Source organism: Paenibacillus sp. FSL K6-2441 (genome assembly GCF_037964765.1).
Classification (GTDB): Bacteria; Bacillota; Bacilli; order Paenibacillales; family Paenibacillaceae; genus Fontibacillus; species Fontibacillus phoenicis.
This window is the reverse complement of record NZ_CP150174.1, coordinates 4462257-4577599: the sequence shown is the minus strand read 5'-3', so window position 1 is coordinate 4577599 and position 115343 is coordinate 4462257. Positions and strand designations below refer to the sequence as shown.

The following is a 115343-nucleotide window of genomic DNA, read 5'->3' as shown; positions in this document are numbered from 1 at the left end:
TTTTCCCAAACGCTTCATCAAATCTTATAAGAGCATTACTTGTCCATTCTGCTCAATTACCTAATAATATTGAAATGACAAGCGATGAAATATTTCGGTCATTCGGTTATGGAATTTCAGATGTCCAAAGAGTTGCGACTTCAAGCAATAACCGAGTAACTTTATTTGCTGAAAGTTCTTTAGAATTTGATAAATTTCACATATATGAAATTCCTATACCGGAGGATTTTAACTCTGTAAATGGCGATAGGCACATCACTATAACCTTAGCATTTGATCCACCAGTACGACATACTAGATTAGATTATTTGGGTGTAACAATGTCATATAGACTTATCCGCGGAAGAGAATTAAGAGATGTCATTGAATTCTTTAGGGCAAGAAAAAAGGAGGAAGGATCGCCAGGGAAACTCGGTAGCCATGAATGCAAAATGTATCCAACACCCTCGTTAAGGGATAATGGAACTGTGCAAAAAGCTGTATTTACTGCGAAGCAGAAATTGAATTACGGTTCAACATATTACCTAGTTGTAAGATGTGAGAGCATTTGGGCCACAGAGGAATTAGGACCACAAAAATATGCCATAGTAGCAACATTAGAGCATACGAATGAGGAAGTCGATTTGTACACTGAGATTTCAAACAGGGTGCAAGAGACGATTCGCGAGCAGGTGCGTGTCAAGAAGGTTCGTGTTAGGGTGTAATACTATTAAAAGTGAGGGAGAGGCTACTGTGGCCCCTCCTTCGTTTATATTCATTTTACCATATCAATAGATACGGTGAGCCGTATCATAAATAAGGCGAAGGCAGGCACAAACTTAAAGTTTTCTTTACATTTCAATATATAGATTTTCAACCGTGGTATTATATTGATTGATTTTTTTAGCATATGATGTCTGTTTTTGTTGATGAGGAGGACCGATATGAAAAATAAAGTGAAAAGAGTCACTTCGATATTTATCATCGTGCTCATGGTGATGGGAAGTATACCAGGAACACAACTATTGACAAACAGAGGAGAACGGGTTTAATATAACGGTGTTATATAAATATAACTAAGTTACAGAAAGAAGGACTCGTATGAAATCACTCTCTGCAGTTATTGTCGGCGGCGGTCTCGGAGGACTTGCATTAGCGCAAAGTCTGAAGAAGCATCACATTGACTTTGTAGTTTGTGAACGCGAGCAGGAAGGACAATTTCTTCAAACCGGTTATCGTATCAAAATCAATGACAACGGAATGAGTGCGCTGCGGTTTTGTCTGCCTGAGAAGCTTTACGATCTCTTTATGGAAACCTCCGTCATGGGACCGGAACACCCGATATTCTTAAATCCAATTTCTCTCGAGCTGATGGAAGAACAGCACCCGATGTACAACAAGGCGAAAATCACGCCTGGCGTCAATCGTTTTACTTTCAGAGAAGTGTTGCTTGGTGAACTCAATGACCATATCCGTTACGGATATCGGTTTACCCATTATGAAACTTTGGAAAACGGCCGCTTGAGAGCTTGGTTTGAGAATGGAGAGTATATCGATGCGGATGTCCTTGTTGGCGCTGACGGGGGAGGATCGAAGGTTCGCCAACAGTATAAACCTGGGGTGAAAATTTTTGATACCTTGGGAAGAGCTCTTTATACAAAAGTATTTCTGGATGATACTCGGAGAAAAGAACTCGATCAGCTCATTGGGGACGGCAGCATGAGAGGCCTTTTTAGCCCGGAAGGAGAGGCTCCGGTTTCCCTGCTTCTTGAAGAAATGGCCTTCAAGCCGAATATGGAACGATTGCCGGAATCCATGTCCCTGAATGTGAAAATTACTCCACAACAGGATTACTTGTATGCTGTGTTTGCGTGCTCGCCTGAGTGGTTTGGGATGCCTGACGAGCAGCTTTTCCAATTGAATGGTTCGGAATTGTTGTCCCTTGCTCAAGAGAAAACCAAACATTGGCATCCCCAAGTCAAACGGATGTTGGAACTCGCAGAGCCAGAGAAAACGGCTGTTTATCACTTGCGTAATGTTTTGCCATATAAGCCTTGGAAAGAAACCACCTCTTTGGTATTGCTGGGGGACGCCTTGCATCCGATGACACCGGCTGGAATTGGCGGGAACGCGGCACTTTTTGATGCCTATGAGCTATCGAAAGAATTAATCAACGTCAAAGACGGGAAAAAGGAACTTTTGTCAGCGTTACGTGATTATGAGGTGGCTGCGATTGAACGTGGGATGCGGGATGTTCGCCTCTCCTCGAAAGCAGGGGAAAGCATGTTCAACCAGAAGCCGTTGCCTGAGGAAGATGTAGAGTTGGAGGAATAGGGGTTTGTTTTTACGTTTATCCTTGACTAGGCTCCTTTCTAAATCGAGTATAATAAGTTGTATAAGAATCTATGGAATGGAGTTGGATTGTCTGTTATGCCTCAACGCAGGCCACATATCAGCGAGGAGAAGATCATCGCAGCTTCGTGGCGGCTTCTCTCCGACCAAGGAATCGAAAACTTTACCATAAGAAGCCTTTGTAAAGAGCTAAATGTTCAAGCCCCTACGATCTATTGGTACTTCGAGAGTAAGCAGGTCCTTATTCAAACCTTAGCCAACCTGGTTTCAAGAGAGATCATAGGTGATCTTCCCAAGCAAGGTGACTGGCGGGAGAGGCTTCAAACCAGCGCCATGGTGATTCGGAAGAAACTCCAGCAGTATCCCTGCTCGGGTCAACTTCTGATGAAGTCGAAGCCAGAGGCTGATTTTATGGAACTGCTCGAATGCCTCTTGCAGATGATCCAACCTACTTCCTTGACGGATAAACAAAAATTTTCATATATCACCCATTTGCTTAACTATGTCATCAACTTCGTCGTTGAAGAATATGAACAACGGATGGTACAGATATCGTTAGGGAATAAGGAGGATATTCACGGGGATTTCTCGCAATTCAACCTGCTTCGTCGGATGTACGAAGAAGGGATGTTTAATTTAATTGGTTCTGATGAACTCTTTGACTCGGGAATTCTCTTATTACTCGATGGGATCGAGCAGAGAATAACTCCCTAGGTTTTTAGGAGCGGATCGCGTGGTGATCGCTCCTTTTTTCTTTTAAGTTGGTGCTGTTTTTGCGCTTATTTGAAGGCGGGAAGGTTCTCGGCGAGAAAGAGGTCCAGATTACGAGGGGACATCCCCGTAACTCGTTTCACATCATCGGATATCCATGCGGCGTCATCTTCGGCAATCAAACCGAATAATTGGGCGTTGGATGTGGCAACAGGCTCGGGAATCCCTGCCTGAATCATCGCTTTCTGATGCTCGGCGGGAGAGATTCACCGGTATTCGACGGTATACCCCAGAGCGTCAGACAGTTTACGTGCGACATCGTGATAAGTAATCAATTCGGGTCCGGTGAGCAGATAAGTACGGCCTGCATGCGTGGATCGTGATACGGCAATAGTTGCGGCCGTGGCGGCCACGTAGCGAGCATCGATCATGGCGAACTTGCCATCACCGGCAGACATTACGAAGCCTCTCGTTTGTTTAATCATCTGCGCGACAGCGAAGAGATTCTGCATGTAGAGATTCGGCGCAAGCAAAGTATAGTCGATCCCCGTCGCCTTCAGATGCGCCTCAACTCGCGCATGGCCACGCCGTCGATCAACAGGGGAATCTGCCGTAGCCTTATGATTCGTGATCTTTATAATATGTTTTATTCCGTTGCGAACAGCACTGTCAATCACGGCGATTTCCTGGTCCGGTACAGCAGGACTAATTAAAACGACCGTCTCAATGCCATGCATGGCTGCATCAAGAGTTTCAGGACGATCGAAGTTGCCAACGGCGATATCAATCCCATTCTCGGAGAACTCACGCGGCGTACGAGATAAGTCTCGAACTAGTGCGCGTGCAGGGTGTTGTTGCTTTGCAAGCAGGCGGACGGTTTCAGAGGACCCAAGCGATTTAATGAACTCGAGCGCTCCATTTCTAAAATTACGCGTAAGATGCTTACAGAACAACTAAGAGACCTGGAACGAGATAAACTGGTTATTCGAACAGTCTATAATCATGTTCCCCCGAAAGTGGAGTACTCACTTAGCGAACATGGTAAGACGTTCCTCCCTGTTTTAGAGATGATGGTCAAGTGGGGGGAATATCATCAAGAAAGTGTAGCTGGTCTCACATGATGAGGCTGGCTTTTTTTTTGATTAGAATACGCGGTGGTTTTTAACTATAACTAGATATGATCTGTTTATTTCGTGATTTCTTTGATACCTTAATTCTTGGAAAACCCCAAGGAGGTAGGGACGCATGGCTGAAAAAATGCTGACGAAATAGAAATGGATGAGGCGCTGGTTCGCCGTCTGCTGGTTGCCCAGTTTCCCCAATGGTCAGATCTATCCCTGCGGCGGGTCGAGCCAGCTGGCACCGTGAACGCCATCTTTCGATTAGGTAACCAATATTCGGTTCGGCTCGCGCGGCGGGAAGGGCCTGCGACACCAGAAAGCCGCGAGTTTACTTGGCTGCCCAAGCTTGCTCCGTTGGTTCCGCTAGAAGTCCCTGTACCCATCGCTCTAGGGCATCCGAGCAGCGAATATCCTTGGTATTGGTATATTTACACCTGGGTTGAGGGCGAGTCGGTGCCGATTGAGGAGATTGACGCGATGCAGGCAGCGCGTGATCTTGCGGGGTTCGTTGCAGCGCTGCAGCAAATCGATTCATCGGGTGGGCCGCTGGGACGCGGTGTTCCTTTGGCGGAGCGGGATGAGGGGTTCCGATACTGGTTGGCACGGTTTGATGGCGACGTTGCGGCGGTGTCTAAGGTGTGGGAATCCGCGCTTGCTGCGCCTCCGTGGAGCGGCCCGCCAGTTTGGCATCACGGCGACCTTGATATGCGCAACTGGCTCGTGCGTAATCAACGAATTACCGGTGTGATCGATTGGGATACGATGGGCGTGGGTGATCCTGCATGCGATGTCATGGTCGCATGGAAGTTACACTCGCCGGAGGCACGTGACGCATTCCGCAAATATCTTCCGACGGATGACGCGACCTGGACGAGAGCCCGCGGATGGGTTGTATCCCAGGCGGTGGCCATACTGGCTTACTATACGCCAGAAAACAACCCCGTTCTGTACCGTGAGGCCCAATCCTGGCTTGACCTCGTATTGTCGGAATGATGATTGATTATTTACTGTTAAGTATAAGTGTGTCATGGAGAGCGAATCTGATAGTTGTATGATGAAAAAGGCCATCCCACATGGGATGGCCGAAAACTTGCCCTCGTAGAAGCCGTGGCGAACCGTATCACAAAATAGGGATAAATTTTTATCAGAATATGTTAGCATTTAACTCATGCAAGGCTACTGTACTAATATACTTGATGAATTAGTCTTTTCAAATGGGCATTACGTTCATGTACATATTTTGATTTCAACGTCGGAGTAGTTGTATGCTTACTTTTCCATCTATTTAAAAAGTCTTGTTCAGCAAGTTGAGATTTCAATAATTCTGAGTCACGAGTAGTAATAATTCGAATAATTACATCACCTAAACCTACAATTCCTCGAAGATATAATTTTACTTTTTCGCCAACAGTAGTAATAGCCGAATGAAGTGGTACTTCTTTATCCCCTCTTTTCTGTCGCTTTTTTCCTCCGCAAGCCCGCCGCGAACCTCCGATAAACTAAATTTAGCTCCAAAACTTACCGTTAATTTCGCAAGTTAGATCTCTCCGCACCAATTACAAGTAAAACCTACCGTTAAATTTTATGTTTCCTCGCCAAATTGCTGATTTCGATCAAAATAACAGCAGGATTTACCGCTAATTTGGACAAAACCATGAAATTGTCCCAAATTAACGGTAGCTTTTACAGTTCGTTAACGCAATTTGGGCTCTTTTGACATGATTCATGGTTATGATACACCCATCAAGCGATTTCTAGGCACGATCTCGCTTGATCTGTTCACCGTTCTGCTCGGCGGGGCTACGGCGCTGCTGCCAATCTTCGCCGAAGACATCCTGCATACAGGGTCATGGGGACTCGGATTGCTTCGGACAGCTCCGGCAGTTGGCGCTTTGCTGATGTCACTTGTTCTTACGCGGTATTCGATTCAGAATTCGATCAGCAAGTATTTGTTCAGCTCGCTGGCGATCTTTGGCTTGGCTACCGTGCTGTTCGCCGTCTCCAAAAATCTCGTATTATCTTTGGTAGCCCTGTTCCTGATCGGCGCATCGGATGTGGTCAGTGTCGTCATTCGTTCTACGCTGGTTCAGTTAAATACGCCTCGTGAAATGCAGGGGCGTGTCAACGCTGTCAACATGCTGTTTATCGGAACCTCGAACCAGCTCGGCGAATTCGAATCCGGCACCATGGCCAATTGGCTTGGTGCAGTGGTTGCCACCGTCATCGGCGGAATCGGAACGCTCGTTGTGGCCGCGCTCTGGATGCACCTGTTCCCGGTGCTGCGGAATATGAAAACTTATTATGATACCAGTCATGAAAGTGAGAAGCCGGAGAAGGGAACTCCTGCGCCGCTAAGTAAACCCGTACAGTAAAAGTGAAGGGGATCCCACATTACCGGGTACCCTGCACGGGACACTTAAACCAAAGTGTTTTGTGCAGGGTACTTTTTTTACCCTTGAAATATGTCACTGATCGTAAAACTTTGTCCCTAGCATATTTCAACAAACTAGGCTTTCGAACAATAGTAGAGTTGTATTTTTGCAAAATGGCAATAATTTCCCGCAAAATTCTTTTGCTCAATATCATTGAATGTGTCAGTGACATATTGTATGGTTATGTCAGCTTAAGCTAATGGCTTGGTAGATCACGCGCGGTTTACCAACTAAAAAATAATAAAGGAATGTCCGGACATGAGTTCTGAAAGCACTTCCAAGAAAGAGAAACAACAGCTGTATTTGCAGGTCGCGGAGAAAGTACTGGAGATCATCGAGACCCGGGGACTTCAAGCGCATGATCCTGTACCCTCAGAGGGTGAACTGGCCAAGTTGTTTGGCGTCAGCCGAATGACGAGTAAATTGGCCTTGGAACAACTGGTGGAGCAGGGGGTAGTTTATCGTCTGCCGAGACGAGGCACGTTCCTCTCAGGCAATCGGTATGAAGGGAGCAGTGAAAGACTGCAGGAACCGGTACAACCTGCGGTTGAGAAGAAAGTCAATCAACAAGTTGCGCTCATCATTCCCCACATGTCCGATTATACGTCAAGAATCATTTCGGCAGTCGAGCATGAGTTACGTAAACATCAATTTGAACTCATTTTAAAAATTAGCAGTGATCAAGACGACCAAGACCGATGTTTACAGAAGCTTGTGGCGGCGGGGATCAGCGGCATCATTTTATTTCCGTGGGGAAGCCGAACCTGCAGCGATCAGGTGCTCCGATTAAAAATGGAACAAATCCCCAGTGTGATCATCGACCGGATTTTTCGTGAGATTCCGTTCGATTGCGTCTATCACGACCATTTTCAAGGCTCCTATGAAATGGCGCAGTATTTGATTGCGAAGGGGCATCGGGACATTGGATATTCGTCTAACATTATTGAGAACATCACAAGTCGAGAGGAAAGATATCAGGGGTACATTCAAGCTTTGCTTGATCATGGGATTCCGGTGAAGAGCGAATATATTCATTTTAGAACAGAACGCTGTGAACCGGGGCGCTTTCATGAGTATGATGCCGAACAAGGGGAATTTATTAGAAGTAATCCGCAAATGACAGCTATCATGTGTGCGGATGACCAAGTGGCGATTTCTACATTGTTTTCTGCACTTCATATGAACATATCCGTTCCGGAGAAGTTGTCTATTGTTGGGTTTTCGAATACTTATCTTTCAGCATTAACGCCCATCCCACTAACTACGGTTCGCCAAGATACGGATCGGCTTGCCGCGGCAGCCGTAGACCTGCTCATGAAGCGTATCAATCATTCGAAGGAACAACATCTCACTGTCAAAATAAAAACGAACATTGTTGAAAGAAAATCGGTATTCGATCGAAGTCATTTATTATCACTTGATAAGGAGCGAGCACGAGATGTCGAAAATGATGAAAGCGTTGGCAATGGTGGTGCTTAGCTGTTTAGTTATCACTGCCTGTGGAAGCAATAACAGTGGAAATGCTGGTGGAAACTCGGCGGCATCCAGTGAAAACCAGGGGAGCCAAGTCAAAAATGAAAAATTGATCGTATACACCAATTCAAATTCTGACGGCCGCGGCGAGTGGTGGACGGAGCAAGCGAAAAAAGCAGGATTTGACATTGAAATCGTGGGAGCAGGCGGCGCGGATCTAACGAATCGCTTGATTGCGGAGAAGAATAATCCGATTGCGGACGTAGTATTCGGCTTAAATAATATATTCTACGAAAATCTGAAGAAAGAAGGAGTTCTAACGAAATACGTCCCGCAGTGGGCTTCGCAAGTTGACGAGGGCTTAAACGATCTGGAAGGCTACTATCATGGTCTCGTAAAACAAGCGATTTTGATTGGCTATAATGCGGACATGTATACGCCGGAGACTGCTCCGAAGGATTGGACAGACTTGTATACCAACGAAGCGTTTAAAGGGAAATATGAAGCACCAACACGACTTGATAGAGCCACGATGCGTCTGGTTGTCGCAGGGATTTTGTCGCCCTATCAAGATGCCAATGGAGACCTGGGCATTTCCGATGCAGGTTGGGACGCGTTGAAGCAACTCTACGATAATGGGATTCCGGTCATTGAAGGGGAGGAGCTTTATGCGAATATGGCCAGCGGAAAAGTTCCAATTGGAACGATCGTTTCAGGCGAGCGTGCCAAGCGAGAACAAGAATACGGCGTCAAAACAGGTTATGTGATTCCTGAAATTGGTGTCCCTATGGTTGTCGAACATATCGCCATTGTTAATGGCACGAAGAAGCAGGATACGGCAGAACGGTTTGTGGAGTGGTTTGGCAGCGCAGAAATGCAAGGGGCCTTCGCGAAGGAATTTAATGCGATGCCCGTTATCGCAGAAGCAGCCGAACAAGCTCCTGATTCAGCTAAAGAAATGTTTGCCCAGTTGAAGGCGCAGCCGTTGGATTGGAGCTTCATTGCAGAACATCTGGATGCCTGGGCAGAGAAAATTGAATTGCAAATCATGAACTAGACAGCATGGATGGGGAACTGCATAGCGCTAGTTTAGGCTATGCAGTTCTTTCTTACAACAACCTAATAGAAAAGGTGAACGTGATGATCACATTTCAAGATATACAAATTCATTTTGGAGATTTCCATGCCATTAAGAACTTTAATCTGAAAATCAACGAGGGGGAATTTTTCACCTTTTTAGGCCCTTCAGGCTGTGGTAAAACAACCATTCTTCGAAGTCTAGCAGGTTTCATATCCCCATCTGGCGGCAGAATTCTATTAAACGACAAAGATATTACACATGCTCCTATTGAAAAACGCGGAATCGGTATGGTGTTCCAAAGCTATGCGTTATTTCCGACGATGACGGTGTACGAAAATATTGCATTCGGTAAGCGCGTCAAGAAAGCATCAAAGGCCGAAATCGATCAGGAGGTCCGAGACATTGCTCGTAAGGTCGACCTAAAGGAAGAACAGTTGCACAAGCGAGTCTCGGATTTGTCGGGCGGGCAGCAGCAGCGTGTAGCGATTGCCAGAGCACTCGTATTAAAGCCGTCGATTTTGGCCTTGGATGAGCCGTTGTCGAATCTGGATGCGAAGCTGCGCGTCCAGCTCAGAAATGAATTGAAGGAATTGCAAAAGCAGTTTGGCATCACAACCATCTATGTGACCCATGATCAGGAGGAAGCGTTAACGTTATCCGACCGGATCGCCGTTTTCAATAATGGGATTCTGGAACAAGTGGGTACGCCTTATGAGATCTACAATTCATCTAAAACCGAGTTTGTATGTAATTTCATCGGCGACATTAATAAGTTGGATCCGGGATTGATCGCTAACAGCCCCTTAAAGGAGTTCGTTCCACGGAACAAAGTTGCCTATATCCGCAATGAGAAGGTGAATCTATCGCCCGTGTCAGGCAGCGATGTTGTGCGCCTGAAGGCGAAGGTCGTGGATCGTGAATTTTACGGACTCTATAGCAAGTATGTGCTGGAAATGGCGGGCGGCAGTTTGCTAAAGACGATCGAAAAGGAAAGCGGTCATGTGGGGCATGAGGTCGGAACGGAAACCGAAGTGTACATTCGACTTGCGGATATTATGCAATATGATCGGACGGAGGGAGGGAATTGAGCGTACAAACGTTAAAGCACAGATTCCGATCCATTCATTATGGACAGCTTCTATTATATGTCCTGCTGGCCTGGTTCATTATCGCTTTTCTCATTTACCCGAACCTGAACATTTATTATGAGATCTTCTTCAAAAATGGAAGCTTCTCGCTGGATGCCGTTCACAAGCTCTTGTCATCGAAACGTGCGATGTCCAGCTTATCCAACAGTTTTATATTAGCGATCTCTCTAGTGATTACGGTGAATGTCGTTGGGATTACGTTAGTCCTGCTAACGGAGTATTTTCAGATTAAGGGAGCGAAAATTTTAAAGCTGGGTTTCTTTACCACCTTGTTGTACCACGGGGTTGTTGTAGCATCGAGTTACAAGTTTGCTTATGGCGAAAATGGATTTATCACGAAAGTGTTATCCGCTCTCTTTCCGGCTTTTAACACAGGCTGGTTTCATGGGTACTGGGCTGTTCTCTTTGTAATGACGTTCGCCTGTACCTCGAATCACATCTTGTTTTTGGGGAACGCCATCCGCAAGGTGGATTTTCAAACCATTGAAGCCGCTAGAGGCATGGGGGCGTCTACCTTTTATATTTTGCGGCGGGTTGTGCTGCCCGTATTAAAGCCAACGATCTTTGCTCTGACGATCCTCACCTTCCTTACAGGACTTGGGGCGATGTCGGCTCCGCTTATTCTCGGCGGTACGGAATTCCAGACGATTACGCCTATGATCTTGACGTTCTCGAAGAGTTCAACGTCTAAGGATCTGGCCGCATTACTGGCCCTTGTTCTAGGCCTAGCAACGATTATCTTGCTATCGATCATGATCCGGTTTGAGAAACAAGGCAATTATATGTCCGTGTCTAAAGTCAAATCCGTATTGGTCAAACAAAAGATTAATCATAAGTTCGGTAACTTCATCACTCACTTGATCGGGTATGTGTTATTTGTGATTTACTTAATTCCGGTAACCTTAATTGTCATCTTCTCATTTACCGATTCCCAAAGCATTGCTACATCGACGATTCATTTCGATAGCTTTACGCTGGAGAATTACGGCAGATTGTTTACCACGATGAGCGCGTTTAAGCCTTACTTGGTAAGTATTTTGTATGCTGCGGCAGCGTCAGTAGTAGTGGTGGCCCTTGCATTATTTGCATCCAGAATCCTGCACAAACACAAGAATAGCAAGCTGGCAGCAGCGCTGGAATACTCCTTGCTGATTCCATGGGTTCTGCCGTCCACGCTGATTGCCATTGGCTTGGTGGTCACTTATAATGTGCCGCGCTTAGTGACGGGGAACACGGTACTTACCGGTACGCTTTGGATGCTATTGATTGGTTATGTCATCATCCACATCCCGTTTACGATGCGAATGGTCAAAGCCTCTTTCTTTAGTTTGGACAGCAACTTAGAGGATGCTTCCAAGAACCTGGGGGCCAAATCGTTTTATACCTTCAGAAAGGTACTGCTGCCGATCATCTTGCCGTCCACCCTCGCTGTCCTTGCGTTAAACTTTATTAAAATATTGGACGACTACGATTTGACCGTTTTCTTATATCACCCCGTGTATCAGACACTGGGAATTGTGATCAAGAGCAGTACGGACGCAGAAGCAGGGGTTGCGGCGCGTGCGATGTCACTGGTTTATTCTGTCGTGTTGATGATCATGTCTGGAATTACGATGTACTTTGTTTACGGTAGAGGTAATAAAGATAAATAAGCATCACTAGAATCTGGCGTGGATGTTCCCAGAAGTGGAGGAAATCAATGTTTGCGAAAATTATGACTTTTAACTTAAGACTGAATGTGGCGTCAGACGGGGAGAATGCATGGCCGTATCGTACGAAGGCGGTGGCTGAAGTGATTAAACGCCATGATGCGGACATCATTGGCATTCAAGAGGGTCTACATGACATGCTTACGGACTTGGAGCCGTTACTTCCGGAATATGCTTGGATTGGAGAAGGCCGGGAAGGCGGGAACAAAGGCGAATATGCTGCCATTCTGTATAAAAAGAAGAATTGGACTGTAGGAAAGGCGGGGCATTTCAGTTTATCGGAAACCCCGGAGGAGTTAGGTGCGAGAAGCTGGAGCACTTCCCACCCGCGCATGTGCACTTGGGTGACGTTTAAGTCGCAGACGGGCGCTGAATTTGCTGCGTTTAATACGCATTTAGACCATATTAGTGAAGAAGCTCAACAGAAAGGTATGGAATTAATTCGAGAGCGAATGAAGGAATTTCGTACGCAGACGGGTCTTCCGGTCGTGTTAACGGGCGATTTTAACGTTGAACCGGCAAACGCTGTCATTACGGGATTGGAGCAGGAGGGATATCGAAATGCTTATTCCGTTCTGCAGCAAGAGAAGAAGGAAGTGGGGGCGACGGTTCATCACTTTTTAGGTGGCGAATCCGGAGAGCCGATTGATTATATCTTCGTATCCCCTGACTTGCAGATCCAGAACGTTAGGGTCGATCGAGAGCTATATGAAGGACGATATCCTTCGGATCATTATCCCGTGATCGCCGAGGTGTCACCGTTGTAGTGACCATGACGAGTAGATAAGGGGATGTCTTTGCGATGAAGCTGATTGACGCGGGTTTGTGGAACATTTCCTATGTGGACTTATCGCTGCGAATCGTGATTTCGCTTCTGTTAGGCGGCTTGATTGGGTTAGAACGGGAATGGCATAACCATGCAGCCGGTTTCCGTACGCATATTCTGGTCTGCGTAGGGTCAACGATGATTATGCTGCTGTCCATTTATGGGTTTGGCGACTTTTCCAACGAATATAACGTTCGGATGGACCCGGCGCGGCTGGCTGCTCAAGTGGTATCCGGCATCGGCTTCCTGGGCGCGGGGGCCATCATTCGCAACGGCTCCAGTATTTCAGGGTTAACGACGGCGGCCTCCATTTGGGTTGTGGCAGCGATTGGCTTATGTGTAGGGGCGGGCTTCTTTTTTGGAGCGGTGCTTGTGACAGTACTGGTCATTATTATTCTGGTGCTGCTCAATAAGTTTGAGAAGAGCTTCCATAACAAACGCAGCCGAAATGAAGTGACCGTTCGGATCCTGAATAAGGAGGGCGGCGTCGCTAAGGTTGCGGAATTGTTCGAGCAGGAGGGACTGCTCATTGTGCATATGTCCTTAGACGCTCCTAACGATGATCAAGAAGATGAAGGCGTACGAACGCTGCGAATCAAGCTGCATAAGCCGCGCTCAAAGGATCTGCTTCGGGTATTCGATAAGCTGCTTGCTCTGGATTGCATCCATTCCTTTGAAACGGCTGAGGCGTTGAAGTCGCATCCGGCGCATTCCAGCGTGTCCGCCTCCAGAATGTTATAATGAAGGTCAAGGGCTATCCCTCTAGGGATAGCTCTATTTGTTGTTACAGATGGTCTGCAGCCGCGGAGGATGAAATTCAAACGATGTTTAATCGCCAAAGGTTTCAAAGGATAAAGTATAATAGATAAATACATCTTAGGAACTCTAGAGGAGTGAACCCACTTTGCTGACGGACCCCGCTCTCCTGGAAGGGGTATGGGACTTGCTGTGCCGTTACGATCATGAATTTATCCCGCCCTTATCCGCTCGTGAGCATACCTACCAGTCCGATCTGACCGCTGGCGCAGCGGCAACCACTTTACTGAAGTGATACTTTGAAAGGTTAAAGGAACAAGCGTTTTTGCTGGTACTGGATCGAGAGCAAGTGATCGGATTTATGTCTTTTCGCCCTCATTATGTTTTTGAACATGCGGACGAGCGTGAAGGGATTGGGGTAGGTCAATGCACGCAAACGGCGATCCTCCGTTCTTGGAGAATCGCCGTTTTTGTAATTTTGCGTGGTTTATTTTTAATGGATTCCCTTCATAAACCCCTGAATTTTCGAGGAGAAAGCGAAGAGCAGGATGCCGAGGACAATGGCCGCTCCTCCAATGACCCCAAAGTACGCCATTTCTGTGGCAGGCGAATAGAATTTAACCACTTGCGCATTGATTGATTGGGCTGCCGCACTGGACAAGAACCATAAGCTCATGGTCTGGGCGGAGAAGGCGGAAGGCGCCAATTTGGTCGTCGCCGACAGCCCTACTGGAGACAAGCACAACTCTCCCAACACAACGATGAAATAACTCAGCACGAGCCATAGCGGATTCACCAAGGAATTCTCGCCGCCAAAGTAAGCCGGCAAAAGGATCACTAGGAATGATAAGCCGGCGAACAACAAGCCCAAAGCGAATTTCTTTGGAATCGAAGGCTGCCGCTTGCCCAGCTTGAGCCAGAACCAGGCAAAGACAGGGGCCAGGGTAATAATAAATAAAGGGTTTAACGATTGGAACCAAGCCGGCGAAATATGAAATCCGGCATAATCCAATTGCGTCCGCTTATCTGCATAGTTCGCCAGGATGGTAGACCCTTGTTCTTGAATCGCCCAGAACATGATTGCCGCAATAAACAGCGGAATATACGCGATCAGTCTGGAGCGCTCCACCTTGCTCGTTCGTGGACTGCGGTACATGGCCACAAAATAGGCAGTGGGGACCAAGAGCCCCAGGATGCCGACGATCACGATAAACGAATCGAAGGTTAACCAACCGGGCGGGATGGTAATGGCGACGATCACCGCAAGAAGCAATACGCCGAGGCCGATTTGCAGGAACACTTTCTTGCGTTCCGCCGGTGAAAGCGGGCTAGGAACGATCGTGCCGGCGAGGCCGAGATTTCTTTTTCGAGTTAAGACAAAAATAGCAAGTCCAAGGAACATCCCCACGGCGGCAATGCCGAAGCCCAGGTGGAAATTGTAATCCAGGCCGACGGTACCTACGATCAGCGGAGCGATAAACGCCCCCAGGTTGATCCCCATATAGAAGATGCTAAAGCCTGCATCCCGGCGCTGGTCATGCTCGCTGTAAAGCTCGCCGACCACACTCGATACGTTGGGCTTCAGCAAGCCTGTCCCCAAGACGATGAGCACCATGGACACAAAAAATAAGGGGACGCTTTCCGGGATCGCCAAGGCGATGTGCCCTAACATAATGAGGATGCCGCCGTAAAATACCGCTTTCGACTCACCGAAGATCCGATCCGCGAACCAACCGCCAATAATGCCGGACATGTACACCAGGGAGCCGTAAATGGACATAATGGCGAGAGCCACGCTCTCCTCCATGCCAAGTCCGCCTCGACTCAATTCGTAATACATGTAGTAGGTCAGAATGGCTTTCATTCCATAATAGGAGAACCGCTCCCAAAACTCCGTGAAGAACAGAGTGAACAATCCCTTGGGATGTCCAAAAAATCCTCGTTGCGGAACGCTCTCCACCACTTGTTGTTTGGTTAAATCCGTCATGCTGTCATATCCTCCCTAAGCGGCAATCACTATAAGAATACCCCGTATCACCCATTTTCAACTGGATACGGAAAATATAGTATAGCATAAGGAAGCTGGGCTTAACTATACAATGGGTTTCTCACAGCCACCTAAAAAATATCGCCGTCCCCAATCCCTACTCGGATTTGGACGGCGACTCGTTTTCGAGCTGCCCTCGGGACAGCGTGTTCTATCTGTTGGGAGCGGTTGTTGAACTTGCAGCGTTCAGGCTCTGATCGAGCAGTCGCCGACTAGCTCGAAAGGTTGCTGCGACAACGAGGATGCCGACGAGGAGCGTAACGACGCTTGCGACATGCAGCGCGGATTGGGCTCCCGAGACAAAGGCGTTGATGATGGCGGCTTGTTGATCAGGGGCCGCGGTAATGGCATCCGCGACCGTGTGAGGGACTGAATCTTGCTGAAGATTTGCCGGTAGATGCCGGGTAAAGGATTCAGTTAATACGGTACCCACGATCGCGACGCCAAGGGCGCTCCCGAGTTCTATCGTCAGCGCAATTACGATTGCTTTGAGCGCTTTTAGAAGAACAACTGCTCCATCTCCTTACCTCTCTGACGCAATCCTTCCATGACTTCTTCCGGCACTTTTCTGAATTCCAGGTCTTCCCCCAGGAACAGCAGCCAGTTGATCGTCTCAGTTAGCTCCTCGGGTTCGTTGGCTTGGACAACCATCTTCATCATGGCGGTGGTTTGATACGGATTGGTATAGGAAATGAATGCTTTTAAGGGATGATATTTTTTGTATTGGGCAATGGCACGGGGGCCGAGTTCAAGGATCAGGTTGTATGCTTCCTCTTGCTTGCCAAGGAGCTCCAAAATCTTCTTCCGGCTCATTCGCTTCTTAGGGGAGTAGAGCTCGACTTGGGTGAGTTGGTCAACGGAGAACATTCTCCTCTTCTCTTCCTGTAAATCAAAGACTTCCATCCACCACAGACTTTTCTCATGATAAAGGTGTAAGAGAAAAATAGGATACGAGTTGATTCCCTCCCCTTCTTCAAGGGTAATCCATAAATAGCTGTCGAGAAGCAGGTGTCGGATCAGCTTCTCCAGCATTGGGTGAGGGAGATCCGAAAGCTCCAGCAGGTCGGGATTATGCGGGTTGGTCCCTTCAAAGAGCAGAATTTCATCCAGGAGCAGGAGATCGTCCTGCTGGTTTTTCGAGATCAGCCCCAGCAATTTTTCAGCCAAGGACTGGCGGCTCTTGAGATACGGAAGCTGGGCGTTTCTTGTGGCCATGAAGGCGATGAACAGCGCTTTGACCTCGTTATCCGTAAACCGCACGGCGGGCAGGATCGAGTTGTGCATCACCGAATAGCCGCCGTCCCGTCCAACCTCAGCAACGAGCGGCATTCCCAAAGCTTCGATTTCGCGGATGTCTCGGATTGCCGTCGAGCGGGAGATGTTAAATTCCTGCATAATTTCCGTGATAGTAAAGTGGGACCGGTTGTTGATATAGCGCATGATGGTGTTAATCCGTTCAACTTTTTTCATCGGGACTCCTAAACAGGTTCATTTTTTGACATGATTTAAAGTTATGATAAACCCATCAAGAACAGAAAACAAATTTTAAATGAGAGTAGGTTTTGAAACATGGCAAATTATGTTTTGGAAGAGAAGGATAGCTTTACGGTATTTGGGCTGGGTACGGAATTAAAAAGTCATTACACGGATTTCGCCGGCATCAACAAGGAAAAGTCGAGCTTCTGGCAAGCCGTCACCGAGGACGGCCGACTCGATCAGCTTAAAGCGATCGCGGAGAACGACTACGTCTTTGCCGTAAATGAAGCGGTCAATAACAAAATGATGTATTACGTCGGCGTATTGAGCCGCGAAACGCTGCCGGACTCGGAAGACTCTCGGGTCATTCAATTCCCGAAGGGGGAGTACCTGATTGTCAAAGGGGAAGGCACAACGGCGGATGAATTCAGTAATCAGCTGGCGGGGATCGCTTTTGGCCAAGTCCTGCCGGAATTGAATCATGTCGCTTATGTTGGTGGGCCAAACGCCTCGGTATTGATGGAGCAAGAGAATGGTCGCGTCGTGGGAGAAATGTGGATCCCCGTCGTAAGGAAATAGAGAAGAAGAGGAGGGTTAAGCATGTCCTATGTCGTTGATTTCAAAAATGTATCCACCATCGGTTTAGAATCCTCTCCTGTAGCAGAGGCGTTAGCCGGGCTGCGAGCCAATGAGGCGCGTTATTTTATGAACAAATATAAGCATGTGTTTACGGTTGAACCGGCCAGCGAAAGCCAGGAAACCCTGGATTATGTGAACCGGATATTAAAAGAAGAACGGGGGATCGAGTTCTCGGCGAAGCCGTTAGAAACGTCGTTTTTTCAAGTGGAAAACATCCGGTGGGCGTTCGTCTTCTATGAGGATGGCTTAGGGGTTAACGTCATGTACACCTTGGACGATCCGAAGAAGCGGGCCGTGGGATTTAAGCTGTCTGAAGGGATGGAGGTCCCTAAGGAACTGGAGGAGAAGAAGTTTAAGTTTGCCCGACAGAAGTCGAAATTGGCTGGTACGATCCGGGGCTCGTTCTTCGTGATTAAGGGCGAGTATTAAAAAAAGCTGAAAGGAAGGCCGTTCAACGTGAGCGGCCTTTTTCATCTTCCGCGACAAGGGAGCGGGATCAAAAATTTGAGCTTCAATCGCCGCTTTGTCGATGACGGACCACACCTGCTTGATTTTCCCGTCTTCGTACTTGTAAATGACATTTTCATAGAACAACACACTTCTGCCATTGACAGGTAGACCCAGAAATTGCCCCTTGGGCGTGACATCAAAGCGTAAGCGGCTCGAAATATAAGGCGGCTCACTGTTTAGATAATCCCCCAAATCCCGATTTATTGTATTCGACGAACTTCGTACGCATGCAAAAAGAGAACCAGGGCCCCCGATAGGGAGCCCTAGTATTGATGATTGGCTATTGAGCAGTCTCACCGGTTTATTCCGGCGTTCCTTGTGTAACCCCATGAATGTAGGTTTGCCACGGGGTATCCAGCGCCCCTTGCCCGGGGTTATAGGTGAAGAAATACTCCACCACATCCCCTTGGCTCAGGTTGTTAACCGCATAGGTATAGTTGCCGTTCCCCACCGGGGTCATGGCGACATTGAGTTGCACACCGTTATTGATCTTATAATGCAGATCCGCAAAAGTCGCGCCGTTGACGTAGAACAACAGGTTATCGCCGGTTTTCTTCAGCCCCTTCACTTGATCGCCGATCACAATCGTGGAGGGCGTGCCCGGATCTCCCGGGTTTCCGGGATTCTGACCGCCGCTGCCATTGCCGTTGTCCTTATAGACGCGCACATAATCGACTTGCATCGTTGCCGGGATATCGCCAGGTCCTGGGGCGATGCCGCCGTCGAAGTTCCCGCCGATGGCCAGGTTCATGATGAGATAGAACGGCTGATCGAAAGGTGCGTTCGGGTTGTTTGGTGCTGCCGTGGAATACCATTGATCCCGGGTCGCTTTGAAGAAGAACTTGCCGTCTACATACCATTTGATGTTGTCCTCTTCCCAAACGACGGAGTAGACATGGAAGTCATTGGCGATGGTTTGCCCGGATGGGAAGTGGTATTCGCCGGAAAGATGCGTATTGGCCGGCCATTGTCCGCCGAAGTGAATGGCGCCGGAGGAGATACCAGGCAGACGCCCCCGAGCTTCCATGACGTCGATTTCACCGGAAGCGGCCCAGGTGCCGTAGGCTTGATCCTGCGGCAGCATCCACAGCGCCGGCCAAATCCCGTTCCCCGTAGGCAGCTTCGCGCGGAAATCCACTCGGCCGTATTTCAACGAGAAGTGATCCTTGGTGTTAACCTTGCCGGAAGAATATTGCGCATAACGATTTGGATCCTGCGGGAAGGATTTAGGGTCATTTAACGCCCGGATATTTAGGTTTCCATCCTGAACGAAAATATTTTGCGGGCTGTTCGTGTAATGCTGCAGCTCCGCATTGCCCCAACCCCAGGTGCCCGGATCGTCATTGAGGTAATATCCTTGTTCATAATTCCACTTGCTCATATCTAGCTGGGAACCGGTAAATTCATCCTGCCAGATGAGCGTCAAACCGTCAATGTTCGGATTGCTTGGCGTGCTGAGCGGAATATCCTCTTGGTCGGATTCATCCGGCCGCGGGGCGTTAGGATTGCCGATGAAGGTATACGTGACGTAGTTGTTGCCGACGTTACCGCCCTTTTGCCCATTTAGAGGATATCCGATACGGATTTGCATATCCTGTTGGATCGGCTGGAACCACAGGCCATAGATGTAGTCAGCCCAATAGCCCCATTGATTGGCGCTGGATAAGTTGTTGTAACCATTCGCGGAATAGACGAATCCGCTTTGGCTGGAATCGGCGAGATCAACCCACTGACCGTTGACGTTGATCTGATAAACGAAATTCTCCAGCTCCGAGGCAATGGGAGCGCCTCCGTCGATTTTCGGCAGGGGCAACCCGATGGCACCGCTTTCATTTGCAGTGAACGTCGTTCCCTCATAAGGAGTCAGGGTATACGAATTTCTTACCGGTTCATTAAAAATAATCGTATACACGAGGTTCACTGACGAAGTTTTCGATTCCAATTTCACGTTGATGGACTCCGTGACGTTAAACCAGTAACCCCCGCCGCCATCGGTGAATTGGCCGAAGTTCTGGTCATAGATCCAGCCGCTGGCCGGATTGTTATCGATATCGATCCAGGTGCTGCTGTTCACTGGCTTCACATACACCTTCAAATCGTCGGCAACCGCGGCATAAGGAATAGACGGATCGTTATTGAACACGGGATAGGTGAAGCCAGCCCCGCCCGTAAATCCTGCGGTAATAACCGGACCTTGCGTTGGTGTCATCGCCGTGATCGTGGTTTTGTTGATATTTTGAAAGACGAGAGTGTAATTAAGCGTAACCCCGTTTGCTCTGGAGTACAGTTGAATCTCTGTGGTTGCGGAAAGGACGAACCAATAACCGTTAAAGCCGCTGTCACTCCAGTGCCCCCAGTTCTGGTTGTAGACAAAGCTGCTGACACTGTCGATGTCGACCCAGTTGCCATTAACTTTCACTTTGACGCCTAAATCCTGCACCACATCGCTCCAGGTAGCCGAACCGCCATTAAAAATAGGCATAACAAAGCCGTAGCTCGCTTGTCCGACCCCCGACTTGGTGATGACCGGCCCGTCTGCCGGTGAGAAGTAGCTCATCGAAGTAATCGTTGTCCCTGCTGCCTGAGCCTTCGGCGTCGGCACGAAACTGACGCCAACTGCCATGATGACCGCCAGGAGCAAGCTGAATACGTTTCGAGCGAGCCGCCTTTCTGCAAAGTGAGTCCGTTTCATAAATACCCTCCCTTTATTATCCTCATCCTCCCAACCTATGCACACCAAGGAAAATACTTACTTACATGGGAGAACGCTTTCATTCTAACAATCCGGTCATCTGATGAGTAGGCACCAGATTTCGGGTGAGGTGCTCTTTTTTTGGGGAAGCAACCAAGTAACGAAAATTTTAAATAATTTGTGGAAGGGGACCTTCCTCTGAAAGGGATTCGGGAGGGGGAAAAGAATATAATTAAAGGTTCCTCACTTTTTTCCAGCTGGAGCTCGTTCCGGCAGGAATCCTCGCCGAAGACATGGATCTATCGGATCGCCTCCAACCTCTGTCTGGATAAACTGAGGCAAGCGAAACGTCGGGTGCTTCCCGTCGATCTGTCCGATCCGGCGAGCTCCATCGTGGAACCTCGGGAGACGTTGCCCGATTCCACTTGGATTTGGCTGGCCCCTGATTTTGGTGAAAATCCCGAGGAGGCGCTCATCCGCAAGGATACCCTGCAACTCTGCTTCATCGCGCTTCTGCAGACTTTGCCTCCTCGTCAACGGGCCGTATTGATTTTGAAGGATGTCTTTGACTGGTCGTCCAAGCAAATCCTAAGAAACGAAACTGGCACCCGACGGGGTACCTTTTTTCTTTAGGGCAACTTGTCTAAACATAATTTTTCCCATAGACGGATGAGTTGATGAGAGCTACACTAGGGAAGGCGACAAAGAATTCACCTAGTAGGAGCTTGTAAAAACGTGACTTTAACTGAACGTATACCATCATGGAAGAAACTTAGCCTATTTGCCGTGACCTGGCCGATCTTTATCGATTCGGTGTTACGGATGATGCTTGGCACCGTCGACGTGTTTATGCTCAGCCGAATTTCCGATACGGCTACCGGGGCGGTGGGCTTAGCGAATGAGATTATCTATTTCTGCATTCTGATGTTTGGATTTGTTGGCATCGGGACGAGTGTGGCCGTCTCCCAGTATATCGGTGCTGGGCGAGAGAAAAAAGCGAGCCGCGTCTCGGCGCTTGCGATTTCGATGAACCTGATCTTCGGGATCTTCGTCAGCCTGGTCCTCGTTGGCTTTGGAGAGCCGCTCCTGCGGTTGCTCAACCTGAATGAGGAACAGATTGGCATCGCCAGCCATTATCTGAAGATCATCGGCGGCTTTATGTGGATCGAGGCGCTGTCTTACGCAGTATCGTCGGTCATCCGTTCGAGCGGCAATACCAAAAGCGTCATGTATGTAACGCTGGGCGTGAATCTTCTCCACGTCACCGGCAACTATCTGCTGATCTTCGGGAACCTCGGCTTTCCGGAAATGGGCGTGACCGGTGCGGCGATCTCGACCGTCGTCAGCCGTTTTGTCGGCATCATTGTTCTGTTCTTCATCTTGTATCGCCGGGTTCCTGCTCCGATTCACGGGAAGGACTATGTGACTTGGAACGGGACTTATGCGAAGCAGATTCTAAGCGTTGGGCTGCCGGCGGCGGGAGAGCATCTGGCTTGGCAATCGCAGTACCTGATGACCATGGGTTTCGTGAACATGATTAGCATTACCGCCCTAAATACGCATGTTTACGTGATGAACATTTCCAACTATTTTATGGCACTGGCCGCGTCGATTGGGGCAGGGACAGAGATTATCGTCGGTCAAATGGTTGGAGCAGGGGAGATGAAGGCCGCCTATAAGCGACTGATGAAAAGCGTACGGATCAGCTTCCTGCTCACCTTGGCCATTGTTGGTGCGGCTTCGATCTTCCGCCATGACCTCATCGGTTTGTTCACCGAAGATCCTGCGATTATCGCAACCGGAGCTAGCATCTTCCTGCTGTCGATCGTGCTTGAACCTGGCCGGACCTTCAATATGGTCATCATCAATTCGCTGCGCGCCGCCGGGGATGCGCGGTTCCCCGTCCTGATGGGCGTATGCTCGATGTGGGGCGTCTCGGTTCCGCTGGCCTACCTGGTGGGCGTTCACCTGGAGATTGGACTCCTTGGGATATGGATTGCATTTGCCGTGGATGAATGGCTGCGCGGACTGATCATGCTGCTTCGCTGGAGAAGCCGGGCTTGGGAGAAGAAAGCGCTCGTCAAGCCGGTTTCCGCAACGGAGGAGGCGCTCGGGGCCTCCGCTTAAACCTTATATAAGCAAGAGAAACAAGAAAGGGGACGTCCCTCCGTCATCTACGATGACTTTTGGGACATCCCCTTCTTCCTTTTACGCTCCAGCCTCATTACTCAATAGAGTCTTTGTTGGCTTGGTACAGCTGTTCTGTATATTTGTCGATATCGTCTCGGGACATCCGCAGGCGTGCGATCGAGGAACCGTACCCGATTTCCTGCTTGCCTTCGGCTAAACCTTGGAAAATGCCTTCCGTGAAGGCATCCAGCGGTTCCCCATGCGTATGCAGACCGCTGCCTCCCAGATCTGTGTTCACTGCAGGAGGAGCAATTTCAATGACTTCAACGGATGTTGCAGACAGTTGGTGTCTTAAGCTCATGGTGTAAGAGTGAAGCGCCGCTTTTGTTGCCGAATACACCGGCGCAATTGCAAAAGGAGTAAACGCCAAACCAGAAGTGACGTTAATAATTGCTGCCGTTTCTTTCTTCGCGAAGTAAGGGGCAAACAACATGGACAAATGGACAGGCGCTTCGATATTCGTCGTAATCTCCTTGCTATAATCGTACCAGTTGTCTCTCGCGTCCGCTTTGAGCACGTTGTAGCGCAGTTGAATCCCGGCATTATTAATCAGCACGTTCACGTCGGGATAGTTTGTTGTCACCCAATCGAACAAGGCTACACGATCGCTTTCTTGAGCCAAGTCGCAAACTTGAGTGATTAAGCCCGGCACTTGTTTCCGAGCTTGCTCAAGCACGCTTTCCCGCCGGCCGATAACGATGACGGTATTTCCGTTTTGCACGAATTTCTCTGCAAAGGCGAGCCCGATCCCGGAGCCGCCGCCAGTAATCAATATCGTATTTCCTGTAAGCTTCATAGGTTCTCTCCTCCACGAAGTTGTTTTTGATAACGATCGATTTTATCTTCAATCCCCTTCAGGTATTCCTGCATTAATGCGATTTCATCTAGCACGTTTTGCTTATGCTTCAACAGCATGTCGAGTCGTTTCTCTACTGTAGAATTTCCCTCCACAACCCAGTCCATGTACTGCTTAATCTGGCTGATGGGCATGTTGGTGTTCTTAAGGCAAGTTACGATTTGCAGCAACGCCAATTGACGTTCCGAAAATAGTCTTCTCCCCGCCTCGTCCCGTTCGATAAACGGAAGAAGGCCTTTTTTCTCATAAAAGCGCAAGGTAGACTCTGGTATATGATACATGGCTGCAGCTTCGCCAATGGTATAGTACTTCATAGTGGAGGCCTCCAAATCTTAAGGATTTCTTGTCGACATGACTATCATACGACTTAAACCTTGGTTTAAGTCAACTGTGCTTCTTCGTATTTACGTTTGCCTGTCCGAGTGCAGTATAATAAGGGAGGAGTGAAGACCAAAAAAGAGAGGAGCCAAAGAAAATGGCACAATCCTTAAAAGGAAAAGTTGCGATCATCACCGGAGCAGCCCGGGGGATCGGCAAAGCAACCGCGGTTGCCTTTGGTGCGTGACGCGGCAGCTAGATGACGACGAAAACAAGGAGTGTGACCAGACCGCTACCACGGATAGTGAAGGTCATTTTGACGTTAGAGTGTAACAAAGTACATAGTTTGCGTTCAAAAGAGACGAGCACCTACTGGAGGTGCTCTATTTCTTTGAAACCGACAAAATGATATTGATAATCATTATCAGTAATTTTATACTAATGCCAGAATAAAGCGGATGGATATCTGGTCCAGGGGGGCATAATCGATGAAAGAGGTAGACTTGACGCGCATGTCGTTAAAAGATATTCGGGAATATATGGCGGATCATTACCATGAACCGTTGTCGATTGACGATCTGGCGCAGTTAACTGGCTTGAGTCCAAACTATTTTGGAGAAGCGTTCAAGAACGCCTACCAGCAAAATGTCATGGATTATCTTACGGACTTGCGGATCGGGAGAGTCAAGCAGTTGCTTCGTGAGACGGATATGTGTTTACGCGATATTGCCAAGCTTGCCGGATACAGCGATGAATTTTATTTGAGCAAAAAGTTCAAGAAGGAAGTTGGGGAGTCGCCTTCCGCTTATCGGAAGAACTGGCGCAAACGGATTGCGGTGATATCTGTCGGGGCCATGGGGAACTTGCTCGCTCTTGGCATCGTTCCTGTAGCGGCTCCTATTGATCCGAAGTGGACCCCTTACTATTACATATACTATCAGAACGAGATTCAGGTACATTTGGATTGCTCACATTTGGAGACGGAAGCGAAGAACATCAGAATGCTAGTCCAGGCCAAACCCGATTGCTTATTCTTCATTGAGCCGTTATCGCAACATATGGCTAGTGAGCTTAGAGCAAACGGCGTTGAACTGATCCCGATCGAATCGAGGGATTGGAAAGGACAGCTCATGGAGATGGCCTCAGCGCTTGGGGAACAGAAGAAAGGCGAGAGCTGGATTGCAGATTATGAGCAGCGGGTAGACCAAGCTAGAAAAACCATGGGTTCCGCATCCCGGAAGGAGCTGACCGTGACCTTACGATTATGCGAAGATCAGATGTTCCTGTACAGTAATCGGGGGATACGGGATGTGTTGTATCAAGATCTGGCTTTACATACCATCCCTAAACAGCTTGGGTTATGTAACGAGCCGATTTCTCGGGAACAACTCCAAGAGCTGAACCCTGACCGGTTGTTCCTCTTAGTTTGCCCGGATGCGGCTACACGCGTACATTGGCTAACCTTGCAGCACGATCCCTCGTGGCAGCGGCTGAACGCCGTAAAGAAGGGGCAATTATATCAGATCCCGTCCAATCCTTGGTTTGAGTATTCCGCGATCGCGGTGAATCGAATGCTGGAGGATGGGGTATTGATGTTAACCGGAAAAAGTCCAATCTCCCCTCCTTGAACTGTCCATGGCCTAGGGGGGAGCCTCTCATTATAATCATCTTATTGAGATTGATTATCAATGAGAAAGGGGTTATGGGTAAATATGAACAGCTCAAAAGCTGTGAATCCATACTTGAGTATGATCAAGTCGATAGGTTTGTCAGTCCTGCTACTGGCTGTTGTAACGGTTCTTCCCGCATGTGGCTCGAGTAAAACCGAGGGCGAGGGGAGCCAGGTTAGTTCCGTAGCAGAGTCCGCGAAGGCGTCAGACGGAGAAGGAAGTGCAGCCGCCGTCTCTGATTCATCAGCAGAGGATCAAGCGCAGGTTTATCCTCTCACAGTTACGGATGAGCTCGGACACGAAGTCACGATTCCGTCAAAACCGGTTAGAATTTTTGCCCCGATGATGGAGGATTCTCTGCTAGTGCTAGGAGTAAAACCGGTGGTCCAATGGTCCAACGGCGTCGAACCTCAGTTGTACTTGCAGGATCAACTGGGAGATGTGCCACAGATCAGCTTCGCTGGAGGTATGCCTTCGCCAGAAGCTATTATGGCGCTGGAACCTGATTTGATTATTCTGAATAATCAAGCTTACGCGGAGAAAGGCGGTTACGAGCAATTATCCAAAATTGCCCCAACCTATGTGTTCGAGAACGCAGCCACCGATCTAAGCAGCTCAATTCAAATTTTGGGGGAACTGTTAGACAAGTCCGGTGAGGCCGAAGAGGCTTTAAAAGAGTATAACGACAAGGTCGCTAGCACACGCGAAAAATTGTCCACCCTGGTAGAAGGTAAAAAGGCGGCGATTATCCGTTTTAACGCCAAAGGCATGTTCTTTATGAATAATCAGTATTACAGCGGTTATGTCATGAATCACGAGCTTGGTTTTGAACAGAGCACTTTGGTGAAGGATGGCGCTTTTCAAGTCTCCCTTGAAATCCTGCCTGAGCTGGATGCAGATTATATCTTCCTGGCCAATGACGGCAACCAGGGGGATGCATATCTGAAGGAACTGAAGAAAAGTTCGTTGTGGCAGACCGTTCCAGCCGTGAAAGCAGGGCATGTCTATGAAACCAATAGCGATTACTGGCTGAGCGGCGGTTTGATTGCCCAAGGAAAAGTCATTGACGATGTGGTTGGTTTCCTTGCGCCATGACGACGATCACGAGGATTCCTTACCAACCGGAGCGATGCTTTGAGTTCCTCATGTCATCTAAGGCAGGCAGTGAATACCGGATCCTTATTGCGGCTCCAGCAGATCCTCCCCCGGAAGGCGGGTATGGCGTTGTCTATACACTGGATGGAGATGCGCTCTTTCAGACGTTGGCTGAAACCGTCAAGCTGCAGACGCGCAAACCCAAGGGATACGATCCAATCTTGGTTGTTGGGATTGCTTACCCATCAAAAGTTCCCTATGATATGCACCGACGTTGCCGCGACTTCACGCTGCCTGTTGCGCCTGAAACGTTGCCGGTACGTCCCGGTGGTGAAGCTTGGCCGCCTTATGGTGAAGCGGATGCGTTCCTTGACTTTCTGGAACAAGATCTCATGCCGTGGGTAGGGAAGGAGTGGCCCATCGATTCAACAAGGCAAGCTGTGGTTGGGCATTCACTTGGAGGGTTGCTGACACTGTATGCCTTAGCAATAAGACCGCGGTTATACTCTCATTATGTAGCCATCAGCCCATCAGTCTGGTGGGGAGAATACGAAGTGCTGAGGCAGTTGGAGCGATTGAAGGAAGCCTGGTGCGGAGAGCATCCCATTCATCTCATGCTGGCGATTGGAGCAGAGGAGCTTCCCGATATGGTCGAGGGAGCGAAGAAGGCAGCTCAATGTATGGAGGAGCTTTCGAAGCGAAAGGTGTATACCGTGCTCAACGAATTTGCCGGGGAAGAGCATCTTAGCGTCCTACCGGGCGCATTAGGCCGAATCCCTCGATTTTTATGGAGCAACCTAAGATAAGAGACTGGACTGTTAGCTTATGCGGTTAATGGAAAAGGCCATCCATTTAGGATGGTCTTTCATTGTGTCTTCCGCCCCTTCACCCGCTTTAATGCCGCCACAATCAGGAAACTGATAATGACCAGCAGCAGCCAAGAGCTGATCTTGCCAAGATGGACGAGATGCCAGCCGTCGGATTGGTTTGGATACCTCCAGGCGCTAAAGAAGGTGGCGACATTCTCCGCGATCCAAATGAAGAACCCGATCAGTACAAACGAAAGGGTTAACGGCATCCGGTAAGGCTTGCCGCCGACCTCATAGGTGACCCAAGTCCGCCAGAAGACGATCAGCACCAGCGCCGACAGCCACCACCGAACATCGATCCAATAATGATGAGTGAAGAAATTCAGGTAAATGGAGGCAGCAAGCGGGACGACCAGCCAGAGCGGGGGAAAGCGAACGAGATCCACCTTCAGGCGCCGCCAGGCCTGGCACAGATAACTGGCCACACTCGCATACATAAACCCGCTGTAGAGGGGAACGCCGTTCACCTTCGTCCAACCCTCCTCGGGATACGACCAAGACCCCATATGCACCTTAAACAACTCCAGCGCCAAGCCGATCAGGTGGAATACAGTAATAACCTTCAATTCGTCGCGGGTTTCCAGTCCAGAACGAACCATCCATACCTGCATGGCGAGGCAGATGATCAGCAGCCAGTCATAGCGGGGCAGCCAGGGGAGAGGAAACCACTGCGTTAAAGCCAGCGAAGCGAAGATGACGACGGGAAAAACGCAGGACAACGCTTGTTGCCAACCAAAGCGAACCAACTGTTGCAGAGCATATCCCAATTGTACGCCCATAGAGGACACCCTTTTATTTTGTATCGAATTTGAGCTACTCTTCATCATCTCGATACTCCAAAATATCTCCGGGCTGGCAATCCAGCGCCTTGCATATCGCCTCCAGCGTGGAGAACCGAATGGCCTTGGCCTTCCCGTTTTTCAGAATCGACAGATTCGCCATCGTAATGCCCACTTTCTCCGAAAGCTCCGTGACGCTCATTTTCCGTTTTGCCAGCATGACATCAAGATTGATAATTACGGCCATGGATTCCTCACCTCAGATCGTTAAATCGTTTTCCGATTTGATGTCGATGGCATTTCTTAAGAGCCTTTGAAGCACGGCGGCAAAGACGGCGATGACGAGCGAAGCGAAACAGATGACCAGTCCGATCGCGGCGAGTCCCGGTGCGTCATCCTTCTCCGCAATAATCAACAGAATCGGCAAAATGACCGCATACAAGATACAGATGGCGATCGCGCAGTTTCGAATGCTCTTTAAAGCCTTCACCGAGGCTTCGGAGAAAGCCGTATTTTTATCGATATAGCTTAGCAGCTTCAGCGTCTGGTAAAGCGCAAAGAAGAACGGAATGGCCGAAGCATACATCGGAATAAGCAGGGTCAGATAGATGTATGGCGGATAATATTCCACCATTTCTTTGGCAACCTCAGGGACCCCGAAGACGCAGACGGCAAGGATCGCGATGCCCATCAGGAATACGACGCCCCTTAAGAACAGGGTAGAGCCTTGTTCACGTTTCATATCACAACAGCACCTCGCGTAGGATTAGTGTGAGGTTAATTTAGCATGTTTTTTATTGATAATCAATAAATATTTATTAATAAATGAGGTGTATATATCGAAAAAGAATAAAATTGGAGGATTTAACCGATAAGTTCTTTTTGGATGGCTTAAAAAAATCAATTATTAATATCTAAGAAATAAATATTTCAATCCCTCACTATTGTTGTTACACTTGAATTAGATCAATAATTACGGAAAAGGTGTGGGCCAGCTCGTCTCGAAGTTTGAAGCGAGGACAAATCGAGAGCGCTTACATCCTTTCAGCAAAATAAGGTCATAAGGGACGGTAAACATGAATCACGGACAAACAAGTACAGATGTTATTTTGATTGGTGCCGGAATTATGAGTGCGACGTTGGGGACCCTGCTGAAGGAATTGGCGCCGGACTGGAACATCACGGTGTTTGAACAACTTGCGCGGGCAGGGGAGGAAAGCTCAAACGAGTGGAATAATGCGGGAACCGGTCATGCGGCTCTGTGCGAATTGAATTATACCACCGAGCGGTCGGACGGAACCGTTGATATTAGCAAAGCAATTAAGGTGAATGAACAGTTCCAGGTATCCAGACAGTTCTGGGCTTATCTGGTTCAGCGCCAACTGATCCGAAATCCGCAGGATTTCATCATGCCGCTGCCTCATATGAGCTATGTGCGCGGGGAGCAGAACGTCAAATTTCTGAGAAGACGTTATGAAGCGATGTCTGCCCATCCGCTGTTCCAAGGGATGGAGTTCACCCAGGACCCGGGGAAACTCAGAGAATGGGTTCCTCTGATGATGAAGGATCGGAAGACTGACGAGCCGATTGCGGCGACGAAGATCGATTCGGGTACGGACGTCAACTTCGGCGCCTTGACGCGGATGTTGCTGAATCATTTGAAGGATAAAGGCGTGGACATCCGCTACAAGCACAGCGTGAAGAAGCTGAAACGGACGCCGGACGGGTTGTGGGAATTGAAGGTAAAAGACTTGAACAGCGGTGCCACCAAGCGCCATACCGCCAAATTCGTCTTCATCGGTGCCGGCGGCGGGAGCTTGCATTTGCTGCAAAAATCCGGCATCCCGGAAGGCAAGCGGATTGGAGGCTTCCCGGTCAGCGGATTGTTTATGGTGTGCAACAATCCGGAAGTGGTGGAACAGCATCATGCCAAAGTTTACGGCAAAGCTTCGGTGGGAGCACCGCCGATGTCCGTTCCCCATCTGGACACCCGGTTCATCGACAACAAGAAATCGCTGTTGTTCGGACCGTTTGCCGGTTTTTCGCCGAAGTTCCTCAAGACTGGATCCATGTTTGATCTGATCACCTCTGTTAAGCCGCATAACCTTCTGACGATGCTGGCGGCGGGGGTCAAAGAGATCGCGTTAACCAAATACCTGATTGGGCAGCTTATGTTGTCGAAGGAACAACGGATGGAGGAACTGCGGGATTTTGTCCCAGGGGCCAAGAGCGAGGATTGGGATCTGATCGTCGCCGGTCAGCGGGTGCAGGTCATCAAGGATACGGTGGAAGGCGGAAAAGGCACGTTGCAATTCGGCACCGAGGTTGTCAGCGCTGCGGATGGCTCGATTGCCGCCTTGCTTGGCGCTTCCCCGGGAGCTTCGACTGCGGTGCACGTCATGCTGGAGGTTATTGAGAAATGCTTCCCGCAGCACCTCGAAGCTTGGAAGCCGAAGATCAAAGAGATGATTCCTTCGTACGGCTTGTCGCTGTCGGAGAACCCGGAACTCTTCCGTACTCTACAACAATCAACTGCGCTGGCCCTTGGATTGTCGGGAACCAAGCAAGAAGCTTCAGTATCATAATTTCATCTAGGTGATTAGAAAAGAGCTAAGCCGTGGTCAATCTGCGGTTAGCTCTTTATTTTTTGCGCCCTCCCTTGAGGATTATCCCGTTGCATCAGGTCATGCAAGCAAGCACTGAACGAAAGGGATAATGGTGGGAAAGAGGCGTGAGAAGGGGCATTGAGGGCGGCAACCTTTGTTTATTTCAACAAGTTAGTAGCCAGCCAGGGCTTAATCAAGGGAAGTACGGTCTCAGGCTGCATGGCTTTCGTATGGTCCATCGCGTTCCCCGGTAAAATGGCCACATCCCAGCCGAGCTGGCGCAAGGTTTGTTCATTCTTACGTAAAGCCCCTGCGATATCAACGGTCACACTGCCAAAGTTCTCGCCATACACGATTCGGTCCGCTTCGCCGGCGAAGGTAAGCTTGGGAAACGTGAGATTGTCGTGTACAGACGTGTCATCGAAATCGGACAAGCTTTGGTACAGGGTCAGAAATTGCTTTGTTTGCGCCGGATCTAATGTCACCTGCACCTGATCCCAATCATATTCTTCCGGGCTAACGAAGTCCTGAAATTGTTCCTCCGTAGACGAGGACGAGGACGGTTGCAGCGCCTGTTCATGGGTTTTGGCGGTGACCGTCAACATCTCCCGGTAAGGTCCTTCATAAGGCGGGAATCCTCCCATGATTAAGCTCTCCAATCGATTTGTCCGGAGCGCCAGCTGCAGGCCGGCTAAGGCTAACCAGGAATAGCCGTAGTAGCTGAACGTATCGACTCCCATTTGATCAGCGATATGCAAGAAATCAAGTGCGATATACTCCGCTGTCAACCGATCGGGCTGGTAATGCTGAAACCTATGGCCTTCATAATCAAAATGCAGCACCTGGAACAAATCAGACAAGCCCTCCACGAAATGTTTTCCTAGCTCGGGGTCGACGCCCCACATTTTAAGACTTTCCGCTTCTTGGCCGGTGACGGATTTTTTGGCGATGGGCAACATGAGGATAGGGCCACTGGGTTTCCCGGTCAGGCCGACCTCTAACGTTGAACCGTCGGATAGAGTGACAAGCTTGATTTGACTCATTCAGATCGCTCCCTTACATGTGATACCTACAGGATATAACATTCATGCAATCTTTCGGTTTTGTCGCATGGAATCCCCGATGTTATAGTGATTTTAGACCAACAAATTAACGTAGCACTTGAAGGTTTTACTTAAAGTAAGGGGTGAGGTTATGGAAGAGACTTATACGCCTGGACAAATCGCTGAGCGGTTGAATATTAGCACAACAACGTTGAGAAGATATGAGAAACAAGGGTTGATTCCTGAGGTCTTGAGAACGGCAGGCAACCATAGAATCTATACGAAGGTGCATTACCAAGCCTTTGTCGCCATCCGGTCCTTGTTAGCGGGTTATGAAATTCCCGTCGTCTATGAAGTGATGCGGAAAATCAAGGCCGGCCGCGTCATGGAAGCTCTGTGGCTGATTAATCATCAACTGTCCCAGGTTGAAGATGAGAAGCAGCGGGTGGAGGAGTTGTTAACGATGGTTCGCCATGCGGACTTCGGGATGTATAAGAACCGGAAGCTGACAAATGCGATGACGATCGGGAAGGTGGCGGAGCTGGCGGGAGTAAATCCTTCCGCTATTCGGCACTGGGAGAAGGAGGGGCTGATTACCTCGACCCGGCATCCGGTCAGCGGGTATCGGATCTATTCGGTGACTGAATTGCGGAAGATTCTGGTGATCAGCAGTTTGCGCAGAACGGTATATTATATCGAGAATCTGCGGGAGCTATTGCAGGACCTGGACATGTTCCGGTTGTCCAAAATCGATCGTTCCTTCCAGGTTGCGCTTGAGAAGCTCAATGAAAAGCTCAGGATCCAATATCAAGGAATCGCTGAGCTGATGGCTTATATCCATATTCAATCTCTAGTTTGACCTTTTATTTTCTAGCGGCGGCATTCACTTGCTGCAGCAGCAGATTGATGCTGTCATTGAGCTGGTTGATCTCCTCGAGATTCATATCTGTGGCGTCAATCAGTGACTGCGGAACGCAGGCCGCTTTCGCTTGCAGCGCCTTCCCCTTCGGCGTGATCAGCACATTTACCACGCGCTCGTCTATGGAATCGCGTTGTCGTTCAATGAGTCCGGCAGCTTCCATCCGCTTGAGCAAAGGCGTTAAGGTGCCGGTGTCTAGATCCAAAGCTTCTCCGAGCTCTTTAATAGTGCTCTTCTCCTTCTCCCATAAGGTGACCAAGACCAGATACTGCGGATAGGTCAGTTCCAGCTCATCTAAATAAGGGCGGTACATCCGCAGGATGGCCCGGGAGCAAGCGTATAGCGAAAAACAAAGATGTTCCCCCAATTTCAAGTTTTGCTCATTCGTTTCCAAGACGATGCACCTCGATTGGCTTTATTTATAGGGTTTACCTTCATCATAGCAGATGATTCAAAAAGAATATATATTTTTTGCAATTTAATTGTTGACAATATAGCGGCTGGAGGCCGAACCGATCTGGTCAGCGAACCGTTCCGCTTGTATAACCGCGATTTCGCAGCTTTTGCCTCCCCGAAAGGTACGCTGGATTGTATCGCGGCGTTCGCCCGTTTTGCGGGAACATGATTAATGATCCGATGAGGCCATAACATAAATAGAAAAAGTCGGTCAGGAGTATATCCTGATCGACTTTTTTTCATGAATGATTATTTTATAAAACCGACTGCAGCAGGAAGTTAGCCAGGAACAGGAACGAGATGACGAACATGGAGATCGACAGCTGTTCCCGCTTCTTCGAAAACATCTTGAGCAGCGGATAAGCGATAAAGCCAAAAGCAATGCCGTCAACAATGCTATACGTTAAAGGGATCATCAGAATCACAAGAAACGCAGGGAACGCCTCGGAAAAATCGCTGAAATCGATCTTCGTAATATTCGTCAGCATCAGTCCGCCGATGATGATCAAGATCGGGGCGATTGCGGCGTCCGGGATCATTTTGATCAAGGGCATAAAGAACAGTGCGCCCAGGAACAACAGCCCGGTCGTCACCGAAGTTAACCCGGTTCTTCCGCCTGCGGTAATGCCGGCAGCTGTCTCGACCGTCGAAACCGTTGGGCTAGTGCCCAAGAGGCCGCAAGCCATTGCGGAAATCGATACGGCTTTCATCGATTTCCCGTTCTTCTCCGGAGCATTCAGCATGCCATCCACTTGCGAGTGGACAAGCCCGATATTTTCGAAGACCAGCACCAGCACCAGTGAGAAACAAGCCGTCAAGAACGGTACGCTGGCGATATGGCGGAGGTCTGCGCTCATCCAGACGTCACTGTAGCTTTGAAACGACAGCGATGCGGATGCGAACGATCCCAAGTCAACGATTCCGAACAACCAAGCCACCAGTGTCCCTAAAATAATGCTGATCAGAAAATTCCCCGGAACCTTCTTCAAGAACAGGAACAGCGTAACGATCAGGTTGATGATCGAAGCTAGAACCAGCGGCGCCGATAAGTCGCCGAGCGCCACAAAGTGACTGGTGTTGCCGGTGACAATGCCGCTCTTCTGCAAGCCGATGAAGGCAATGAACAGTCCGATTCCCACGGAAATCGATTCCTTCAGGGAAGCCGGAATGGCCCTGGAGATCAGGGAAGACAAGCCCGTAAAGGCAACCACGACGAACAGGATGCCCGCAAGCACCGTTGCGCCCAAGGCTTCTTGGTAGCTGAGTCCCATCGAACCTACAATCGTATAAGTAAACAAGGCGTTGATCCCCATGCCGGGGACGAGAATTAACGGTGCGTTCGCAACGAACGCGACCAGCAAACAGCCGACAAGCGAAGACAGCACGGTGGCCATAATCCCGGCCTCCAGCGGAATTCCTGCATCCTTCAGGATGTTGGCGTTGACGGCGATAATGTACACGATAGAGAAGAACGAGGTCAATCCAGCGACAAGCTCTCTTCTCACGTTCGTTTGGTGTTGCTTAAGCTTAAAAACTCCTTTCATGATGAAATCACACTTTCAAAATATCCCTCTCCCACCCGCATCAAACGAGGAACTTTCATTCCTATCGTTTATGCCAGAGGCTATTATACCACGGTTTGTGGTGGAATGCCCTTTACAAGTTGTTCCTTGATACGGATCGATGGCCAATGATAACAAAGCTGGCGGCGATTAGGTCTGATTCCGGGGCTGACGGACTTGCTTGCCGCAAACAACCTGAAACCCGAGGATATCAGCTTCAAGATCACCTTGACCGACAAATCCGACGACAAGGACATCCTGGCGGCGTTTGCAAGCCGTATGCCCGAAGGCAAAGTCCTAGGCGCGATACGGTAAGCTTTACCGATGTGAAGAATCATTGGGGTAAGCCGTATATCCAAATTTCCCTTGAACAGCTGCCGATAACTAAGGAAAATGTGACTCTGAACGGATACAAGGATATGGTGAGTGTGGACGCGGCCTACCTGGAGAACGTTCGTCTGATGGTGCTATGGGGGTCTTTTTTGTACCGTTCTATTCCTGCGAAATGTTCTATGTTATTATACCAGCATGAGATAAGACTACATTGCACCTAGACACTTCTGCATGAACCCTAAGCCAAAGGAGTGAGGTCAATGGATTACTTGCATCACCCGTTTGCGTCCAAGCGTTATACCGTATTCGCGAAAAAAGGAATGGTAGCTACGTCCCAGCCATTGGCGGCACAGGCCGGGCTTGAGATCCTGCAGCAAGGGGGGAACGCCATTGATGCCGCGATTGCGGCTGCGGCGGCGCTGACGGTCGTCGAGCCGACCTCCAACGGGATTGGCGGGGATGCGTTTGCCCTCGTCTGGACGAAGGGGAAGCTCCACGGCTTGAACGCCTCCGGGCCGGCGCCGGCCCTGCTGACGGCCGAGGCCGTGAAGCGGCGGGGACATGAGCAAATGCCCAAGCTGGGGCTGGTGCCGATCACGGTCCCCGGAGTCCCCGCGGCTTGGGCGGAGCTGGCCGAGAAGTTCGGCAGACGTCCTTTGACGGAGAGCTTGAAGCCGGCGATCCGGTATGCCGAGGAAGGGTACCCCCTGACGCCGATCTTGGGCAAATATTGGGCGAGGGCTTACCAGGCGTACCGCAAACAGGAGGGACCGGAGTTCGAAGCCTGGTTCCACACCTTCGCTCCGCAAGGACGGGCTCCCGAGATCGGGGAAGTGTGGAGTTCGAAAGGTCATGCGGAGAGTTTGCGCCGGATTGCTGCCAGTGAGGCGCGGGATTTTTACGAAGGGGAGCTGGCCCAGCGGATCGACGACTTTATGGTAGAGCATGGCGGTTTTTTAAGAAAATCCGATTTGTCTGCCTACCGGCCGGAGTGGGTTGAGCCGATTTCGGCGAATTACCGGGGCTATGAGGTTTGGGAGATTCCGCCGAACGGGCAGGGGATGGTCGCGTTGATGGCCTTAAATATCTATGAGCAGCTGGGGCAGCCCGAGTGGCTCTCCGCGGAGACAGTGCATCGTCAGATCGAGGCGCTCAAGTTCGCGTTTACGGATGGCCAGGCCTGGATCACGGAGCCGGCGGATATGCCGGTCTCGACCGAATATCTGTTGTCCCGGGAATACGCCTCGTCACGGACCCAAGAGATCTGCGACACGGCGCTTGACCCGAAACCCATGGATCTGCCGAAGGGCGGGACCGTCTATTTGGCTGCGGCTGATGAGGAAGGCAATATGGTGTCCTATATTCAAAGCAACTATATGGGTTTTGGCTCGGGTATCGTGATCCCCGGGACGGGAATTAGTCTGCAAAATCGCGGGGCCGACTTCTCGTTGGATGAACGGCATCCAAACTTCGTGAAGCCGGGGAAACGGACGTATCACACGATCATCCCCGGGTTTCTGACCAAGGATGGAGAAGCGGTCGGACCGTTTGGGGTGATGGGCGGCTACATGCAGCCACAAGGCCATATGCAGGTTATCATGAATACGGTGGATTACCGGCTGAATCCTCAAGCGGCACTGGATGTCCCGCGTTGGCAATGGGTTGGCGGCAAGAAGGTGCAGGTAGAGCCGGAGTTTCCGGGCGAGCTCATCGAGGCGCTCCGGCAAAAGGGGCATGCCATCGAAGTGATGCCGGACGGAGGAGGCTTCGGACGCGGCCAAATCATTTGGCGGGATCCGCAAACCGGCGTGCTGGCCGGCGGGACGGAATCCCGGACGGACGGCATGATCGCGGCTTGGTAATCCCTAAGGGAAGTGAAGAAAGATGAAGTATGGGAACATCGTACACGGACAGCTCCAGCGGCGGGTGAACCGGTTTATCGCCGAGGTTGTGGTGGACGGTGCCTTGGAACAGGTGCATGTGAAAAATACCGGTCGGCTGAAGGAGCTCCTGCTAACGGATACAGAGGTTCTGCTGGAGGTTTCTGATCGGCCCGAGCGGAAGACGAAATATTCCTTGATTGCGGCTGCCAAGGACGGAGGCTGGGTGAACGTCGATTCGCAAGCGCCAAATCCGGTAGCGTTCGAGGCACTGAAGGCAGGGCGGATCGCGGAGATCGGGCTGGTCAGTTGCGTGAAGCGGGAAGTCACCTACGGCGATTCCCGGTTTGATCTCTACTACGAAAAAGACGAGGAACGAGGGTTCATCGAGGTCAAAGGCGTCACGCTCCAGCAGGAATGTATTGCTATGTTCCCAGATGCCCCAACGGCGCGGGGAACCAAACATGTGTTGGAGTTGGCTAAGGCCGTTCAGGAAGGATACACCGGGACGGTGCTTTTTGTGGTGCAAATGCAGGGATGCCGCGAATTTACGCCTTACCGGGACATGGATCCGGCCTTTGCGGACGCCTTGGAAGAGGCCTCCCGGCAAGGGGTGCGGATTTTGGCTTATGAATCCGTCGTGACGGAACAAGAGATCGTGTTGGGAGGCGGTCTCCCGGTTCATCTATGAGATGGGTTCACGGCAGGGCGACGGAATTGCATTCTTGCTGACTTTATGATGAAATTTACGAAGACGGAACAAGAAAAGGAAGGGGAGCCCCATGAAATTAAGAGTATCCGCTGTCCAATATCATCTGCATACGATTGGCAGCTTTGACGAGTTCGCCCGTCAGGCCGAACACTATATCAAAACCGCGGAGGAGTTCAGCTCGGATTTCGTGCTGTTCCCCGAGTTTTTTACCACGCAGCTGATGTCGATCGGCTCGCCGGACGGCAGAGCGTTGACCATCCAGGAGCTGCCGGATTTTACAGAGCAATACCGCACTCTGTTTAGCGGATTGGCTCGGCAGACCGGAATGCATATCATCGGCGGCACGCATGTGCTGCGCAAAGGCGACCGGTTGTACAACGTGGCGCATCTGTTTTATCCCGATGGGCGAATCGCGGAGCAAGCCAAGCTGCACATTACGCCTACCGAAGTGACGGAATGGAACATGACGCCGGGCGACGGCCTGGAAGTGTTTGAAACCGACAAGGGCAAAATCGCCATGTTGACTTGTTATGACATCGAGTTTCCGGAGATCGTCCGGATGGCCAAAGCGAAAGGCGCGGACGTCATTTTCTGTCCATCCTGCACGGACGACCGCCATGGCTTCCATCGAGTTCGTTACTGCTGCCATGCGAGAGCGGTCGAGAACCAGGTGTACATCGTCACCACGGGGACGGTCGGATCGCTGCCGACGGTGGACTTCATGCGGGGCAACTTCGGGCAGGCGGCGGTCATCACGCCAAACGACGTACCGTTTCCGCCGCGCGGCATTTTGGTGGAAGGCGAGATCAATGACGATATGATCGTTACCGCCGATCTGGATTTGGAGCTGCTCTATCAGGTTCGGGAGAAAGGCTCCGTCACCACCTGGCGAGATCGTCGGACCGATCTGTACACCGACTGGAACTAAACCAAGCAGAACGCAGGCTGCCCATGGAGGAGAGACGCGATGTATCGTAAAGAATGGTACGTGTTTAATGATCAGGGTCGGCCGGTGCCGGCCGTGATTCGGAACTACGAAGAGAAGGATTTTCCGGGGTTGATCCGCATTCAGCAGGAGAGCTTCCCGCCTCCTTTTCCTTCGGAATTATGGTGGAACGAGGAACAGCTAAGCAACCATGTGCGGTTGTTCCCGGAAGGCGCGTTATGCGTCGAAGTCAACGGGGAGCTGGCAGGCTCCATGACCGGGCTTAAGGTCGATTTCGACCCCGGCAAGCCGGAGCATTCTTGGGCGGACATCACCGATAACGGGTACATCCGCAACCACCGCCCCGATGGGAACACGCTGTACGTCGTGGATATCAGCGTCCGGCCGTCCTACCGGCAATGGGGCCTAGGCAAATGGCTGATGTTGTCCATGTATGAGCTGGTGGTGCACCAAGGCCTCCAGCGTTTGCTGGGCGGCGGCAGAATGCCGGGCTACCATAAGTACGCGGCGGAAATGACGGCAGAGCAATATCTGAACGCCGTTGTGAGAGGTGAGCTGAAGGATCCGGTGATCACCTTCCTGCTGCGCTGCGGCCGTACGCCGGTCACGGTCGTTCGTGATTATCTGGAAGATGAGGAATCGCGGAATTACGCCGCATTGATGGAATGGAGAAATCCGTTTCTCCAGCGCAATTTTGAATAGGAGGCGTTATAAGGTTATGGAATATATCCGAATCACGAATATTCAGGATCCTTTGTTCAAATCGATGCATCAGCTGATGCAAAACGTATTCCCGCCGGAGGAAGTGCTGGAATTTGATCTATGGAAAGAGCCGCTGGAAGACCCCGGCATTCGCGTCTTCGTCGCGGTGCACGAAGGTCAGGTTGTTGGGGCGACGGAGTACCGTTATTATGAGGACTTCAACGTGGCGATGACCGACTTCACGATTATCGGCCAAGCCGGGCTTGGCATTGGTCGGTTCCTGGCGGATCGCCGGCTGCGCGATTTGCACGCTTTGGCGGAGGCGAACGGGAAGAAGCTGCGCGGGATGTTCGCGGAAATCTACAATCCTTACCGGGTGGAGCATCACGAATTCGGCGGCGTGAAGCCGATGGATCCATACGTACGCCGCGAAGTGTTGTCCCACCTCGGGTACATGCGCCTGGACTTTCCGTACGTGCATCCGTCCTGGAACAATGACGGAGAAGCGGTCAGCGGGCTGGATCTTTGCTTCCTGCCGATGGACGGCAACGATGACAGCCTGGAAACGGCGCTGATCGTGCAATTCCTGGAGCGGTATTACACGGTGCTGCCGAACAAGCCGCAAGCGTGGTACGACATGGTGGAAGGCCTGAAAGCGCAGGATCGCATGAAGCTGCTGCCGATTTAAGTCAGGAATCTCTCTCCTGATCGACTTTTTCATAATTATCCCGTTCCTTCAGCACAGAGGCGGCACCCGTCATTGGACAGGTACCGCCTTTGTGTGCTTTTTTGGGATCACCAGTTATTGCCCGAAACCCGAATCACATTGAAATTCGGCGTCTGGTTCTCGCCATAGATGGCCGTGATTCCCGGATTGTTGACCCTAACATTGGTGAAGCGGGCTTCGCCAACAACAGGTCCTTGGCCTTGTTCCGCTCTCACGACCAGCTTAATCCCGTAGCGGGTTGGGTTGTTGATCGTGATGTTTTCTAGCCGTACGTTCTGCATCGGCAGATTCTCCGGCGATTTGGATTGGAACATCAAGCCGAAGTACACCGGATTATTGATGTCCACGTTCTTCACCAGGATATTCTTGAAGTCCCGGTCTCCGCCGAAGAACCAGATCGCCCCGAAGTTCTGATAATCGTTAATCTTGTCGTCCGCTCCGACGCTGGTCCAGAAATCACCGCCGGTACGGTCCAGTGTGACGCCGTCGATGACGGTATCTTGGTCTCCGAAGCCCAGCGTATTATAGCCGAAGCTTAAGCTGCTGATAGTGACGCCGGGGTAAGTGAGCGTATCCGCGCCATACAGGTTCTGGAACAGGTTGTTCTGGCCGCCGTAGACGGCGAAGGCGGCAGCCCGGCGTACGTTGACGGCGGTGAGGTTCGTGTACTTGTTCCCCACATTGTACGAGCCGCCGGCGTCAATTGCGCTAAACAATGCAAATGCGTCGTCGCCCGTACCGCGGGCATAGTTGTTGTCGATCACGTTGTAGGAAGAGCCGTTGGTCATGTTGATGCCGTCGGCGAACATATTTTTAATCCGGTTATTCTTGAAGGTATTGTAGGAAGAGTTCACGCCCCAATACAGGCAAACGAAATGCTCGGCCCAAATGTTCTCAATGCTGACGTTCTGCATGCCGTTCCCGTCAATGAACTTGCCTGGACCGTCCTGACGGTAGACGTAGTTCCCCCAGGCGGACAAGTCCTTGATCGTGGATCCGTTTGCGGTGGAGCTGATGTTAAACCCAACGTCGGTGTTCGTTTGATTTTGCGGTGCAACCAGCTTGGTGTGCCAAGGACCGGCTCCAATGATTTCCGTTGCCCGGCCGTACAGGAAAATCTTCGACGAAATCGTCCACTCCCCAGCCGGAATGAAAATCCCTTTCTTGGACGGATCCTGGCGGAACTCGTTCAGCGCTTGTTCAATCGATTTCGTCGTCGAAACTTCAACATATTTGCTAGGATCCGGATTTGAGGCCGGCGGCGCTACGTTCTCCGTCTCGATCATATCTACGTAAATCCAGGGAACGTCCCCAGCATCCTTCTGGATTCGGATTTTCGTGCCAGCCGGATAGACTTGGTCGAGCAAGAGCTGGGAGTCTTCGTACAGCCAGTAAGCCTTAGAGCCGGAGTTATTGTACCCTAGTTCTCCAAGCGTGGAAGGTGTGGCGTACACGTAAGAGAATTTGGAAGTCACGGTAAAATTGCCTTTATCCACGCCGTTCACATAGATACTGATCGTACCGTTGGTATTCTCAGCTACGGCATTCCGGAGCACAAACGCATTGGCCGGCTGGGTCAGCGTAAACTCCACGTACTCGCCTGTGGCATCCAGATAAACGGCCGAACGTCCGGAGGCTTCACCGGCAAAATCACCCGGCGTAAAGTTCGGCGCCAGCCGCGTTCCATTGGTGCTGTTCGAAGGAGCTTCGGCCTCCAGCACGGTAAATGGCATGTTAGCCCCTCGACCGGAATATAAGCTGACAGTGCTGCTGTTGTTGTTCCGCTTCACTGCGACCTCGTTGGCATCGTCAGCTACCGTTGTCGTTACCGTGTAGCTGCCGTCCACTGCAGTCCACGTTCCCATCGTCACACTGACGGATGCTCCCGGAGCAAGCGTCCCGCTATAGGAACCGTTTAGCGTTCGTACGGTTGTCCCCGAGCTGTTCTTCAGTTCTAAGGTGATCGGGTGCGCTCCGCCGGCGGAAGCGATCGTGCCTTGGTTTTTCAGGTTCACGGTAAAGGTGACGGTATTGCCTGCGCTCGGATTCGAAGGCGTCCAAGCCGCGGTTGCGATCAGGTCGGAGCTTTGTACCTGGTTGATCGTGAGCGGCGTGGGATGCGTGTAGGTGTTGTTCGCTTCATCGGTTTCAAAAACCGCGTTGTCCTCATCCACCTTGGCGATCACGGCGTAAGAACCAGCGTCTTTTGCATCAATTGTGGTGGAGACGTTCGCCGTTGCACCAGGGGCAAGCGCACTAACGGGAGCCGTACCAACAAGGGTGCTTCCTAAGTAGAAGTTCACATTCGTAGCGCCGGATGCCACGGTCCCCGCATTACGGACCACCGCGTTGAGTGTAACGGCTTGGGTCTCATCCGGAGAGGCCGGCGACCAGGAGAGATTGGTTACGGTCAGATCCGGATTGGGTGCAGGTGTTCCAAAGATCTGGAACTCCGCCACTTGCCCGCCGGGGGCCCCGGAATTGGCCGTAAACCGCAGCTGCACTTGGCTTACCGTGGCGCTGACGGGGATGGTGACCGTGTTCTGTGTAGTAGGATTAAACGTATAGGAAGCGGCTGAAACCAGGTTCGTAAAGGTTGTGGAATTTTGATCATGGCCCAGCACTTGGATGGTTTGGGTACGTGTTGCCCATTCGCTGGAAGGGTTCAGCTTCAGGACAATCGACGTAATGTTGGCATTGGCACCCAGATCTACAGTGAGCGTACTCGGATGGCCGTTGCCTTCCCAATAGGTCGAGACGTCGTTATCGTTGGCATTGGCGGCAACAAAAATATACGTTGAGGAGGACGCGGTAATCGTCTTGCCGATGGCGAGATTGGTTCCGGCTTCTCCTCCGGAGCCGTTCCGCGTCACGGTATTGCTTGGCGGCGAAACGTTACCGGCCGCATCCTTGGCGACGACATAGTAAGAGACGGTAACATTCGCCGGCTGCGAGTCTGTATAAGTCAGCGTCGATCCGTTGACGCTGTCGCGAAGCTGACCGTTGGCGTAGATGTCGTACCCGGTTACGCCTACGTTATCCGTTGCGGCGTTCCAAGTCAGCTTGATCGAGCCGGAGGTCGGTTGAGTGAAGGCCAGGTTGGTCGGAGCCGTCGGCGGCTGCGTATCTGCGGAGCTTCCCTGGGTAAATTGGATCCAGTTCATATTAAAATCATAACCGCTGGCATAGACGCGAAGAGTTTGCGTTCCGGCATTTAACGTCACGGTGGCCGTCACGGTCTGCCAATTTTGCCACCCTCCGGTGTTGGGCACCGTCGTTGTAGCCAGCGTCGTTCCACCGGACTTCAGCTGGATTTCGCCTGTACTTGCATTGCTCGCAACCCGGTACTCGACGGTATAGGTGCCCGCACTAACGACGTTGACGTTATAGTCCAGCCAATCTCCGACATGAATCCAGCCGACGTTCAGGCCGCCGCCCGTATCCGTGGTAGGTTCGGTCTGAATGCCGTTCATCGCGGAGTAATTTTCCGCCTCAATCTTGCCCGGAATCACGGAAGGCGCGGCTGGTGCAGCGCCGTACACCTCCACTTCGGAGAGTTGACCCGCCGGCCAGACGGTATTGGCCGTAATGTGAATCCGCACGTACCGAACGCTGGCTGCTGTAAAGTTGATCGTCACCGTATTGGCCGAAGCCGGGTCAAAGGTATAGCTGGCGGAAGCCTTCAGATCGGTGAAGCTCGACCCGTTGGTGCTGCCTTGCACGGATAAAGTTTGTGTCCGGCTTTCCCAACTGGAAGGCAGCTTCAAGACGACCTGATCAATTTGAACCGTGCTGCCGAGATCGATTTGCACCCACCCGGGAAAAGCTTGATTCGTGCTTTCCCAATACGTATTGGCATCGCCATCTGTGACGTTGGAGGCGGGATACACATCGGCGTGCCCGGATTCTGTCGCGGGTTTGCCCGCAGCCAGGTTCGCCCCTCCTGCCGCCTGAACAGGTGCGGTCCACCCCGCTGAAGTGAAGAAAGTTGTGGCGAACATAGCGACGATACATATCCATGTGATGATGCGTCTTTGGCTTTTCACGTCATTCATTCTCCTTTCAGATTCAAGATTTCTCCCTTTCTTACATCTGGCAGAGTTGTCGTGGTGAGCCCCGCGGCACGGTTTACGAATTCTGTTCAATATACCAATGTAAGCGATATCACAAAAAGGCGCATTCCCCCTCTTCCCAAGGATCGGTATAAGTACTGCACTTCCATCGTAAGGAGGATTCGTTTCCAAATAAAGGTGTATTTCTATGGAAATGGTGTGCAGGATTATGGTTTTGGACAAAAAAAGAGACCACCCGTCAGTCCACTGACCGGGCAGTCCCCGATTAAGCGATCGAGGCGCCTTACGCCAACCGCATTTTGAAATCTTCATAACCAAACTCATGCAAAATTTCGCAGTCGCCGTCCTTGTGCTGCAACACGAGTGCCGGCAACGGCATGCCGTTGAAGGTGGTGTTCTTCACCATCGAATAGATGGCCATGTCGCCGAACACCAGACGGTCGCCGGGCTTCAGCGGCTCATCAAACGAGTAGTCGCCGATATTGTCCCCGGACAGGCAGGTTGGTCCGCCCAGCCGGTACGTGTATGGCTTCTCGCCAGGTTCGCCCGATCCAAACAGCGGCGGACGGTACGGCATCTCGAGCACGTCTGGCATATGGCAGGAGGCCGAGGCATCAACGATGGCGATATCCAGGCCGTTTTTCATCGTATCCAGCACTGTTGTGATCAGGTAACCGGCGTTCAGCGCCACCGCTTCGCCCGGTTCCAGATACACTTCTAAGCCGTATTTGTCCTGCATCCGCCGAATGCACGCTTCCAGCAGCGGAATATCGTAGTCCTCGCGCGTGATATGATGGCCGCCGCCGAAATTGATCCATTCCATTTGCGACAGCCATGGACCAAACTTCTCTTCCACCGCATCCAGCGTCGTGACCAAATCGTCTGAGTTCTGCTGGCACAAGGTATGAAAATGAAAGCCAGAAATGCCATCCAGCAGCTCAGGGCGGAAATGCTCGATCGTCACGCCAAACCGCGAGCCATACGCGCAAGGGTTATAGATGTCGTGGCCTACTTGGGTGGAGCATTCCGGGTTGATGCGCAAGCCGACTTTTTTGCCAGCCGCCAGCACCCGATCGCGATATTTCTCCACTTGGGAGAACGAGTTGAAGATCACATGATCGCAAAGCTCGATGATTTCGTCGATCTGATCCTCCCGGTAGGCTGGGGCAAAGACGTGATTCTCCTTGCCCATCGCCTCGCGGCCGAGCCGAGCTTCATACAAGCCGCTGGCCGCCGTGCCGCTTAAATATTTACCGATCAGCGGGTAGGTCGTGTACATCGAAAATGCTTTTTGCGCCAAAATAATCTTCGCACCCGTCCGTTCCATAATCCCGGCCAGGATCTTCAGGTTTTGCTCCAAAAGTTTCTCATCGACCACGTAACAAGGTGTTGGCAGTTCCTCGAAGCGCATATTATCTAATGTACTCCGTTTCTTTGCGCTCTTCGGCGACTTCCTCATCCGGATAGGCATCAACCGGTACCGGATTGAAGCTTTCTTTCCAAGGCAGGCCCCACTTGTTCAGCGCATCCATGAATGGATCTGGATCGAACTCTTCGATGTTGTAAACGCCCGGTTTGTTCCAAGTGCCGTTGATGATCATCATTGCGCCGATCATGGCCGGAACGCCCGTCGTGTAAGCTACGGCTTGGGAGCCAACTTCTTTGTAGCATTCTTCGTGGTCGCAGACATTGTACAGGTAGTACATTTTATCTTTGCCGTCTTTTTTCCCTTTGAAAATGCAGCCGATGTTCGTTTTGCCCTTCGTGCGCGGTCCCAGCGAAGATGGATCCGGCAGGACGGCTTTCAGGAACTGCAGCGGCACAATTTGCTTGCCTTCGAATTCGATCGGCTCGATCGAAGTCATGCCGACGTTTTCGAGGCATTTCAGGTGGGTCAGGTAGCTTTGACCAAACGTCATGAAGAAGCGGATCCGTTTGATGCCCGGAATGTTGAGGGCCAAGGACTCGATTTCCTCATGGTGCAGCAGGTACATATCTTTCTCCCCGATTTCCGGGAAGTTGTAGACGCGTTTGATTTCCATCGGCTCAGTTTCGACCCATTGGCCGTTCTCCCAGTAGCTGCCCTTCGCGGACACTTCACGGATGTTAATCTCCGGGTTGAAGTTCGTCGCAAACGGATAGCCGTGGTCGCCGGCGTTGCAGTCGAGGATGTCGATGTACTCGATTTCGTCAAAATGATGTTTCAGCGCATAGGCGGAAAATACACCGGTTACGCCAGGGTCAAAGCCGCTGCCCAGCAGTGCGGTGATGCCGGCTTTCTCAAAGCGCTCGCGGTATTCCCATTGCCATTTGTATTCAAATTTCGCGGTATCTTCCGGCTCATAGTTGGCGGTATCCAGATAGTGCGTCTTGGTCGCCAAGCAGGCTTCCATGATCGTCAAATCTTGATACGGCAGAGCCAGGTTCATCACGATGTCCGGTTTAACTTCGTTGATCAGCGCGATCAGCTCTTCGACGTTGTTAGCGTCCACTTGAGCTGTCGTGATTTTCGTTTTGCCGCCGTCCAGCTTCGCTTTCAGGGCGTCGCATTTCGACTTGGTGCGGCTGGCGATGCAGATTTCTTCAAATACCTCGCTGTTTTGTACGCATTTGTGGATTGCCACGGAAGCCACGCCGCCGCAGCCGATGATTAGTGCTTTTCCCATTTGTCCATCTCCTACCTTCTTTAATAATTTGACAATAGTGGTGTGAAACGTAAAAAAAGCAAGTGATTGAACGCATAACCCGCGCATCACTTGCTTCTGATATAGTCAATATTAAGAAATGCTCCATCACAACGGACGAACGCCCGTCTTCATCGCCGCACGAAATGGCTTCGTACGAACGCACGCACTGGAATTCTTAATATTCAATATATCATGTTTGATCAGAGTCTATTTAGCAAATAATTCGCCTTTACCACTCTTATTGACCGTTTCACAAGTTGATGTGCATTATGCACTGGTTGTAAAGTAACCAACTTATAAAATTTGAGCTTTTAACTCAATCAATAAGGCAACTAAGTTGCCAATCGGCATTTGACCCGGCTGTCCGTATGGCCTTAACTTCCCAGAGAGAAGTGGTCAAAAAATTATCTGCTTGGAAAGACTCGCGATATATTGAATACAACCTTTCCAAAAATCATGCTCCTTAATATTAGCAGGAACTGATTCGGAGGGCAATAGCTAATTTAAAATATTTTTTTGGTAAGGGAGGAACTTGTTTACGCTAACGCTTACCACGAAGCTTATTTGGCGAAAAACAGGGGGGCTGGCGTTCTAACGCTTGTCAGCGTGCTTATGGACGGAAAATACGCCGCGGAACACGGAAAATGGACCCAATAGAGTGCTAGGCAAGCGTTACATTTGGAAACAGCCTATTTTGGCGCAAATAGCGTTTGTCACAAGCGTTACACTTACTTGAGAGGCGGAATCCCAATCAATCCGTCGCAATAGGAGGCATCTCGAAAAAATCCGTTGCGAGTGATGGCATCCCGATCAATGATCGCGAGGTCTAGCATCCCGGATCAATCCGTCGCGGCTGGTCGGCTGGCGCGGGGTCTTCTGGTCTCTAGGTCGTCCTCAAATTGACGCGAATCAAGGAATGCCCCTGGTTCCCGAGTTACGATGAAGCCATCGATAACCGAAAGGGGATATGTCCAATGATTACCGTCAAATGGAAAGTAGAAGAGTTAACCTGCCCAAGCTGCATCAAGAAAATCGAAAGCGCGCTGTCGAAACAGCCGGGGGTACAGGAAGTCAAAGTGTTGTTCCACTCCAGCCAGGTAAAGGCCCGGTTCGATGAGAGCCTGGTGCAGGAGGAGCTGCTTCAGAGCATGCTGGCCAAGCTTGGGTATCCAGTGCTGGCGGGAGGAGGGCGTGGCGATGGCCAAGCCTCGTAAAGTGGCGGCATTGTTGGCGTCGGGGCTTCTGCTGGCCCTGGCCGGGTTGTTCCACCTCCTGGGATGGGAGGTGGCCCGAAGCGCCGCGCTGCTGCTGGCCTCGGCGATATCCGGTTGGTCGATCGCAGTGAGAGCTGTTCGTTCGCTTCTCATACGCGTCTTCAGCATCGAGCTATTGGTGACGATCGCGATGATTGGTGCGATCATCCTCGGCGAATACGTCGAGGCGGCTGCGGTGGCCTTCTTATTCCGGCTCGGGGCATACCTCGAGGTCATTACGCTGAGCAAGACGCGCTCCGCCTTGAAAGCCCTGATCGATATGGCCCCGGCGGAAGCCATCGTCCTGCGGGACGGCGTTCAGGTCAAGGTGCTCGCGTCCGAAGTGGTGCGCGGGGACCGGGTGCTTCTGTCGTCCGGCAGCAAGATCGCGGTCGACGGCCAGGTCGCTTCCGGCCAAGCCCTCGTTAACGAGGCGGCGATTACCGGCGAACCGGTACCCGTCGGTAAGCAGGTCCGTGACCGGGTGTTCAGCGGAACGACCGTGGATACGGGCTACTTGGAAGTCATTGCCGAGCAGGTCGGGGAGGACACGACCTTTGCCAAAATTATTGAGCTGGTGGAAGAAGCCCAGGAATCTAAGGCGAAGATGCAAAGGTTTTTGGACAAGTTCGCTTCCTACTATACGCCGGGGATGCTGCTGTTGGCGGTACTGGTGTTCCTCGTCTCTCGGAATCCCGAGCTCGCTCTGACGTTTCTGGTGATCGCTTGCCCGGGGGCTTTGGTGATTTCCGCACCGGTCTCAATGGTTGCCGGATTGGGAAACGGCGCCGCAAACGGCTTGCTGATCAAAGGCGGGGAGGTGCTGGAGAACCTGGCCCGGGCGGAGGTAGTTGCGTTCGATAAGACCGGGACATTAACGGAGGGGAACCCTTCCGTGGTTGCGGTACACACCTACGGCGGCGTGCAGGAACGTGAGCTGTTGGAGCTGACGGCTGCAGTGGAAGCGGCCTCGGAGCACCCGCTTGGACAAGCGATTGTAAATGCGGCAAAGGCTCGGAAGGTAGAGCCGGCGGATCGACCGAAGCAGGTGGAGGTACACAAAGGAAGCGGGATTTGCGGTGAGGTTCGTGGACAGACGGTTCGGGTCGGGAAGCGGGAGTGGTTGGAGCAGCAAGGCGTGTCCATAAGCAAGGAGGTATGGGACGAGGCAGAACGTCAAGAGAAGCGCGGGTGTACGGTGGTATGTGCCGCGGTTAACCACATGTTGATTGGCGTTATCGCCATCACAGACCCGATTCGTGCCGAAGCGAAGGAAGCGATCCAAGGGCTCAAGCGGAAAGGCGTGAAGCGAGTGGTGATGCTGACCGGCGACAATCGGCATGCCGCTCAGCAGGTTGCGGACCGGCTTGGGATTGACCAGGTGCACGCCGGGCTTCTTCCGGCAGATAAGGTGGCGTTGATCCAGGAATGGCAACGGCAGGGCAGACGTGTGACGATGCTTGGAGACGGCATCAACGACGCGCCGGCTATAGCCGCCGCGGACATCGGGCTGGCGATGGGAGGTGCGGGGACGGACATTGCGATAGAGACTGCGGATGCGGTCATTATGGCTGACCGGCTGGATAAGCTCGTATATGCCCGCCAGCTGGCGAAGCGTACGGTCCGCAATATGAAGCAAAACGTATCGTTTGCCATCACGGTCGTGGTTCTGTTGCTGGCGGGGGTATTAACGAGGCATATTTATTTAGCCTCGGGGATGTTTATTCATGAGTTCAGCGTGATTTTGGTGATTCTGAACGCCCTTCGTCTGACATGGCGAGGGAGGGGCACCAGGACCAACCGGAACATGGTCGCAACGTCGATCCTAAGGCGATGATTACAACTGTCTCAACCGCTCCAGGATATTCTCCGGATCGGGGCGTTTCATGAAGTACGGTTCGACATAGGCAGAGCGGATGATGCCGGACTCGTCGATCATAAACGTAGACGGAATCGGCAGAATCCAAAGGTTGGTGGCGTTATATTCCGCCAGATTCAGATTGAACTGATTCAGGAAGATGTTCTGAAAGGTCAGCACAACCGGACCTTGGGACAGCTTGTCGAAGAGGTTCACGGTTTCCCCCAGCGGGTTTAGATTTTTTTGGATTGTCAACTCCATTTTTTTATTTTGTTGGCGAGCCCCGGCCCGAAAACGCAAAAACCCCGCAACCAAGCGCTTTCCGCCGGTTGCGGGGGGATGAAAACGGCGAATTTCCCTCCTTCTGAGTACCTCATATCGTATTTTCATTTCTGGGTGGTTTCTAGACCAGATGGGAGCGGATATGCTCCAGCATCGCATCGAGCACGGCCTCTAGTGCGCAGATATCTTTGCGAACCTGCGTCATGAGCAGTCCGCCTTGCAGCGCCGTCAGCAGCGCCAGTGCCAGCCGGTCCGGATCGGCGTCAGCGCGCATTTCACCGCGATCCCGCATCGCACGAAGCCCTTGGCTAATCGCCTGCTCCCATTGCAGGAAGCAGGAAGCCAGCGCAGACCGGGCCGCTGGTTCCATATCGGCCAGCTCGCTGGCCAATGAACCGATGGGGCATCCGCCCTGAAACTTCCGGTCAATCTGCGATTGGATCACGGCGTCACGCCAGGCCTGCAGGGCTTCCATGCTGTCCAGATGGCTGAGCAAGGGTTCTTGTGCACCTAACACCTGCTCGGTCTGGTATAGGATGACGGCCAGCACCAGATCCCGCTTCTCCTTAAAATAATGATAAAGCTGCGAGGAGCTGACCTTCGCCTCCTTCTGCACATCCTCCACGCTCGTCCCCGCGACCCCGCGTTCGAACATCAGTTTAGCAGCGGCAGCGATGATGCGGCTGCGCGTTTCTCTCCCTTTTTTCGTAAGCTTTGGTTCCGGATTAGGTGTAGTTATCGTGGTTTTCATAGTCTTAGTATAGCAAAAATGGAGTCCCCCATCCAGAAATGTATGGCGGGGATACGACATCGAGCCGACGTTTCAGCTACGGACCGTAATGTCCTTATTGCTCAATTTCCCGGCGATTTCCCGTTTTAACGGATCGGAGTGCCTTTATGAGTCGGGTACAGGCAAGAATTTGGCCAAACCAACCTGAATAAGGTCTGTGGAGTCCGTTAAGTATTAGGAGCCAACCTATTTTGCTCCAATAGCGGCTCTCCTGTCCCTTAGCTCATCCGCACCAATTAGTTCTACTAGCCACCGGAGCACCCTTCGTCTTCTTAGCTCTCCCAGTTTCTTCTCCCCCTACGCCTTACCCTAGACTATTGCGTTTTAGAAAACATATGTTACTATTAACATACGTTAAACAAAACAGAGGTGAGCAACATGTCGATTAATTACGCGATTTTGGGGATGCTGAGCGCCCGGTCTCTGACCGGTTACGATTTGAAGAAGATCATTCAGGATTCACCGTTTATGCCTTGGTCGGGCAATAACAATCAAATTTACAAGGCGTTAGTCGAGCTGCTGGAGGAGGGCTGGGTGACGAATGAAGTCCAGCATCAAGACAGTGCTCCATCGAAGAAGATCTATACGATTACCGAAGCCGGGCGGGAAGCGTTGAAAGCTTGGGTACTGTCACCGCCGGAGCTGCCGGAGTTCAAAAATACCTTCCTCGTGCGCCTCGCCTGGGCGGATTCGTTGGGGGAAGACGAACTGGACGCCCTCCTTACGGGGTATGAGCACGAATTATATTTACAGCTTGCCGCAGAGGAGGAGAAGCTCCGCCGGGGAGAGTTTTCACCACGCCGTACCTCTCGGGAAGCCTATCTCTGGGATCAAATCCATGGCCGAGTTCTGGAGCAATACCGGAGTGAGCTGGACTGGATCCGCCAACTTCGCGAGGATTTGGGGATTCGTTCGAATAAGAAAGGGGAGAAACCTGTGAACTATCAAGTTGTGGAGAAAAATAACCAAACCATCGTGGTCGTCACGTCTGCCGAACCGCCGATCGCCACCGGGCAGGACGCGATTCGCCTCATCGAAGCGTGCATCGAGCACAACGCCGGACGGCTCATTGTTTATGCTGAGGCGTTGTCCGAGGATTTTTTCAACTTGAGAACGGGATTGGCCGGAGAAATTCTGCAGAAATTTGTGAACTTCTCGCTTCGGACTGCCCTTGTGGTTGCCGACGGGAGCCTCATTAAAGGCCGGATGAAGGACCTGCTCGCAGAGTCCCATCGGGGGAATACTCTTCGGGTGTTTGCCAGCCAAGCCGAGGCGGAGAATTGGTTAGCAGAAAGTTAAGACGGGCAACATTTCAACTCCGATGGGCTTCGCTGGTGATGCATGTCCCGGGAATGGTATAATTTTCTTATGGACAATGCGCTTGGGAGGCCAATCAATGAGAGAAGAGCTATTGGAACAGCTGGAAACGTGGCATGAAGAGGATGAATACGAAAAGATCGTTCAAGCGGTCATGGACGTGCCGGAGGAAGAAAGAGATTATCAGCTGATCAGCCATTTGGGGCGTGCGCTGAATAATCTGGAACGGTACGAAGAGGCGGTTGAGCAATTCCTGAAGATTGCTGATGAGGGTCAGGATGACCCGTTGTGGCATTATCGGATCGGCTTGGCGTATTACTATTTGGATCGGTATGACGAAGCGCGGATCGCGTTTGAGACGGCAGATCGGTTGGAGCCGGGAGACGAGGATACGTTGGAGTTCTTGAGTTGGATCGAAGAGAAGACAGCTGCAGGCGAGGCTGGGGACGAGGAAGCAACATCGGAGTCGTCTGCGTCTGAAGCGGCGGAAGCTAAGGGTTCGGAGGGCGAGCAAATCGCGGCGGAACCGGTCGTTTTCGAAGGGGATTTTGACGCGGAGGGCTTCTGGGACGATGACAATCCTGCGGCAGAGAAGTACGTCTCGGCGCCACCTACAGATGCGCTGGTCGAGTCTGTGGAGGAGTCACTTGTTTTCCGGTTGCCGGCTTTTTATGTGAACCTGATGAAAGTGCATAATGGTGGAATCCCTCGGAACCGATACTTCCGGACTCAAACCGGCGAGACCATCGAGATTCTGGGAATCATGGGCATCGGACGGGAAAAACCGCACTCCCTGTGCGGGGCAGCCGGAAGCCGTGCCACGATCGAGCGGGAAGGATATCCCGAATTCGGTGTGGTCCTCTGCGATACGCCGTCTGACACCGGGGTCGTGATGCTTGATTATCGGGAATCCACCAACGTTGGCGAGCCGGAGGTGGTTTACGTTGAGAAGGCCAGCAAGAAGGCCACTCCTCTCGCGCCGAACTTCGAGGCGTTCGTACGGGGATTGACGGGCGGAACGCAAGAGTAAAAATGTTATTCGTGTATGTAATCCGGACAGAGGTGTTGTCAGGGGGATTTTTTGGGATGGGCAACTGAGCTAACGGACTCCAGAGACGTTAAATGTCCTTGCAGGGGATGTTCGCAGCTCTAACGGACTCACGGGGCGTTATTAGCCAAAGATGAACTCGAATGATGAGAAAAAGAGCCCAATAAGGTACTTGGAGTCCGTTACAACGGGAAATTCTCGGGAAATGGATAAATAGCGCCAATGAGGTCCGTTAGCTCGGGAGCGTGATTAGCGGTTATTTTTAGAAGTTCTGTTCAATCTAACAACAGGTAAGAAAAAATAACCTAAACGGAGTGAACAGACATGACAGTGACAAATAACCAGACGGCGCACCAAGAAGCGGTGGAGACGGTGCGGAAATTGATCAAGGGCATCGACATCGCGATGCTGACCACGGTGACGAAGGAAGGGCTGGTGGCGCGTCCGATGAAAACCCAGGAAGTCGAATTTGACGGGGATCTGTGGTTCCTCACCAAAGAGGAGACGGATAAATACAGCCAGCTGAAGGATCATCCTCATGTGAACGTGTCGTACGTTGGGGATTCCTACGTATCGGTACGCGGGACGGCGGAGGTGGTCAACGACCGGGAGAAGATTAAGCAGTTTTGGAACGCCGCCTATGCCAAGTTCCTACATACGACCAGCGACGATCCGAATCTAGTCCTGATCAAAGTGAAGGCTGAAGCGGCGGAATATTGGGAAACCGGCAATCTCGTCAAAGTGATCAAGCGCATGTTCTCCCAGCTGACGGGCAAGGAAACGGAAGCGGAGCTGAACAAGACGGTGAAATTGTAGGTGTGCGCACCTATCAAGAAAAGCCGCCTCTCGGCGGGTCGGATGACGACCTACAGGAGGCGGCTTTTGCTTTTGGTTTAAACCGCTGTTCTTATTTCTTCACCGGAATCAAAATCTTCTGTCCAATCCGGATCAAGTGCGGATTCTTCAGTTTGTTGTACTTGGCCAGTGCTTGCCACGTCGTGCCGTGCTCCAGTGCAATGTGGTACAACGTGTCACCCTTCTTCACGATGTGGACGATGTCCTTCTCAGTTGCAGGAGCAGGTTCAGGCTTCGGCGTAGGGGCCGGTGTTGGTGCAGGTGCAGGTTCCGGTGTCGGTTCTGGCGTTGGCGTTGGTTCCGGAGTCGGGTTCACCGACTCCGCGGCCGAGCTCAGCTTGAACTTGGCATAGCCGTCTTCCGTATTAGTTACATACTCCAGGTTGCCGGCCTTCGCAGCGGCTTCCTTAGCGGCTGGCGAAGTTTCGAACGTCACGTTGGCGTTACCGAACGGAGCGAGCGACCAGTTGCCGTCTGCCGTCGGGTTGATCGTGCCGTTCTCACGGATGTAGTCGATGATGACTTGGCGGTTCTCATCCGGCGAAGCCAGGATGATGCGCTTGCCGTCCGGGTTCGCAAATTTGCTGGACGACGCGCGATAGTTGTTGCTGGCGACAACGAATTTTTGCTCAGGATCAATCGGCTTGCCGTTATAGGACAGATTCACGATCCGGCTGGCTTTTTCATTGACCAAGTTGCCTTTCGCATCGTATTTCGCCGGTTGCGTCACGTCGATTTGATACGTTACGCCGTCGATCACATCATAGTTATACGTAGGGAAATCGTAGTTCACCAATTCTTGCTCTTCCGTTTTGTTCGGATCGATTTGGTTGAACTGTCCGGCGGACCATTCGAGCCATTCCTTAATCTCGGCGCCGGTTACCAGCACAGCGTTTACTGTGTTGGAGTACAGGTACAGGTCGGCTACGTTCTTAATCGCGATATCCCCGGCAGGAATATCCGTATAGTAGTTCGCGCCTTGACGTCCGCCGGCTTTAAATGGAGCGCCTGCCGACAGTACGGGCAATCCTTCGTATTCCGTGCCTTGCAGATGCCTCTCGACGTACCATTTTTGCGCGTTGGTCACGATTTGGATGGAAGGATCGTCCTGAATCAGGGCGAACCAGCTGTTAATTGGAGCCGTTGTCTTGCCCACCGGGCCGCGGATGTATTCCAGGGTAGCCTCGTGGTCCTCTTTAATCGCGTCCCAGATCGTTGGGTCGGCATCTACCAGCGGCTTCTTATTCTCCGTATCGTAAATCGGCTTCACATCGACTTTGGAATTCTTCACCGTCCAAGTATCACCGGATTTCTCCAGCGTCAGGTCGATGATCCCCAAGTTGTTGCCCCAATATCCCGGTTCTACGGCAGGAACACCGTTGATCGTCCCTTTGGCCAGGTCGACGCCGGTTTTGCCTTCGAAGGAAGCGTCCGGGAACACCTTATGCGCGTGACCGAACAGGATCGCGTCGATGCCTTCCACCTTGCTCAGGTAGAGGACGGAATTCTCCATCAGCGGGGTTTGCGGAATGTCCTCGAAGCCGGAGTGCGGTACCGCGATGATGAGGTCTGCGCCTGCTTTTTTCATCTCAGGAACGAATTTCTTTGCAGTTTCTACGATATCCTTCGTGATAACTTTCCCTTCAAGATTCGCCTTGTCCCAAGACAAAATTTGCGGCGGCACGAAGCCGATCACGCCAACCTTCAGCGTGTGCTTCGCTCCGGTGCTGTCGGTCACCTCTTTATCGAGGATGATGTACGGAGTGAAGACATTTTTGTCGTTCGAAGGGTCTTGATCTTTGTCATCAAAATAGATGTTGGCGTTGACATAAGGGAAATCCGAGCCTGCTACCGCCGTCTTCAGGAAATCCAGACCGTAGTTGAACTCGTGGTTGCCGAAGTTGCCGACATCATAACCAAGCAAATTCATCGCTTTGTAAACCGGATGGGTCTCGCCCTCTTGCAGCTTGTCTACCGTCGCGACATAGTCGCCCAGCGGATTCCCTTGAATCAGGTCACCGTTGTCGATCAGCAAGCTGTTCTTCGCTTCCGCACGCGCTTGCTTGATCAGCGTGGCGGTCTTGGCCAAGCCGTACTCATCGGTAGGCTTATCCGCAAAATAGTCGTAGTTCACGATGTTCACATGGAGGTCGGTCGTCTCCATAATGCGGAGTTCTACGGTTGCTGCACTGCTCGTGTCTGCTGCAGACGCCGTGAATGGCAGGGCTGCCAGGCTGGCCGCAAGCAAGGATGCAAGGATAAATTTAGGACTGCGGGATTTGATCAAGTTCACTCCTCCTTAAATTTTTGAGTATTGCCTAACATGTGATGCAATAATTTTGTACTGAGATAATAGTTCAAATTGTCTTATTTATTTTATATGATTTGGAAGAGTATGTCATTTGGAGTTTTTTATTTCATGCATGAGGTTAATAGATTGTAATGGAGGAACAGAAACGTAATAATTAACCAACCAACTCATCAATTTCTACAGATCGCTATGATTCACTCTCAATCTTTTACAACTTTCTCCATTTATTTTCTCTTCTGCCACTATACTTGAAATCGTTTCTGATGTCTCTCAATCCTTTCTTTTGTCGAGCAAGCAATTAAAGAGTTAATTTTAGTAAAAGTTAGCTTGTATATAGATTATATGTAAAAATAACACAATTGCGGTTGACGTGAAAATGAGTTTAATGGTAATATTTAGGCGAAATCATTATTAACAAAAATGGGATATAATGAGAATTATGTTCAAAAAAGGAGCAATATTTTTATTATCTATCGTGCTATTGTTTACATCTTTAGGAGCTGCAAATGCTAGCGATGATCAATTTTCTAAAAAGAGTGATGTAAGTAACAATGCAAGCTTACAGACAGTTTCTGTTCGTGATATTGTACCAGGATTTAAGAGAGTAACATCGAAAAAACTTAGCGATATGAAGTTTGAAAACGGAGCGATTATTGTTAATAGTTTTGATGAATATGCAGCATTACTACAGTATTACGCTGATTTGGAAAAAATGTATAATAATTTGAATATTCTTAATTCCGTTTCTCCAACCGCTACATACACCGATTATTCCGAACAAACAATTTGGGGAGACGGATTAGGTGGGGGGAACAAACCTTTCCTGGATTGTAGGTATTGTACAATTTGAAAGACATGACAAGTCTGGTGATTATAAAATAGTTAAGTGACTGATACCGATAGTGTATTACATGGATTCCATCCAGGGAATTCCTGGGAAAACAGCGACGCTAGAACAACTTATGGTATCAACTCTGGCGGACTCTCAGGATGGGCCTGGATTAGAGGAGATAGAACCCTCTCAATAATTTGGGAAGGTGTTGGTGATGTTCTTACAAAAGCAGAAGCATATTATATGACTTTCAGCTAAGAATTTCATTCCATCACAAGCTACCACCTTGTCTGAAGGTGGTAGCTTGATATTATACAACGAAAGGAATCTATATATGAATGCTAATAATGAACATAAAGACGTTGAACAACGTTTAAATGATTTAGAGAAGCGAATGGATTCTCATGACAAGAAGTGGAAGTTAATAAAAAAGGTAATAACTATTATCATCTCTATTTGGTTATTACTATTTTTAATTGGTGTAATTCAATTTATAAGTGGTGGGTCATAACCTTTTAGAACGGAGATACCATGATATATCATTTGTCACGGAAACTTTATTCCCCCCTTATTTAGGGGGGCTTCTTTTTCTCATTTACAAGCTAACTGCACATTGTAGCTTATAATCAGTCTTACGTCAGGAGGTCCTCTCTGACTTTATCCAAAATGTTCCCCTTAAGATTCTTTCATGGACGGTTGTACGTTTTCTTGCCTTCCTCGGGTTCCCTTCAGCTTTGCTTCGCCTCGGCGATTTGGCATGAAGATCGTCACCGCCAGGATCACGATGCTCAGGATTCCCATGCAAAGATAAGCGTCGTTGGTTCCTAGAATGGTCGACATCTCTTTCAGCTGTGCCTTAGACAAGGTTTGACCGGAATGCATCAGCTCGGCGGCATGACTTTTGGTTCGCGTGGTATAAATGGTGACCACCAAGGCTGTTCCGATCGCACCGGCGACCTGACGGACCGTATTCGTTACGGCCGAACCGTGGGCATTTAGCTGCTTCGGCAGAGCGTTGAGTCCCGCGGTATTCAGCGGCATCGTTAAGAAGCTCAAGCCGATGCGCAGTACAATCGTACGGAATACCAGGTACGTATACGACGTTGTTTCCGTTAAATGCGTAACGCCCCAAATCGCCGGAATCGTAAACAACAGCCCGATAATCGCAATCGGCTTGACCCCGAATTTATCCAGCAAACGTCCGGAAACCGGCGACAATAACGCATTAATTAAAGCCCCTGGCAGCAGCAGCAAGCCGGTGTCCAGCACCGAGAAGCTCCGACTGGTCTGCAAGTAAATCGGCAACAGGATCATATCCGCATACATCACCATTATAATCATAATGCTGATGATCGTGGTGACGGAGTACATCTTTTCCTTAAATACTCGCAAATCCATCAGCGGTGTGGACGAAGTAAACTGCCTCCAGCAGAACATGAACAGGAAAATACCGCCGACAATCAGACACGCCAGCACTTCGGCACTCCCCCAGCCTTTATTTCCTGCATTGCTGAAGCCAAAAAGAAGACCGCCGAACCCCAACGTCGAGTAAATGATGCTGACAAGGTCCAGCTTAGGTTTCGAGGTCTCCGAGACATTCACCATGTATTTCATCGCTAACGGAATGACGATGGTAACCAGCGGCAGCATCCCGATAAAAATCCACCGCCAGGAAAAATGCTCGATCACCAAGCCGGCCAAAGTCGGGCCAATCGCCGGGGCTACGATCATGGCGAGACCGATGAGTCCCATCGCTGCGCCGCGCCCTTCCTTCGGGAAGATCACCATCACGACCATCATCAACAGCGGCATGATAATGCCCGCCCCTGCGGCTTGAATCAACCGCCCCGTTAATAGAAACGGAAAGCTGGGAGCGACGGCGCTAATGAACGTTCCGGCGAGCAGCAAGAGCATGGAGCTAATGAACAACTGCCTGGTCGTGAATCGTTGCATCAGAAAAGCTGTAATCGGCACGAGGATCCCGTTCACCAGCATGAAGCCGGTAATCAGCCATTGCACGGTCGTGGCCGAAATGGCGAATTCCTTCATTAAGTCGGGCAAGGCGACATTCAGGATCGTTTGGTTCAAGATCGATAAGAACGAGCCCAAGAGCAGGACGGGCATCAGGATTTTTTTATTCACATTTGGTGTTGCGGTGTTCACGGTGTTGCTCCTTTCACAAAGGGGAATTCATTGACGGGTAGTCAAGTAATTGATATTCTGTCGATAAAAAATACTACCACGCAACGATTCAAAAGACCATTTACACATTCCGCCGAAGTGTAGACTAATCAACAGTTGACCGGGTCTGTGTTGAATAATTTGCAGATGATCGTCAAAGGAGAAACGAAATGTCGAGCAATAAGGAGGGCAAGGTGGACCCCCGCGTCATTCGGACCAAGCGAATGTTCCGGGAGGCGTTGATCGCATTGCTGCAAGAGAACACCGATCTGCGCAAAGTCACCGTGCAAGGCTTGGCCGATCGGGCGGGGTTAAACCGCGCTACGTTTTACTTGCATTATCGCGATGTGGAGGATTTGCTGGAGCAGCTGACGAAGGAAGTGTTAGACGAGTTGGCCCGGAGAATTCACCCGCTCACCGAGGGCGGTCCGACGAAGGACAACAATCCGCTCGTTTCCTTTCTGGAGGAGATTTATGAGAACGCGGCGTTATTCCAAGTGCTGCTCGAAAATAAAGAGTTCCGCCATCAACTGTTCGAGATCATGATGAACATCGTATCGACGCGGCGGGAGCGCAGGAAGCCGGCAGATCCCTCCAAGCAAGTTCCGATAGAGATCATTGCCGCATCGACGCTGGGGATCGTCACCTGGTGGATTGAGGAAGGTACCCCTTATAGTCCGAGCTATCTAGCGAACCAAATCAATCAATTGTATCGAAGAAGCAGTCCATCGAAGGCCTGAGGGTCATGTTGAGCGTGCTCTATCGTTAACCTTTTGTATGGGAAAAAGGAGGAGAGGCAAGTGTCGGCAGGGATTTTGGCGCATTTGTTGGGGAAGCAGCCTTTTCGGGAGCTGGCGGAGAAGGTGGCCGCCTATGAATTTCCTTATGTGCAGTTGGCGTTGTCCAAAGCCATTTCGGACGTGGATTGCTCGCTGGGCAAATTAAGCCCGGGCTTGGCTTCTGAGATCGGCGGCGCGTTTGCGGACCACCGTGTGCGGATCGCCGTGCTGGGCTGTTATGCCAGCCTGATCGACTTGGATGAGGAGAGCTACCGGCACAATGTGGACCGGTTCAAGGAGCATCTGCGCCATGCGCGGCATTTTGGTGCGCCGATCGTGGCGACGGAGGTTGGCAAGCCGGCGGACCCGGAACGATTGCCGGAGTATTGGGAGCGCCTGAACCGCGCATTGGAGGAGCTGGTCGATGAAGCCCAACGCTGGGGCGTCACCATCGGCCTTGAAGCGGCCCAAGGGCACTTGATCGACTCGCCGGAGACGATGGCGCAAACGCTGGAACGCTTCCCCTCCTCCTGTGTGGGCGTCGTTCTCGACCCATGCAATTTGATGAATGCCGCTAACTTCGACCGCCAGGACGAAGTGATCCAGACGGCCTTCGATCTGCTGGGCTCGTGCATCGTCAGCGCCCATGCCAAGGATCTGCGACGCGGCGCAAACGGCGAATTGATAGAAACCGCCGCAGGACTAGGGGAGCTGAACTACCCGCTGTTTTGGAGGCTGCTGGAGCAGCATAAGCCCCTTAGCTTCGTGACACTGGAGGCGGTGACGGAGGAGCAGTGTGCTGAAGCAGCAAGGTTTGTACGAGAGGGGAGGGGCCAAGGATGAGGCATACGAAAGAGAGTTTAATCCGCCAACTGGAGGCCCTAGGGTTGGACAGTGCAGGAACCGTGCTAGTCCATTCCTCCATGAAAAGCCTAGGTGAGGTAGAGGGCGGCGCAGATACAGTTTTGGATGCGTTTTCAGAGTATATGTCGCAGGGGCTGCTGGTGTTCCCCACGCATACTTGGTCATATATCAATAAGGATCGCCCCCGATTTGAGGTGGAGCATTCGCCGGTGTGCGTTGGCATTCTGCCGGAGCTGTTCCGCAAGAGACCCGGCGTCATCCGGTCGTGGCATCCCACCCATTCGGTCGCCGCGTTAGGATGGGACGCTAAGGCGTTTACGGCGGAGGATCATCTGTTTGATACGCCTTGTGCCCGAGGATCCTCGTGGGGGAAGCTGCTCGACCGCAAAGCGACAATTCTGCTCGTTGGGGTCGATTTGAGACGGAATACCTTCATCCATGGGGTCGAGGAGTGGGTGGATATCCCGGGAAGACTCACGGACGATCACGAAATGTTGTACACAATCACGCCGGACGGTGCAGAAATTCCGGTCCCTTCCCGCAGACATTGCGGGTTGCCTTGGTCGGAGCATTTTTGGAAGGTGGAAGAAGTGCTTGAGCATCGAGGTGCCTTGCGCAAGGGGAAATTGGGAGATGCCGTGGTACGGGTCTGCGATGCGGCCGGCGTGGCGGAAGTGATTACGGAAATGTTGAAGGAGGAGCCGGATTTGTTCTCCGATAACGAACCGCTTAAAGATCCGGGACGCTGGATGGGAGGCCGGTCGGAATGAACCGGAAGGAGGAGAATCAGATGAAGACGATTACCGTACAGAAGCTGGTGGACACGTTTAAATTGGAAGTGCTCGCAGGGGCGGAACGGATGGATCGGGAGATTACTCGTCCTCGGACGCATCGGCCGGGGCTGGAGTTCGTGGGATATTTCGATTTTTTTCCAATGAATCGGGTGCAGGTGTTGGGCCGTAAGGAGATCAACTACCTCTTGACGTTAAGCGTGGAGGAACGCAAGCTGCGGATCGGGAACATCGTGAAATATCACCCTCCGTGCTTTATCGTGACGTCCGGGCAGCAGGAGATTCCATATTTAGAGCTGTACTGCGAGGAGGAAGGCATTCCGTTGCTGCGTACGGAAGAGACAGCGACGGAGTTTATCGCCAAGCTGGACAGTTATTTGGTTAAGGCGCTGGCTCCGGAGATCTCGATCCATGGGGTGTGCGTGAACGTCTCGGGGATCGGCATCCTGCTACGCGGCAAGTCCGGCATCGGCAAGAGCGAAACAGCGCATACCCTGATTCGCAGAGGGCACCGTTTGGTCGCAGACGATATTGTCGTGTTAAAAAAATTAAGCCCAACCACGCTGCTCGGAACCCATAACGAAACGACCCGCGAATTCCTGGCTCTACGCAGCATCGGGCTGATCAACGTGGTACGGCAGTATGGACGTCGGGCTTTTCAGGATGAGACACGGATTGTCTTGGATATCGAGCTGGTGCCGTGGCAGGAACATGCCCTCAACAACGAACTGGAGACGGTGCCGCAGTGTACGGAATACTTAGGGGTCCAAATCCCGCACATCGAAATCCAGCTCCAACCCGGCCGGGATGTCGCCGGCCTGATCGAGGCCGCTGCGAACAACTGGTACCTGAAGCAGCTCGGCTACAGCGCTGTGGATGAGTTTATGAAACGGATCGAGGAGGAGATGGGGTCGTAGGGGCTGCTGGCGAGCTCCTATGATCCCAACGAACCCAATGGTGAGTGAGGGAGGTTCAACGCAAAGATGATGTGGAAAGTGAATGGAGTTAGCGTGCTGTATGCTTTTTCCCTATTTGTTCAAGTGGAGCTTCTGATGAATGTGTATCGGCTTGAAAGAGTTACCGGAATCGCCCATATGGATCGTTATGTACCTGTGGCGGTGTTCCTGCTCATTGTTCTGTTCTCCATCCTCGCTTATGTTCTGACGAAGTTCCAGCGAAGCCCGGGGAAACGAAAATACCTGGCAACGATCTTGTGGATTCCTTATTTCCTGCTATTCATCAAAGGGTTTGCCTCCGCCTATCCGATCACCGATCCCCAAGAGGTGCCGCTTCCGGGGATGGGGTTGGTCATGATCGCTGCGTGTGGATTGTATCCGTTTTATATTGCGGGTTTGACGTTGTGTGCGGATCTTAGAGCAAGAGAGGTCTGGTAGTGTTTGGCGAGGTTTAGTATTAAGCAGTAAGAAATGGGTTCAGAGGTTCACAATTTTGGGGGATTTTGTCTCTCTGAAGAGGACGATCGTATAGGACCTTTTCATCACCAGGCTTTTGGCGCTGTAATTGGGAATATAGTTTAGTTCGGCGGCGATTTTTTCAATCCACTTACGAGTCTCTTTTTTGATCAGCGGGTTTCCGTTCAGCGCTCTTGATACGGTGGTATGCGAGACGCCGGCGACCCGCGCGATATCTTTAATAGTAACCATGGCACCTCGCTAAAAACGAAGATTACAACCTGCTGTTTGTGGATTCGACAAGCCGGGTTGCTTTGTTTTCGCCGGCATGGTATATTTACAGCAAGAAATGTGGTACCGTTACCACATTCAAATAACAAATCTTAATTCTATATGTATAAATTTTCCGTAATATGTTATTTAAATTTATGTGGTACCGATACCATGTTTAGCGGCGGGAGGGATTGTTATCGCAACGATTCGTGATGTGGCCAAATTGGCCGGCGTGTCCGTCTCGACCGTATCGCGTTATTTGAACAAAAGCGGTTATGTCAACGCGGAAACGCAGCGGTCGATCAAAGCCGCGATCGAGAAGCTCGATTATGCGCCGAATCAGGTGGCGCGGGGGCTGGCCGGAAAGAAGACGAAGACGATTGCGCTCATTTTGCCGGATATTTCGAACCTGTTTTTCTCGGATCTGGCCCGAGCGGTGGAGGACGTCGCCGCCACTTACGGATATACGGTGATTTTGGGCAATTCGGACGATCAGGGGGATAAGGAAAGACGATATATCGAAACGCTCAAGAAGAAATATATCGACGGCTTTATTTTCGCTTCCCAGACGTTCGGACCCGGCGATGCGGAAATGCTGACCAAGCTCGGCATTCCTTACGTTTGCCTGGACCGCGGCCCGTCGGAGCAAAGCTCCAGCGTCGTCCGATCAAAAAACAAAGAAGGCGCGGCGATGGCGGTTCGGCATCTGCTTGAGATCGGCTGCCGGAAAATCGCCCATATCTACGGCCCGCAGCATTTGATCACCGGAAAGGAGCGGCTGATCGGCTTTGAAGAGGAGGTGCAGCGGTTTAATTGGTACACGCCGACCTTGCTTGAAGAAGGCGACTTTCGGATTCGCGGCGGGATGAACGCGACCGAGCGGCTGATGCGGCGTCACCCTGATATCGACGGCATTTTTGCCGGCAACGATCTGATGGCGATCGGCGCATTGAAAGCGCTTAACCGCATGGGCATCAAAGTTGGCAAGCAGGTGGCGCTGTGCGGCTTCGACGGCATCCAGACGACGGAAATTACGGTGCCCGAGCTGACGACGATCGCGCAGCCGATTTATGAAATGGGCGCGCTGATTTCGCGCCTGCTGATCAAGAAGATCGAAGGCACGCTGGAGGAGGATCGGCTTTACGAGCTTGACGTGAAGCTGATCGCCAGAGACTCGACGTTGGCGTTTGATCCTAAATAAGATAAAGATACCCAATTTTCAGGAAGGATAGAGTGCGATGAATAAACCGAAAGTGGCGGTCATTGGCAGCTTGAATATGGATATTGTGGTGGAAACGCGCCGGCATCCGCAGGTTGGGGAAACGCTGCTTGGCGAACAGATTCGCTTCATCCCCGGGGGGAAAGGAGCGAACCAGGCGGTTGCGGCGGCGCGGCTTGGCGCGGAGACGGCGATGATCGGCGCGGTTGGCGAGGACGCTTTTGGCCGGGAACTGCTCGAAGCTCTGCGGCAGGATGGCGTTGACATCAGCGGCGTGAAGCGCCTGCCCGGCTGCACGACGGGCGTAGCTTCGATTTATGTCGCGGAAGGAGACAACAGCATCGTGGTTGTGCCCGGCGCAAACTACCGGGTGAGCCCGGAGGACATCGATGAGAACGAAGACAAGCTTCGCCGTGCGGATATCGTGCTGCTGCAGCTTGAAATTCCGGTGGACACCGTCTTCTACGCGGCGCAGAAAGCGAAGTCGTTCGGCAAGACGGTCGTGCTGAATCCCGCGCCCGCGCAGCCTTTGCCGCCGGAATTATTCGGCTATGTCGACTACGTTACGCCAAACCGTACGGAGCTAAGCCGTTACACCGGTATGGATGCGGACGGGACAAAGCTTGCGGCGGCGATGCGGCGTATGAAAGAGATGGAAGCTAAGCACATTATTACGACGCTTGGAGCGGACGGTTCCGCTTATTTGACGGAGGACGGCGAGGTGCGAACCGTCCCGGGCCATCAGGTTAAGGTGGTGGATACGACGGGAGCGGGTGACTGCTACAATGCCGGTTTGGCCGTATCGCTCGCTAAGGGACGGAGCTTGCGCGAAGCGGTTGAATATGCGGCGCTCGTATCCGCGCTCGCCGTTACGAAATTCGGCGCTCAGGCGGGCATGCCTTCCGAAGCGGAAGCGGAGCGGTTCGCCGCAAAGCTGAAAAACAAGACAGGAGAATGAGCGATGAAAAAAATCGGAATCATCAACAGCGAATTGTCAAGAGTCATCAGCGAACTCGGCCATACGGACACCATCGTCATTGCCGATTGCGGGCTGCCGATTCCTCCCGGCGTAAGACGGATCGATCTGGCGCTGAAGCGCGGGGTGCCCGGATATGTGGAGACGCTGGAGACGATTTTGGAGGAAATGCAGGTGGAGCGGTACACGGTCGCCGCTGAAATGAAGGAGGCCAGCCCGGAATTGTACGAAAAGACGGCGCTTCTGCTTGAAGGGGCGGCCGAAGGCAACGTAACGCACGAGCGGTTCAAGCAGTTGACCCGCGAGGCCAAAGCGGTCGTTCGTACCGGCGAATGTACGCCGTACGCCAACGTAATTTTGCACGCGGGAGTCATTTTTTAGGATGGGGGGGCTATAGATGAATACGCCGCTTTTGGAGATGGAAGGAATCGACAAAAGCTTTTCCGGCGTAAAAGTGCTGGAGCAGGTGAAATTTACGCTTGAAGCCGGCGAAGTGCACGCCTTGATGGGGGAAAATGGCGCTGGAAAATCGACCCTGATGAAAATATTAAACGGCATCTATACGAAAGACAGCGGAACGGTGCGGGTTAAGGGCAAGGAGCGGTCCATTTTGTCGCCGTCGGCCGCGCAGGAGCTTGGCATCGTGATGATTCACCAGGAGCTGAATCTGATCCCGCATTTGACGGTGATGGAAAATATTTTTCTCGGACGGGAATTTACGCTTGGCCCCACCCGGCTGATCGATTGGCGCAAAATGAAGCGGGAGTCGGCCCGGTATTTGTCGCAGCTTGGGCTGATGATTCCTCCGGAGGCCATAGTCGGAGAATTGTCTGTTGGCCAGCAGCAGATGGTCGAAATCGCCAAGGCCCTGTCGATGAATACGGAAATTTTGGTGCTGGACGAACCGACGGCTGCGCTGACGAACCGGGAAATTGAAGGGCTGTTTCAGGTGATCGCTTCCTTGAAGCGGCAAGGGGTTGGGATGATCTACATCTCGCACCGGATGGAGGAGATTTTTCAGATTTGCGACCGGATTACGGTGATGCGGGACGGCCGCTATGTCGGAACGGAGAAGGTGGCCGAGACGAACATGGATCAAATCGTCAAAATGATGGTTGGCCGGGAAATCAAGGACCGTTTCCCTAAAGCGCACATCGATTTTGGCGAAGAGAAGCTTAGGGTGGAGAACCTCTCGCAAAAAGGTGTGTTGCACGACATCTCCTTTTCCGTCCGGGCTGGTGAAATTGTTGGCATCGCCGGCCTGATGGGAGCGGGACGCACGGAACTGGCCAAAGCGTTGTTCGGGGTATCGCCCATCGACGGCGGAACGATTGCCATCAACGGCAAGAAGGTGCAAATCCGCAAGCCGAGCGATGCGATCCGGGCCGGATTGGCGCTAGTGACGGAGGACCGGAAAGACGAAGGGCTGCTTCTTGCAATGAGCGTCCGCGACAACTTGTCGATGACCAATTTGACAGCGGTTTCAAACGGCGGATTTCTCAGTGAGGCCAAGGAACGGGAACTGGCGGATACGATGATTCAGCGGCTTCGCATCAAAACGTCAAGCGGCGCGCAGGCGGTCGGCTCGCTTAGCGGAGGCAATCAGCAAAAGGTTGTCATCGGCAAGTGGTTGGCGACGAATCCGCAGGTGCTCATTTTGGATGAGCCAACAAGAGGCGTGGACATCGGCGCGAAAAAGGAAATTTACGATCTGATGAACAAGCTTGCGGCCGAGGGCGTCGCGATTGTGATGATTTCGTCCGAGCTTCCGGAAATTCTGGGCATGAGCGACAGAATTCTGGTCATGCATGAAGGAAAGCTGACGGGGCATTTTACGAGAGAAGAGGCAACGCAGGAAAAAATTATGATCTGTGCCACAGGGGGAGGAGAACAATATGCTAGCTAAAACGCCGGGCGCCCAAACGTTGAAACGGTTCAACTTGCAAGGGATCGGGCCGCTTATCGGGCTGGCGCTCATCATGATCGCGCTGTCGATTTTTGCCGACAATTTTTTGACGGTCAACAACTTGCTTAACGTGCTTCGCCAGGTCTCGATCAACGCTCTGATTGCGTTCGGGATGACCTTTGTTATTCTGACCGGCGGCATCGACCTATCGGTCGGCTCCATTTTCGCTCTATCCAGTGCGCTTACGGCGGGGCTTATGGCCGGCGGAATGAACACCTGGCTGGCCGTGGCCGTCGGGATTGCCTCCGGAGCGGCTATGGGCGCGGTCAACGGGCTTATCGTGGCGAAAGGACGGCTGGCTCCGTTTATCGTCACGCTGGCTACGATGACGATTTACCGCGGACTTACGCTCGTTTACACCGACGGGAAGCCGATTACCGGCTTAAACAAAGATTTTGCTCTGCTTGGAAAAGGGTACTTTCTGCAAATACCGACACCGATTATTTGGATGGTTCTCGCGTTTGCAGTGGTATACATCATTCTGAAACATACCACTTTCGGCCGGCGCGTATACGCGGTCGGAAGCAATGAGGAGGCGACATGGCTATCGGGGATTAGCACATCCAAAGTCAAATTGCTGGTCTACTCGATCAGCGGCCTGCTGGCATCGATCAGCGGCCTCATCCTCACCTCGCGGTTGAACTCCGCGCAGCCGACGGCAGGCGTCTCTTATGAGCTGGACGCCATCGCGGCGGTCGTGCTTGGTGGAACGAGCTTGTCGGGCGGCAAAGGCTGGATCGTCGGGACATTGATCGGCGCCGTCATTATCGGCGTGCTGAACAACGGTCTGAACTTGCTTAACGTATCGTCGTTCTATCAACAAGTCGTAAAAGGGGCTGTCATTCTGATCGCGGTGCTTCTCGACCGTTCGAAAACAAGAACAGCGTAAAAGCGCAAAATTAAACGAAAAGGAGCCTGGAAAAATGAAAAAGTATGGTATCGTATGGCCGCTAACGCTTGCTTTGTTTCTCTTGCTTGCCGCATGCACGACAGGGAATGAAGGCGGGACGGCAGGCAACGCCGGGAATGCCGCCGGCAAGGGGGATAACGGTGGCAAAGTGAAAATCGGTTTGTCGATCTCCACGCAAAACAATCCGTTTTTCGTCACTTTGAAGGAAGGCGCGGAGAAAGCGGCTCAGGCCGCCGGCGCGGAACTGATCGTCGTCGATGCGCAAGACGACACCTCGAAACAAATCAGCGGCATCGAAGATTTGATTCAGCAACAAGTGGATGTGATCCTCATTAATCCTACCGATAGCGACGCCGTCGTGACGGCGGTAGAATCAGCCAACAACGCCAATATTCCGGTCATTACGGTAGACCGGGCGGCAAACGGCGGTACCGTCGTATCGCACATCGCTTCCGACAACGTAGCGGGCGGCAAAATGGCCGGGGAGTTCATTCTTGAAAAACTCGGCGGCAAAGGGAACATCGTTGAACTGCAAGGCATTGCCGGCACATCGGCAGCGCGGGATCGCGGCGAAGGTTTCCACAGCGCCGTGGACGGCAAAGACGGCGTGAAAGTCGTCGCTTCGCAGCCGGCCGATTTTGACCGGGCCAAAGGGCTGACGGTTATGGAAAATATTTTGCAAAGCAACAGCGACGTTCAGGCGGTATTCGCCCACAACGACGAAATGGCGCTCGGGGCGCTGCAGGCGATTGAAGCCGCAGGCAAAAAAGACATTATCGTCGTCGGTTTCGACGCCACGGACGACGCGGTAAGCGCCGTGAATAGCGGCACGATGGCGGCTACGGTAGCGCAAAAGCCGGAATTGATCGGCCAGAAGGCGATCGAAACGGCGATGAAAGTGGCCGCAGGCGAGCAGGTAGAAAGCTCGATTCCGGTCGAGCTGGAGCTTGTGACTAAGCAATAACGCGGAAGCCGCCGCTGGCGAATGGGTGAAAGAGATCGCCCCAAGCCCCGAGCTGCGCAAATAGTTTAACCATCAGCCGGAGCGGTTTGCCGATTTTAGCAAAAGCTATATTATAAAAACATTTCGTCTGGGGGAAGGTTCACCCTGCAAACGTTCGTGATTGTAAAATTCAATATAATCAGCGAGGTTTGTTTTGAACTAAGAAAAGAATGGACAGGCTTGCGCCCCAATGCGGGTCATGTGAATGAATAACGCTTGAACTGTGGTTGCCCCCATTCTTTTCTATCCTTATCTAATTGTGAACACGAACCAACGTCAGGAAACGGTGCGATTTGTGTGCAACGGGCGGTTTGTGAGGTAAGGGTGGACGAGCTATATGGAGCCTGAATCAGCCGGTCCGAGGGGGCCGGTTTTCTGCTTCTTCTGGATTCGGAGTCTTGAATGTTGCCGTTTTAGTGAAAAAATATGAATACCTCATCAGGACAAGATAAATACTCCTGAATATGAAGAGCAGAGCAAATCTTGGATTGAAAAGAGAATGTTCTACTTATCGGATTGATCGGTTCTTGTTCTACTGAATAATGTCATTAAATATGGAAATCAACATTTCTGGCAGCGTGTCGGCAAACAATTCTTTTAGGGCAGACTGAACATCCGCCATTGTTTTTAAATCGTTGTCTTTAATGAAGGCTTTCACTTGATCTCTGCTGAACTTTGGGGCCACTGTGTTCATCCTTTCCATCCAACCTTTCTCAATCGATAAATAATCGAGCGGTTTTCTGAATTTCAGAGATTAAGGCTGGTTTGTTGGCATAGGATGGCATGGACGGCGTCCTCCGCGTCAGTTTTTATATTTACATTTAGCTTGTCCAATGATAAACATTTCTCCTTTTAAGAAAATAAAGCGCTCCGAGGTTAAAGATAAGGGCGACTACCGCTTGAGTCACCATGCAGCCTTGGAGTGAGAGGTTCGGGTTGGCTCGATTCCACTGCATCAGATACAAAAATCCCTGACCGGTGCCTGTGGTAAACATGCCTTCAAGTTAGGGAATCCGCCGATATCCTGCTCACAGCGTGCCCACTGCCTATCGATTGGCGGGCCCTTATCTTGTAATTGGGCGCATGATACTTTACGTCCTCGTTTTGAATTCTCTTTACTCCGGTTTATCTATAATTTTATTTATGGATATATAGCATTAATCTAATTTGTTTTATTAGTTATTGAACCGTAGAATAATTCCTGTAGTCAGTCAACGCTTATAAAAGGAGGAAGCCAAGTGAATAAAAAGATATTGATTGTTGTCACTAACCATTCAGATATCCATGAAGGAAGAAAAACTGGAATTTGGTTGTCCGAATTCGCTGAAGCTTATCAAGAATTTATTCAGCAGGGCTACCAGGTTACAGTAGCAAGCCCGCTTGGAGGGCGGAGTCCAGTCGATCCAAACAGCGTGAATGAGGAAACTCCAAGAGAAATTTTGGAATCTGCAAAGCAACTTGAAAACACAGTTCCTATCCATGCTGTAACTGTTAGTGACTTTGATGCTATCTTCCTGCCGGGTGGTCATGGAACGATGTATGACTTGCCGGAAAATCAACATCTTCACGAATTGATCCGTGACTTTTATGAAGCAGGGAAAATAGTTGCTGCAGTGTGTCACGGCCCCGCAGGACTTACGGGAGTCAGACTATCGAATGGACTGCCCCTTGTGGCGGGCAAACGGGTAAATGCTTTTACTAATGGGGAAGAGGCCCAAACCGGCTTAGACAACGTTCTTCCTTTTCTTCTGGAGAGCAGGCTTCGTGAATTGGGAGCTATTTTTCGTGCAGCACCGAACTGGACATCCCATCATGAAGTTGATGGAAATTTGATTACTGGTCAAAATCCTCAGTCTACTCTGGCTGTAACTAAAGCCGTCATTGAAAAATTAGGATAAAGGAATGGGGCTGCTATTTTGAAATAGTGGCCTCATGCATTCTTTGTTGCCATAATAAAAGGGGGTTATTTATTTGGAGGCAGTAGAAATTGAAAATAAATCAGCAAGTAAAAGTCCGATATTGGCGTTACTTGCGCTAACAATAGGGGCATTTGCGATTGGGATGACTGAATTTATTATTATGGGTTTACTTCCTGAAGTGGCGGAAAGCTTGAAGGTTTCCATCCCTTTAACAGGGTTGCTGATTACCGGTTATGCACTAGGTGTGGCTTTTGGAGCTCCCATCATTACTATTGCGACTCATCGAATGAAGCGAAAGCAGTTGCTTCTGTTTCTTATGATTCTATTCATAGCAGGTAATTTATTGGCTGCCCTCGCACCAAACTATGGAGTTTTAATGATAGCTCGGATCGTGGCTGCGTTAACTCATGGATCCTTTTTTGGTGTTGGATCCATTATTGCAGCCGGGCTGGTTCCTAAGGAAAAACGGGCTGGAGCGATTGCCATCATGTTTACCGGTCTAACCCTTGCAAATATTTTGGGTGTCCCTATCGGTACATTTATCGGCCAAGCCTATGGATGGAGATCCACTTTTTGGACGATTACTGTAATAGGCCTCATCGCTTTGATAGGAATTGCTGTACTTGTTCCCAAAGTTGAAGCAACTTCATCAAGTCTAAAGCAGGAGCTTGGTGTGCTGCGTCGACCAGCAGTTTACGTGGCTCTTTTAATGACGACGTTTGGTTTCGGAGGAGTCTTTACAGCGTTCACATATATTTCACCGATTTTAACTGATATTACCAAGTTCCCGACAAATTTCATTTCTTATATCCTGGTGTTGTTCGGGGTCGGCATCACGCTTGGAAATATTATTGGGGGAAAATTAGCTGACCGCAAATTAATGCCGTCACTCCTCGGGATACTCGTTGTGTTGGCCATAGTTTTGGCGGTATTTTCAATTACGGATCAGTATAAAGTACCTGCATTGATTACTATTTTTATACTGGGAATAGCCGCTTTTGGAACCGTACCAGGATTACAACTTCATATGCTGAATACGGCCAAGGAAGCACCAACGCTAGCGTCGACGCTAAATATAGCCGCTTTTAACCTAGGAAATGCGCTTGGTGCGTATATCGGAGGTGTGGTTATTGATTTACAATTTGGGGGAGGCCTAGTAGCTGTTCCATGGGTCGCTTCGATCGTTACAGTCGCAGGCATCTTATTTACTCTTTGGGGTGCTCAACAACAAAAGAGGCTTACTAGGCCCCAAATTTTCGGGTAAGCTTTGCTTACCCCTTTTTCACATATCCTTTGGTAAAGGGGGAAGAGCTGTGGATTTTGAATGGTACCGTAGCTTTATCAGTATTTATAAATATAGATCAGTCTCTGAAGCGGCAAGAATAAGGTTAATGACTCAACCTGCATTGAGCCAGCATTTAGCCGCATTGGAAGCTGAGCTTGGCGAAAAATTATTTACGAGAACTGCAAGAAAAATGATTCCCACCGAAAAAGGGAAAGAGCTTTACACACAAGTGGTTCCTCTTATTGAAGCTTTGGAGGAGACTACACAAAAATTCAAAATGGAAAACTCATTAACCGTCCCCATGGTTAAAATCGGTACAGGATACGAATACTTCCGTGAGAATTTAGCTCGTAATTTAAATAAATTTCCATTTCGAGTTAATGCAACTTTTGGGGTGGCCTCCTATATTCTTGAATTACTGATCGAGGAAAAACTTGACATGATTATAACGTCCCAAAAAATCCCTGCCCCTGGCATTGAATATATCCATTATGTTCAAGAAGAATTTGTACTGGTTGCACCTTATCACTTTGAAGAACATCATTATGAAGATAAGGAACGCTTTGAAGCCTGGTTGTGTTCACAAGATTGGCTCAGTTATGGCAGTGAATTACCGATCATCAGAAGATTTTGGAGAGAATATTTTAAGAAAAGACCGCAAATGCAAATCAAACATGTTCTCCCGGATCTTCATTCAATATTGACGGCGATAGAACATGGAGCTGGAATCAGTATTCTTCCAAATTATATGCTAGAAAAATCTATTCACAATCATACCGTAAAAATAATCTATCCTGAGTTTAGAGTGACTAATGAACTATATCTGGCTTATCATATCAAATTTCGAAATTATCCCACGACGATAATGATTATTGATGCATTAAAGGAGAATTTACAAAATAATATCGATACGATTTAAGCGTTGCTGGAGGAGGCTCCAAATCAAGGGAACGGCCTCTTTTGATGCGAATGGAGTGTGGCTCGAATCAAATAACGGAATGGTAGGAGTACAAACACTCTAATTCAGCCATTTACAAACCGACGGTCTGTATTTATAATGAAGATACATCAAATTTAAAGAATTTTCCGGAGGGTTCGTGTTGAAACAGGAGGAGCGCAGACAACGGACGTTAAGACGGCTGATCGATGCAACGAAAGAGTTGATTCAGGAGAAAGGATGCCATTCGATTACGATGCAGGACATCATGAGCAGATCCGGCCTGTCCAAAGGCGCAATTTTTCATTATATCAACAGCAAGGACGATATCTTTGTGCTGATCCTGCAAGAGGGGCTTGAAGAAACGAACCGACGCTTCATGAATGAGATTGAGCAAGGACGTCGGAACTTTGATGATCCGATGCAGAAAATTAAGGACAGCATTGTTGAATTTGAAAACCCGCAGAACGTGACCAACAAAGTGCTTGTGTATTTGTTTGGCAAAGAAGAGGACCCGGCAGTTGCGGAGGCTTTGAAGCAGTTTTACGAACGGACCGTATTCTTATCCCAGCTCTGGATTGAAACAGGTCAGCAGCACGGCGTCATTCCCGAAACCGTTGAGGCGGACAAAACGGCGGAGTTGTTCACGCTGATGACACTTGGCTTCCGAATTCGCGCAAGAATTCCGAACGTGCAAGCGCTGGTTAATGCACAGGACTTAACTTCACTGATGACGGACATTTTGAACCCCGTCAGAGAACGGGAAGAGAAAGGGTGAGCGGTTGTGGGATTTTGGTTAACCTTGCATGTACTTGGTGTCTTATTGATGGTGGGAAATATCATAACGGCAGCCTTTTGGAAAATCCGGGCAGACCGGACCGGAAATCCTCAAATCATGCACTATGCTGCTAAGAACGTGATGATCGCAGATTATATTTTTACGATTCCTGGACTTGTCCTGATCGTCCTTTCCGGCGGCATGATGACGGGGAGCCTGGGCTACTCCTTGACGGGGTTAAATTGGCTTACCTTCTCACTGATATTGTTTGCCGTGACCGGGCTGATTTGACTGTTAATCCTCATTCCGATGCAGCGCAAAATGATTCGCCTGAGCTCCGATGACATCGAGAGTGGCACCGTCTCAGCGGCATATCGTAAGGCTTCTCGGAATTGGGCGGTTTACGGGACGATCGCTACTTTGCTTCCACTTGTGATTCTGTATCTAATGATCTCCAAAGGTTTCTAAGGACACGGGTTTTGCAAAATTTGAAAATAACGGAGGTTTGCGCATGGAGCCCCTGATCACCCTTATCGTTGTCACGCTAGCGATCCTTGCTCTGGGAGCGGCGGGAGTCAAACGACTGCGTACTTGGCCTGTTGCCCTTCGGGGCGGAGTTGCGGCGATGTTTGTGTTGACTGGCACCGTTCATTTTGTTGGGATGCGGGAAGAGCTGATCAGTATGGTGCCGCCTGTTTTGCCTTACCCTGGGTTTATTGTAACGCTCACTGGCGTGTTAGAACTGGCCGGGGCACTTGGGTTGCTGTGGCGTCCGACAGTCATCTGGGCGGCGGGAGGTCTCTCGCTTCTCCTCATCTGCATGTTCCCGGCAAACGTTTATTACGCTCTTTCCGGTCTAGCGACGGCCGCTCACCAAGCCTTGCTGCCTCGTACGTTGATGCAGATTGTTTTTTTGTCGGCGACACTCGCTATCATGATCTATTACATGCGTTACCGAAGTGTAAGGCGGATTTAGGCGGAATTTGACGAATCTTCCATTTTGTAATAACTTGGTATTAGGAAGAATGTACCAAGGGCCAAAGCATGGCCACACCAAGAGACGACTAGAGGCGGGCCCCGAGTAAAGGGGAGGACCGCCTCTTTTTTGCGTGGATGGAGTGGCTCGAATTAAATGACGGAATGATAGGAGTACAAACATGAATGAAGAGCTGATCCAAATGCTGCTTGCTTTTCGGGAGGAGCGTAACTGGGCGCAATTTCACAATCCGAAGGATTTAGCGATCTCGCTAAGTCTTGAGGCGTCCGAGTTGTTAGAGAATTTTCAGTGGAGAACGTCCGAAGATGCCGTATCGCAGAAGAAACAAGACATCGCCGACGAACTGGCCGATGTGCTGATCTACTCAGTGTACCTAGCCGCTGCGCTTGGCCTCAATATCGAGGAAATCATTCGGGACAAGATGCGGCGGAATGGAGTGAAGTATCCGGTGGACAAGTCTTTTGGGAAAATGAATAAATATAACGAGCTATAGGAGTGCAGACAGCTTGATTATATATAGCAGCAATGCGTTGCAGTTTCGTGAGTCGGTGGATCGTAATCAGATTACGGTGGAGATAGAGCAGGCTTTTATCAACAAGATGGGGATGAGACCTAGCCCAGGGGAAAAGAGAGCCTGGAACAATTCCATGCAATTCATGGAACGCGTCATTCGTAATGCCAATATCGCCGATGATTGTGGCGTAATGATCGAGTATAACATCCCGGCAACCAGCAAGCGTATTGATTTTATCGTGGCAGGGCAGGATGCGGAGGGCCGAGATAACTTCGTGATCGTGGAATTGAAGCAGTGGGATGCAGCCGAAGCAACAGACCGGGAGGACGTGGTTGTGGCTTATATCAACGGACGTCAACGCGAGATTCCGCATCCCTCCTACCAAGCATGGTCTTACCGCCAGTTTCTTGAAGACATGAATGAAGCGATTCATAGTAGCGATCTTAAGAGCTATTCCTGCGCTTATTTACATAACTATCGTGTCCCGGAACCCGATCCGCTCAAGAGCGAACGCTATCAAAACATCATCAGAGAAGCCCCGCTATTTAAAGCGGATGATACAACGAAGCTTCAACAGTTTCTATACAAACATGTCGGTAAGGGAAAAGGCATTAACCTGCTTTACCTCATCGAGAACGGGAAAATTCGGCCTTCTAAGAAACTGATCGACCATGTGGATGGGCTGTTCAGAGGAAACGCCGAGTTTATCTTGCTGGACGAGCAAAAGGTAGCTTACGAGACGATCATCAGCCTAGCTAAGGATCCAAGTCGTAAAAAAACAATCATTATCAAAGGCGGCCCGGGCACCGGAAAATCCGTCATCTCTATGAATGCCCTGGGCGGCTTGCTGAAGCACAAGCTAAACGCTAAGTTTGTCGCGCCTAACGCTTCCTTCCGGACGGTCATGGTAGAGACGCTAGCGAAACAGCAACCTAAGAACAAGGCACGAGTTCGAGGATTGTTTGCGGGATCGGGGCAATTTGTGGATACCCCGGAGAACTTCTTTGATGTGCTGATCGTTGATGAAGCTCACCGTCTCAAGGGAAAAGGAGCTTACCAGTACCGCGGTGTGAATCAGATCGAGGACATCATCAAGGCCTCAAAGGTCAACGTGTTCTTTATCGATGAGTACCAGCGGATTCGTCCGGATGATATCGGGACTGTGGCCGAAATTGAGCGAATCGCAAAGGCCTATGGCTCCGAAGTTCATGAGTACACTCTATCCGCCCAGTTCCGCTGCTCGGGAGCTGAAGGGTTCATTAACTGGATTGATCACGTACTGCAAATCCGACCGACAGCTAATTTTGATGGCTGGGACCAAGATAGCTTTGAGTTCAAGCTGTTCGATACGCCGAATGCGGTCTATGAAGAGATAAAAGCGAAGGTAGCGGCAGGGTACAAAGCGCGGATGCTCGCCGGATTTGCCTGGGACTGGACCAAAGATACTGAAGGCAACCGCAACGGTGAAGTCGCGGACGTTACCATCCCGGAACACGATTTTCAGATGCCGTGGAATGGCCGTGCCATCTCCAGCACTTGGGCTATCCATGAGGATGGTGTCGAGCAAATCGGCTGCGTACACACCTCGCAAGGCCTAGAATTCGACTACGTCGGAGTTATCATCGGTAACGATCTGAAATATGATCCGACCACCATGCAACTCTACGCCGATTACAACGAATACAAAGACACCATGGGCAAGAGGGGCCTCAAGAACAATCCTGGCCAACTTACCAAGCTAATCAAGAACATCTACAAGGTGCTGATTTCCCGAGGGATGAAGGGTTGTTATTTGTATTGTCGGGATCCGGAGTTGAGGGGGTATTTGGAGGGGCAGTTGAAAAGGGTGACTAGTGGCTAAACCTCGTAAAAATCATAGGCAATGAAATCTTGCGTTTTTTGATCGAATACCCAAACCATCAGCCTTATTACAGAAGGCGGATGGTTTTCTTTTTTGTCCAGTGCTGACTTCAAAAAGCCGTGAATAGCCCCATACGTTGCAGGATCAATCTGTTCTACAAACAGGTTGATGTGCGTTTCGCTTGTTGATTGATTGACCAGTTGTTCCATAGCTTCACTGGTTTTCCTAAACATGATGGTACAGCAGTTGTGGGAAGCATTATGAAGTAAACTGCAGTCAACTATAATGGTGTCACCACAATAAATAATTGAATTCTCATTATCCATAGGTTCTAAAGAAATGTTGAGGTACTCCATTGTTATTCCTTCTTTATATTTGGAAGTTCAAGGGATTAGTGGAAATAAACTAGTGACAATTTATATTTTAGTGCATATATACATTAAAATCAACAAAATAATGTATATGTTGTTCTGTTTGTGGGCACAATGCTTCTCTAATCTGATAGAGAGGTGGTAAACCGTGCTGCTGAAGATAATAGGAAAACGAATCAAGCAATTGCGGAAGGAACAAGGTCTTACACAAGAAGAACTTGCTGAAAGAGCTGGGGTAAACGCATCATACATAGGAACTGTCGAACGTGGAGCACGAAATATTTCCATCGAGACTCTGGAGAAGATCATACAAGGGCTGGATGTGCCTTTGGCGGTGATGTTTCAGTTTCACGAAACAAAGAACGTAGACTCTTGGAAGGATAAAGCGGAGGTTATTGAGGTAGTGAATTCACTACTTTATAATCGGTCATTGGAAGAGAATAAGCTTATCTATCGGGTAATAAAGGATGTTTTGGATACCAAGGATGTATGAGGAAAATAAAGCTATAAAAACCTTGGATCACATCTGATCACATATGAGTTATGTAACTTCATTAATTTTGCATAGGAGATGAATTATATTGTCGGAACCGTTAACGATAAGGAAACTCATTGAAAAGATAACATCGGGAGAAATTCGTATACCTGCATTTCAAAGAGGGTACGTATGGTCCTCTGAGCAGGTTTCATTTTTGCTGGATAGTATCTATAAAGGATTTCCTATCGGAACTATATTACTTTGGCGGACAAGGGAGCGATTAAAGGTTGAAAGAGACTTGGGTAATTTTACACTTCCTGATCCAAGGAAGGATTATCCTATAGATTATGTACTTGATGGTCAGCAGAGACTCACCTCTCTTTTCAGCGTATTTCAAACAGAACTATCCCCTAATCAAAATGATGAGTGGCTAGATATTTATTTCGATTTTACAAGTAAGGATGTTATCCAAGAGAGTAAGTTTGTACCACTGAAGGCTCAAGATTTTGATCCGACTAGATATTTTCCAATGAATTGCCTTTTTGACTCGGTGAAATATCGGAAAGCTGCTGAAGGATTAGATGCTGAAACTATAGTAGTTATTGATAAATTACAAGAACGCTTTAAGGAAACTCTAATACCAATTCAAATAATGGAGACCGAAGATAAGCATCATGTTGCAATTGTCTTCGAACGAATTAATAGATTCGGTACACAACTTGATACATTTCAGTTGTTATCTGCTTGGAGTTGGAGCACCGATTTTGATTTACAGGATGAGTTTTCACAGCTAGCCGAGGAAATAGAACCATTTGGGTTTGGTGATCTATCATACGATAAGGATTTGCAATTAAAATGTTGTAGTGGTGTCATTTCTGGTGATACTGCCCCCGCTGCAATTATAAATCTGAAAGGAGAAGAAGTTCGAAATAATTTTACTAAAATTAAAAATGGTATAAAATCAAGTATTGATTTTCTGCAGAGAGAACTAAATATATTCTCACTTAAATCGATGCCGTATCCCGCGATGATTGTAGCACTCACAAGATTTTTCGCAACTGATAAAGAAAATGGAGTTTTATATACTGAAAAACAAAGGAAACAACTTGTAAGATGGTTTTGGAGATCGTGTTTTTCCCGTAGATATTCTAGTGGTGTCACTGATGCACATAAGGCTGACTTAAGAGCCATGGATGAACTGCGGAAAAACGAAGAATATGACATTGCAAGTTTTGAGTGCACGGTAGACTCTTCCTTTTTTGAAAACAATCAATTTAATGTAAGCACTGTAAATACGAAAACATTTATAACTTTATTAGCTCACAGAGGACCTAGATCATTTATTTCAGGTGCAAAAGTTGACCTAAGTAAAGTTTTGAAAAATGTGAGTAGAAATGAATTTCATCATATATTCCCTGTTCATTACTTAGAGAATTCCTTGGGAATAACTAATAAAAAGGATATCAACTTACTTGCAAATATTTGCTTTTTAAATAATGCAGATAATCAAAAGATTAAGGATAAGGCGCCTTCAAGTTATAAGAATTTAATTGATCCTATTAATCTGCCAGCTATTTTAGAAACAGCATTTTGTCCCCCTAATGCACTTGATATGGATTATAATGAATTTCTAAAAATTAGGGTCGAAAAGTTAGTGAACTATGCAAGGGAATTAATTAAATAAAGTTTTAGAAGCATCGTTTCCATAGGGTGCTTCTGTTTATTTTTCCCTCACCGGCACCTCCATCGTCACCTCGCCCCCGCCCGTCACCGGGGAGTTAGCGATATGCAGTTCACCCCCATGTAATTGGGCAACAAACTGGGTGATATAGAGGCCCATGCCGTAATGTCCGTCGCTTCGGCGGGACGGGTCGCCCATGTAGAACTGTTCGGTGGCGTACTTGAGCGCTTCAGGCGAGAAGCCCGGACCTTCGTCAGTCACGCGGAATTGAATCCGATCGCCTGCAGCCTCCACCGATAGCGTGATTGTACTCTTCGCCGGGGTGTGATCCATGGCGTTGGCGATGACGTTCATGAGGGCGCGCTCCAACAAGCCAGGATCGGCATAGAGCTCGTCTGGCAGTGCGTCAACGAAGTGGACTGCGACGGAAAGCTCTTTAACTGCGGCGAGAGCTTGCATCTGCGCTTCGAGCGTATGGATGAACTCTTTCAGATCGAGGTTTACGGGCTGATAGGAAGCCGCAGTTTCCGTATTCGTGATTTCGATCAAGGTCTTGATATAAGCTTCCATCTGTCGGGCGCTTTGGGCGATATACTCGGTGTATTCCCGTTGCTCGTCCGACTGCTCCGTTTCGGAGAGAAGCTCGACATTGCCGCGAACGATGGTGAGCGGGGTTTTGACGTCATGGGCGAGCGCTGAGATTTGAGCCCGGCGGCGGCGCTCCAGATTCCATTGCTGCTCCAGCGAGTTCTTCAGGGCATCCCGCATCTGATCCATGGACCGTAGCACCTGGTCAATTTCAGCGATCCCGCTGTATTGGATGGAGAAGTCCAGCTCCTGCTCCTGAATGCGCTGGGTTGCTTCCTGCAGTCCGTTCATTTTGCGGGCTAGCTTCCGACCAAACGAAGAGGCTAACAGAACGGCTTGAAGCAGAAAGAGGACGCAGAACAGGACGAAAAAGGCCAGTTCCGCACTGGGCAGCACGCGGCGCAGGGTCGCTTGGTTAAACTGGGCGGCGAGAGAATACCGGAAGATATAAACCTCTTGGCCATACGTGACTTTCACATAATGATAAGGAAAAGTGTAACCTGCCGCTTGATCGCCCTCCAGACGCTTCCACGCCGCCTCACCTTGCTTGGCGGAGAAGCTGTGCTCCAGGAGCCTCCCGTCTACCGTGTACTTCGCATATTGGTACAACGCAGAGGGGGCGTCCAACTGCAGCTCCTGTCCCGCTATGAGGCGAGACTTAGCCTCCTGCACTTGCTTCTCGGCATAATCTGCCGGGAGAACGGCTCCAGTGAACAGCAGCCCCACTAAGATCAAGGATAGCAACAGGGCAAGCCCAATCGTTCCGAGACAAAAAGCGGCTAAATATTTGAGAAACAGCGTACGGAGCTTGGTTTCTTTCGGTCCTGACGTGACGCGGGCTACTTCCATCGGTATCCTATCCCCCACACGGTTTCAATCGGATTGACGTTCATTTGGTTTAATTTTGCGCGGATATTTTTGACATGCTCCACGATGGTGGAAGCCTCACTTTCTCCGTCGAACCCAAACACGGATTCATAAATCTGATCTTTCGAGAACACCTGCCCCCGGTTTAACGCCAAAAATTCGCAGATGGCATATTCACTTTTGGTCAACGGGATTAAGGTATCCTGCACCCGCATCTCCTTGCCCGACAGGTTAAAATGAACTTCGCCGATGCAGAGCACGCTGCGCCGTTCCCGGCTTTCCCGGCGGAGGTGGGCGGCAATTCGCGCCCGTAACTCGCCTGCCCCAAACGGCTTGACGATATAATCGTCCGCCCCGATGCTCAGGCCCTCCACCAGATCATTCTCCATGGATTTGGCGGTCAGGAACAGGATTGGGCAGTCGACCTTGCTGCGAATTTGCCGGCAGAGGGTGAACCCGTCCAACTCTGGCATCATCACGTCCAGCAAGATCAGGTCATAGCTTCCCAATTGCAGCGCCAACACTTCAAAAGGAGAGGAGAGAGCTGTGACGAGATATCCTTCTTTTTGCAAAATATTCCGAATTAAGGTCAGCACGGCCGGATCATCATCTACCGCAAGAATATGGGCCATCTTCTATCCCTTCTTTATTGATGAGATCTGAGTTTACTCCAGCGACTTCGTACCTTCCCATCGCCGGAACCACACTCCTAATAATACCATGATCGCCAAGGTCCCTGTGACGCAGGCAAGGATTCCGGGTTCAAGCAAAGAGTCCGCCGGGATCGGAAGGGAGGCAGCATTTGCGTACCCGAATTGCATCCAAAGGCTAACGAACCGGGCAGCCCAGGCGCAAGGGATATAGATCCAGTTATCTTCCCCAAGGCCGGTCAGCAGGAGGGCAGACACGAGGCTCTCCAGAATCCCAAGACCGATCGATGCGCCTTTGCCAAATCGCAGACTCACGTAGAGGTGCAAGGCATAGAGAAACAGACTGCTTCCAAACAGGAGGCAAGCAGCTTCTAAATAGAACCCGAGCCCATAGGGCGATTGAGACAAAAGATAAAGGAAGCCCACTCCGAACCCCACCGAAGCCAGAACCGTACTGCCAAATCCCAGCAGAAGAAGCACGGTCAGCTTACCAGCCAGGGCGATGAGGCGGTTCGGCAGGGTGAGAAGCTGTTGATAATTTCCGGCAGCAGCTTCCTGGTCCGCAGCGATGGCACAGACGATACCTATAATCGTTGGAAAAGAAACCGCAAGTACCTGCAAATAAGCGCTCACTTTAGAAGCCGGCGTAAACGGAGTATAGGCGTAATAACCTAAGAAAATCACAATACCGGCCAGCGGGACGAGCAAGTGCACCCACAGGGTCGGTTGTCTTTGGAGCTTGATAAGTTCAGATCGGAGACAACGGAAGTAGCAGCTCATCTTACTTGGCCTCCCGATGGCGAAATAAACGCATCGTCAGGATGCACAGCAGGAAGAACAGGCCAAGCGTGATCAGCACCCCTGGCAAAATAACGCTCTTGTCCCACAAGGCATCGCCTTCGGGAACCGGCAATCCGTTAGGAAGCACGCCGATCGCGGCGCACATCAGCCGAGACGGAATCGCATAAGGCACAGCCCACCAGTAAGCGGTCGTAGCCAACAGAATGTTGCAGGCGATGTTCCCCAGAACATTAAGGATCATCGTAGCAAACATGCCGATCCGGTCGGTTAAGAACAGACAGAGCGGGATCTGCCAAAGGAAGGTCAGAAAGAGCAGCGAGCTGCCCAAGGCGTGGTCCGCCAAAGTAAATCCAGCAGGGAAGACCAGATCGCTAAGCGCAATCCCGAGCATTAAAATGACCGAAGAAACGAGAAACAGCCCGGCGATCACTCCGATTTTACCGAGCCAAATCTTTGGCAGAGGCACTGGCAATCCGAGGATCGCTCGATATTTCAGCTTTTTGCTATCCTTTTGGATAACACCCGTACACATCAAAGTGAGCGCTCCGGGAAGCAAAAGGGTATACCACCAGTTGTAGCTGGCGATTTGAAAGAACGGCCCAGCCATCAATCCTGTGCATAGCAACAAGGTTAGCAGAGGAGCCAACCAGGTTAGTTTTCTCGTAAAAGTTCGTTTGGTTTTAAGAAATTCAGCACGGAGGAATGCCTGCATCCTATTCGTCTCCTTTCCGGTGCTCACGAGCAATTTGCATAAACAGCGACTCTAGATGTTCTCCCGGAGTGACCGCCTCTTGATAAGCCAGAACACCTCCTGCAATAATGCCGATGTGATCCGCGATTTGCTCCACTTCGGACAGGACGTGGCTGGACAAGACAACCGTGATCCCCATCTTTGGAAAAGAGCGAATCAGCTCGCGCAGCTTCTGAATGCCAAACGGGTCGAGACCGTTGGTCGGCTCGTCCAGAATCAGCAGTTTGGGGCGGTGGAGCAGGGCAATGGCGATTCCCAGTCGCTGCTTCATTCCCATGGAGAACTGGCCGGCGCGTTTTTTCCCGGTGTTCGTTAAACCCACCGTCTGCAACACTTCGTCGATTCGAGTATCCGGTAGACCAAGAAGTGTAGTCCGTACTTTGAGATTTTCGCGGGCGGTTAAGTTTTCGTAGAGCGGAGGCGACTCAATGAGAGCGCCAATTTGGGATAAATGTTCGCGTGACCAGGGGGCGCCTAAAAAGTCAATCTCGCCGGAAGTCGGCCGCAGCATGCCGGTCAGCATTTTAAGAAGGGTGGATTTTCCGGCCCCGTTGGGACCAAGCAGCCCGTAAACGGAGTTCTCCTGAATGGAGAGGGAAACGTTGTTTACCGCCTGCTGGCCTCTAAAGGTTTTGCTTAGGTTCCGAGTCTGCAGAATAAGGTTGTTGTTCATGCTTCTTCATCCTTTTCTTTCATTCTGGAACCAAGTCTATAAAGCAATTCTAAGAATTTGATAAGGAATTGCGGTTATTTTTCATACAGAACTATTTTATGAATTGTTTATATCTTTTAACTTGCAGTTTAGATATGTACTTTAAGATGGGTTTATGCAGTACAGGAAGATCCAAATTGGAGGAGGGAGATTACTAAATGATTAGGGATTGGGTTTTCTTTCAATACATAGAGGTGGAAGGTACCAATCGACCATTTTTTACTCTTTTCCTGACCTCTATCCGACCTCTTTCGTTCCGTTGTTTGTCCGCTTAAAGGCCGATGACGGTCGCTGAACTGAGATACAATGATAGTGTCGAAAGATAAATCTTCATCCTTAAGCAGGGCCGTGAATGAGACTTTCTCGGTCCTGCTTTTTTCTCGCCAGTTTCAGAAATCATACAGCCAGTCATTGCTTCGGACGAGCCCCTTGCATCGGTTGATGAGACTAGGTAGGTGCTATATGGGAAAGGCGTGTGAACAGTGGACAATCGGAGGACTCGTCGAAAAGAGAGACGGCCGAGTGGAGCTGCCGATATAGACCGAGCGGGGCTCTGAAGGTTTGTCTTCGCCGAGTCTATTCGTGCGGCTGTTGAAGTCGGAGTAGAACCGCGAGCTTAATCGCTGCTTCAAGCGGAGGTTTTCGGTCACCGTGCATTTTGTCCTTTCCGGCGACAGCAGTCGGAAGTCAGCCTATGACATGGCGGAGCAGTTATACGGGGGCTGTTTGCCGACGTTGTCACTGAGAGGGGCTGACCCATGGAGCGGGGATGAGCTCCGAATGGAAGGACGACGGCACGCTCCATCTGTATTCGACGTTCACAAAGATCGTCTGGTTGCTGGTCGGCGAAGTGATCAAGATGGGAACGCTCCAGTGGGAGGGGGAGATCAAATATGTTTGTTTAAAAAGATAGTGGCCCTAAAGTTTTTTTAATACCCAAAAGCAAAATGTTATCAAAAAAAAGGAGTTGTTGATTTATGCCAGAAGCAACATGTACCTATTATCCAGGTAATCACCAAATGAGACCTCAAGGATTTGCCTTCCTGCCATAGAAACAAAATAAAATATAGTAATTATAAGATTTTGCTCAGCAGAATAATTACTGCAATTACACCAACTAAAATCAATAAATTTGTAATTTGTCTCCCAAGTCCAGGAACACCATGAGAATGCAACTTTTTTTCATTTGTGTCAAAATTAGCTTTAGCACCGTGTGGATCAGCAGAATCAGAAAAAGGTTTTCCGTGATCGTCAATCATGAAAGTTCCCTCCCCGTTCATAACTCAATTCAGTATAACAATAATTTAATTAATTAACAAATTTGGGGATAATGTCATGAATTTTGATAGATTGAGAGCGTTTCGGGATAATTTCTTCATTCCTTCGATAAAGAAATCGAATCCTTTATCGACTCGCTCTTTTGCAAATAATATTTACGCTAACTCATAATCATCAAGGCGGGCAAGCCCTTCCCCAACTGTCTGCCGGCCATAAGTATGATTAGGACAGTCCTGTGTAGTTATGGACGGAATATCAATACGTGAAAAATCATCATCAGCTCCCGAAGTTCCTGAATGCCGATAGGATCGAGACCGTTAGTCGGCTCGTCCAGAATCAGCAGCTTGGGGTGGTTAAACAGGGCGATGGCGATGCCGAGCCGTTGCTTCATCCCCATGGAGAACTGGCCGGAGCGTTTTCTCCCAATGTTGATCAATCCGACGATGTGCAGAACCTCGTTCATCCGTGAGTCCGGCAGGCGGAGAAGCGTCGTCCGCACCTTAAGGTTCTCTCTTCTCGTAAAGCGGAGGGGACTCAATCAGGACGCCGATTTGGGTTAAATCCGTTCGCGCTCAAGGTCTCCCTTATTAGAAAGAAAAGGAATGTGAAATTAAGTGTTTCTATCCTATTATTGACCTTCTTGTTGAGTATGCCTTCAGTAACGGCCTATGCGGGTACGTCCACGCTATCGAAGGAACAAGAACGGCTAGTCAAAATGTTGCGAAGCGATGAGGATAAAGTCAGCGAAGAGTTGATGAATAAATACAAGGTCGGTAAGACGGAAGAAATGATGGTTCCGACACGTGACGGGGAAACCCATATTTACGTCTATTATCCTGATTCCGATCAGAAAGGCCCGTATCCCCTTTTTGTCAACATCCATGGCGGAGGGTTTATCACCAAGAACAGTAAAATTATTGAACATTGATCCGGAGAAAATTGTATTGTGCGGACATAGTGCCGGCGGGAACCTTGCTGCTGCAATTACCCTTTTGAACAACGTAATTTTAAGATTGCACTGCAAATCCTTGATTACCCTTCCCTTAATTTGTATACCCCTCAGCCGCTTAAGCGCAATGCGTATAAAGACCCGGAGAATGTTCCGCTCTCCATTGCCAGCCTGTATAACAGTGCTCTTGTAGACGAGGAAAAGGATCTCGATCGACGGCGTATGCAGACTGTCTCAACTGTATTACGACGCTTATATTGACGAGGATTACAGACTGGACCCCACCGCGTCTCTGATCTTTGCACCGGACGAAATGCTGATTGGGTTACCTGAAGCTTTAATTATTTCTTGCTGGGATGATTACCGTGGAGAAGATGCGGAAAAGTATGCGTACAGGATATTACAGGCAGGTGTACCCGTGACGGCAAGAAGAATGACCGATAGCAGCCATGGTTTTGTAGTGAGCCGGGATGACCAATTTGAAGAAGCGGAAAAAATGATATTCGATGCACTGGACAGGGTGTATAAAAATTAAATTGACGGTGATTTCCTCATGTGATTTCTTCGAAAGTGGAGTTCACTAATAGAACGGCACTGGCTAACTCGTAAATTGCAGGAATGAAACAGCCGTGATATGATTAGGATAGAAATAAGGAGCCGGACGGCCATCCGACTCCCGGTACAACATTTTGGGTGGGAAACCTCCAAAGTGTTTGGATCAATAACCCGCACCCTTGGCGCTAACCTGGGCGGGTTATTTTCGTTTATGCAGGTAAGTGAGCAAAGCTAGCACGAACATGCCAAGCATAAGCACTTCTGATAACGAAAATTGCATGAGCATCACCCCCGCTCTGGAGGCAATACTTCCCCACCCAAGTCTGTTGTACAACCATATTATATCAACAAATCTAGTACATGGGTATGATGGAACGGATTTGCAAAAGTTGTAACTTAAAAGTGATAGCTTGATTTACTCCAACGTAAAATCAAGCTTCATCTGAATATCCGATCCGCGTTTGAAGTATAACGTGTACTCTCCAGGTTCCCACTGCAGATTTTTCAGCCGCATTTCAAAAGCCGCTAAGTCAGCCGTCTCTCTCATTTTCTCAACTTGAAGAATTTCGCTGTCTCCGCGTTTGGTGACATATAACTGAGCCTGGCGCAGACTTTCCTTCTTATCCGGGTAGATGGCCATAGCGATGAGCCCGGCGTTGTTCTTAAAATGATCCGAATGATCGTTTATTTTAGGAAATTCCTGATTTTGAGTGTATCCAATTTGAAGATCATATTTCGTGTTTCTGACCAGCGTGGGATACAGGTTGAGGAAAAGCACTACCATGGCGAGAATCACAAGGGGAATCAAGAGCAGCATGGTTCTTCGTTTCATGTGTCGTGCTCCTTCGTGCCCGTTTTTCTTCTCTGTTCTGTTGGATCATTTGAGGCCTTTGAAGTGGGAAGCTTCGCATAAATAAAAGGAGCAACCAAAAAATGCACCCTAACAATATGGTGACCCCATAATTTTCGCTGGTTCCAAGCATTAATCCCGTAAGAATACCGAGGATGATGCTAAGAAAAACGTCAACGCTCTTATCTCTCCTCATAATTCCCGCCTCACAATCCGTGCATGACTTGATACTCCACCCACTTATCCACTTCGCTCTTCAAAAAAAGGTGACTCCGGTTAGGAAGCTCCATACTAGGCAAAATCGAGTAGGTATCATATGAGCGTGCTCCCTGTAAATTCTCTCTTTTCTTCCGATCCAACTCCAGGAGGTCCTGCAAATCACTCATGGTAATGCCTAAATAATCGGCTAATTCGCTTTCGGTTAGGATCGATTTATTCCCGATAACCGTCTTAGCATGAACCTCCTGCTCTGACTTGTCTTCTCCTCTTTCAGCTAAGATGTAACATCCTCCTAAAAAAGCAGCAGCGAGAATCAGGCTGCAAATGATATTACTGTATTTATGCATTCGACCTATGACCTCCTAAATATTAGCAACTAAATTTAGTATAAGGCAATGGATAATGGATACCAAGTCATTTCTTCACAGGCGTTCCATCTCTTCGGGCCTCGGTACAAGCAAAAAAACAGCCCCCGGAACACCGGAGGCTGCGCTTTCGACCTGTCCAATAGGGCCGTGTCTGTTCCCTCTCTCTCAACTACTCTCCTGTAATAGCACCTGCTCATGAAACAGCGCTTTGATCTCATCGGTTTGTCCTTTTCGCGCCAGAACATATAAGGTGTCACCGGCTTGCAAGCGGGTGTGGCCTCTTGGGGTGATCATTTTCTGGTCGCGGATAATCGCGTTGACCAGCGAATCTTGCGGCATTTTAAGCTGCCTGAGCTCTTGTCCGTCTGCGGCGGAATGTTCGCTCACTTGGATTTCTACAATTTCGTGATTGGTTTTCCCCATGGATACAAGCTCTAGCGCATGAGGAACAATGGTTTTTTTGCCTTCGGACAGGCCCAGAAGATTCGCTAAAGGGGAAATTGTCGCTCCTTGGATCAAAGCGGAGGTTAACACAACGAAGAAGACGACATTGAAAAAGAGGTGCCCATCTTCAATGCCGGCAATGAGTGGATAGGTGGCCAGCACGATCGGCACTGCGCCGCGTAGTCCGGCCCAAGAGATCAGAATCTTCTCCTTCACGTTAAATTGCATAAACATCGTACTGAGGAAGACACCGATCGGCCGGGCGACAAACATCAATAAGATGGATAACGCCATGCCTTGCCAGATGATATGAATGAGATCAGAGGGGAAGACCAGAAGTCCTAGCAGAATAAACATGAGGATTTGCATCATCCAAGCAAAGCCTTCGTTAAACCGGAAGATGGAGTGGCGGTAGGTGAGATCTGAATTGCCAACCCACATCGCCATGACATAGACGGCAAGGAGTCCGCTCCCTTTGAGCAGAGACGTGGAACTGTAGGTGAAAATCGCAAAAGCCATTGCTAACACGGGATACAGCCCAGAGGAGTCGAGGTTGATTTTGTTGATGCACCAAACCGCGATTTTTCCTAAGAGCAAGCCCATCGCTAGCCCCAATCCCATCTGCCAGAAAAAACTCAAAATCATCGTGAACATACTGGCGTTCGGTGATTGGATCAGTTGGATGACCGAGACGGTTAAAAAGACGGCCATAGGGTCGTTCGACCCGGATTCGACTTCAAGGGTGGAGGTGAGCCTTTGCTTGATATTTTTCTCACCTAGTACCGCAAATACAGCCGCGGCGTCCGTCGAACCGACGATCGAACCAAACAGCATGCCTTCCAGCCAAGTGACATCCAGGATGTATTTCGCGCAGGCCCCGATGACAAGCGTGGTCAAAACAACACCGAGGGTCGCCAGTGACAAGGAAGGAGCCAACACTCCACGGACGTTCTGCCATTTGGTTTGCAGCCCGCCTTCAAACAAGATGACAATCAGTGCCATGATGCCAAAAAGCTGGGTGATCACGGCGTTGTCATAGTAAATAAATTTACTTAGGATCATGCCGACGACAATAAAGAAAACGAGGGAAGGCAAGCCGAGCCGCGAGGAAAACTTGGTGGTAAACACTCCGATGAACAACAGCAGGGAGAAGAGAAGAATCGTATTGTCGATGGTAAAGGGCAAACGATCACCTTCCTTTATCTGCTTGATAACTATATTTTAACTTTTCGTTGAGGTGCTCGACAATTCATTTATATGCCTCGTACCGATTTTTTCGACCTTTCGTGTTTATTTAATCCATACCTAGATTCATGATATAGTGAATGTTTTCGCAAATAAGTCCGCTTTTTGGCCGCCTCCTGTCCTTTGCATGTCCGTTTATTGACCGATGGAGGAGGCTGATAGGGGAACAAATCCTTAATATGGAAGGAGAGGGGAATTTGTATGAGGGTAAACAAGGCAATATTATCTTGTTTTGCCGCCCTGTTGTTTTTAGGAAGTTTGGGGCCGGTGTCGCTAAGGGCAGAAGGAGAATCCAGGTGGAATTCCCTTGAGGAGGCAAAGCCACCTCTTGAACACAACTCTAGCCTATCCGTGATCTAGCCCATACTGGCAGTGCAAGCGTGCTATCTATAGGGGGAACCAGGTTAATTACCGCGGATTATCTACCAGTTTTCGGCAGGGGGGTTCCCCTCCAGAACCTTATCACGATCACATATTGCGAATGATATCACAACTTAAAAATTTCAAAAAACTGCCTTGACTTCTTGTGTCACTATAAAACTTCAAGATATTTCAATCCACGCACCTACGTAAGGTGCGACGCGGCCAACCCCGATCAAGGTAACGCGAAGCAGCGAATTTCAATCCACGCACCTACGTAAGGTGCGACCGCTGTGTCTGCTGCCTACCGTTTTGCTTGCAATTTCAATCCACGCACCTACGTAAGGTGCGACCGCCTAATCAACGCATGGGACTACGGAGTCGCGCAATTTCAATCCACGCACCTACGTAAGGTGCGACCTTTTTCGCCTTTCTTGATACCAACGTCTGCAGTATTTCAATCCACGCACCTACGTAAGGTGCGACGCAAAGACGACCACCCCCCGAATAAAAATGAGGCTACCATTTCAATCCACGCACCTACGTAAGGTGCGACGGTGATCGTAAAGATGAATTTGAATTATTTCAAGTTATTTCAATCCACGCACCTACGTAAGGTGCGACGCCACCAATCCTAACCAAAGGGAGAGATAACATTATTTCAATCCACGCACCTACGTAAGGTGCGACTGCTGTAACGCCGGTATTCATTGACGACATCTCCGGTATTTCAATCCACGCACCTACGTAAGGTGCGACTCAAATATTGGCTCCAACAATATGCAGCAGAGAAAATTTCAATCCACGCACCTACGTAAGGTGCGACATATCCGGCAACCGATGGTTATCTTGTTTCCTGACATTTCAATCCACGCACCTACGTAAGGTGCGACTATGATAAGATCACGCACACTCTGATTTTTTCTATTTCAATCCACGCACCTACGTAAGGTGCGACAAAAATCTGTGCAAAGTGCGGGAAGCCGTGGAAGATTTCAATCCACGCACCTACGTAAGGTGCGACCGCCGACTCCTTCGCTTAAAATCGCGCCGAGCACAAAATTTCAATCCACGCACCTACGTAAGGTGCGACATCAATCGTGCAATGAGGGAGGATTAAGACGAAGTATTTCAATCCACGCACCTACGTAAGGTGCGACAACGAGATCCGGGCAACGGTACAAAGAGCGAATGATTTCAATCCACGCACCTACGTAAGGTGCGACTTTGTGATCCCGTCAATGCCGCTGTCCCCGCCACTAAAGGATTTCAATCCACGCACCTACGTAAGGTGCGACTGACGCATTTTTCGGTGGTCATCAACGGCGAAGAATTTCAATCCACGCACCTACGTAAGGTGCGACGAAACGAAAATGTAGCGAAGTAAAGACACAAATTGCATTTCAATCCACGCACCTACGTAAGGTGCGACCGTTGCGGATCCTATTGGTTAAACGCAACATAAAATTTCAATCCACGCACCTACGTAAGGTGCGACCATGTACGGGATAATGTCATCAATCTTGCTATCTTTCATTTCAATCCACGCACCTACGTAAGGTGCGACCGCCCCGGGGCTTTTTGGGCTTTACCCAAGGGCATTTCAATCCACGCACCTACGTAAGGTGCGACTATTTCCATCTGTTGCACCTGCAACCTTGCCGGAATTTCAATCCACGCACCTACGTAAGGTGCGACGTAAGCCGGAGCAATCGCCCCGGCAGTTTACGGTATTTCAATCCACGCACCTACGTAAGGTGCGACGCAATTTATAGATGACATGATACACATGACAGAAGGAATTTCAATCCACGCACCTACGTAAGGTGCGACTACAATCGCGCCGGGATGTATCCGCGTAGAAATAATTTCAATCCACGCACCTACGTAAGGTGCGACGGGAGTGGCGTTATTAGATTCTCTTAGCGTTTGAGTATTTCAATCCACGCACCTACGTAAGGTGCGACAACGATCCATCGATAAAATACAGTTTCGAGCCATCATTTCAATCCACGTACCTACGTAAGGTGCGACAGCACCCGAAATGAGCCCCGGCCCATCAAGGACTCAGAGGCTCAAAAGTGCGAACCTTATAAAATGGCTGTTTCAAGCATAGCAAAAAAGAGGTCAAAATGCTATCAGTCCTCACAAGGCGCGTGGTGCGAATCTCCCGGGGATATCATGTGCGCTTGGGGTTCGCACCAGACTCCTTGCAGGTACTGTAACTTTACTCGAGAATAATCCTTACCAAGCCATGGGGCAAATAAGATCCTTCAACATGATCCACGTAGATTGCACTTTTTACTCCATCTATGGACGAAAGCTGCCTGGATAAGGATAATCCCTTAAAGCCACCCATTAGCAAAATAAAAGAATCCTTGTTTCCTTCCATCTCCTTTAGGATTTGTTTTACACCATTCTGCATATTCTGGAGCTTAACATAAGAACTTTCCTTTACTTTTCGCCGTCCATTCATTCCGGCATTATCCAACAGCTCTATAAACTGCCCCAACTTTTCTTTTGTTGCCTGCTGTGAACAGGATAAACGTCGGCGAATATACTCCCCGTTCCCGAACATTTCCCCCGTGTATTCACAGTTACGAGTCAGCATCTCTACTGCCACATTAGGAAAAAAATCACCAAGTTCAATAGCATGTTCCGATTCGGGTGCCAAATTTTGTACTTTATAGAGCAGATGGAGTCGAAGGTCTTCGGATTTTACAGATACATCATCCACCATAAGCTTGATCCCTAATTGTTCATCCGCTTCTGTGGAGTCCTTAGCGAGGATAGCCCCTTTGATCGATGACCCTGGAATATAATACTGGGTATGCTTTGGATCATACTTTGGATATGTCCCATATTGATAGAACGGATATATAATGTTTATCTTATTTTCCAGATTCCCTAGCTTGTCCCGATGATTAGATATACGAATATCCTTAGTCTCAAAATCGCCAGCATCCTTATAGAATCCCTGATGATCCCGCGGTGATAGAGCAAGACAGGAAATGGTCTGAAATCGATATTTGTAGCGTTTCATTTCACAGCCTCCAATCCGGCAAGCGGGTGTAAATAAGCCCTGCCAAACACAATCTCTTTCTGGTGAAAAGGAGACGTTACACAGCCGCCTGCGGTTTCGATTGTATCGTTCACATACACCACACTTCCACTATCAATAAAGCTAATGAAGTGACCTTTCATCGATTCATTCCAGCCTAACTTTGGATTGAATGGACGACGCTCTGAAGTAAACAACTTCAAGCTGGACTTGGAAAAATCAATGTTCCGAGGAAGCATCATCCCCAGATTTAAATAGAAACCTTTACCAACCGAGGACTCATATGTCTCCGCATGAATATCAACGATTTCAAAGGTGTTAAGACCTTGTGAACTCCTGGCTCCAAGAACGAATGCTCTACCGCTAGTTTTAGCGTGATGTAACATTTCGATCATGATGTCATGCTCTGAACGTTTCTCCAGACCGATATAAAAAGAAAAATCTTGGATGAGACGGGTACGAGCTTCTGGTTTCTTCTCATCTGTTGAAGCCGCAACCTCCCGAACTACGACCTCAGGTACAGAATATAAATTGGGGTCCAAGGCGGGAATATTATAGCGTTTGCTATCAATAGCCGCATGAATCTGTTGGGTCTGCTCTACTTCGATATAGGGATCGGGTAAGCTCCCCGGTCTTGAGACGATTTGCTTCATCTGCTCTATAGGGGCAAACAGGCGTTTTTTGAGTAATTTATAGAACGATTTATTCGGCTCTTTAAAAGTACTCATTAATCTGCTTAACACATACGTCTGGGGCATAGGCAAATACCCCTTAGGCATCAGGTTGGATAACATAAAACCATATGAAGATTCCTTTACAGCAGCGACAAATGCTGCGGTTTTATCCCCTGAGGTATACTCTGCATAACGGTGCATCAAGGCTCCAAATATTTTCTGGGAGTCCGGAATTTGTGTAATGCGTCCAACCAGCCTTAAATCAACTCGATATTTCACCCATTCAGCCAAGCTAGACCTCCTCCTTCATAATATCAACCTGCACTCGGCCGTAGCCACGGCTACCCGAGTTGCCCAGACGATAAATTCCTTCGTTAAATTGAAGCAGAAGCCGCTCCATAAATTCTATTATTTTTTGCTGGATGCCCGAATCCCCCAAAAGCTCAAACCGATACAGTATAATGTCGCCGACAAAGGTGACTCCGGGGCGAACAACCTGATAGGTACGCGGATTAGCAGCAACATTTTCCCTGTCTTTTAGTTTTACATCTTCAATCTTGTTTTTGGTATCAATGGAGAACAGGGTATCCCGATCCACAGCTGACTCGGCTGAATCAACCAGCAGATCATTAAACAACAGCTTTGGCGTATCGTTGAAATTTTCAATGCCAAATAAATACTCAGCGGACGCGCGGTCAATGACATCCTGCATTCGACTCACCGCCCGTTCTTTGCGTTCATTCTCTATGTTCAATAGTGTCAACTGTTCTTCTTGTGCCAAAGCAACTTTCTGTAAATACCCCTTGTACCATTGATTGATTTCTTTAGCCAAAACACGAAGCTCATCATTTGGCTGCTCTGACGGGTTGCTGGAGATGAGCTCACGAACCATATGACGCATCACTCCTTTGAGTGACGAGCCCGGAATATAAGGCAAACCATTCGCATTCGTTACAGTGAATAGATCGACCCCGCCAATTTCAAATGTTGCTGGGGATCCACCAATGAATAAATTGGACTTTGTTGTTACATTAACGCTTATTTTGGGGACGATATTTCCTTTTGCCATTCGGCTTTCCTCCTGACCGTTTTCGATTTCGGTTTTGAGCTGCTCTTAATGCTTTGAAATCATATATACCCTTCAACTGGATAGACTTATCTTTCAGTTTATAAAAGACAGACAACGCTTCAACATGATCAGTTGTCCACACTTCCGGATTGCTTGTTGCTTGCAAGAATTCTTGGCTATCGAAGGCCAAACTTGGCAGCGCTTTATGCTCCTGTTTTGATTTTTCCAGAAGATTCTCAACCTCATCAAGCGTCTGGGGATTTGCTGCTGCAATTAGCTTGGCTACCGTTTCAGGATGATTTAAATAATTGTGTTTAATTCTATGAAATAAAGAATTGGAGATTCGCAATGTGCGATATATGCCCACTTTTGGCGCTCGACCTTTTTTCTTCTTATTTTCAAAATCTTTTGGCACATAATAATCTGCCTTTATGAATACATCTCGTAAGGATTGAACAGCGGAACTCCCCAAACTAGTCTCATAAATATACTTTAATGGCTTGTTAAACAAGTCACTTTTGACTTGTGTTGCGTTGAATCTAATAGACTGAGTTGACTTATTGAATCTGGGGTCTGTAAACAACAGGAGAATACGGACATAGCCCTCGAGTCGCTTTTTATGTTCGTCATCAAGGAAAATATTTCGAGTGCTTATCAACTTTCCTTCTTTATCTCTTTTTTCGGTTCTCCTCATGATTTGGTCTATTATTGATTTTAAAAGCCAAAGTTCGGCCTCTCTTAACTGTTCATTTCCACTTTCCAGGTGCTGAGGAATCAAATGATAGAACACGGCGTTGCTATATTTTAGATTACTGTTGTATGTCTCCGGGTCTGTGATTTTGTTTAGAAGGCCATACAGGAAGTGATGCGCTGCAAAACCACAACTCATCGCGTGCTTCAATCTTTCTACACCATGAACTATGGTTTTCCAAGTAAGGAGATCTGCGTTGTTCTCGCTGGAGTCATCTGAAACTCCTTCTTTACGGCGACTTCCTTTATCCTCCTCATAATCGTGGAACACAAGATGGTTGATGCTGATCTTCATGCAATGAACTGGACGATAGTTTTTTGTAGCTTTTGGATGGCTTGCTTCTTGTTTAGCCATCTCCAGTTGTTTCTGCACGCGAGCATAGTAGTATCGAATGGGTTCACGATTAAACGTGAAATCTACGCCAATGCTCATGGACAGTTCTATGTTCATGCCACCTTGCTTATCTTCCTGAACTGCCTGTATAATTCCCTCATTTAACTGCTTCAGAATATGTTTACAAATATTAATCCCCGCACTTAATTGCGAAGCAGGCACAGCAAAGAAAATATCATCGCCCGCTATATAGAGCGGATACAATCTGAGCCTATCACGCTGTTCTTCTGCATCCTGCTTCTGAAATTGCTGCGTGATCTGATGGAGATTCTGAAGCGACACGTATTCGTTCAAGAGTTTACTTACCGCATTATACGTATCATAGTTCTGGATGCTTTTGAATAATTCACCCATGCCATCCAGGTCGCCCTTGATAACCGCGATACGGAAGTGGTTCTCATTCTCTGCATCCTGTTCATCATACAATTTGTTGATTGTCTGCGAGAACGCCGAATAGTCATTTTCCCAATTCGCTTGAGGCTCAGCTTTGGGCGGTTTCAGTGATTTTTGGAATTCAAACAGCAAATCTTGATTGCGTTCAATGATCTCGTTAAGACATGCATCCTCACGCAACCTCCGTTTGCTTTCCTTGATGGCATTCAGTTTATATAATTCCTCACCGTCGGCCTGATGGGACAACTGCAAGTCGGCCAGCGGAAAATAGATGTATTTGATAAGCAGCTGCCCGCTGTATCTCTTGTAGTATTTTTCAAATATCTCATCCAGATTTTTAGAAATTTGACTTTCGGGAAGAGAGGTTATAAAGATACAGTTCCCGGAAGTAGTCAGCAATTGCTCATCAATATCACCGGCAAAAGGACCGTTTCCTTCGATGCCAATGTCTTTATAGAACTGACCAGAGATCATATGGGAGGATTCGATAATCGTACTTAGCGTACCGCTGTTGGTTTGCTTGTCTTGCACGTGGTCATGAAGCACTCCGTATAAAAAGGCTTGAACCCTGTCGACAGATACGGCTACTACGAATTTCTCCATTACTGCCCTTCCTCTCCAGAGTAATTTAATAGCTTGGCATAGGCGCGATGTGGGAATAAAATCGGGTTGTTTATCAGCATCAGCAGTTGATTCAGTTGGAAGTTGAAAGTGAGCAAGGAAATGACCATGCCATTTTCATTCTGAACTCTAAAGTCATCTAAAGATATTTTTTCAAGCTCGCCTATCCCTTCAAAATTAATCTTCTGATCGACATTATGAAAGTTAAGCTCCTTATACCAATCCTTCAATGATGACTGAGCTTTCTGTGGATTGAGATGAATCTCAATCCTCCCGTCACTTTGATTTTCCTTCTTGTAACTAGCAAGTAAAGTAAAATCGAAATGCTTCTTTAAACCATCACTACAAGTGTCTTGTAATGCACACAAAATACGAATCGGACGAGTTGATTGCTGCGTTGGTGTAGCACCGCGTGCAATCTTATGTGCCATTCGGGCAACAGATTCACCCGAAGTACGCAGTTGGTTCATACTTTCTACCCATCTTTTGATCTGCGCCTCATCCACATTCTGACTCTTGCATTCAACCACAGCAGCAACTGCCTCAATAGGCACAAACTTTACTTTTCCATAGCGGAAGATATATGGAGTGTACATTTCATCCATAATAGCAAAGTCTACTTCATGCGAGACGCGCCCTTCGGAATCGATAATAAATACAGACGGCTCGATAACAAACTTTTTGGGAACAATCATTTCAAATAACTGTCCCCAAATGCTCTCCCGTTCTGAACCTATGGTTGTTCCATGCAAATCGTGTTTCATAAATAATTGGTTTACAATAGACATCTCTACCTGACGGTAATTCTTCCTGATGTTGTTTACGATTTTTTGCTTCTTTTCTTCATTTGATAGTTCTTTAGTCATGTACAGAGACACCTCTATTCAGTAGAATAAAATGGCAAAATACCCCATTATTATAGCATATTATTCCAAAAAATCCTCTTTTCTCTCTTTTTCCGCATCTGATATTTTGAAAAGTAGGCTAATTTTCCCGTCATGTTAATTAGGACTAAAATACCAATAAAAAACGTGCCTCCCGACATCTGCCGGATCGCACGCGTTGGAAATCATATATTCACTTTTTTTCAGTTCTATCGAAAAATAACATCCAACTGTCCGCAACCGAAGGTTGTATTTCGTCCGATATGCAAAATTCGCGCAGCCTTTAACCACGGTGTAAATGGGTCAAGCTCGCCCGCAAAGGTTATGGCCCCCAGCATTCCGCTCCAATCCAGCGACTCGCTCTTGCGATTAGAATATCGGTGCATTTCGTTCAAATACAAGCCGGAGGACAGCTCTCTTATGTTTTTTGAAAAGGTGATAGCTTCCTCGGCTTTAGCTTGATCTATATAACCGCCGTAACGCTCAGTTAACGCTTGTATTCTACGTGTTGCCCCTCGAACAATGGTCGGAAAGTTGATGTTTTGCACCAGTTCTCCACCACGTCGAATCCGCAGTGGTGTTAATAAATGTATGGAACACCATGAAGCGGGCTCAGGATCTGCCGCCTTCTCAAGATGCACAGTCACTATAGCATCGCGATAAATTTGTCCTTGCTGCCAAAACGGTTGAAAGTGTTCAGCATGCAGAATATCCAGCAGTTCAAATTGTTTCCGTTCGGCTCCTATTTTGAATAAAGCAACCTCAGCCAGTGTAGTTACCACTTCCTCCGCATAACGGATTGCCTCTCCAAACAGAACAAACCTGAAGCAAAGTTCATCCCCCGGATGATAGACGCTTCGGGATCTTGGAGGTTCAATCATGTAAGGATTCACAATATCCTGCTTCGCCCCGCCCAATCTGCGGTTTTCAAAAAGATATTCATACACCTCCCTGTTATTCAACAATGTCCATCCTACAACACCATGTAAAGTTGATCCCAGAAAGGCCGGTAATTTAGCCATTTCCTTACATCTTAATCGTATTAACAATGGCAAATACGTCAAAGAAAAAATAACATCTCGTCTGTCCATAATCTTCTCCAATTCCAAAATTCAGTCGTATTCAAAAATTTATTGTACCAGTTATTTACTTTCACTACACCGTTATGAGCTATACTAGATTCAAACGACATGGGAAATGGGGTGCCAGATGAACGAAGAGCGGAGAGACGAGATCGGGCGGAGGTTTCTGCTGACGCCGGAGGTATCGCAGGAAGAGCTGGATGGGCTGGAGATACAGGAGCTGATTTTTTTGGTGCATGCGGCGAAGCGGTTTAAGGCGGAGGAGGCTTTTCCGGATGTGTATTTGGATGAACGGATGAAGGTTTTCCTCGGCGTGCTCTATGAAAAAATAAAAACCGCCGAAACGCTCTACCTCGCGTGCGACCAGGCAACCGGATATCCTTACGTGGATGGGGATGACCGGGTATGGATGTTCTCGCAGAAGGTATTCGCCGAGAACGCGGAGGATTATTTCCGGCAGCAGCTGCTGATGCTGGAGATGCAACCGATCGGCGGGGAAGAAGTGCTAAAGACGTTCGCGCAGCTTCATATTTTGGGGTTATCGAAGGTCCTCGTGGACAACGGGCAATATCATATTGAAATCCAGCGGGATGAGATCTTGCCGCCACCGGATTGGACGGGGACGCCGGAGATCAGCATTCCCGTCACGAATCCGGGGTTGCAGCGAGCAATGATTCGTTTCTTCCAGACGTTGCACGCACCGACTGGCGATCCGGAGGCCCGGGGGCAGCAGCTGAACGCGCTGGAGGCTGAGATGCTGGATGAAATCCTGCAGGCGAAGTTTCTGGTGCCCATGCAAGTGAAGGAGTCCGACGCCTCGCCCGCGGATGAGCACGGCATGAAAACCTTAAAGCAAGGGACAATCCTGCAATTTGGCGTGCTCAGCGCGAAGGATGGCTCGGCGTGGCTGCCGGCATTTACGGATTGGCCGGAGTTCGAGAAGGTCTACGATAAAACGGCTTGGAGCAGCAACATCGCATCCTATGACGACCTGCTGACGGTATCTGGTAACTTGGAGGGGGTCGTCATTAACTGCCGCGGCATCTCCCTGCAAATCGACGCGAAAAATCGGGAGCGGATCGAAGCCTTTCGTCAGGAGCGCGGTGTGTAGCCGCAGCGGTCCACCGCTATAGTGCAAAGTAACCCGCTACTGTCTGCCGAAGCCCCGTAGCAGTGCGGTCTTTTTCGCATAAATCCCCCGACTTTGGCACAACCTTCCTGCATGGATGTCATTTGTTCAGGGAAGGTGGATGGGGCTGATGATGTGGCTCTTTGTTTTGATTGCTTTTGTGGTGCTTCTGGCGGTTGGATGGGATTTATTTCGGAAGCTGTACCCGCCTTTTGGAGGGAAGCCGTCGCCTGCAGACCTGCAGCGCTACCGGCAATCTCCGAATTATAAAGGAACGAAGTTCGAGTACCCCTTGGAAACAAAAATATATAAGCCGTCACTGGGCAGTTTCTTTACGGCGATGCGCGAATATGTGCAGCGGAAACCCGAACTGAAGCCAAAGCGGCCATTGCCCCAAGTCAAGCTCGACCGGGAGGTGATGGAAGAGATCCAGGAGGATACGGTGATCTGGTTTGGCCATTCGGCGCTGCTGTTGCAGATCGGGGGAACCCGGCTGTTGTTAGACCCGATGTTTGGCCAGACTTCGTCGCCGATTGGAGGCGACAAAAGATTCAACCGTGAGCTGCCCTTCGGCCATCTGGACGAGCTTCCTCCGGTGGATGCTGTCGTGTTGTCTCACGATCACTATGACCATCTGGATTACGGGACGATCCGGCGAATTAAGGATCGGGTCGGGCAGTTCATCGGACCGCTGGGCATCCGTTGTCATCTGGAGCGGTGGGGCGTCAAGCCTGCTCGAATCAGCGAATACGATTGGTGGGAGGAGCTGGAGCTTCATGGTGTCCGGTTGGTCTGCACGCCGGCTAGGCACTATTCAGGCAGAGGGCTGCTTAGCCAAAACGGCGGGCTCTGGTGCTCCTGGGTCATTACCACGCCGGAGAAGCGGGTTTATTTTAGCGGGGATAGCGGGTATGGCCCGCATTTTAAGGAAATTGGCGACAAATACGGCCCCTTCGACCTCACTTTGATGGAATGCGGTCAGTATGACGACCGATGGTGGGATATCCATATGCTGCCGGAGCAAACGGTACGGGCTCATCAGGACGTGAAGGGGAACGTGTTGCTTCCCATTCATTGGGGGACTTTCTCGTTGGCGATGCACAGTTGGTATGATCCCATTCGCCGGCTAAGTATAGAAGCTAGGCTGCGGGGGATATCGTTAACGACGCCTAAAATCGGGGAGCCGGTCCGGATTGGGAGTTCGGAATACCCGACCGAGGTTTGGTGGCCAGCCGTCAGCGCAGCGCGAAAGACTCCCAAGTTTCGTGGGGCTCGTCCCTCCGGTACAATGGAGTAGGGAACGATGAACGTCTTGCGGGGAGATCCGTCAGGGGTAACCTTGCAAGGACGATGGGAAGGAGAACGTGATGAACGAACCAAGCGCAAATCCGAACGCCGGATGGAATTTCGATCATAGTTACGCTAGGTTGCCGGAGTTTTTCTACACGAAGCAGGAGGCCAAGCCGGTTCGGGCACCCCAGCTGATCGTGCTCAACGACAAGCTGGCGGCAGAGCTTGGGCTGAATGCGGAGGCGCTGCGAAGTGAGGAGAACGTGGCCGTCTTTGCCGGCAACCGGCTGCCGCCGGGGGCGGAGCCGCTGGCCCAAGCTTATGCGGGCCACCAGTTCGGGTATTTCACGATGCTGGGGGACGGCCGGGCCCTGCTGCTCGGGGAGCAGATCACGCCTGGCGGCGATCGCTTCGACATCCAGCTCAAGGGCTCCGGCCGGACGCCGTATTCGCGCGGCGGGGACGGGCGTGCCGCGCTGGGGCCGATGCTGCGGGAGTATATCATCAGCGAGGCGATGCACGCGCTGGGCATTCCGACGACCCGCAGCTTGGCGGTGGTGACCACCGGCGAGACGGTGGTCCGCGAACAGGACTTACGCGGGGCGATTCTCACCCGCGTGGCGTCCAGCCACGTGCGCGTCGGCACGTTCCAGTACGCCGCGCAATTCGGCGAGCTGACGGACGTCCGCACGCTCGCCGACTACGTGATCCAGCGCCATTACCCGCAGCTGGCCGAGCTCGCCGACACCGGCGAGGCTGGCCGCTACCTGGCGCTGTTACGGGAGGCGACCCAGCGCCAGGCCGCCCTGATCGCCCAGTGGCAGCTTGTCGGGTTCATCCACGGCGTGATGAACACCGACAACATGACCCTCAGCGGCGAGACGATCGACTACGGGCCTTGCGCCTTTATGGACGCGTACGACCCCGCGACCGTGTTCAGTTCCATCGACCGTCATGGCCGCTATGCCTACGGCAATCAGCCATCCATTGCGGTGTGGAACTTGACCCGGTTCGCCGAAAGCCTGCTGCCGCTGCTGCATGACGAGGAGGAGCAAGCCGTCCGGCTCGCCGAAGAAGCGCTGAAGGGCTTCGCCGGACAGTTCGAAGCGGCATGGCTGAAGGGGATGCGGTCGAAGCTGGGCTTGTTTGGCGAACAGGCGGAGGACGCCGCCCTGATCCATGATCTGCTTGGCCTGATGCACCAGCACCATGCCGACTACACCAATACGTTCCTCGCTTTGACCTTTGGCCGGTTGGAGGAGCCGCCGATGGCGTGCACGCCGGAATGGGCGGAATGGCTGGAGCGTTGGCGGGCACGGCTCGCAGGACAGCCGGAAACGGACGACGCGGTCCGGGAGCTGATGCGCCGCAGCAACCCGGCGGTCATCCCGCGTAACCATCGGGTGGAGGAAGCGCTCGAAGCCGCCGTGAAGCGGGAGGATTACAGCGTGATGGAGCGGCTGCTCCAAGCGTTGGCACAGCCTTTCGCCCATACGCTGGAGCAGGCGGACTACGCCGAGCTGCCGCCAGCCAGCGACCGGCCGTACCGGACGTTTTGCGGGACATAACCGTGCGGCGGGTACGCAACTTTTTTTACGTTGAGGAGTGATTTTTTTCGTTATGAGCCTGATTGCGAAACTGGATAAATCCGATGTCAAACAAGCGATTCTGGAGGCTTATCACTTCCGTCATGCCTGCAAGCAATTCGATCCGGACCGAACCCTTCCGGAGGAAGATTTCCGGTTTATCCTGGAGGCAGCCCGCTTATCCCCCAGCTCGGTTGGCTTAGAGCCGTGGAAATTCGTTGTGCTGCAGAAGCCGGAGCTCCGCGAGAAACTTCGCGCCGTCTCCTGGGGAGCTCAAGGGCAACTGCCGACCGCCAGCCATTTTGTCGTGATTTTGGCTCGGACGATGAAGGATCTGAGATATGACGCCCCTTACGTCACGCATATGATGAAAGAGGTCCACCACATCCCCGACGAAATTGTGGACCAGATGCTGATGGGGAATTACCGGACCTTCCAGGAGTCCGATTTCCGGCTGCTCGAAAGTGACCGTGCGATGTTCGACTGGGCGTGCAAACAGGCTTATATCGCCCTCGGCAACATGCTGACAGCCGCGGCGCTGATCGGCGTAGATTCCTGTCCGATCGAAGGCTTTGATCGAGACAAGGCAGAGCAGATCCTCCGGGAGGAAGGTCTGTTGGAAGATGACCGGTTTGGCATTGCTTGCTTCGCCGCCTTTGGCTACCGCGTGAAGGAGCCGCGTCCCAAATCGAGGCAGGCGCTGGACGACATCGTGACCTGGGTGCGGTAACCGCCTATCCTTCGTCTACGCCTTGTATAAGTTCGGCAGGATTGGTAACATTATCTACAAAGAAAAATCAAGAATAGAAGCAGAAAGCTTAGGAGGCGGCTAACATCCTCGGCTCTGCACACGAATTACGCCTATCGGCGTTCGGCTTCCTTCTTGGTGCTGTACGATCAGAAATAGACCGTTTCCTTGGTGAGTGGGCGGTCTATTTCTTTTTTAAGTAGCCTCATACCCCCCCATTTGGCAACGCCCCCCGCAATGCAGTATACTCTGCTTGAATCCTTCGATCATCCACTCTTCACATAGGAAAAGGCGGTATCCTACATGTATATCACTTTAGGTATTTTACTTGTCATCTTCATCGGCGTTACGCTCTTTCTCCGACTGCACCCGGCCTTTGGCGGGAAGGCCTCTCCTGCGGAGCTGGCGCGTTACTCGCAATCTCCGAACCGGCAGGGAAGGAAGTTTGTGTACACCGCACCCACTTCCTTGCTCCAGCCTGCTTCGGGCAGCATGGTTTCGGTGCTGCGGGATTACCTGCGGGGGAATCCGCGGGTAAGGCCGGATCGGCCGCTTCCGGTCGTGCAGCTGACGCCGGAGACACTGGGGAACCTGGACCGCGACATGGTCGTTTGGTTGGGCCATTCGGCACTGCTCCTGCATTTCGGAGGTAAGCGTCTCCTGCTTGACCCGATGCTCGGCCCGTCGCCCACGCCGGTCCCTCCGTTTGGCGGCAAGCGGTTTAACCAGCAACTGCCGTTTGATCTGGAGGACTTGCCGGCCGTTGATGCGGTGATCTTGTCCCATGACCATTATGATCATTTGGACTATGGGACCATCAAGAAGTTGAAGGATAAGGTGGGGCGGTTTTTCGTCCCGCTAGGGGTGGGCAGTCACCTGGAACGCTGGGGCGTGGATCCGGGGCGGATCAGTGAGCATGACTGGTGGGAAGAGCTGGAATGGAACGGCTTGAAGCTCGCCTGTACGCCAGCTCGTCATTTCTCGGGTCGGGGCCTTGCGAATCGGAACGGCACGTTATGGTGTTCCTGGGTGATTGCGTCGGCGGAGCGTAAAATATTTTTCAGCGGGGACAGCGGGTATGGTCCACATTTCAAGCAGATTGGTGAGAAGTATGGGCCGTTTGATTTGGCTTTGATGGAATGCGGACAATACGATCCACGCTGGATCGACATCCATATGCTCCCCGAACAGTCGGTGCAAGCCCATGTGGACGTACAGGGCGGCTTGCTCCTCCCGATTCACTGGGCGGCGTTCACGTTGTCGCTGCATGATTGGAACGACCCTATTCGCCGTGCGACAGCAGAAGCCGAACGCCGGAACGTGCCCATCGCCACGCCGAAAATCGGCGAATCGGTCTATATCGGAGACCCGGCCTATCCCAAAGAGGCCTGGTGGGCTTAATGCAGGCCATAACGAACATGAGGCTTTCCCGAGGTGGCGGCCATTCGGAAAAGCCTCTTTTTGCTAAGAATCTACTTATACCCCCGGAACGTCTGCTTCATGATCTTCTCTTCCAGCCGAATGCGGTTGAACAAGGTGATCAGATGCAGCACGAACAAAGGTGTAAACACGACCCAGCCCTGCGAAATGATCGCGAAGCTAAGCACCTCCGGGATGATGTTCAGGTAATAATTGGGGTGCTTGACGCGCCTGAACAGCGGGGTTTCAATCAACTGATGGCCCTTGGCAATATAGATTTTGAAGGTCCAAAAGCGTCCGAGCGTTCGCCTGAGGGAGTGGACGCCGTCAGCCGGTTGGTCGCGGCCTATACAGCGCTGATCAATCCGCATACGGTCGTGTTCTGCCATGATGAGGTCAGTGTTCTCTTGTTGAACGAAATCAAAGTGCAAAGCAGCTGGGACTTCATCTGATGATTTCAACCCGTGGATAAGGAGAAGGAGATAAAAACAGATGGCAACATTTTTTCTATTGATCATTTATTTGGCCTTCATCAGCTTAGGGCTGCCCGACTCGCTGCTGGGCTCGGCCTGGCCGATCATTCGCGGTGAGCTCGGCGCTCCGCTGGGCACCGCCGGCGTATTATATATGATCGTCGCCGCCGGCACGATCGTATCGAGCTTGGCCAGCGGCTCGTTGCTAGGCCGGTTCGGCACGGGCAAGGTGACCCTGGTCAGCTGCCTGATGACGGCTGCAGCCTTGCTTGGCTATTCGGCGGCACCGTCGGTGTTCTGGCTGGCCGTTTGTGCGATTCCGCTTGGCCTGGGTGCCGGGGCGGTTGACGCCGGCCTCAACAACTACGTGGCCGCGCACTACAAAGCGCATCACATGAGCTGGCTGCATTGCTTCTGGGGTGTTGGCGCGACGCTGGGGCCGGTCATCATGGCCGGGTTTATGTCCGGCGGCGGTCACTGGCGCAGCGGGTACTTGACCGTGTCGATGATTCAATTTGCGCTGGTTGTTATTTTGCTCTTCTCCCTGCCGCTTTGGGATCGTGTGGCCCGGATCGCCGGCGGTTCGCGGAAGGAAGAGCTAAGTGAATTGGAAGCGGAGCAGCCGGACACCGGTCCGGTGAAGCCGCTGCGGATTCCCGGCGTCAAGCTGGCCCTCGTCTCGTTTCTGTTCTATTGCGGGGTAGAATCCACGGTGGGCCTATGGGGCAGCAGCTATCTCGTTGGCATCAAAGGGGTTGATGCGGCGACGGCGGCGAGCTGGGTTTCGCTGTATTTTGCCGGTATCACGGTTGGCCGCTTTATAGCCGGATTCGTCACGTTCAAAGTTAGCAACCGCGTGATGATTCGCGCTGGCCAGATCATCGCCCTGCTCGGCGCAGTCGTGCTGGTTCTGCCGTTGCCCGCGGCCCTGTCGCTGGTCGGCTTACTGATCATCGGCCTTGGCCTCGCCCCGATCTATCCGTGTATGTTGCATGAAACGCCGGTCCGCTTCGGCAAGCGGCAATCCCCGACGATCATGGGCTACCAGATGGCCGTGGCGTATACCGGCAGCACGTTTATGCCGCCGTTGCTCGGGTTCCTGGCTTCGCACTCGACGATTGGCGTGTTCCCGGTGTACATCGTGCTGTCGGCGGCAGCCATGTGGCTGTTCTCCGAGCGGTTGAACGTCTTCTTGAAAGCGAGAAGCCATGCCCCGCAAGAGAGCGTGGTCTCTCCGCAATAGTCCGTCCCTTCAGAAGCTAGCTTCGTAGGTGAGTCAAACCCTATGAGCCAGCTTCTTTTTCATGCCCCCGATTTTCATCCGTCAACCGGCTTTCTTGGCTAGAAACACGCCATAGGATAAATGCTTCCGGTAACGTTGCAGGAAGGCTTCATTTTCTCTGAAAAATATGCCCACGGCGGGATCCTGCAGCGCCTCTAAATCAATGATACGGTACGGATCCAAAGCGTTCTGCCAATCGAAGGACATCGCTCCGTCTGCGCCCCCTTTCTCCTGCTGCTGTCCACTTGGGTCTATTCCGGTTTCCGGTCCCCACTGCCGAACGTCCTGAAAACCGGCATCCCGCAGCATCCGCATCCAGGCAGCAGCGTCAGGCAAACGCGGATTGCCGTACAGCTCGCGCATCTCCCGCTCCAGCGCCGGATGAGGCTGCGTCCGAAACAGCTCACGGTCCCACGCTTGCCCGCCCTTACGCAGGACGCGGTGATATTCACGGAACGCCTTCACGGGATCGGCGGCGAACACCGTCACCGACTCGGCGATGACCGCATCATAGGTGTCCGAGCGCAGCGGGATGGCGGTGATATCACCTTGAATCCATTCGATTTGCAGTTGCTGCTGCTGCGCTCTGTGCTCGGCTTTCTCCAGCATCACGATACTTTGATCCATCGCCGTGACCTGCGCTCCCATCTGGGCTAACAGGCAGGCCGTTCTGCCCGTTCCGCAACCAACCTCCAGCACGCGCATTCCAGGTGCAATGCCAACAAACTGAATAAAATCGAGGGTTCCCTGAAATCCCCCCGGATGTGCCGAGCCTTCCCCAACGGCGGCGATGATTTCGTGATAATTCATCCTATAGCTGCCCCTCCTTTATCAACTTCCCCCACTTCTCTCAACAGCAGAATATGCCGCCGCGTCTCCAGCGCGATTAAGATAGGCTTTCACCTCGGGAGGAGGCCGCGGTTTTGAAGATTTGTTTCGTGAGCAGGACATTCGCCCTGTACAAATATCCGGGTGGTGAATAGGATAAATGAGCATTCGAGAGGGGAGGCACGAGTCTATGCAACAGATCTATCCGCTTGGCGTAGAAACCTGCAAGCCGCATATCGGCAAAACCGTATGCGCTGTACTTCGGGACGGCCGCTATTACATTGGTACGATCACCGATGTGAACGAAAAGGGCATTCAGCTGAACGGAGGATACGCTTCGGGGGCCAACGTTCTCTCTACCCAACCCGCCAAAGCCAAGAAGCAGCTCCAGCAGCTGAAATCCAAATCCAAAGGCAACCATAAAGCTTCAACCAAAGCGGTCCCCCAAGCCAACGACCAGGCACAAACGAAGGCGTACGGCTATGGGCCGGGGTATCCGGTTTATGGAGGATATCCGGGGTACGGTTTTCCGGGCAATCCTTATGGCGCCTATGCGCTGGATTGGGCGGCGATCGCTTTGCTGTTCCTTATTCCGTTTTTGTTTATCTGATGAAGCCTGTGCCGTCATGCGGCGATCCGAGTCAATTTCGTCTTTACGCGAAAATTGGCTCTTTTTTTATGCGCGATGCAGAAGAAAACGCTTCATAAAAGGGCTTTCCGATGTATAATGAACATAGTTGTAGACAAGTAGACAAGATTACGCGGAAAAGAGGTTGAACCATGTTCAGAGCCACGGAGGATCAGGAATTCTACGAGTTGCTAAGTCCTACACTTCTGCCTAAAGCGTCGGGATTCCTATGGAACGAAACGATGATGATTCACATGAACTGCCGGGGATATGCTGTTGCCCAATTCATGCAGCCGGAGCCGGCCAAGTATTCGCATGCCCCGAATCTGGAAGCGAAGACGTTTATGCAGCCGGAACAGCCATATTATGCGCATCATCCGGGCCGTTTCGTGTTTGTGAAGGACGAGGAAGATCAAAGTCTGTTTTCTGCGCCATATGAACCGATGCGGGTCAAGACCGACAGCTATGCCTTTGCCTTGGGACAGAGCCGGATCGTCTGGAAGGTCGAGCATCAGGGCGTGTTGATCGAAATGAGCCTCAGCTTGCCGAAGAAGGATCCGCTGGAGCTTTGGCGGGTGAAGGTGACGAATGTGTCGCAGCGGGCGCGGAAGCTGAGTATCTACCCTTACTTCACTGTGGGTTATATGTCTTGGATGAACCAATCCGGCGAATACCATGAGGACCTGCAGGCAATCGTCTGCTCTTCGGTGACGCCGTATCAGAAATATCAGGATTACGATAAGATCAAGTTTTTCCGTGACAAAACGTTCCTGATCGCCGAACAACCGCCGGTGTCCTGGGAAGTGAATCAGGAGGCGTTCGAGGGAGAAGGCGGGATCACCCGTCCGTCCGCCTTGGAACAAGCGGAGCTCGCGAAGGGAGATGCGCGGTACGAGACGCCAGTAGCCGTTATGCAATACCGGATGGAACTGGCGGCAGGGGAAACGCGGGAATACCGCTTCCTGTTCGGCCCGGCCCGGGATGAGCAGGAGATTGCGCAAATTCGGGAGACATACTTCGGCAAGGCTGGCGATCTGGGAGAAGACGGATTTCTGGCTGCCGAACGCGAATACGACCAGTATATTCGGGAAGGACGGGGCTGCCTGACAATCTCCACCCCCGACAAGGATCTCGATCTGTTCGTCAATCGCTGGCTGCCGCGGCAAATTTATTATCATGGACAGACGAACCGCCTGACCACCGACCCGCAAACCCGGAACTATTTGCAGGATCACATGGGTATGAGCTATATCAAGCCGCAGGTGGCACGGGCATCGTTCTTGACGGCGCTGAGTCAGCAGAAAGCAAACGGCGCCATGCCGGACGGAATCGTGCTGCATCCGGACGCTGAACTGAAATATATCAACCAGGTGCCGCATACGGACCACTGTGTCTGGCTGCCCATCTGTCTCAGCACGTATTTGGATGAGACGGGAGACTACTCGATTCTGGAGGAAAAGGTGGCCTATGCCGACAGTGAGGAAGCCGAACCTGTATATGTCCATGTCGATAAAGCGATGCGTTGGCTGATGAACGACCGCGACGAGCGGGGGCTGAACTACATCAACCAAGGCGACTGGTGCGACCCGATGAATATGGTTGGCTACAAAGGGAAGGGCGTGTCCGGCTGGCTGACGATCGCCACGGCGTATGCGTTCCAGGTTTGGGCCGGCATTTGCGAGAACATCGGACGGCCTGAGGCTGCACGGGATTACCGTGCGGCGGCGGAGGAGACCAACGAAGTGGTGAACCGCTACTTGTGGGACGGCGAATGGTATGCACGGGGTATCACCGATGATAACGTCGTGTTTGGGATTAGCACTGATGAGGAAGGCCGGATCTTCATCAACCCGCAGGGCTGGTCGATGTTGAGCGGCGCGGCCGACGCCGACAAACGCGAGAAGCTGATGCGTGCGGTGCGCGAGCAGCTGGAGACGCCGTACGGCGTTGAGAAGCTCGCTCCTTCCTACACGAAGATGCGCGAGGATGTCGGCCGGGTCACGCAGAAGCACCCGGGCTCGGCGGAGAACGGCGCGGTGTACAATCATGCCGCTGCCTTCTACATCTACGCGTTATATACGGTGGGTGAGCGGGACGATGCCTTTCGGCTGCTGCGCAAAATGCTGCCCGGCCCGGATCTCGAGGATATCGTGCAACGGGGACAGCTGCCGGTGTTCATCCCGAACTACTACCGGGGAGCCTATCGGCAATTCCCGCGGACGGCAGGACGCTCCAGCCATCTGTTCAACACGGGCACGGTGCCGTGGGTGTACCGCTGCTTAATCGATGGGCTGTTTGGCGTGCAGGGCACGAAGGACGGCATCCGCGTGAGCCCGCAGCTTCCGTCCCATTGGAACGAAGCGGCGATCACGCGCGAATTCCGGGGTGCCACGCTGCACGTAGATATCCGGCGGGACGCAGCGGTAACAGAGACCGAGGTTTACGCGGATGGCGAGCGGCTGCCGGAAGGCGTGCTGCGGAATGTGCAGCCGGGCAAGACTTACCGCGTGCAGGTGAAGCTGCCAGCCGGAGCGTAAGCGAAAGCGGCGGAAGCAAGAAGAAGCAAGAAGCGCAAGCGTGTCGGGGAAGATCCCCTGCGCTTGCGCTTTTTTTCGCGTTGCCTGTGTTTCATGCGTCTCCCTCCTGCAATTTAAGAAAAACTTTATTTTTTCCTCCCATTCTTCTTAAATTATAAAAGTTATCCTAAGGGGGAAGAAAAGCTAGGGGGAAATCGACGTGAAAAAGTGGATAATTTGCCTAATGCTCCTGGTGCTGCTGGGATACGGGGTTTCTAAATTTAAGACCGAAACGGCCCGATCACCGCAGGATTCAGCGCCGCCCGTAGAGGACGTTGAGCCGAATGAGGTTTCGGATTCGTCGCTGGCTGCAGAAGGAATGACGATCCACGTCACCAAGGAGATGATATATCAGGGCGATTTGCTGCTGGTGAACAAGGACCATCCGGTTCCGAAGGGGCTGCACCCCGATAAGGAAGCCGTTAGTCTGGTGAAGAACCCCGAATTGATCGACGGATTTGGAGTGTTGGATAATAAAGTGCTGTTGTCGCCGCGCATGGCGGAACGTTTTGCAACGATGGTGAAGGCCGCCGGGGAGGAAGGAATCAACCATTTCCTGATCAGCAGCGGGTACCGGGACGAAGAGAAGCAGGACGAGCTGTACCGCCAAATGGGTTCCAAGCTGGCGCTGCCTGCCGGATACAGCGAGCATAACCTGGGGCTGTCGCTGGACATCGGGTCGTCCCAAGCGGAGATGAATGTCGCCCCGGAAGGCCGGTGGTTGAAGGAGAATGCATGGAAATATGGATTTATTTTGCGATACCCGGACGACAAAACGGCGATCACAGGCATTCAGTTCGAGCCTTGGCACTTCCGGTACGTGGGTCTGCCGCATAGCGCCATCATTCACGAAAACGGGTTTGTGCTGGAGCAATACTTGGATTATCTGAAGGAGCAACAGTCGGTGAGCATCACAGTACAAGGCCAGAAGTATCACGTCTTCTACTATCCGGTATCCAAAGATCGGACCATTGAGGTGCCGGCGCAGGGCAGTTATGAGATTTCCGGCAACAACATGGACGGAGTTATTGTGACCGTTCGCGAGTAATCCGGCAGCGAGGCAGGAGATCATGAAAGCGAGGGGATCCAATGGGGCCAATGGGAACGATTGCAATATACAAGAGAGGGCTGAATATGGGAATACCGGGGGCGATGATCGTTCCCTTTCGAGAGCTGCCGGATTCGGCGGCCTTTGGTTTGTTCGGCTTGTTTCGCGTGTTTGGTGAGAGCATTTGTTTTGCAAACTTTTTGTAAGTTTCTTGACAAAAGGAATCTTGGTGACTATCATTAACTCAAGTTTGATTAATTCAAATAAAGGATATTGGAGAAGTTCGGAATCGTACCTGATGGTGTAACAGCATTGTTTTGGGGCAAAATAATGTCAGGTGGATTAACGAAGCCAAGAAATCAATCGAGGAGGAAAATAGCCATGTCTAAATTGAACATCGGGATTATCCTGGGAAGTACCCGCGATGGGCGCGTGAGCCCGCAGGTCGGAGAATGGGTGAAGAAGCATGCGGATGCTCGCGGCGACGCCAATTATGAAATCGTTGACATCGCGGATTACAAACTGCCGTTGCTCGGCGAAGCCGATGCCAGCGAGCAAGCAGCGGCTTGGAATAGCAAGCTGAACAGCTTGGACGGTTTCGTATTCATCGTGCAAGAATACAACCACAGCATCACAGGTGCCCTGAAGAACGCGCTGGACTATGCGCGTGAAGCGTGGAACAACAAAGCAGCCGGGATCGTCAGCTATGGTTCCGTAGGCGGCGCTCGTGCAGCAGAACACCTGCGCGGCATTCTGGGCGAACTGCTGGTTGCGGATGTGCGTGTACACGTTGCCCTGTCGCTGTTCACCGATTTCGAGAACTACAGTGTCTTCAAGCCGGCAGACCTGCACTTGAAGAACCTGAACGACATGCTGGACCAAGTGCTTGCTTGGAGCGGCGCGTTGAAGACGCTGCGTTAAGATTCATTTCCGACTTCGATTTTGAAACCCCTGTGCCTAATGATATGGCGCGGGGGTTTTTTGCATGATTGCCGGTGCAGGTAATGCCTCGTATAACGATATCGATCTCCTGAGGCGCGCTATTGCTGTGACGTTTGTCATATCGATGAGACGGTACGTTTGCTAATTGTACCTTAGGAGGTGGACGACGCATGAAAGTCAATTATCCCTTGAAGGGAACTCCGGATCTCAAAGAGATCAAGGAATCCCTCAAACCGTTTGGCGGTCGCTGCGCAAAAATTGTCGATGGTACGTTGGAATATCAGATTAAGAATGAGAATGAGAAAGCCGCTTATGAAGCCATGAAGGAACAAGGCTACATTGAATAATTAGCAGCAATGAAAAAAAGGGTGTTCCCTGTCACGAAGTGACATGAGGGGCACCCTGCTTTTTAGTATAGATGTACATAAAATGTGGTGGATTCACCCAGCTTACTTTTGGCATAAATTTTTCCCTTGTGCTGTTCGACAATCGATTTCGCGATGGCCAGCCCAAGTCCATAACCACCTTCTTTGCGTGCCCTGGAAGTATCTGTCCGGTAGAAACGGTCGAAGATCCGCGGCAGGTGTTCGGGGGGGATACCTTCCCCGGTGTTGGAGACCTTCAGGACAGTGTCACCTTGCTGCCTTTTGAGCGACAGGTGATCGTTCCTTTAGGATTGGCGTATTTGATCGCATTGTCCAGCAGGATCATCA

At 50.4% G+C, this 115343-nt stretch carries 109 protein-coding genes, 4 pseudogenes and 1 CRISPR repeat array (2 of these 114 cut by a window edge); of the genes and pseudogenes, 71 read left to right on the top strand and 42 right to left on the bottom strand.

Annotated elements, in window-relative coordinates:
- The 3 genes from NSQ80_RS21140 to NSQ80_RS21130 form a co-directional block, all read left to right on the top strand.
- Positions 1 to 704 carry the end of a S8 family peptidase gene (locus tag NSQ80_RS21140; protein WP_124332281.1) on the top strand. It extends 1636 nt beyond the left edge of the window, so only the last 704 of its 2340 coding nucleotides appear in the window; its start codon lies beyond the left edge, outside the window; the stop codon is at positions 702 to 704.
- A 376-nt stretch (positions 705 to 1080) separates the two neighbouring features.
- Entirely contained in the window at positions 1081 to 2313 is a 1233-nt protein-coding gene (locus NSQ80_RS21135; protein ID WP_009223397.1) for an FAD-dependent monooxygenase, read from the top strand.
- Positions 2314 to 2409: 96 nt separating this feature from the next.
- Entirely contained in the window at positions 2410 to 3045 is a 636-nt protein-coding gene (locus NSQ80_RS21130; protein ID WP_339300757.1) for a TetR/AcrR family transcriptional regulator C-terminal domain-containing protein, read from the top strand.
- A 263-nt stretch (positions 3046 to 3308) separates the two neighbouring features.
- Here the strand turns inward: NSQ80_RS21130 and NSQ80_RS21125 are convergent, their stop codons facing one another.
- The gene (locus NSQ80_RS21125; protein WP_009223399.1) at positions 3309 to 3995 is read right to left on the bottom strand and encodes an NmrA family NAD(P)-binding protein; all 687 of its coding nucleotides are present in this window, start codon (positions 3993 to 3995) and stop codon (positions 3309 to 3311) included.
- A 321-nt stretch (positions 3996 to 4316) separates the two neighbouring features.
- Here NSQ80_RS21125 and NSQ80_RS21120 point away from each other — a divergent pair, with 321 nt between their 5' ends.
- The 9 genes from NSQ80_RS21120 (at position 4317) to NSQ80_RS21080 (ending at position 13883) form a co-directional block, all read left to right on the top strand.
- Positions 4317 to 5156: an aminoglycoside phosphotransferase family protein gene (locus tag NSQ80_RS21120; RefSeq protein WP_260070438.1), complete on the top strand. Its 840-nt coding sequence runs from the start codon at positions 4317 to 4319 to the stop codon at positions 5154 to 5156.
- Between the two features lie 725 nt (positions 5157 to 5881).
- Positions 5882 to 6535, top strand: coding sequence for an MFS transporter (locus tag NSQ80_RS21115; RefSeq protein ID WP_050769683.1), 654 nt, complete (start codon positions 5882 to 5884; stop codon positions 6533 to 6535).
- Positions 6536 to 6853: 318 nt separating this feature from the next.
- Positions 6854 to 8074 (top strand): GntR family transcriptional regulator, encoded by a 1221-nt coding sequence (locus NSQ80_RS21110; protein WP_339300753.1) that lies wholly within the window; start codon positions 6854 to 6856, stop codon positions 8072 to 8074.
- Positions 8034 to 9125 carry an extracellular solute-binding protein gene (locus NSQ80_RS21105; protein WP_339300751.1) on the top strand — a complete coding sequence of 364 codons (1092 nt, stop codon included), beginning with the start codon at positions 8034 to 8036 and terminating at the stop codon, positions 9123 to 9125. Before NSQ80_RS21110 ends, NSQ80_RS21105 begins: the two co-directional genes overlap by 41 nt.
- 83 nt (positions 9126 to 9208) lie before the next feature.
- Complete coding sequence (locus NSQ80_RS21100) at positions 9209 to 10237, top strand: ABC transporter ATP-binding protein (RefSeq protein WP_036644087.1); 1029 nt, start codon at positions 9209 to 9211, stop codon at positions 10235 to 10237.
- Positions 10234 to 11949, top strand: a complete 1716-nt coding sequence (locus NSQ80_RS21095; RefSeq protein ID WP_260070433.1) for an iron ABC transporter permease — start codon at positions 10234 to 10236, stop codon at positions 11947 to 11949. The genes NSQ80_RS21100 and NSQ80_RS21095 overlap by 4 nt, the downstream gene beginning before the upstream one ends.
- A 47-nt stretch (positions 11950 to 11996) precedes the next feature.
- Positions 11997 to 12773, top strand: coding sequence for an endonuclease/exonuclease/phosphatase family protein (locus NSQ80_RS21090; RefSeq protein WP_009223407.1), 777 nt, complete (start codon positions 11997 to 11999; stop codon positions 12771 to 12773).
- 35 nt (positions 12774 to 12808) lie between these two features.
- A complete protein-coding gene (locus NSQ80_RS21085) occupies positions 12809 to 13573 on the top strand; it encodes an MgtC/SapB family protein (RefSeq protein WP_009223408.1) in 765 nt (254 codons plus the stop codon).
- A 163-nt stretch (positions 13574 to 13736) separates the two neighbouring features.
- Entirely contained in the window at positions 13737 to 13883 is a 147-nt protein-coding gene (locus tag NSQ80_RS21080; protein ID WP_260070432.1) for a hypothetical protein, read from the top strand.
- Between the two features lie 198 nt (positions 13884 to 14081).
- Here the strand turns inward: NSQ80_RS21080 and NSQ80_RS21075 are convergent, their stop codons facing one another.
- Both NSQ80_RS21075 and NSQ80_RS21070 read right to left on the bottom strand, forming a co-directional pair.
- Positions 14082 to 15575, bottom strand: coding sequence for a peptide MFS transporter (locus NSQ80_RS21075; RefSeq protein WP_009223409.1), 1494 nt, complete (start codon positions 15573 to 15575; stop codon positions 14082 to 14084).
- 558 nt (positions 15576 to 16133) lie between these two features.
- Positions 16134 to 17105: an HTH domain-containing protein gene (locus NSQ80_RS21070; protein ID WP_009223410.1), complete on the bottom strand. Its 972-nt coding sequence runs from the start codon at positions 17103 to 17105 to the stop codon at positions 16134 to 16136.
- Between the two features lie 99 nt (positions 17106 to 17204).
- Between NSQ80_RS21070 and NSQ80_RS21065 the strand changes: the two genes are divergently transcribed.
- Both NSQ80_RS21065 and NSQ80_RS21060 read left to right on the top strand, forming a co-directional pair.
- The gene (locus NSQ80_RS21065) at positions 17205 to 17690 is read left to right on the top strand and encodes a GyrI-like domain-containing protein (RefSeq protein WP_009223411.1); all 486 of its coding nucleotides are present in this window, start codon (positions 17205 to 17207) and stop codon (positions 17688 to 17690) included.
- A 21-nt stretch (positions 17691 to 17711) separates the two neighbouring features.
- Entirely contained in the window at positions 17712 to 18179 is a 468-nt protein-coding gene (locus NSQ80_RS21060) for a hypothetical protein (protein ID WP_009223412.1), read from the top strand.
- 382 nt (positions 18180 to 18561) lie between these two features.
- Here NSQ80_RS21060 and NSQ80_RS21055 read toward each other — a convergent pair whose 3' ends face one another.
- On the bottom strand, positions 18562 to 20952 hold the full coding sequence (locus NSQ80_RS21055) for a glycoside hydrolase family 16 protein (protein ID WP_339300745.1): 2391 nt from the start codon (positions 20950 to 20952) through the stop codon (positions 18562 to 18564).
- Positions 20953 to 21132: 180 nt separating this feature from the next.
- Between NSQ80_RS21055 and NSQ80_RS21050 the strand changes: the two are divergent.
- From NSQ80_RS21050 to NSQ80_RS21040, 3 genes and pseudogenes are all read left to right on the top strand, one after another.
- Positions 21133 to 21294 (top strand): annotated as a pseudogene (locus NSQ80_RS21050) (sigma factor); the annotation flags it as partial.
- A 12-nt stretch (positions 21295 to 21306) separates the two neighbouring features.
- Positions 21307 to 21585 (top strand): sigma factor-like helix-turn-helix DNA-binding protein, encoded by a 279-nt coding sequence (locus tag NSQ80_RS21045; RefSeq protein ID WP_232282230.1) that lies wholly within the window; start codon positions 21307 to 21309, stop codon positions 21583 to 21585.
- Between the two features lie 102 nt (positions 21586 to 21687).
- Entirely contained in the window at positions 21688 to 23079 is a 1392-nt protein-coding gene (locus tag NSQ80_RS21040) for an MATE family efflux transporter (protein ID WP_339300743.1), read from the top strand.
- Between the two features lie 97 nt (positions 23080 to 23176).
- Here NSQ80_RS21040 and NSQ80_RS21035 read toward each other — a convergent pair whose 3' ends face one another.
- A complete protein-coding gene (locus tag NSQ80_RS21035) occupies positions 23177 to 23938 on the bottom strand; it encodes an SDR family NAD(P)-dependent oxidoreductase (RefSeq protein WP_323078267.1) in 762 nt (253 codons plus the stop codon).
- A complete protein-coding gene (locus tag NSQ80_RS21030) occupies positions 23935 to 24312 on the bottom strand; it encodes a MerR family transcriptional regulator (protein WP_009223417.1) in 378 nt (125 codons plus the stop codon). Before NSQ80_RS21030 ends, NSQ80_RS21035 begins: the two co-directional genes overlap by 4 nt.
- Positions 24313 to 24804: 492 nt before the next feature.
- Here NSQ80_RS21030 and NSQ80_RS21025 point away from each other — a divergent pair, with 492 nt between their 5' ends.
- The 3 genes from NSQ80_RS21025 (at position 24805) to NSQ80_RS21015 (ending at position 27887) form a co-directional block, all read left to right on the top strand.
- A complete protein-coding gene (locus NSQ80_RS21025; RefSeq protein WP_339300740.1) occupies positions 24805 to 25944 on the top strand; it encodes a helix-turn-helix domain-containing protein in 1140 nt (379 codons plus the stop codon).
- Positions 25945 to 26064: 120 nt separating this feature from the next.
- The gene (locus NSQ80_RS21020; RefSeq protein WP_339302200.1) at positions 26065 to 27081 is read left to right on the top strand and encodes an ABC transporter substrate-binding protein; all 1017 of its coding nucleotides are present in this window, start codon (positions 26065 to 26067) and stop codon (positions 27079 to 27081) included.
- Positions 27078 to 27887, top strand: coding sequence for an alpha/beta hydrolase-fold protein (locus tag NSQ80_RS21015; RefSeq protein ID WP_323078261.1), 810 nt, complete (start codon positions 27078 to 27080; stop codon positions 27885 to 27887). Before NSQ80_RS21020 ends, NSQ80_RS21015 begins: the two co-directional genes overlap by 4 nt.
- Before the next feature lie 59 nt (positions 27888 to 27946).
- Here NSQ80_RS21015 and NSQ80_RS21010 read toward each other — a convergent pair whose 3' ends face one another.
- The 3 genes from NSQ80_RS21010 to NSQ80_RS21000 are packed head-to-tail and all read right to left on the bottom strand — an operon-like array spanning position 27947 to position 29471.
- Positions 27947 to 28729 carry a DUF817 domain-containing protein gene (locus tag NSQ80_RS21010; protein WP_323078259.1) on the bottom strand — a complete coding sequence of 261 codons (783 nt, stop codon included), beginning with the start codon at positions 28727 to 28729 and terminating at the stop codon, positions 27947 to 27949.
- Positions 28730 to 28763: 34 nt separating this feature from the next.
- On the bottom strand, positions 28764 to 28976 hold the full coding sequence (locus NSQ80_RS21005; protein ID WP_009223422.1) for a helix-turn-helix transcriptional regulator: 213 nt from the start codon (positions 28974 to 28976) through the stop codon (positions 28764 to 28766).
- A gap of 12 nt (positions 28977 to 28988) precedes the next feature.
- Positions 28989 to 29471 carry a DUF2975 domain-containing protein gene (locus NSQ80_RS21000; RefSeq protein WP_009223423.1) on the bottom strand — a complete coding sequence of 161 codons (483 nt, stop codon included), beginning with the start codon at positions 29469 to 29471 and terminating at the stop codon, positions 28989 to 28991.
- A 334-nt stretch (positions 29472 to 29805) separates the two neighbouring features.
- On the opposite strand from NSQ80_RS21000, the gene NSQ80_RS20995 reads away from it, so the two are divergent.
- Positions 29806 to 31314, top strand: coding sequence for a malate:quinone oxidoreductase (locus tag NSQ80_RS20995; protein ID WP_260070425.1), 1509 nt, complete (start codon positions 29806 to 29808; stop codon positions 31312 to 31314).
- A 179-nt stretch (positions 31315 to 31493) separates the two neighbouring features.
- Here NSQ80_RS20995 and NSQ80_RS20990 read toward each other — a convergent pair whose 3' ends face one another.
- Entirely contained in the window at positions 31494 to 32378 is an 885-nt protein-coding gene (locus NSQ80_RS20990; RefSeq protein WP_323078255.1) for an alpha/beta hydrolase, read from the bottom strand.
- 151 nt (positions 32379 to 32529) lie between these two features.
- Here NSQ80_RS20990 and NSQ80_RS20985 point away from each other — a divergent pair, with 151 nt between their 5' ends.
- On the top strand, positions 32530 to 33237 hold the full coding sequence (locus NSQ80_RS20985; protein WP_339300734.1) for a MerR family DNA-binding transcriptional regulator: 708 nt from the start codon (positions 32530 to 32532) through the stop codon (positions 33235 to 33237).
- Positions 33238 to 33241: 4 nt separating this feature from the next.
- On the opposite strand, the gene NSQ80_RS20980 is transcribed toward NSQ80_RS20985, so the two are convergent.
- Entirely contained in the window at positions 33242 to 33691 is a 450-nt protein-coding gene (locus NSQ80_RS20980; RefSeq protein WP_009223426.1) for a MarR family transcriptional regulator, read from the bottom strand.
- A gap of 102 nt (positions 33692 to 33793) precedes the next feature.
- On the opposite strand from NSQ80_RS20980, the pseudogene NSQ80_RS20975 reads away from it, so the two are divergent.
- A pseudogene (locus tag NSQ80_RS20975) lies at positions 33794 to 33907 on the top strand (alpha/beta hydrolase); the annotation flags it as partial.
- Between the two features lie 100 nt (positions 33908 to 34007).
- On the opposite strand, the gene NSQ80_RS20970 reads toward NSQ80_RS20975, so the two are convergent.
- Positions 34008 to 35297 carry an NCS2 family permease gene (locus NSQ80_RS20970; protein ID WP_009223428.1) on the bottom strand — a complete coding sequence of 430 codons (1290 nt, stop codon included), beginning with the start codon at positions 35295 to 35297 and terminating at the stop codon, positions 34008 to 34010.
- A gap of 195 nt (positions 35298 to 35492) precedes the next feature.
- On the opposite strand from NSQ80_RS20970, the gene NSQ80_RS20965 reads away from it, so the two are divergent.
- The 6 genes from NSQ80_RS20965 to NSQ80_RS20940 all read left to right on the top strand — a co-directional run bounded on the left by NSQ80_RS20965 (position 35493) and on the right by NSQ80_RS20940 (position 40576).
- The gene (locus NSQ80_RS20965; RefSeq protein WP_198136150.1) at positions 35493 to 35630 is read left to right on the top strand and encodes a hypothetical protein; all 138 of its coding nucleotides are present in this window, start codon (positions 35493 to 35495) and stop codon (positions 35628 to 35630) included.
- A gap of 278 nt (positions 35631 to 35908) precedes the next feature.
- Complete coding sequence (locus tag NSQ80_RS20960) at positions 35909 to 37510, top strand: gamma-glutamyltransferase family protein (protein WP_323078249.1); 1602 nt, start codon at positions 35909 to 35911, stop codon at positions 37508 to 37510.
- A gap of 22 nt (positions 37511 to 37532) precedes the next feature.
- Positions 37533 to 38219 (top strand): DNA/RNA nuclease SfsA, encoded by a 687-nt coding sequence (gene sfsA, locus NSQ80_RS20955; RefSeq protein ID WP_260070421.1) that lies wholly within the window; start codon positions 37533 to 37535, stop codon positions 38217 to 38219.
- A gap of 91 nt (positions 38220 to 38310) precedes the next feature.
- The gene (locus NSQ80_RS20950; RefSeq protein WP_009223433.1) at positions 38311 to 39168 is read left to right on the top strand and encodes a carbon-nitrogen hydrolase family protein; all 858 of its coding nucleotides are present in this window, start codon (positions 38311 to 38313) and stop codon (positions 39166 to 39168) included.
- Positions 39169 to 39207: 39 nt separating this feature from the next.
- The gene (locus tag NSQ80_RS20945) at positions 39208 to 39888 is read left to right on the top strand and encodes a GNAT family N-acetyltransferase (RefSeq protein WP_009223434.1); all 681 of its coding nucleotides are present in this window, start codon (positions 39208 to 39210) and stop codon (positions 39886 to 39888) included.
- 16 nt (positions 39889 to 39904) lie between these two features.
- Complete coding sequence (locus NSQ80_RS20940) at positions 39905 to 40576, top strand: hypothetical protein (RefSeq protein WP_009223435.1); 672 nt, start codon at positions 39905 to 39907, stop codon at positions 40574 to 40576.
- A 107-nt stretch (positions 40577 to 40683) separates the two neighbouring features.
- Here the strand turns inward: NSQ80_RS20940 and NSQ80_RS20935 are convergent, their stop codons facing one another.
- From NSQ80_RS20935 to NSQ80_RS20925, 3 genes are all read right to left on the bottom strand, one after another.
- A complete protein-coding gene (locus tag NSQ80_RS20935) occupies positions 40684 to 44670 on the bottom strand; it encodes a carbohydrate-binding protein (protein WP_339300731.1) in 3987 nt (1328 codons plus the stop codon).
- Positions 44671 to 44971: 301 nt separating this feature from the next.
- Positions 44972 to 46099, bottom strand: a complete 1128-nt coding sequence (gene nspC, locus NSQ80_RS20930) for a carboxynorspermidine decarboxylase (RefSeq protein WP_009223437.1) — start codon at positions 46097 to 46099, stop codon at positions 44972 to 44974.
- Between the two features lies 1 nt (position 46100).
- Positions 46101 to 47354: a saccharopine dehydrogenase family protein gene (locus tag NSQ80_RS20925; protein ID WP_323078243.1), complete on the bottom strand. Its 1254-nt coding sequence runs from the start codon at positions 47352 to 47354 to the stop codon at positions 46101 to 46103.
- Positions 47355 to 48349: 995 nt separating this feature from the next.
- Between NSQ80_RS20925 and NSQ80_RS20920 the strand changes: the two genes are divergently transcribed.
- Both NSQ80_RS20920 and NSQ80_RS20915 read left to right on the top strand, forming a co-directional pair.
- Positions 48350 to 48589, top strand: coding sequence for a heavy-metal-associated domain-containing protein (locus NSQ80_RS20920; protein WP_009223439.1), 240 nt, complete (start codon positions 48350 to 48352; stop codon positions 48587 to 48589).
- Entirely contained in the window at positions 48573 to 50465 is a 1893-nt protein-coding gene (locus NSQ80_RS20915) for a cation-translocating P-type ATPase (protein ID WP_339300728.1), read from the top strand. Before NSQ80_RS20920 ends, NSQ80_RS20915 begins: the two co-directional genes overlap by 17 nt.
- On the opposite strand, the gene NSQ80_RS20910 is transcribed toward NSQ80_RS20915, so the two are convergent.
- Positions 50466 to 50702: a hypothetical protein gene (locus NSQ80_RS20910; protein WP_339300726.1), complete on the bottom strand. Its 237-nt coding sequence runs from the start codon at positions 50700 to 50702 to the stop codon at positions 50466 to 50468.
- A 187-nt stretch (positions 50703 to 50889) separates the two neighbouring features.
- On the bottom strand, positions 50890 to 51519 hold the full coding sequence (locus NSQ80_RS20905) for a TetR/AcrR family transcriptional regulator (RefSeq protein ID WP_050769687.1): 630 nt from the start codon (positions 51517 to 51519) through the stop codon (positions 50890 to 50892).
- A gap of 417 nt (positions 51520 to 51936) precedes the next feature.
- On the opposite strand from NSQ80_RS20905, the gene NSQ80_RS20900 reads away from it, so the two are divergent.
- From NSQ80_RS20900 to NSQ80_RS20890, 3 genes are all read left to right on the top strand, one after another.
- The gene (locus tag NSQ80_RS20900; protein WP_339300724.1) at positions 51937 to 52857 is read left to right on the top strand and encodes a DUF4180 domain-containing protein; all 921 of its coding nucleotides are present in this window, start codon (positions 51937 to 51939) and stop codon (positions 52855 to 52857) included.
- A 97-nt stretch (positions 52858 to 52954) separates the two neighbouring features.
- Complete coding sequence (locus tag NSQ80_RS20895) at positions 52955 to 53905, top strand: SMI1/KNR4 family protein (protein WP_339300722.1); 951 nt, start codon at positions 52955 to 52957, stop codon at positions 53903 to 53905.
- A gap of 342 nt (positions 53906 to 54247) precedes the next feature.
- Positions 54248 to 54739: a pyridoxamine 5'-phosphate oxidase family protein gene (locus tag NSQ80_RS20890; RefSeq protein WP_009223445.1), complete on the top strand. Its 492-nt coding sequence runs from the start codon at positions 54248 to 54250 to the stop codon at positions 54737 to 54739.
- A 91-nt stretch (positions 54740 to 54830) separates the two neighbouring features.
- Here the strand turns inward: NSQ80_RS20890 and NSQ80_RS20885 are convergent, their stop codons facing one another.
- Positions 54831 to 57065 (bottom strand): bifunctional 2',3'-cyclic-nucleotide 2'-phosphodiesterase/3'-nucleotidase, encoded by a 2235-nt coding sequence (locus tag NSQ80_RS20885; RefSeq protein WP_339300720.1) that lies wholly within the window; start codon positions 57063 to 57065, stop codon positions 54831 to 54833.
- Positions 57066 to 57528: 463 nt separating this feature from the next.
- Between NSQ80_RS20885 and NSQ80_RS20880 the strand changes: the two genes are divergently transcribed.
- Entirely contained in the window at positions 57529 to 57939 is a 411-nt protein-coding gene (locus NSQ80_RS20880; RefSeq protein ID WP_339300718.1) for a hypothetical protein, read from the top strand.
- A gap of 657 nt (positions 57940 to 58596) precedes the next feature.
- Here NSQ80_RS20880 and NSQ80_RS20875 read toward each other — a convergent pair.
- A complete protein-coding gene (locus NSQ80_RS20875) occupies positions 58597 to 60045 on the bottom strand; it encodes an MDR family MFS transporter (protein WP_339302199.1) in 1449 nt (482 codons plus the stop codon).
- Between the two features lie 227 nt (positions 60046 to 60272).
- Here NSQ80_RS20875 and NSQ80_RS20870 point away from each other — a divergent pair, with 227 nt between their 5' ends.
- From NSQ80_RS20870 to NSQ80_RS20850, 5 genes are all read left to right on the top strand, one after another.
- Positions 60273 to 60842 carry a TetR/AcrR family transcriptional regulator gene (locus NSQ80_RS20870; protein WP_339300716.1) on the top strand — a complete coding sequence of 190 codons (570 nt, stop codon included), beginning with the start codon at positions 60273 to 60275 and terminating at the stop codon, positions 60840 to 60842.
- A 60-nt stretch (positions 60843 to 60902) separates the two neighbouring features.
- Positions 60903 to 61724: a sugar phosphate isomerase/epimerase gene (locus NSQ80_RS20865; protein WP_339300715.1), complete on the top strand. Its 822-nt coding sequence runs from the start codon at positions 60903 to 60905 to the stop codon at positions 61722 to 61724.
- Positions 61721 to 62515: an AAC(3) family N-acetyltransferase gene (locus NSQ80_RS20860; protein ID WP_323078229.1), complete on the top strand. Its 795-nt coding sequence runs from the start codon at positions 61721 to 61723 to the stop codon at positions 62513 to 62515. Before NSQ80_RS20865 ends, NSQ80_RS20860 begins: the two co-directional genes overlap by 4 nt.
- Positions 62516 to 62535: 20 nt before the next feature.
- Positions 62536 to 63453, top strand: a complete 918-nt coding sequence (gene hprK, locus NSQ80_RS20855; RefSeq protein ID WP_260070448.1) for an HPr(Ser) kinase/phosphatase — start codon at positions 62536 to 62538, stop codon at positions 63451 to 63453.
- A 66-nt stretch (positions 63454 to 63519) separates the two neighbouring features.
- Entirely contained in the window at positions 63520 to 63930 is a 411-nt protein-coding gene (locus NSQ80_RS20850) for a hypothetical protein (protein WP_339300713.1), read from the top strand.
- 75 nt (positions 63931 to 64005) lie between these two features.
- Here the strand turns inward: NSQ80_RS20850 and NSQ80_RS20845 are convergent.
- A pseudogene (locus tag NSQ80_RS20845) lies at positions 64006 to 64200 on the bottom strand (LacI family DNA-binding transcriptional regulator); the annotation flags it as partial.
- Positions 64201 to 64435: 235 nt separating this feature from the next.
- Between NSQ80_RS20845 and NSQ80_RS20840 the strand changes: the two are divergent.
- The 6 genes from NSQ80_RS20840 to rbsB are packed head-to-tail and all read left to right on the top strand — an operon-like array spanning position 64436 to position 70256.
- Entirely contained in the window at positions 64436 to 65422 is a 987-nt protein-coding gene (locus NSQ80_RS20840) for a LacI family DNA-binding transcriptional regulator (protein WP_339300711.1), read from the top strand.
- 37 nt (positions 65423 to 65459) lie between these two features.
- Positions 65460 to 66398, top strand: coding sequence for a ribokinase (rbsK, locus tag NSQ80_RS20835; RefSeq protein ID WP_339300710.1), 939 nt, complete (start codon positions 65460 to 65462; stop codon positions 66396 to 66398).
- A 3-nt stretch (positions 66399 to 66401) separates the two neighbouring features.
- Positions 66402 to 66797, top strand: a complete 396-nt coding sequence (gene rbsD, locus NSQ80_RS20830; RefSeq protein WP_016314443.1) for a D-ribose pyranase — start codon at positions 66402 to 66404, stop codon at positions 66795 to 66797.
- Positions 66798 to 66813: 16 nt separating this feature from the next.
- Positions 66814 to 68322 (top strand): sugar ABC transporter ATP-binding protein, encoded by a 1509-nt coding sequence (locus NSQ80_RS20825; RefSeq protein WP_009223459.1) that lies wholly within the window; start codon positions 66814 to 66816, stop codon positions 68320 to 68322.
- Positions 68312 to 69271 (top strand): ribose ABC transporter permease, encoded by a 960-nt coding sequence (gene rbsC, locus NSQ80_RS20820; RefSeq protein WP_009223460.1) that lies wholly within the window; start codon positions 68312 to 68314, stop codon positions 69269 to 69271. Before NSQ80_RS20825 ends, rbsC begins: the two co-directional genes overlap by 11 nt.
- Positions 69272 to 69305: 34 nt before the next feature.
- Positions 69306 to 70256: a ribose ABC transporter substrate-binding protein RbsB gene (rbsB, locus tag NSQ80_RS20815; RefSeq protein ID WP_009223461.1), complete on the top strand. Its 951-nt coding sequence runs from the start codon at positions 69306 to 69308 to the stop codon at positions 70254 to 70256.
- Between the two features lie 571 nt (positions 70257 to 70827).
- Here rbsB and NSQ80_RS20810 read toward each other — a convergent pair.
- Complete coding sequence (locus NSQ80_RS20810; RefSeq protein ID WP_244268369.1) at positions 70828 to 70989, bottom strand: hypothetical protein; 162 nt, start codon at positions 70987 to 70989, stop codon at positions 70828 to 70830.
- Between the two features lie 544 nt (positions 70990 to 71533).
- Here NSQ80_RS20810 and NSQ80_RS20805 point away from each other — a divergent pair.
- The 8 genes from NSQ80_RS20805 (at position 71534) to NSQ80_RS20770 (ending at position 78586) form a co-directional block, all read left to right on the top strand.
- Entirely contained in the window at positions 71534 to 72193 is a 660-nt protein-coding gene (locus tag NSQ80_RS20805; protein ID WP_009223464.1) for a type 1 glutamine amidotransferase domain-containing protein, read from the top strand.
- A gap of 73 nt (positions 72194 to 72266) precedes the next feature.
- Positions 72267 to 73478, top strand: coding sequence for an MFS transporter (locus tag NSQ80_RS20800; RefSeq protein WP_339300707.1), 1212 nt, complete (start codon positions 72267 to 72269; stop codon positions 73476 to 73478).
- 49 nt (positions 73479 to 73527) lie between these two features.
- Positions 73528 to 74418, top strand: a complete 891-nt coding sequence (locus tag NSQ80_RS20795; protein ID WP_036644101.1) for a LysR family transcriptional regulator — start codon at positions 73528 to 73530, stop codon at positions 74416 to 74418.
- A 181-nt stretch (positions 74419 to 74599) separates the two neighbouring features.
- Positions 74600 to 75214, top strand: a complete 615-nt coding sequence (locus NSQ80_RS20790; RefSeq protein ID WP_323078210.1) for a TetR/AcrR family transcriptional regulator — start codon at positions 74600 to 74602, stop codon at positions 75212 to 75214.
- A gap of 6 nt (positions 75215 to 75220) precedes the next feature.
- Positions 75221 to 75505, top strand: a complete 285-nt coding sequence (locus NSQ80_RS20785; protein WP_339300704.1) for a DUF2269 family protein — start codon at positions 75221 to 75223, stop codon at positions 75503 to 75505.
- Positions 75506 to 75725: 220 nt separating this feature from the next.
- The gene (locus tag NSQ80_RS20780) at positions 75726 to 76190 is read left to right on the top strand and encodes a hypothetical protein (RefSeq protein ID WP_323078206.1); all 465 of its coding nucleotides are present in this window, start codon (positions 75726 to 75728) and stop codon (positions 76188 to 76190) included.
- Between the two features lie 181 nt (positions 76191 to 76371).
- Positions 76372 to 76704 carry a nucleotide pyrophosphohydrolase gene (locus NSQ80_RS20775; RefSeq protein WP_323078204.1) on the top strand — a complete coding sequence of 111 codons (333 nt, stop codon included), beginning with the start codon at positions 76372 to 76374 and terminating at the stop codon, positions 76702 to 76704.
- Positions 76705 to 76717: 13 nt separating this feature from the next.
- Positions 76718 to 78586: a DUF2075 domain-containing protein gene (locus NSQ80_RS20770; RefSeq protein ID WP_323078201.1), complete on the top strand. Its 1869-nt coding sequence runs from the start codon at positions 76718 to 76720 to the stop codon at positions 78584 to 78586.
- On the opposite strand, the gene NSQ80_RS20765 is transcribed toward NSQ80_RS20770, so the two are convergent.
- Complete coding sequence (locus NSQ80_RS20765; RefSeq protein WP_323078199.1) at positions 78583 to 78942, bottom strand: hypothetical protein; 360 nt, start codon at positions 78940 to 78942, stop codon at positions 78583 to 78585. The two genes, NSQ80_RS20770 and NSQ80_RS20765, sit on opposite strands and share 4 nt — an antisense overlap.
- A gap of 163 nt (positions 78943 to 79105) precedes the next feature.
- Between NSQ80_RS20765 and NSQ80_RS20760 the strand changes: the two genes are divergently transcribed.
- Complete coding sequence (locus NSQ80_RS20760; RefSeq protein WP_323078197.1) at positions 79106 to 79450, top strand: helix-turn-helix transcriptional regulator; 345 nt, start codon at positions 79106 to 79108, stop codon at positions 79448 to 79450.
- 88 nt (positions 79451 to 79538) lie between these two features.
- Positions 79539 to 81119: a DUF262 domain-containing protein gene (locus NSQ80_RS20755; protein WP_323078195.1), complete on the top strand. Its 1581-nt coding sequence runs from the start codon at positions 79539 to 79541 to the stop codon at positions 81117 to 81119.
- Positions 81120 to 81155: 36 nt separating this feature from the next.
- On the opposite strand, the gene NSQ80_RS20750 is transcribed toward NSQ80_RS20755, so the two are convergent.
- Genes NSQ80_RS20750 through NSQ80_RS20730 form a run of 5 tightly spaced genes read right to left on the bottom strand, consistent with a single transcriptional unit; the run spans position 81156 to position 85446 of the window.
- Positions 81156 to 82553, bottom strand: a complete 1398-nt coding sequence (locus NSQ80_RS20750) for a HAMP domain-containing sensor histidine kinase (protein ID WP_339300702.1) — start codon at positions 82551 to 82553, stop codon at positions 81156 to 81158.
- A complete protein-coding gene (locus tag NSQ80_RS20745) occupies positions 82544 to 83203 on the bottom strand; it encodes a response regulator transcription factor (protein ID WP_339300700.1) in 660 nt (219 codons plus the stop codon). Before NSQ80_RS20745 ends, NSQ80_RS20750 begins: the two co-directional genes overlap by 10 nt.
- Positions 83204 to 83236: 33 nt before the next feature.
- Positions 83237 to 84001, bottom strand: coding sequence for a lantibiotic immunity ABC transporter MutG family permease subunit (locus NSQ80_RS20740; protein ID WP_339300698.1), 765 nt, complete (start codon positions 83999 to 84001; stop codon positions 83237 to 83239).
- A gap of 1 nt (position 84002) precedes the next feature.
- The gene (locus NSQ80_RS20735; RefSeq protein ID WP_339300696.1) at positions 84003 to 84734 is read right to left on the bottom strand and encodes a lantibiotic immunity ABC transporter MutE/EpiE family permease subunit; all 732 of its coding nucleotides are present in this window, start codon (positions 84732 to 84734) and stop codon (positions 84003 to 84005) included.
- 1 nt (position 84735) lies between these two features.
- Positions 84736 to 85446 (bottom strand): lantibiotic protection ABC transporter ATP-binding protein, encoded by a 711-nt coding sequence (locus NSQ80_RS20730; protein ID WP_339300694.1) that lies wholly within the window; start codon positions 85444 to 85446, stop codon positions 84736 to 84738.
- A gap of 808 nt (positions 85447 to 86254) precedes the next feature.
- On the opposite strand from NSQ80_RS20730, the gene NSQ80_RS20725 reads away from it, so the two are divergent.
- Positions 86255 to 86398 carry a hypothetical protein gene (locus NSQ80_RS20725; protein WP_260070390.1) on the top strand — a complete coding sequence of 48 codons (144 nt, stop codon included), beginning with the start codon at positions 86255 to 86257 and terminating at the stop codon, positions 86396 to 86398.
- A 160-nt stretch (positions 86399 to 86558) separates the two neighbouring features.
- Here the strand turns inward: NSQ80_RS20725 and NSQ80_RS20720 are convergent, their stop codons facing one another.
- A complete protein-coding gene (locus NSQ80_RS20720) occupies positions 86559 to 86744 on the bottom strand; it encodes a hypothetical protein (protein WP_260070389.1) in 186 nt (61 codons plus the stop codon).
- Between the two features lie 293 nt (positions 86745 to 87037).
- Positions 87038 to 87332: pseudogene (locus NSQ80_RS20715) on the bottom strand (ATP-binding cassette domain-containing protein); the annotation flags it as partial.
- Positions 87333 to 87367: 35 nt separating this feature from the next.
- Here NSQ80_RS20715 and NSQ80_RS20710 point away from each other — a divergent pair.
- Complete coding sequence (locus NSQ80_RS20710; protein WP_260070388.1) at positions 87368 to 87691, top strand: hypothetical protein; 324 nt, start codon at positions 87368 to 87370, stop codon at positions 87689 to 87691.
- A 226-nt stretch (positions 87692 to 87917) separates the two neighbouring features.
- Entirely contained in the window at positions 87918 to 88247 is a 330-nt protein-coding gene (locus NSQ80_RS20705; protein WP_311202261.1) for an alpha/beta hydrolase fold domain-containing protein, read from the top strand.
- 435 nt (positions 88248 to 88682) lie between these two features.
- Here NSQ80_RS20705 and NSQ80_RS20700 read toward each other — a convergent pair whose 3' ends face one another.
- The 9 genes from NSQ80_RS20700 to cas6 all read right to left on the bottom strand — a co-directional run bounded on the left by NSQ80_RS20700 (position 88683) and on the right by cas6 (position 100621).
- Positions 88683 to 89099, bottom strand: a complete 417-nt coding sequence (locus NSQ80_RS20700; RefSeq protein ID WP_260070387.1) for a hypothetical protein — start codon at positions 89097 to 89099, stop codon at positions 88683 to 88685.
- Between the two features lie 224 nt (positions 89100 to 89323).
- Positions 89324 to 89683, bottom strand: a complete 360-nt coding sequence (locus tag NSQ80_RS20695; RefSeq protein ID WP_260070386.1) for a hypothetical protein — start codon at positions 89681 to 89683, stop codon at positions 89324 to 89326.
- A gap of 186 nt (positions 89684 to 89869) precedes the next feature.
- A complete protein-coding gene (locus tag NSQ80_RS20690; RefSeq protein WP_339300691.1) occupies positions 89870 to 91333 on the bottom strand; it encodes a potassium/proton antiporter in 1464 nt (487 codons plus the stop codon).
- Positions 91334 to 91942: 609 nt separating this feature from the next.
- Positions 91943 to 93787: a CRISPR direct-repeat array (repeat unit 32 nt; unit sequence ATTTCAATCCACGCACCTACGTAAGGTGCGAC).
- 193 nt (positions 93788 to 93980) lie between these two features.
- Positions 93981 to 94796 carry a hypothetical protein gene (locus NSQ80_RS20685; RefSeq protein WP_339300689.1) on the bottom strand — a complete coding sequence of 272 codons (816 nt, stop codon included), beginning with the start codon at positions 94794 to 94796 and terminating at the stop codon, positions 93981 to 93983.
- The gene (locus tag NSQ80_RS20680; RefSeq protein ID WP_339300687.1) at positions 94793 to 95779 is read right to left on the bottom strand and encodes a hypothetical protein; all 987 of its coding nucleotides are present in this window, start codon (positions 95777 to 95779) and stop codon (positions 94793 to 94795) included. The genes NSQ80_RS20685 and NSQ80_RS20680 overlap by 4 nt, the downstream gene beginning before the upstream one ends.
- A gap of 1 nt (position 95780) precedes the next feature.
- The gene (gene cmr6, locus NSQ80_RS20675; protein WP_339300685.1) at positions 95781 to 96557 is read right to left on the bottom strand and encodes a type III-B CRISPR module RAMP protein Cmr6; all 777 of its coding nucleotides are present in this window, start codon (positions 96555 to 96557) and stop codon (positions 95781 to 95783) included.
- Complete coding sequence (locus NSQ80_RS20670) at positions 96520 to 98697, bottom strand: hypothetical protein (RefSeq protein ID WP_339300683.1); 2178 nt, start codon at positions 98695 to 98697, stop codon at positions 96520 to 96522. Before NSQ80_RS20670 ends, cmr6 begins: the two co-directional genes overlap by 38 nt.
- Positions 98697 to 99581, bottom strand: a complete 885-nt coding sequence (locus NSQ80_RS20665) for a DUF6602 domain-containing protein (RefSeq protein ID WP_339300682.1) — start codon at positions 99579 to 99581, stop codon at positions 98697 to 98699. Before NSQ80_RS20665 ends, NSQ80_RS20670 begins: the two co-directional genes overlap by 1 nt.
- Before the next feature lie 227 nt (positions 99582 to 99808).
- Positions 99809 to 100621 (bottom strand): CRISPR system precrRNA processing endoribonuclease RAMP protein Cas6, encoded by an 813-nt coding sequence (gene cas6, locus NSQ80_RS20660; RefSeq protein WP_339300680.1) that lies wholly within the window; start codon positions 100619 to 100621, stop codon positions 99809 to 99811.
- Positions 100622 to 100808: 187 nt separating this feature from the next.
- Between cas6 and NSQ80_RS20655 the strand changes: the two genes are divergently transcribed.
- The 5 genes from NSQ80_RS20655 to NSQ80_RS20635 all read left to right on the top strand — a co-directional run bounded on the left by NSQ80_RS20655 (position 100809) and on the right by NSQ80_RS20635 (position 106835).
- Positions 100809 to 101792, top strand: a complete 984-nt coding sequence (locus NSQ80_RS20655) for an SseB family protein (protein ID WP_339300678.1) — start codon at positions 100809 to 100811, stop codon at positions 101790 to 101792.
- A 148-nt stretch (positions 101793 to 101940) separates the two neighbouring features.
- On the top strand, positions 101941 to 103107 hold the full coding sequence (locus tag NSQ80_RS20650) for an MBL fold metallo-hydrolase (protein ID WP_339300677.1): 1167 nt from the start codon (positions 101941 to 101943) through the stop codon (positions 103105 to 103107).
- Between the two features lie 70 nt (positions 103108 to 103177).
- A complete protein-coding gene (locus NSQ80_RS20645; RefSeq protein ID WP_339300675.1) occupies positions 103178 to 104668 on the top strand; it encodes a YdiU family protein in 1491 nt (496 codons plus the stop codon).
- Positions 104669 to 104720: 52 nt separating this feature from the next.
- Positions 104721 to 105416, top strand: a complete 696-nt coding sequence (locus NSQ80_RS20640) for an NAD(P)H-dependent oxidoreductase (protein ID WP_009223490.1) — start codon at positions 104721 to 104723, stop codon at positions 105414 to 105416.
- Positions 105417 to 105737: 321 nt separating this feature from the next.
- Complete coding sequence (locus NSQ80_RS20635) at positions 105738 to 106835, top strand: MBL fold metallo-hydrolase (RefSeq protein ID WP_009223491.1); 1098 nt, start codon at positions 105738 to 105740, stop codon at positions 106833 to 106835.
- Between the two features lie 71 nt (positions 106836 to 106906).
- Here NSQ80_RS20635 and NSQ80_RS20630 read toward each other — a convergent pair whose 3' ends face one another.
- Positions 106907 to 107125 (bottom strand): isoprenylcysteine carboxylmethyltransferase family protein, encoded by a 219-nt coding sequence (locus NSQ80_RS20630; protein WP_339302198.1) that lies wholly within the window; start codon positions 107123 to 107125, stop codon positions 106907 to 106909.
- Here NSQ80_RS20630 and NSQ80_RS20625 point away from each other — a divergent pair.
- Complete coding sequence (locus NSQ80_RS20625) at positions 107111 to 107305, top strand: hypothetical protein (protein ID WP_339302203.1); 195 nt, start codon at positions 107111 to 107113, stop codon at positions 107303 to 107305. The genes NSQ80_RS20630 and NSQ80_RS20625 overlap by 15 nt on opposite strands.
- Positions 107306 to 107345: 40 nt before the next feature.
- A complete protein-coding gene (locus NSQ80_RS20620; protein ID WP_009223493.1) occupies positions 107346 to 108569 on the top strand; it encodes an MFS transporter in 1224 nt (407 codons plus the stop codon).
- An 81-nt stretch (positions 108570 to 108650) separates the two neighbouring features.
- Here NSQ80_RS20620 and NSQ80_RS20615 read toward each other — a convergent pair whose 3' ends face one another.
- Entirely contained in the window at positions 108651 to 109418 is a 768-nt protein-coding gene (locus NSQ80_RS20615) for a class I SAM-dependent methyltransferase (protein ID WP_323078162.1), read from the bottom strand.
- A 208-nt stretch (positions 109419 to 109626) separates the two neighbouring features.
- Here NSQ80_RS20615 and NSQ80_RS20610 point away from each other — a divergent pair, with 208 nt between their 5' ends.
- The 5 genes from NSQ80_RS20610 (at position 109627) to NSQ80_RS20590 (ending at position 114977) form a co-directional block, all read left to right on the top strand.
- Positions 109627 to 110046 (top strand): hypothetical protein, encoded by a 420-nt coding sequence (locus tag NSQ80_RS20610; RefSeq protein WP_036644122.1) that lies wholly within the window; start codon positions 109627 to 109629, stop codon positions 110044 to 110046.
- 170 nt (positions 110047 to 110216) lie between these two features.
- Positions 110217 to 112601, top strand: a complete 2385-nt coding sequence (locus tag NSQ80_RS20605) for a glycosyl hydrolase family 65 protein (protein ID WP_260070141.1) — start codon at positions 110217 to 110219, stop codon at positions 112599 to 112601.
- Between the two features lie 199 nt (positions 112602 to 112800).
- Positions 112801 to 113688 (top strand): M15 family metallopeptidase, encoded by an 888-nt coding sequence (locus tag NSQ80_RS20600; RefSeq protein WP_260070142.1) that lies wholly within the window; start codon positions 112801 to 112803, stop codon positions 113686 to 113688.
- A 381-nt stretch (positions 113689 to 114069) separates the two neighbouring features.
- A complete protein-coding gene (locus NSQ80_RS20595; RefSeq protein ID WP_009223499.1) occupies positions 114070 to 114609 on the top strand; it encodes an NADPH-dependent FMN reductase in 540 nt (179 codons plus the stop codon).
- Positions 114610 to 114800: 191 nt separating this feature from the next.
- Positions 114801 to 114977 carry a hypothetical protein gene (locus NSQ80_RS20590; protein ID WP_009223500.1) on the top strand — a complete coding sequence of 59 codons (177 nt, stop codon included), beginning with the start codon at positions 114801 to 114803 and terminating at the stop codon, positions 114975 to 114977.
- Positions 114978 to 115039: 62 nt separating this feature from the next.
- Here NSQ80_RS20590 and NSQ80_RS20585 read toward each other — a convergent pair whose 3' ends face one another.
- Positions 115040 to 115228, bottom strand: a complete 189-nt coding sequence (locus NSQ80_RS20585) for an ATP-binding protein (RefSeq protein WP_323079157.1) — start codon at positions 115226 to 115228, stop codon at positions 115040 to 115042.
- A 112-nt stretch (positions 115229 to 115340) separates the two neighbouring features.
- Positions 115341 to 115343 carry the final stretch of a hypothetical protein gene (locus NSQ80_RS20580; RefSeq protein ID WP_198136153.1) on the bottom strand. The gene runs 195 nt beyond the window's last position, so 3 of the gene's 198 nt are visible here — the last part of the coding sequence; its start codon lies off the right edge, out of view — the gene reads right to left on this strand; its stop codon occupies positions 115341 to 115343.

Excerpts from the sequence above, each read along its gene's own strand:
- NSQ80_RS20670 (WP_339300683.1), bottom strand. The coding sequence starts at position 98,697 with ATGGAGAAATTCGTAGTAGCCGTATCTGTCGACAGGGTTCAAGCCTTT.
- NSQ80_RS21030 (WP_009223417.1), bottom strand. The coding sequence starts at position 24,312 with ATGAAGTACTATACCATTGGCGAAGCTGCAGCCATGTATCATATACCA.
- NSQ80_RS21020 (WP_339302200.1), top strand. The coding sequence starts at position 26,065 with ATGATCAAGTCGATAGGTTTGTCAGTCCTGCTACTGGCTGTTGTAACG.
- NSQ80_RS20895 (WP_339300722.1), top strand. The coding sequence starts at position 52,955 with ATGAGAGAAGAGCTATTGGAACAGCTGGAAACGTGGCATGAAGAGGAT.
- NSQ80_RS21135 (WP_009223397.1), top strand. The coding sequence starts at position 1,081 with ATGAAATCACTCTCTGCAGTTATTGTCGGCGGCGGTCTCGGAGGACTT.
- NSQ80_RS20725 (WP_260070390.1), top strand. The coding sequence starts at position 86,255 with ATGAGCTCCGAATGGAAGGACGACGGCACGCTCCATCTGTATTCGACG.
- NSQ80_RS20650 (WP_339300677.1), top strand. The coding sequence starts at position 101,941 with ATGATGTGGCTCTTTGTTTTGATTGCTTTTGTGGTGCTTCTGGCGGTT.
- rbsC (WP_009223460.1), top strand. The coding sequence starts at position 68,312 with ATGCTAGCTAAAACGCCGGGCGCCCAAACGTTGAAACGGTTCAACTTG.
- NSQ80_RS20970 (WP_009223428.1), bottom strand. The coding sequence starts at position 35,297 with ATGAAAGGAGTTTTTAAGCTTAAGCAACACCAAACGAACGTGAGAAGA.
- NSQ80_RS20870 (WP_339300716.1), top strand. The coding sequence starts at position 60,273 with ATGTCGAGCAATAAGGAGGGCAAGGTGGACCCCCGCGTCATTCGGACC.
- NSQ80_RS20780 (WP_323078206.1), top strand. The coding sequence starts at position 75,726 with ATGGAGCCCCTGATCACCCTTATCGTTGTCACGCTAGCGATCCTTGCT.
- NSQ80_RS20935 (WP_339300731.1), bottom strand. The coding sequence starts at position 44,670 with ATGAATGACGTGAAAAGCCAAAGACGCATCATCACATGGATATGTATC.
- NSQ80_RS20920 (WP_009223439.1), top strand. The coding sequence starts at position 48,350 with ATGATTACCGTCAAATGGAAAGTAGAAGAGTTAACCTGCCCAAGCTGC.
- NSQ80_RS20875 (WP_339302199.1), bottom strand. The coding sequence starts at position 60,045 with ATGCCCGTCCTGCTCTTGGGCTCGTTCTTATCGATCTTGAACCAAACG.
- NSQ80_RS20890 (WP_009223445.1), top strand. The coding sequence starts at position 54,248 with ATGACAGTGACAAATAACCAGACGGCGCACCAAGAAGCGGTGGAGACG.
- NSQ80_RS21060 (WP_009223412.1), top strand. The coding sequence starts at position 17,712 with ATGTCCTATGTCGTTGATTTCAAAAATGTATCCACCATCGGTTTAGAA.
- NSQ80_RS20610 (WP_036644122.1), top strand. The coding sequence starts at position 109,627 with ATGCAACAGATCTATCCGCTTGGCGTAGAAACCTGCAAGCCGCATATC.
- NSQ80_RS20825 (WP_009223459.1), top strand. The coding sequence starts at position 66,814 with ATGAATACGCCGCTTTTGGAGATGGAAGGAATCGACAAAAGCTTTTCC.
- NSQ80_RS21035 (WP_323078267.1), bottom strand. The coding sequence starts at position 23,938 with ATGAAGCTTACAGGAAATACGATATTGATTACTGGCGGCGGCTCCGGG.
- NSQ80_RS20940 (WP_009223435.1), top strand. The coding sequence starts at position 39,905 with ATGGAATATATCCGAATCACGAATATTCAGGATCCTTTGTTCAAATCG.
- NSQ80_RS21120 (WP_260070438.1), top strand. The coding sequence starts at position 4,317 with ATGGATGAGGCGCTGGTTCGCCGTCTGCTGGTTGCCCAGTTTCCCCAA.
- NSQ80_RS20775 (WP_323078204.1), top strand. The coding sequence starts at position 76,372 with ATGAATGAAGAGCTGATCCAAATGCTGCTTGCTTTTCGGGAGGAGCGT.
- NSQ80_RS20860 (WP_323078229.1), top strand. The coding sequence starts at position 61,721 with ATGAGGCATACGAAAGAGAGTTTAATCCGCCAACTGGAGGCCCTAGGG.
- NSQ80_RS20990 (WP_323078255.1), bottom strand. The coding sequence starts at position 32,378 with ATGAGTCAAATCAAGCTTGTCACTCTATCCGACGGTTCAACGTTAGAG.
- sfsA (WP_260070421.1), top strand. The coding sequence starts at position 37,533 with ATGAAGTATGGGAACATCGTACACGGACAGCTCCAGCGGCGGGTGAAC.
- NSQ80_RS20765 (WP_323078199.1), bottom strand. The coding sequence starts at position 78,942 with ATGGAGTACCTCAACATTTCTTTAGAACCTATGGATAATGAGAATTCA.
- NSQ80_RS21070 (WP_009223410.1), bottom strand. The coding sequence starts at position 17,105 with ATGAAAAAAGTTGAACGGATTAACACCATCATGCGCTATATCAACAAC.
- rbsD (WP_016314443.1), top strand. The coding sequence starts at position 66,402 with ATGAAAAAAATCGGAATCATCAACAGCGAATTGTCAAGAGTCATCAGC.
- NSQ80_RS21130 (WP_339300757.1), top strand. The coding sequence starts at position 2,410 with ATGCCTCAACGCAGGCCACATATCAGCGAGGAGAAGATCATCGCAGCT.
- NSQ80_RS20685 (WP_339300689.1), bottom strand. The coding sequence starts at position 94,796 with ATGAAACGCTACAAATATCGATTTCAGACCATTTCCTGTCTTGCTCTA.
- NSQ80_RS20900 (WP_339300724.1), top strand. The coding sequence starts at position 51,937 with ATGTCGATTAATTACGCGATTTTGGGGATGCTGAGCGCCCGGTCTCTG.
- NSQ80_RS21000 (WP_009223423.1), bottom strand. The coding sequence starts at position 29,471 with ATGAAACGTGAACAAGGCTCTACCCTGTTCTTAAGGGGCGTCGTATTC.
- NSQ80_RS21055 (WP_339300745.1), bottom strand. The coding sequence starts at position 20,952 with ATGAAACGGACTCACTTTGCAGAAAGGCGGCTCGCTCGAAACGTATTC.
- NSQ80_RS20945 (WP_009223434.1), top strand. The coding sequence starts at position 39,208 with ATGTATCGTAAAGAATGGTACGTGTTTAATGATCAGGGTCGGCCGGTG.
- NSQ80_RS20605 (WP_260070141.1), top strand. The coding sequence starts at position 110,217 with ATGTTCAGAGCCACGGAGGATCAGGAATTCTACGAGTTGCTAAGTCCT.
- NSQ80_RS20620 (WP_009223493.1), top strand. The coding sequence starts at position 107,346 with ATGGCAACATTTTTTCTATTGATCATTTATTTGGCCTTCATCAGCTTA.
- NSQ80_RS21105 (WP_339300751.1), top strand. The coding sequence starts at position 8,034 with ATGTCGAAAATGATGAAAGCGTTGGCAATGGTGGTGCTTAGCTGTTTA.
- nspC (WP_009223437.1), bottom strand. The coding sequence starts at position 46,099 with ATGCGCTTCGAGGAACTGCCAACACCTTGTTACGTGGTCGATGAGAAA.
- NSQ80_RS21015 (WP_323078261.1), top strand. The coding sequence starts at position 27,078 with ATGACGACGATCACGAGGATTCCTTACCAACCGGAGCGATGCTTTGAG.
- NSQ80_RS21005 (WP_009223422.1), bottom strand. The coding sequence starts at position 28,976 with ATGGCCGTAATTATCAATCTTGATGTCATGCTGGCAAAACGGAAAATG.
- NSQ80_RS21115 (WP_050769683.1), top strand. The coding sequence starts at position 5,882 with ATGATTCATGGTTATGATACACCCATCAAGCGATTTCTAGGCACGATC.
- NSQ80_RS21065 (WP_009223411.1), top strand. The coding sequence starts at position 17,205 with ATGGCAAATTATGTTTTGGAAGAGAAGGATAGCTTTACGGTATTTGGG.
- rbsK (WP_339300710.1), top strand. The coding sequence starts at position 65,460 with ATGAATAAACCGAAAGTGGCGGTCATTGGCAGCTTGAATATGGATATT.
- NSQ80_RS20850 (WP_339300713.1), top strand. The coding sequence starts at position 63,520 with ATGATGTGGAAAGTGAATGGAGTTAGCGTGCTGTATGCTTTTTCCCTA.
- NSQ80_RS21100 (WP_036644087.1), top strand. The coding sequence starts at position 9,209 with ATGATCACATTTCAAGATATACAAATTCATTTTGGAGATTTCCATGCC.
- hprK (WP_260070448.1), top strand. The coding sequence starts at position 62,536 with ATGAAGACGATTACCGTACAGAAGCTGGTGGACACGTTTAAATTGGAA.
- NSQ80_RS21025 (WP_339300740.1), top strand. The coding sequence starts at position 24,805 with ATGAAAGAGGTAGACTTGACGCGCATGTCGTTAAAAGATATTCGGGAA.
- NSQ80_RS20745 (WP_339300700.1), bottom strand. The coding sequence starts at position 83,203 with ATGGCCCATATTCTTGCGGTAGATGATGATCCGGCCGTGCTGACCTTA.
- NSQ80_RS20915 (WP_339300728.1), top strand. The coding sequence starts at position 48,573 with ATGGCCAAGCCTCGTAAAGTGGCGGCATTGTTGGCGTCGGGGCTTCTG.
- NSQ80_RS20880 (WP_339300718.1), top strand. The coding sequence starts at position 57,529 with ATGTTCAAAAAAGGAGCAATATTTTTATTATCTATCGTGCTATTGTTT.
- NSQ80_RS20625 (WP_339302203.1), top strand. The coding sequence starts at position 107,111 with ATGGCCCTTGGCAATATAGATTTTGAAGGTCCAAAAGCGTCCGAGCGT.
- NSQ80_RS20655 (WP_339300678.1), top strand. The coding sequence starts at position 100,809 with ATGAACGAAGAGCGGAGAGACGAGATCGGGCGGAGGTTTCTGCTGACG.
- NSQ80_RS20645 (WP_339300675.1), top strand. The coding sequence starts at position 103,178 with ATGAACGAACCAAGCGCAAATCCGAACGCCGGATGGAATTTCGATCAT.
- NSQ80_RS20995 (WP_260070425.1), top strand. The coding sequence starts at position 29,806 with ATGAATCACGGACAAACAAGTACAGATGTTATTTTGATTGGTGCCGGA.
- NSQ80_RS20595 (WP_009223499.1), top strand. The coding sequence starts at position 114,070 with ATGTCTAAATTGAACATCGGGATTATCCTGGGAAGTACCCGCGATGGG.
- NSQ80_RS20640 (WP_009223490.1), top strand. The coding sequence starts at position 104,721 with ATGAGCCTGATTGCGAAACTGGATAAATCCGATGTCAAACAAGCGATT.
- NSQ80_RS20950 (WP_009223433.1), top strand. The coding sequence starts at position 38,311 with ATGAAATTAAGAGTATCCGCTGTCCAATATCATCTGCATACGATTGGC.
- NSQ80_RS20810 (WP_244268369.1), bottom strand. The coding sequence starts at position 70,989 with ATGAACACAGTGGCCCCAAAGTTCAGCAGAGATCAAGTGAAAGCCTTC.
- NSQ80_RS20750 (WP_339300702.1), bottom strand. The coding sequence starts at position 82,553 with ATGGAAGTAGCCCGCGTCACGTCAGGACCGAAAGAAACCAAGCTCCGT.
- NSQ80_RS20740 (WP_339300698.1), bottom strand. The coding sequence starts at position 84,001 with ATGAGCTGCTACTTCCGTTGTCTCCGATCTGAACTTATCAAGCTCCAA.
- NSQ80_RS21085 (WP_009223408.1), top strand. The coding sequence starts at position 12,809 with ATGAAGCTGATTGACGCGGGTTTGTGGAACATTTCCTATGTGGACTTA.
- NSQ80_RS20635 (WP_009223491.1), top strand. The coding sequence starts at position 105,738 with ATGTATATCACTTTAGGTATTTTACTTGTCATCTTCATCGGCGTTACG.
- rbsB (WP_009223461.1), top strand. The coding sequence starts at position 69,306 with ATGAAAAAGTATGGTATCGTATGGCCGCTAACGCTTGCTTTGTTTCTC.
- NSQ80_RS20985 (WP_339300734.1), top strand. The coding sequence starts at position 32,530 with ATGGAAGAGACTTATACGCCTGGACAAATCGCTGAGCGGTTGAATATT.
- NSQ80_RS20665 (WP_339300682.1), bottom strand. The coding sequence starts at position 99,581 with ATGACTAAAGAACTATCAAATGAAGAAAAGAAGCAAAAAATCGTAAAC.
- NSQ80_RS20720 (WP_260070389.1), bottom strand. The coding sequence starts at position 86,744 with ATGATTGACGATCACGGAAAACCTTTTTCTGATTCTGCTGATCCACAC.
- NSQ80_RS20615 (WP_323078162.1), bottom strand. The coding sequence starts at position 109,418 with ATGAATTATCACGAAATCATCGCCGCCGTTGGGGAAGGCTCGGCACAT.
- NSQ80_RS20960 (WP_323078249.1), top strand. The coding sequence starts at position 35,909 with ATGGATTACTTGCATCACCCGTTTGCGTCCAAGCGTTATACCGTATTC.
- cmr6 (WP_339300685.1), bottom strand. The coding sequence starts at position 96,557 with ATGGCAAAAGGAAATATCGTCCCCAAAATAAGCGTTAATGTAACAACA.
- NSQ80_RS20695 (WP_260070386.1), bottom strand. The coding sequence starts at position 89,683 with ATGCATAAATACAGTAATATCATTTGCAGCCTGATTCTCGCTGCTGCT.
- NSQ80_RS21010 (WP_323078259.1), bottom strand. The coding sequence starts at position 28,729 with ATGGGCGTACAATTGGGATATGCTCTGCAACAGTTGGTTCGCTTTGGT.
- NSQ80_RS20590 (WP_009223500.1), top strand. The coding sequence starts at position 114,801 with ATGAAAGTCAATTATCCCTTGAAGGGAACTCCGGATCTCAAAGAGATC.
- NSQ80_RS21075 (WP_009223409.1), bottom strand. The coding sequence starts at position 15,575 with ATGACGGATTTAACCAAACAACAAGTGGTGGAGAGCGTTCCGCAACGA.
- NSQ80_RS20735 (WP_339300696.1), bottom strand. The coding sequence starts at position 84,734 with ATGCAGGCATTCCTCCGTGCTGAATTTCTTAAAACCAAACGAACTTTT.
- NSQ80_RS20925 (WP_323078243.1), bottom strand. The coding sequence starts at position 47,354 with ATGGGAAAAGCACTAATCATCGGCTGCGGCGGCGTGGCTTCCGTGGCA.
- NSQ80_RS20905 (WP_050769687.1), bottom strand. The coding sequence starts at position 51,519 with ATGAAAACCACGATAACTACACCTAATCCGGAACCAAAGCTTACGAAA.
- NSQ80_RS20730 (WP_339300694.1), bottom strand. The coding sequence starts at position 85,446 with ATGAACAACAACCTTATTCTGCAGACTCGGAACCTAAGCAAAACCTTT.
- NSQ80_RS21090 (WP_009223407.1), top strand. The coding sequence starts at position 11,997 with ATGTTTGCGAAAATTATGACTTTTAACTTAAGACTGAATGTGGCGTCA.
- NSQ80_RS21110 (WP_339300753.1), top strand. The coding sequence starts at position 6,854 with ATGAGTTCTGAAAGCACTTCCAAGAAAGAGAAACAACAGCTGTATTTG.
- NSQ80_RS20700 (WP_260070387.1), bottom strand. The coding sequence starts at position 89,099 with ATGAAACGAAGAACCATGCTGCTCTTGATTCCCCTTGTGATTCTCGCC.
- cas6 (WP_339300680.1), bottom strand. The coding sequence starts at position 100,621 with ATGGCTAAATTACCGGCCTTTCTGGGATCAACTTTACATGGTGTTGTA.